Annotated in this window: 105 protein-coding genes and 1 tRNA gene (2 of these 106 cut by a window edge); 51 read left to right on the top strand and 55 right to left on the bottom strand. The window is 66.2% G+C overall.

The features are described 5' to 3' along the window. The 6 genes from VF651_07595 to pdhA form a co-directional block, all read right to left on the bottom strand. On the bottom strand, positions 1-550 hold the 5' portion of the coding sequence (locus VF651_07595) for a hypothetical protein (protein HEX7965567.1). The gene continues 128 nt to the left of window position 1, outside the view; 550 of the gene's 678 nt are visible here — the first part of the coding sequence; it begins with the start codon at positions 548-550; its stop codon lies off the left edge, out of view. A 162-nt stretch (positions 551-712) separates the two neighbouring features. Beyond that, positions 713-2,008, bottom strand: a complete 1,296-nt coding sequence (locus tag VF651_07590) for a flavohemoglobin expression-modulating QEGLA motif protein (GenBank protein HEX7965566.1) — start codon at positions 2,006-2,008, stop codon at positions 713-715. A 75-nt stretch (positions 2,009-2,083) separates the two neighbouring features. Continuing rightward, positions 2,084-6,889: an NAD-glutamate dehydrogenase gene (locus tag VF651_07585; GenBank protein ID HEX7965565.1), complete on the bottom strand. Its 4,806-nt coding sequence runs from the start codon at positions 6,887-6,889 to the stop codon at positions 2,084-2,086. A 112-nt stretch (positions 6,890-7,001) separates the two neighbouring features. After that, positions 7,002-8,270 (bottom strand): dihydrolipoamide acetyltransferase family protein, encoded by a 1,269-nt coding sequence (locus VF651_07580; GenBank protein HEX7965564.1) that lies wholly within the window; start codon positions 8,268-8,270, stop codon positions 7,002-7,004. Next, complete coding sequence (locus VF651_07575) at positions 8,267-9,244, bottom strand: alpha-ketoacid dehydrogenase subunit beta (GenBank protein ID HEX7965563.1); 978 nt, start codon at positions 9,242-9,244, stop codon at positions 8,267-8,269. The genes VF651_07580 and VF651_07575 overlap by 4 nt, the downstream gene beginning before the upstream one ends. Continuing rightward, the gene (gene pdhA, locus VF651_07570; GenBank protein HEX7965562.1) at positions 9,237-10,316 is read right to left on the bottom strand and encodes a pyruvate dehydrogenase (acetyl-transferring) E1 component subunit alpha; all 1,080 of its coding nucleotides are present in this window, start codon (positions 10,314-10,316) and stop codon (positions 9,237-9,239) included. The genes VF651_07575 and pdhA overlap by 8 nt, the downstream gene beginning before the upstream one ends. Positions 10,317-10,565: 249 nt before the next feature. Between pdhA and VF651_07565 the strand changes: the two genes are divergently transcribed. The 7 genes from VF651_07565 (at position 10,566) to VF651_07535 (ending at position 18,452) form a co-directional block, all read left to right on the top strand. Then, positions 10,566-11,420 (top strand): tryptophan 2,3-dioxygenase family protein, encoded by an 855-nt coding sequence (locus VF651_07565; GenBank protein HEX7965561.1) that lies wholly within the window; start codon positions 10,566-10,568, stop codon positions 11,418-11,420. 108 nt (positions 11,421-11,528) lie between these two features. Next, positions 11,529-12,617 (top strand): 4-hydroxyphenylpyruvate dioxygenase, encoded by a 1,089-nt coding sequence (hppD, locus tag VF651_07560; protein HEX7965560.1) that lies wholly within the window; start codon positions 11,529-11,531, stop codon positions 12,615-12,617. Positions 12,618-12,654: 37 nt separating this feature from the next. Further along, entirely contained in the window at positions 12,655-13,983 is a 1,329-nt protein-coding gene (gene hmgA / locus VF651_07555) for a homogentisate 1,2-dioxygenase (protein ID HEX7965559.1), read from the top strand. Next, positions 13,983-14,357, top strand: coding sequence for a hypothetical protein (locus tag VF651_07550; GenBank protein HEX7965558.1), 375 nt, complete (start codon positions 13,983-13,985; stop codon positions 14,355-14,357). The genes hmgA and VF651_07550 overlap by 1 nt, the downstream gene beginning before the upstream one ends. Positions 14,358-14,373: 16 nt before the next feature. After that, a complete protein-coding gene (locus VF651_07545) occupies positions 14,374-15,354 on the top strand; it encodes a fumarylacetoacetate hydrolase family protein (GenBank protein ID HEX7965557.1) in 981 nt (326 codons plus the stop codon). After that, the gene (gene maiA, locus VF651_07540; GenBank protein ID HEX7965556.1) at positions 15,351-16,001 is read left to right on the top strand and encodes a maleylacetoacetate isomerase; all 651 of its coding nucleotides are present in this window, start codon (positions 15,351-15,353) and stop codon (positions 15,999-16,001) included. The genes VF651_07545 and maiA overlap by 4 nt, the downstream gene beginning before the upstream one ends. A 24-nt stretch (positions 16,002-16,025) precedes the next feature. Next, on the top strand, positions 16,026-18,452 hold the full coding sequence (locus tag VF651_07535) for an acyl-CoA dehydrogenase (protein HEX7965555.1): 2,427 nt from the start codon (positions 16,026-16,028) through the stop codon (positions 18,450-18,452). Positions 18,453-18,518: 66 nt separating this feature from the next. On the opposite strand, the gene VF651_07530 is transcribed toward VF651_07535, so the two are convergent. The 3 genes from VF651_07530 to VF651_07520 are packed head-to-tail and all read right to left on the bottom strand — an operon-like array spanning position 18,519 to position 22,059. Then, entirely contained in the window at positions 18,519-18,989 is a 471-nt protein-coding gene (locus tag VF651_07530) for a DUF4826 family protein (protein ID HEX7965554.1), read from the bottom strand. 30 nt (positions 18,990-19,019) lie between these two features. Continuing rightward, the gene (zapE, locus tag VF651_07525) at positions 19,020-20,111 is read right to left on the bottom strand and encodes a cell division protein ZapE (GenBank protein ID HEX7965553.1); all 1,092 of its coding nucleotides are present in this window, start codon (positions 20,109-20,111) and stop codon (positions 19,020-19,022) included. 1 nt (position 20,112) lies between these two features. Next, positions 20,113-22,059 (bottom strand): acetoacetate--CoA ligase, encoded by a 1,947-nt coding sequence (locus VF651_07520; GenBank protein ID HEX7965552.1) that lies wholly within the window; start codon positions 22,057-22,059, stop codon positions 20,113-20,115. A 516-nt stretch (positions 22,060-22,575) separates the two neighbouring features. Between VF651_07520 and VF651_07515 the strand changes: the two genes are divergently transcribed. Next, a complete protein-coding gene (locus VF651_07515) occupies positions 22,576-23,187 on the top strand; it encodes a hypothetical protein (protein HEX7965551.1) in 612 nt (203 codons plus the stop codon). A gap of 302 nt (positions 23,188-23,489) precedes the next feature. Here VF651_07515 and VF651_07510 read toward each other — a convergent pair whose 3' ends face one another. The 9 genes from VF651_07510 to ddlA form a co-directional block, all read right to left on the bottom strand. Then, complete coding sequence (locus VF651_07510) at positions 23,490-25,043, bottom strand: peptidase S10 (GenBank protein HEX7965550.1); 1,554 nt, start codon at positions 25,041-25,043, stop codon at positions 23,490-23,492. A gap of 99 nt (positions 25,044-25,142) precedes the next feature. After that, positions 25,143-26,087 carry an electron transfer flavoprotein subunit alpha/FixB family protein gene (locus VF651_07505; protein ID HEX7965549.1) on the bottom strand — a complete coding sequence of 315 codons (945 nt, stop codon included), beginning with the start codon at positions 26,085-26,087 and terminating at the stop codon, positions 25,143-25,145. Then, positions 26,084-26,833: an electron transfer flavoprotein subunit beta/FixA family protein gene (locus VF651_07500; protein HEX7965548.1), complete on the bottom strand. Its 750-nt coding sequence runs from the start codon at positions 26,831-26,833 to the stop codon at positions 26,084-26,086. The genes VF651_07505 and VF651_07500 overlap by 4 nt, the downstream gene beginning before the upstream one ends. A gap of 15 nt (positions 26,834-26,848) precedes the next feature. Beyond that, positions 26,849-28,447 (bottom strand): electron transfer flavoprotein-ubiquinone oxidoreductase, encoded by a 1,599-nt coding sequence (locus VF651_07495; GenBank protein HEX7965547.1) that lies wholly within the window; start codon positions 28,445-28,447, stop codon positions 26,849-26,851. A gap of 242 nt (positions 28,448-28,689) precedes the next feature. Continuing rightward, a complete protein-coding gene (locus tag VF651_07490) occupies positions 28,690-29,457 on the bottom strand; it encodes an SDR family NAD(P)-dependent oxidoreductase (protein HEX7965546.1) in 768 nt (255 codons plus the stop codon). A 198-nt stretch (positions 29,458-29,655) separates the two neighbouring features. Beyond that, positions 29,656-30,405 (bottom strand): anti-sigma factor, encoded by a 750-nt coding sequence (locus tag VF651_07485; protein ID HEX7965545.1) that lies wholly within the window; start codon positions 30,403-30,405, stop codon positions 29,656-29,658. After that, positions 30,402-30,929 (bottom strand): sigma-70 family RNA polymerase sigma factor, encoded by a 528-nt coding sequence (locus tag VF651_07480; GenBank protein ID HEX7965544.1) that lies wholly within the window; start codon positions 30,927-30,929, stop codon positions 30,402-30,404. The genes VF651_07485 and VF651_07480 overlap by 4 nt, the downstream gene beginning before the upstream one ends. Before the next feature lie 96 nt (positions 30,930-31,025). Continuing rightward, entirely contained in the window at positions 31,026-31,781 is a 756-nt protein-coding gene (gpmA, locus tag VF651_07475; protein ID HEX7965543.1) for a 2,3-diphosphoglycerate-dependent phosphoglycerate mutase, read from the bottom strand. 4 nt (positions 31,782-31,785) lie between these two features. Next, positions 31,786-32,883, bottom strand: a complete 1,098-nt coding sequence (gene ddlA, locus VF651_07470; protein ID HEX7965542.1) for a D-alanine--D-alanine ligase — start codon at positions 32,881-32,883, stop codon at positions 31,786-31,788. Positions 32,884-33,053: 170 nt separating this feature from the next. Here ddlA and VF651_07465 point away from each other — a divergent pair, with 170 nt between their 5' ends. After that, positions 33,054-33,995 carry a metallophosphoesterase gene (locus tag VF651_07465; GenBank protein HEX7965541.1) on the top strand — a complete coding sequence of 314 codons (942 nt, stop codon included), beginning with the start codon at positions 33,054-33,056 and terminating at the stop codon, positions 33,993-33,995. Between the two features lie 11 nt (positions 33,996-34,006). Beyond that, positions 34,007-34,363 carry a cupredoxin domain-containing protein gene (locus tag VF651_07460; GenBank protein ID HEX7965540.1) on the top strand — a complete coding sequence of 119 codons (357 nt, stop codon included), beginning with the start codon at positions 34,007-34,009 and terminating at the stop codon, positions 34,361-34,363. Here VF651_07460 and VF651_07455 read toward each other — a convergent pair. From VF651_07455 to VF651_07405, 11 genes are all read right to left on the bottom strand, one after another. After that, positions 34,360-34,893, bottom strand: a complete 534-nt coding sequence (locus tag VF651_07455; protein HEX7965539.1) for a hypothetical protein — start codon at positions 34,891-34,893, stop codon at positions 34,360-34,362. The two genes, VF651_07460 and VF651_07455, sit on opposite strands and share 4 nt — an antisense overlap. Before the next feature lie 121 nt (positions 34,894-35,014). After that, positions 35,015-35,929, bottom strand: coding sequence for a hydroxymethylglutaryl-CoA lyase (locus VF651_07450; protein HEX7965538.1), 915 nt, complete (start codon positions 35,927-35,929; stop codon positions 35,015-35,017). Positions 35,930-35,931: 2 nt separating this feature from the next. Beyond that, a complete protein-coding gene (locus VF651_07445) occupies positions 35,932-37,836 on the bottom strand; it encodes an acetyl/propionyl/methylcrotonyl-CoA carboxylase subunit alpha (GenBank protein HEX7965537.1) in 1,905 nt (634 codons plus the stop codon). 4 nt (positions 37,837-37,840) lie between these two features. Beyond that, entirely contained in the window at positions 37,841-38,623 is a 783-nt protein-coding gene (locus VF651_07440; GenBank protein ID HEX7965536.1) for an enoyl-CoA hydratase/isomerase family protein, read from the bottom strand. Between the two features lie 133 nt (positions 38,624-38,756). Beyond that, entirely contained in the window at positions 38,757-40,367 is a 1,611-nt protein-coding gene (locus VF651_07435; GenBank protein HEX7965535.1) for a carboxyl transferase domain-containing protein, read from the bottom strand. A 62-nt stretch (positions 40,368-40,429) separates the two neighbouring features. Further along, entirely contained in the window at positions 40,430-40,759 is a 330-nt protein-coding gene (locus VF651_07430) for a hypothetical protein (protein HEX7965534.1), read from the bottom strand. 198 nt (positions 40,760-40,957) lie between these two features. Then, entirely contained in the window at positions 40,958-41,506 is a 549-nt protein-coding gene (locus VF651_07425) for an NADPH-dependent FMN reductase (protein ID HEX7965533.1), read from the bottom strand. Positions 41,507-41,705: 199 nt separating this feature from the next. Then, complete coding sequence (locus VF651_07420) at positions 41,706-42,887, bottom strand: acetyl-CoA C-acyltransferase (protein ID HEX7965532.1); 1,182 nt, start codon at positions 42,885-42,887, stop codon at positions 41,706-41,708. A 1-nt stretch (position 42,888) separates the two neighbouring features. Further along, the gene (locus tag VF651_07415; protein HEX7965531.1) at positions 42,889-43,209 is read right to left on the bottom strand and encodes a DUF2489 domain-containing protein; all 321 of its coding nucleotides are present in this window, start codon (positions 43,207-43,209) and stop codon (positions 42,889-42,891) included. A gap of 10 nt (positions 43,210-43,219) precedes the next feature. Further along, positions 43,220-44,371, bottom strand: a complete 1,152-nt coding sequence (locus VF651_07410; GenBank protein HEX7965530.1) for an isovaleryl-CoA dehydrogenase — start codon at positions 44,369-44,371, stop codon at positions 43,220-43,222. Positions 44,372-44,492: 121 nt separating this feature from the next. Next, entirely contained in the window at positions 44,493-45,599 is a 1,107-nt protein-coding gene (locus VF651_07405) for a Glu/Leu/Phe/Val dehydrogenase dimerization domain-containing protein (GenBank protein ID HEX7965529.1), read from the bottom strand. A gap of 521 nt (positions 45,600-46,120) precedes the next feature. On the opposite strand from VF651_07405, the gene VF651_07400 reads away from it, so the two are divergent. From VF651_07400 to VF651_07390, 3 genes are all read left to right on the top strand, one after another. Next, positions 46,121-49,612 (top strand): methylmalonyl-CoA mutase family protein, encoded by a 3,492-nt coding sequence (locus VF651_07400; GenBank protein HEX7965528.1) that lies wholly within the window; start codon positions 46,121-46,123, stop codon positions 49,610-49,612. A gap of 527 nt (positions 49,613-50,139) precedes the next feature. Then, complete coding sequence (locus VF651_07395) at positions 50,140-52,254, top strand: Ig-like domain-containing protein (protein ID HEX7965527.1); 2,115 nt, start codon at positions 50,140-50,142, stop codon at positions 52,252-52,254. Between the two features lie 214 nt (positions 52,255-52,468). Then, the gene (locus tag VF651_07390; protein HEX7965526.1) at positions 52,469-52,690 is read left to right on the top strand and encodes a hypothetical protein; all 222 of its coding nucleotides are present in this window, start codon (positions 52,469-52,471) and stop codon (positions 52,688-52,690) included. 109 nt (positions 52,691-52,799) lie between these two features. On the opposite strand, the gene VF651_07385 is transcribed toward VF651_07390, so the two are convergent. Beyond that, complete coding sequence (locus VF651_07385; GenBank protein HEX7965525.1) at positions 52,800-53,453, bottom strand: RloB family protein; 654 nt, start codon at positions 53,451-53,453, stop codon at positions 52,800-52,802. A 3-nt stretch (positions 53,454-53,456) separates the two neighbouring features. Then, the gene (locus tag VF651_07380) at positions 53,457-54,755 is read right to left on the bottom strand and encodes an ATP-binding protein (protein HEX7965524.1); all 1,299 of its coding nucleotides are present in this window, start codon (positions 54,753-54,755) and stop codon (positions 53,457-53,459) included. A gap of 520 nt (positions 54,756-55,275) precedes the next feature. Here VF651_07380 and VF651_07375 point away from each other — a divergent pair. The 13 genes from VF651_07375 to VF651_07315 all read left to right on the top strand — a co-directional run bounded on the left by VF651_07375 (position 55,276) and on the right by VF651_07315 (position 63,622). Beyond that, a complete protein-coding gene (locus tag VF651_07375; GenBank protein ID HEX7965523.1) occupies positions 55,276-55,476 on the top strand; it encodes a CPXCG motif-containing cysteine-rich protein in 201 nt (66 codons plus the stop codon). Positions 55,477-55,667: 191 nt separating this feature from the next. Beyond that, positions 55,668-56,585: a hypothetical protein gene (locus VF651_07370; GenBank protein ID HEX7965522.1), complete on the top strand. Its 918-nt coding sequence runs from the start codon at positions 55,668-55,670 to the stop codon at positions 56,583-56,585. 38 nt (positions 56,586-56,623) lie between these two features. Beyond that, positions 56,624-57,454: a hypothetical protein gene (locus VF651_07365; GenBank protein ID HEX7965521.1), complete on the top strand. Its 831-nt coding sequence runs from the start codon at positions 56,624-56,626 to the stop codon at positions 57,452-57,454. A 192-nt stretch (positions 57,455-57,646) separates the two neighbouring features. After that, positions 57,647-58,369, top strand: a complete 723-nt coding sequence (locus VF651_07360) for a hypothetical protein (protein HEX7965520.1) — start codon at positions 57,647-57,649, stop codon at positions 58,367-58,369. Positions 58,370-58,376: 7 nt separating this feature from the next. After that, the gene (locus tag VF651_07355) at positions 58,377-59,120 is read left to right on the top strand and encodes a hypothetical protein (GenBank protein ID HEX7965519.1); all 744 of its coding nucleotides are present in this window, start codon (positions 58,377-58,379) and stop codon (positions 59,118-59,120) included. A gap of 25 nt (positions 59,121-59,145) precedes the next feature. Beyond that, positions 59,146-59,916 (top strand): phosphatase PAP2 family protein, encoded by a 771-nt coding sequence (locus tag VF651_07350; protein HEX7965518.1) that lies wholly within the window; start codon positions 59,146-59,148, stop codon positions 59,914-59,916. Between the two features lie 43 nt (positions 59,917-59,959). Next, complete coding sequence (locus tag VF651_07345; protein HEX7965517.1) at positions 59,960-60,307, top strand: metalloregulator ArsR/SmtB family transcription factor; 348 nt, start codon at positions 59,960-59,962, stop codon at positions 60,305-60,307. Then, a complete protein-coding gene (locus VF651_07340; GenBank protein HEX7965516.1) occupies positions 60,304-60,771 on the top strand; it encodes an SRPBCC family protein in 468 nt (155 codons plus the stop codon). The genes VF651_07345 and VF651_07340 overlap by 4 nt, the downstream gene beginning before the upstream one ends. 199 nt (positions 60,772-60,970) lie before the next feature. Beyond that, the gene (locus VF651_07335; GenBank protein HEX7965515.1) at positions 60,971-61,654 is read left to right on the top strand and encodes a hypothetical protein; all 684 of its coding nucleotides are present in this window, start codon (positions 60,971-60,973) and stop codon (positions 61,652-61,654) included. Positions 61,655-61,703: 49 nt separating this feature from the next. After that, a complete protein-coding gene (locus tag VF651_07330; protein ID HEX7965514.1) occupies positions 61,704-62,138 on the top strand; it encodes a hypothetical protein in 435 nt (144 codons plus the stop codon). 72 nt (positions 62,139-62,210) lie between these two features. Next, positions 62,211-62,501, top strand: coding sequence for a hypothetical protein (locus tag VF651_07325; GenBank protein HEX7965513.1), 291 nt, complete (start codon positions 62,211-62,213; stop codon positions 62,499-62,501). Positions 62,502-62,510: 9 nt separating this feature from the next. Continuing rightward, on the top strand, positions 62,511-63,191 hold the full coding sequence (locus VF651_07320) for a hypothetical protein (protein HEX7965512.1): 681 nt from the start codon (positions 62,511-62,513) through the stop codon (positions 63,189-63,191). 233 nt (positions 63,192-63,424) lie between these two features. Beyond that, on the top strand, positions 63,425-63,622 hold the full coding sequence (locus VF651_07315; protein ID HEX7965511.1) for a CPXCG motif-containing cysteine-rich protein: 198 nt from the start codon (positions 63,425-63,427) through the stop codon (positions 63,620-63,622). A gap of 9 nt (positions 63,623-63,631) precedes the next feature. On the opposite strand, the gene VF651_07310 is transcribed toward VF651_07315, so the two are convergent. From VF651_07310 to VF651_07290, 5 genes are all read right to left on the bottom strand, one after another. Further along, positions 63,632-63,784: a hypothetical protein gene (locus VF651_07310; GenBank protein ID HEX7965510.1), complete on the bottom strand. Its 153-nt coding sequence runs from the start codon at positions 63,782-63,784 to the stop codon at positions 63,632-63,634. A 126-nt stretch (positions 63,785-63,910) separates the two neighbouring features. Beyond that, positions 63,911-64,804 (bottom strand): DUF2935 domain-containing protein, encoded by an 894-nt coding sequence (locus tag VF651_07305; GenBank protein HEX7965509.1) that lies wholly within the window; start codon positions 64,802-64,804, stop codon positions 63,911-63,913. A 351-nt stretch (positions 64,805-65,155) separates the two neighbouring features. Then, positions 65,156-66,142, bottom strand: a complete 987-nt coding sequence (locus tag VF651_07300; protein ID HEX7965508.1) for a hypothetical protein — start codon at positions 66,140-66,142, stop codon at positions 65,156-65,158. Positions 66,143-66,157: 15 nt separating this feature from the next. Then, the gene (locus VF651_07295; protein HEX7965507.1) at positions 66,158-67,015 is read right to left on the bottom strand and encodes a CPBP family intramembrane glutamic endopeptidase; all 858 of its coding nucleotides are present in this window, start codon (positions 67,013-67,015) and stop codon (positions 66,158-66,160) included. Between the two features lie 7 nt (positions 67,016-67,022). Further along, positions 67,023-69,623 carry a M1 family metallopeptidase gene (locus VF651_07290; protein HEX7965506.1) on the bottom strand — a complete coding sequence of 867 codons (2,601 nt, stop codon included), beginning with the start codon at positions 69,621-69,623 and terminating at the stop codon, positions 67,023-67,025. Positions 69,624-69,811: 188 nt separating this feature from the next. Between VF651_07290 and VF651_07285 the strand changes: the two genes are divergently transcribed. The 4 genes from VF651_07285 (at position 69,812) to dcp (ending at position 77,077) form a co-directional block, all read left to right on the top strand. Next, positions 69,812-70,957, top strand: a complete 1,146-nt coding sequence (locus VF651_07285; protein HEX7965505.1) for a GGDEF domain-containing protein — start codon at positions 69,812-69,814, stop codon at positions 70,955-70,957. Between the two features lie 122 nt (positions 70,958-71,079). Continuing rightward, positions 71,080-73,713, top strand: coding sequence for an EAL domain-containing protein (locus tag VF651_07280; protein ID HEX7965504.1), 2,634 nt, complete (start codon positions 71,080-71,082; stop codon positions 73,711-73,713). Positions 73,714-73,740: 27 nt separating this feature from the next. After that, on the top strand, positions 73,741-74,799 hold the full coding sequence (locus VF651_07275; protein HEX7965503.1) for a patatin-like phospholipase family protein: 1,059 nt from the start codon (positions 73,741-73,743) through the stop codon (positions 74,797-74,799). Between the two features lie 118 nt (positions 74,800-74,917). Continuing rightward, a complete protein-coding gene (dcp, locus tag VF651_07270; GenBank protein HEX7965502.1) occupies positions 74,918-77,077 on the top strand; it encodes a peptidyl-dipeptidase Dcp in 2,160 nt (719 codons plus the stop codon). 145 nt (positions 77,078-77,222) lie between these two features. On the opposite strand, the gene VF651_07265 is transcribed toward dcp, so the two are convergent. Then, positions 77,223-77,558 (bottom strand): hypothetical protein, encoded by a 336-nt coding sequence (locus VF651_07265; GenBank protein HEX7965501.1) that lies wholly within the window; start codon positions 77,556-77,558, stop codon positions 77,223-77,225. Positions 77,559-77,878: 320 nt separating this feature from the next. On the opposite strand from VF651_07265, the gene VF651_07260 reads away from it, so the two are divergent. From VF651_07260 to VF651_07250, 3 genes are all read left to right on the top strand, one after another. Next, positions 77,879-78,469, top strand: coding sequence for a hypothetical protein (locus VF651_07260; protein HEX7965500.1), 591 nt, complete (start codon positions 77,879-77,881; stop codon positions 78,467-78,469). Then, positions 78,466-80,370, top strand: a complete 1,905-nt coding sequence (locus tag VF651_07255; GenBank protein HEX7965499.1) for a prolyl oligopeptidase family serine peptidase — start codon at positions 78,466-78,468, stop codon at positions 80,368-80,370. The genes VF651_07260 and VF651_07255 overlap by 4 nt, the downstream gene beginning before the upstream one ends. 159 nt (positions 80,371-80,529) lie before the next feature. Further along, on the top strand, positions 80,530-80,829 hold the full coding sequence (locus VF651_07250; protein ID HEX7965498.1) for a hypothetical protein: 300 nt from the start codon (positions 80,530-80,532) through the stop codon (positions 80,827-80,829). A gap of 6 nt (positions 80,830-80,835) precedes the next feature. On the opposite strand, the gene VF651_07245 is transcribed toward VF651_07250, so the two are convergent. The 3 genes from VF651_07245 to VF651_07235 form a co-directional block, all read right to left on the bottom strand. Continuing rightward, positions 80,836-82,059 (bottom strand): MFS transporter, encoded by a 1,224-nt coding sequence (locus VF651_07245; protein HEX7965497.1) that lies wholly within the window; start codon positions 82,057-82,059, stop codon positions 80,836-80,838. Between the two features lie 63 nt (positions 82,060-82,122). Then, positions 82,123-82,587 (bottom strand): DUF4440 domain-containing protein, encoded by a 465-nt coding sequence (locus VF651_07240; GenBank protein HEX7965496.1) that lies wholly within the window; start codon positions 82,585-82,587, stop codon positions 82,123-82,125. A gap of 58 nt (positions 82,588-82,645) precedes the next feature. Continuing rightward, entirely contained in the window at positions 82,646-83,431 is a 786-nt protein-coding gene (locus VF651_07235; protein HEX7965495.1) for an alpha/beta hydrolase-fold protein, read from the bottom strand. A 212-nt stretch (positions 83,432-83,643) separates the two neighbouring features. Between VF651_07235 and VF651_07230 the strand changes: the two genes are divergently transcribed. From VF651_07230 to VF651_07210, 5 genes are read left to right on the top strand one after another with little or no spacing between them, the layout of a single operon-like run. Beyond that, positions 83,644-84,420 carry a DUF3450 domain-containing protein gene (locus VF651_07230; GenBank protein ID HEX7965494.1) on the top strand — a complete coding sequence of 259 codons (777 nt, stop codon included), beginning with the start codon at positions 83,644-83,646 and terminating at the stop codon, positions 84,418-84,420. After that, positions 84,417-85,790, top strand: coding sequence for a DUF3450 family protein (locus tag VF651_07225; GenBank protein ID HEX7965493.1), 1,374 nt, complete (start codon positions 84,417-84,419; stop codon positions 85,788-85,790). The genes VF651_07230 and VF651_07225 overlap by 4 nt, the downstream gene beginning before the upstream one ends. Further along, positions 85,790-86,311 carry a MotA/TolQ/ExbB proton channel family protein gene (locus tag VF651_07220; protein ID HEX7965492.1) on the top strand — a complete coding sequence of 174 codons (522 nt, stop codon included), beginning with the start codon at positions 85,790-85,792 and terminating at the stop codon, positions 86,309-86,311. The genes VF651_07225 and VF651_07220 overlap by 1 nt, the downstream gene beginning before the upstream one ends. Positions 86,312-86,321: 10 nt before the next feature. After that, complete coding sequence (locus VF651_07215; GenBank protein ID HEX7965491.1) at positions 86,322-86,984, top strand: energy transducer TonB; 663 nt, start codon at positions 86,322-86,324, stop codon at positions 86,982-86,984. Then, positions 86,981-88,198: a tetratricopeptide repeat protein gene (locus VF651_07210; GenBank protein ID HEX7965490.1), complete on the top strand. Its 1,218-nt coding sequence runs from the start codon at positions 86,981-86,983 to the stop codon at positions 88,196-88,198. Before VF651_07215 ends, VF651_07210 begins: the two co-directional genes overlap by 4 nt. A gap of 49 nt (positions 88,199-88,247) precedes the next feature. Here the strand turns inward: VF651_07210 and VF651_07205 are convergent, their stop codons facing one another. Next, positions 88,248-88,979 carry a lysophospholipid acyltransferase family protein gene (locus tag VF651_07205; GenBank protein HEX7965489.1) on the bottom strand — a complete coding sequence of 244 codons (732 nt, stop codon included), beginning with the start codon at positions 88,977-88,979 and terminating at the stop codon, positions 88,248-88,250. 274 nt (positions 88,980-89,253) lie between these two features. Here VF651_07205 and xerD point away from each other — a divergent pair, with 274 nt between their 5' ends. Next, positions 89,254-90,156 (top strand): site-specific tyrosine recombinase XerD, encoded by a 903-nt coding sequence (gene xerD, locus VF651_07200; GenBank protein HEX7965488.1) that lies wholly within the window; start codon positions 89,254-89,256, stop codon positions 90,154-90,156. Between the two features lie 267 nt (positions 90,157-90,423). On the opposite strand, the gene fdxA is transcribed toward xerD, so the two are convergent. The 3 genes from fdxA to VF651_07185 all read right to left on the bottom strand — a co-directional run bounded on the left by fdxA (position 90,424) and on the right by VF651_07185 (position 91,439). Next, a complete protein-coding gene (gene fdxA, locus VF651_07195) occupies positions 90,424-90,747 on the bottom strand; it encodes a ferredoxin FdxA (protein ID HEX7965487.1) in 324 nt (107 codons plus the stop codon). A gap of 30 nt (positions 90,748-90,777) precedes the next feature. Continuing rightward, positions 90,778-91,311, bottom strand: a complete 534-nt coding sequence (locus tag VF651_07190; protein HEX7965486.1) for an NUDIX hydrolase — start codon at positions 91,309-91,311, stop codon at positions 90,778-90,780. A gap of 40 nt (positions 91,312-91,351) precedes the next feature. Next, positions 91,352-91,439: transfer RNA gene (locus VF651_07185), tRNA-Leu, on the bottom strand. 320 nt (positions 91,440-91,759) lie between these two features. On the opposite strand from VF651_07185, the gene VF651_07180 reads away from it, so the two are divergent. Further along, entirely contained in the window at positions 91,760-93,538 is a 1,779-nt protein-coding gene (locus VF651_07180; protein ID HEX7965485.1) for a hypothetical protein, read from the top strand. A 35-nt stretch (positions 93,539-93,573) separates the two neighbouring features. Here the strand turns inward: VF651_07180 and VF651_07175 are convergent, their stop codons facing one another. Together VF651_07175 and nirK are read right to left on the bottom strand one after the other, a co-directional pair. Then, positions 93,574-94,485, bottom strand: a complete 912-nt coding sequence (locus VF651_07175; GenBank protein ID HEX7965484.1) for a hypothetical protein — start codon at positions 94,483-94,485, stop codon at positions 93,574-93,576. Between the two features lie 74 nt (positions 94,486-94,559). Further along, the gene (gene nirK / locus VF651_07170; GenBank protein ID HEX7965483.1) at positions 94,560-95,966 is read right to left on the bottom strand and encodes a copper-containing nitrite reductase; all 1,407 of its coding nucleotides are present in this window, start codon (positions 95,964-95,966) and stop codon (positions 94,560-94,562) included. A 165-nt stretch (positions 95,967-96,131) separates the two neighbouring features. On the opposite strand from nirK, the gene VF651_07165 reads away from it, so the two are divergent. Further along, positions 96,132-97,202: a carbohydrate porin gene (locus VF651_07165; protein ID HEX7965482.1), complete on the top strand. Its 1,071-nt coding sequence runs from the start codon at positions 96,132-96,134 to the stop codon at positions 97,200-97,202. Positions 97,203-97,238: 36 nt separating this feature from the next. Here VF651_07165 and VF651_07160 read toward each other — a convergent pair whose 3' ends face one another. The 8 genes from VF651_07160 to VF651_07125 all read right to left on the bottom strand — a co-directional run bounded on the left by VF651_07160 (position 97,239) and on the right by VF651_07125 (position 103,642). Beyond that, on the bottom strand, positions 97,239-97,826 hold the full coding sequence (locus tag VF651_07160) for a hypothetical protein (GenBank protein ID HEX7965481.1): 588 nt from the start codon (positions 97,824-97,826) through the stop codon (positions 97,239-97,241). 8 nt (positions 97,827-97,834) lie between these two features. Continuing rightward, positions 97,835-98,221: a hypothetical protein gene (locus VF651_07155; GenBank protein ID HEX7965480.1), complete on the bottom strand. Its 387-nt coding sequence runs from the start codon at positions 98,219-98,221 to the stop codon at positions 97,835-97,837. Next, on the bottom strand, positions 98,221-98,376 hold the full coding sequence (gene cydX, locus VF651_07150) for a cytochrome bd-I oxidase subunit CydX (protein ID HEX7965479.1): 156 nt from the start codon (positions 98,374-98,376) through the stop codon (positions 98,221-98,223). The genes VF651_07155 and cydX overlap by 1 nt, the downstream gene beginning before the upstream one ends. A gap of 17 nt (positions 98,377-98,393) precedes the next feature. Beyond that, entirely contained in the window at positions 98,394-99,527 is a 1,134-nt protein-coding gene (gene cydB, locus VF651_07145) for a cytochrome d ubiquinol oxidase subunit II (GenBank protein HEX7965478.1), read from the bottom strand. A gap of 2 nt (positions 99,528-99,529) precedes the next feature. Next, a complete protein-coding gene (locus VF651_07140; GenBank protein ID HEX7965477.1) occupies positions 99,530-101,107 on the bottom strand; it encodes a cytochrome ubiquinol oxidase subunit I in 1,578 nt (525 codons plus the stop codon). 3 nt (positions 101,108-101,110) lie between these two features. Beyond that, positions 101,111-101,257, bottom strand: a complete 147-nt coding sequence (locus tag VF651_07135) for a hypothetical protein (GenBank protein HEX7965476.1) — start codon at positions 101,255-101,257, stop codon at positions 101,111-101,113. A gap of 62 nt (positions 101,258-101,319) precedes the next feature. Continuing rightward, on the bottom strand, positions 101,320-102,660 hold the full coding sequence (locus VF651_07130) for a cytochrome C (protein ID HEX7965475.1): 1,341 nt from the start codon (positions 102,658-102,660) through the stop codon (positions 101,320-101,322). 34 nt (positions 102,661-102,694) lie between these two features. Continuing rightward, positions 102,695-103,642 (bottom strand): universal stress protein, encoded by a 948-nt coding sequence (locus VF651_07125; protein HEX7965474.1) that lies wholly within the window; start codon positions 103,640-103,642, stop codon positions 102,695-102,697. Between the two features lie 138 nt (positions 103,643-103,780). Between VF651_07125 and VF651_07120 the strand changes: the two genes are divergently transcribed. The 10 genes from VF651_07120 (at position 103,781) to VF651_07075 (ending at position 114,785) form a co-directional block, all read left to right on the top strand. After that, positions 103,781-106,471, top strand: coding sequence for a bifunctional acetate--CoA ligase family protein/GNAT family N-acetyltransferase (locus VF651_07120; protein ID HEX7965473.1), 2,691 nt, complete (start codon positions 103,781-103,783; stop codon positions 106,469-106,471). An 84-nt stretch (positions 106,472-106,555) separates the two neighbouring features. After that, the gene (locus VF651_07115; GenBank protein ID HEX7965472.1) at positions 106,556-107,005 is read left to right on the top strand and encodes a CBS domain-containing protein; all 450 of its coding nucleotides are present in this window, start codon (positions 106,556-106,558) and stop codon (positions 107,003-107,005) included. Continuing rightward, positions 107,002-107,475 (top strand): flavodoxin, encoded by a 474-nt coding sequence (locus tag VF651_07110; protein ID HEX7965471.1) that lies wholly within the window; start codon positions 107,002-107,004, stop codon positions 107,473-107,475. Before VF651_07115 ends, VF651_07110 begins: the two co-directional genes overlap by 4 nt. Before the next feature lies 1 nt (position 107,476). Further along, positions 107,477-108,763 (top strand): efflux RND transporter periplasmic adaptor subunit, encoded by a 1,287-nt coding sequence (locus VF651_07105; GenBank protein ID HEX7965470.1) that lies wholly within the window; start codon positions 107,477-107,479, stop codon positions 108,761-108,763. After that, the gene (locus VF651_07100; protein ID HEX7965469.1) at positions 108,760-109,470 is read left to right on the top strand and encodes an ABC transporter ATP-binding protein; all 711 of its coding nucleotides are present in this window, start codon (positions 108,760-108,762) and stop codon (positions 109,468-109,470) included. The genes VF651_07105 and VF651_07100 overlap by 4 nt, the downstream gene beginning before the upstream one ends. Next, the gene (locus VF651_07095; GenBank protein ID HEX7965468.1) at positions 109,470-110,678 is read left to right on the top strand and encodes an ABC transporter permease; all 1,209 of its coding nucleotides are present in this window, start codon (positions 109,470-109,472) and stop codon (positions 110,676-110,678) included. The genes VF651_07100 and VF651_07095 overlap by 1 nt, the downstream gene beginning before the upstream one ends. A gap of 18 nt (positions 110,679-110,696) precedes the next feature. Then, positions 110,697-111,077, top strand: coding sequence for a hypothetical protein (locus VF651_07090; protein ID HEX7965467.1), 381 nt, complete (start codon positions 110,697-110,699; stop codon positions 111,075-111,077). 38 nt (positions 111,078-111,115) lie between these two features. Beyond that, positions 111,116-112,633 (top strand): thymidine phosphorylase family protein, encoded by a 1,518-nt coding sequence (locus VF651_07085; protein HEX7965466.1) that lies wholly within the window; start codon positions 111,116-111,118, stop codon positions 112,631-112,633. Further along, positions 112,633-113,523, top strand: coding sequence for a ribose-phosphate diphosphokinase (locus tag VF651_07080; GenBank protein ID HEX7965465.1), 891 nt, complete (start codon positions 112,633-112,635; stop codon positions 113,521-113,523). Before VF651_07085 ends, VF651_07080 begins: the two co-directional genes overlap by 1 nt. Further along, complete coding sequence (locus VF651_07075) at positions 113,520-114,785, top strand: DUF4010 domain-containing protein (protein HEX7965464.1); 1,266 nt, start codon at positions 113,520-113,522, stop codon at positions 114,783-114,785. The genes VF651_07080 and VF651_07075 overlap by 4 nt, the downstream gene beginning before the upstream one ends. Here VF651_07075 and VF651_07070 read toward each other — a convergent pair. After that, a protein-coding gene (locus tag VF651_07070; protein HEX7965463.1) for a hypothetical protein crosses the window boundary here: on the bottom strand, positions 114,782-115,343 show its 3' portion. 251 nt of this gene lie beyond the right edge of the window; 562 of the gene's 813 nt are visible here — the last part of the coding sequence; the start codon falls outside the window, past its right edge; the stop codon is at positions 114,782-114,784. The genes VF651_07075 and VF651_07070 overlap by 4 nt on opposite strands.

Below are 115,343 nucleotides of genomic sequence, written 5' to 3'. Positions count from 1 at the left end.
CGCTGGACATCTGGCCGCGGGCCTGGTCGAGCCACGCCGCTTCCTTCTTGAGGGAGGCGTTGTAGTCGGCGAAGGCGGCCTTGATCTCCTCAGGCGACTTCTGGATGGCGTCGTTGTAGGCCGGGATGCGGGCGTTCAGCGACTCGTTGCGCTTGTTGATCTCCGCCACGTCGCTGTTGACCTTGGCGATGTCGACGTTGAGCTGGTCCTTCTCGGCGGTGCAGGCCTTGAACTCGTCCTGGTTCAGCTTCTTGTCCGGGCCGCACTTGGTCTGGTAGTCAGCCACGCGCTGCTTCACCGAGTCGTTCTGCTTGTTCCAGGCATCCAGGTCCGCGAGGATCTTGGCCTTGTCGGACTGGATGGCCTTGCCCTGGCCGGCCAGGTCCTTGTTCTTCTGCTGGGCGGCGTCCATCTTGGCCTTGTTGTCCACCACTTCCTTCTGCACGGCCTCGCCGGAGCTGATGAGATTCATCACCGACTCGGCGCCCCAGGCGGCAGTCATGGCGCCGGCCAGCGCCAGGGTGATCAGGGGGATACGCATGCTTTTCATGGAAAACCTCGGGTTCGGGTTCAAAATCCAGGCGGCTATTGTAGGGGCAGGGGCCCCTGCCCACCAAGGGCTCTAGACCCCCTGTAAAAGCCCTGGAAACGGGCCCTCAGGGCACATAACGCGTCTGGGCCGGGCGGGTTGTCAGGTCCCGGACCCCGGGGGTCAGAGGATGGCGGCGTAATCGTCCTGGATGCGCCCCAGGTCCAGGCGGTTCAGGAAGTTGGAGTAGCACATCCAGGCGGTGATGGCGTTCAGGTCGGCGATCTGGGGCGGCAGGAAGCGGGGCGGGCTGATGACGCCCTCGGCCACGCCCTGGGACAGGGTGCGCACGTCCTCCAGGGTGGTCTTGCCGCAGAACAGCATGGGGATGCGGTCCAGCATGCCCTTGCGCACCGCCAGGCGCATGTAGTTGTAGATCATGATGAAGCCCTTGTTATAGGACAGGTCCTTGGTGAAGGGCCGTCCCGTGGGCGTGCTGCCGCGGAAGATGCGGGCAGAGTTGCCGTAGGCTTCCCCCTCCGTCAGCCCCTGCTCCAGGAAGAAGCGGTAGACGTCCAGGAAGTCGCCGCCCTTCTCGGCCATGTCCACCGCGCGGATGCGGTTGGCGAGGCGGCGCAGGCGGCTCGGATAGGAGGCGAAGGTGATGATCTCCATCAGGATCGCGAGCCCCTCCTGGGTCACGGTGGAGGAGGGCGGCCCCTTGGAGAGGAACGTGCACACCGGCTGCTGGCTGCCGTTGAGGGTGGTGCCGAGGTGGACCCAGCCCTCATGCACCTCCAGCACCTTGAGGTCACGCTCGTTGAACTTGGCTTCCTTGCGGATCTTGATGTAGTCGGCGCCGGCGGCGGCGTCCGCCACGATGCCGTCGGAGAGCAGCACGCGCATGGTGCCCTCGGACTCGTGGAAGGCCTTGTTGATGCGGTGCTGCAGGATCTCCACCGCCTGTTCGCCGCTGATGGTCTTCGCCTCCGGCTTCAGGAGCTCGCTCTGGTCGATGCTGGCGATGGCGTCGCCGAGTATCTGGCCGAGGTCGGCCAGGGTCGGCCCGCCCTCGTGGAAGGCGTCGCTGGCGGAGCCGTAGAGCTCCTCGGAGATGACGCCGAACTCGGCTGTGCCGCGCCCTTCCAGCATGCGCACCACCTGCGTGTACTCCCGGCACATGCGGCGCATGATGCCGCCCAGGGAGTTGAACTGGCCGAGCTGGCGGGTGATGTCCCGCTCGATCTCGTGGAACTCCTGGCGCTTGGCGGAGGGATCGAAGCCGAGCGGCCGGCCGGCGTAGTAGGCGGCATCCACCCGCGGCAACTCGCGGCCGCCGCCCTGGACGAACTGCTCCTGGATGGACGCGTCCCACTTGATGTGGTCGAGGATGCGGATGGGCTTCTGGGCGGCGACGATGCGCTCGGACAGGTCCCGGAGGGTCTGCCTGTAGTTGACCTGGGTGTCGGCGGCGCTCATGCCTCTAAGAGTACTCGCCGCGCCGGGCAGGCGCCAGAAAAGCGAAGCCCCCTTTCACAGGGGGCTTCGGTCGGCTCACAGACGCGCCAGCTTCCTGATCTCCTGCAGCGCCACGGACAAGCTGGGGAAGTCGGCGATGTTCGCCGCCTGCATGTCCGACAGCACCCGGCGCGCGTGCTCGAGGCGTCCGGCGTGGGCAGCCAGCCACTGTTCCAGCTGCTTCATGGCTGTGTGACTGTCCCGGGCACCCTGTAGCGCCTGGGCCGCGAGCGCCCGTTGCTGGGCGTAGAGGTCCTCGCGCAGGGTGCCGCGGGCCACCGCCTGCCAGTGCCCTTCCACCGAGAGCTCCTCGATGCGGGCGCGCAGCCAGTCGAGCCTGAGCTCGCGGCCGATGTGGAAATAGACCTTGGCCACGACCTCCACCGGCAGCTTGCCCTCGCGCGCCACGTCCACGACATCGAGGCCGGCGTAGAGCGGGCCGATGGCGGCGATGCGCCGCGCCAGCGCGTCCGGCACGCCCACGTCAGTGTACTGCTGCACGCCGCGGGTGAAGTTCTCGGCCAGGTCGTCGCTGAGCACGCCCGGCATGTGCTGCACCAGCGTCGCCAGCCCCGGCTGGTACAGCGGCACCGTGGCGGCGATGTCGAGCTTGTCGCGCATGCGGTCGATGAGCCAGCGGGTGACGTGCTTGAGCATGCGCGAGCTCTGCACCGCCATCGAGACCTGCACGGCGGCCGGCACCTTGTTGTCGAGCGCCTCCACCGCCTCCCACAGCGCCGGCATGGCCAGGCTCTCGCGGGCGATGGTATAGGCGCGCGCCACGGTGGAGGCATCCACGCCGGTCTCCTCCTGCATGCGGTGCGCGAAGGTGGAGCCCATGCGGTTGACGATGCTGTTGGTCACCGCGGTGCAGATGATCTCGCGGCGCAGCCGGTGCTTGGGCATCAGGTCGCCGTAGCGCTTCTGCAGCGGGGTCGGGAAGTAGGTCTCCAGCTCGTTGGCGAGGTAGGGGTCCTCCGCCACGTCGCCGGCCAGCAGGCCGTTGTAGATGTCGATCTTGCTGTAGGCCAGCACCACCGCGAGTTCGGGGCGGGTGAGGCCCTTGCCGGCCTTGCGCCGCTCCTTGAGCCCCTCGTCGGAGGGCAGGAACTCGATGGCGCGGTTCAGCATGCCGGTCTTCTCCAGCGCGCGGATCAGGTACGCGTGCTCGCTGATGCGGCCCGGCGCCTGCACCTCGGCGATGGAGATGGCCTGGGACTGCATGTAGTTGTCGCGCAGCACCAGCGCGCCGACCTCGTCGGTCATCTCCGCCAGCAGTTTGTTGCGGGCGGCTTCGCCCAGATTCTTCTCCGAGGAGACCAGGTTCAGCAGGATCTTGATGTTGACCTCGTGGTCGGAGCAGTCCACGCCCGCCGAGTTGTCGATGAAGTCGGTGTTGATGCGCCCGCCGGCCAGGGCGTACTCGATGCGGCCGCGCTGGGTGCAGCCCAGGTTGCCGCCTTCGCCTACGACCTTGCAGCGCAGCTCGTTGCCGTTGAGGCGGATCGCGTCGTTGGCGCGGTCGCCCACCTCGGCGTGGGACTCGCTCGCGGCCTTCACGTAGGTGCCGATGCCGCCGTTCCACAGCAGGTCCACCTGGGCCTTGAGGATGAAGCGCAGCACCTCGGCCGGGGCGTAGTTGCCCGGGTCCACGCCCAGCACGCCCGCGGCCTCCTTGCTCAGGGGGATGCTCTTGGCGCTGCGCGGCCACACGCCGCCGCCGCCGGATATCAATTTCGCGTCGTAGTCGGCCCAGGAGGAACGCGGCAGGTTGAACATGCGCTCGCGCTCGACGAAGCTCTTCTCCGCATCCGGGTTCGGGTCGATGAACACGTGGCGGTGGTCGAACGCCGCCAGCAGGCGGATGTGGCGCGACAGCAGCATGCCGTTGCCGAACACGTCGCCGGACATGTCGCCGACGCCCACCACCGTGAAGTCGGTGGCCTGGATGTCCACGCCGAGCTCGCGGAAGTGGCGCTTGACCGACTCCCAGCCGCCCTTGGCGGTGATGCCCATCTTCTTGTGGTCGTAGCCCGCGGAGCCGCCGGAGGCGAACGCGTCGCCGAGCCAGAAGCCGTACTCCGCCGACACGCCGTTGGCGATGTCGGAGAAGGTGGCGGTGCCCTTGTCGGCCGCGACCACGAGGTACGGGTCGTCCTGGTCATGGCGCACCACGTCCTTGGGCGGCACCACCTTGGTGCCGGCCAGGTTGTCGGTGATGTCGAGCAGGCCGCGCAGGAAGGTCTGGTAGCAGGCCACGCCCTCCTTCAGCACCGCCTCGCGGTCGCCGCCCGCGGGCGGGCGCTTCACGTAGAAGCCGCCCTTGGCGCCCACCGGCACGATCACGGTGTTCTTGACGTTCTGCGCCTTGACGAGGCCCAGCACCTCGGTACGGAAGTCCTCGCGCCGGTCCGACCAGCGCAGGCCGCCGCGCGCCACCTTGCCCATGCGCAGGTGCACGCCCTCGACGCGGGGCGAGTACACCCAGATCTCGAACATGGGCTTGGGCAGGGGCAGCTCGAGCTGCGCCGGGTCGAACTTGAAGGACACGTGGGCCTTGTGGCCGCCGTTCGCGTCCTTCTGGAAGTAGTTGGTGCGCAGCGTGGCCATGATGGTGGCCAGGAACAGGCGGATGATGCGGTCGTCGTCCAGGCTCGACACCTGCTCCAGGGCGCCCGCGATCTCGGTCGCATGCTGCTGGGTGAGGTGGTCGCGGCGCTGGGTCTTGGCCGGGTCGTTGCGCGCCTCGAACAGGTGCACCAGGGAGGCGGCGAGGGCGGGGTGCGTATAGAGCGCCCGCTCCATGTAGGCCTGGCTGAAGCTGATGCCGGTCTGCAAGAGGTACTTGCAGTAGGCGCGCAGCAGCATGGTCTGGCGCCAGTCGAGGCCGGCGCCCAGCACCAGCCGGTTGAAGCCGTCGCTCTCCGCCTCGCCGCGCCAGACGCGGGCGAACTGCTCCTGGAACGCGACCTTGACCGCCTCCACGTCGAGATCGCCGGGGCGGATGAGCTCGAAGTCCTGGATCCACACCAGGCTGCCGTCGGCGAGCTCCAGCTCGTAGGGGCGCTCGCTGATGACCCGCACGCCCATGTTCTCCAGCATCGGCAGCGCGTCTGAGATGGGGATGGTCTGCTCGCGGTGGAAGGTCTTGAAGCGCAGGTAGCCCGGCGGCGCGTTGAGCGGCCGGTACAGGCTCATGCGCAGGCCCTCGCTGGCGCTGAGCGCGTCCACCTCCTCCACGTCGAACACCGCCGCCTTGGGCTTGATGTCCTCCTGGTAGGCGGCGGGGAAGTGGTTGCCGTAGCGGGCGAAGAGCTTCAAGCCGTGCTCCTCGCCGAGCTTCTCCACCAGGGCGTCCTTGAGCTCGTCCTGCCAGGAGCGCACCGCGCGCTGGATGTCCTTCTCGAGCGCGGAGCGCTCGAACTGCGGGAGCTGCCAGGGGGTGGTGCGCACGATCACGTGCAGGCGGGCGAGCGCGGAATCCGACAGCGCCACGGTGTGCTCGGCGCTCTTGCCGTTGAGCGCCTGGTACAGCACGTTCTCGATCTTCTGGCGCACCTGTGTGGTGTAGCGGTCGCGCGGCACGTAGATGAGGCAGGAGAAGAAGCGGCCGAAGCTGTCGCGGCGGATGAACAGCTTGACGCGCTGGCGCTCCTGCAGTTGCACCACGCCCATGGCGGTCTCGAACAGCTCGTCGGTGGTGCTCTGGAACAGCTCGTCGCGCGGCAGCGTCTCGAGGATGTGCATCAGCGCCTTGCCGTCGTGGCTGTTGGCCGGAAGCTCGGAGCGGCGCATCACCTCGGCGACCTTCTCGCGCAGCACCGGTATGTCGCGCGGGCTGGTGGCGTAGGCGCTGGTGGTGAAGAGGCCGAGGAAGCGCCACTCGCCCAGCACCTGGCCGTCGGCGCCGAAGCGCTTCACGCCCACGTAGTCGAGGTAGCCGGGGCGGTGCACCGTGGCCTGGGAGTTGGCCTTGGTGATGATCATGAACTCCTTGGCGCGGGCGCGCTTGCGCACGTCCTTGGGCAGCACCAGGAAGCTCTGCGAGACCTTGGCGTGGCTGTCGCGCAGGATGCCGAGGCCGGAGTCCGGCACCAGCTTCAGCACCTCCTCGCCGTTCTCCTCGCCAAGCACGTACTCGCGCACGCCGAGGAAGGTGAAGTGGTTGTCGCCCAGCCACTCCAGGAACTTCAGGCCCTCGTCCACCGCGGCGTCGCCGAGCACGCTGCGGTGCGCCTGCACTGCCTCGCGCACCTGCTTGAGCTTGTCGCGCATCGCCTGCCAGTCGCCGATGGTGGCGCGCACGTCGCGCATGGCGCTCTGCAGCGCGGCCTCCAGCTTGGCGAGGGTCTCGGCGCCCCCCTGGCTGTCCACCTCGATGTGCATCCAGGACTCGGTGATCATGCCCTCGCCGCGCTCGCCGTCCACGCGCGTGAGCGTGCCGCGCGCGTCGCGCTTCACGTGGTAGATCGGGTGCACGGTGAGGTGGATGCCGGCGCCGAGCCGGCTCAGGGTCATGGTGGTGGTGTCCACCAGGAACGGCATGTCGTCGTTCACCATCTCGATGATGGTGTGGGGGCTCTTCCAGCCGTCCTTCTTCGGGTCGGGGTTGAACACCCGCACCTTGGTCTCGCCCGGCAGGCGCTTGGCGCCGAACTCCCAGTGGCTCAGCACCGCGCCGTACAGGTCCTCCGGCGACTGCGCCAGGATGTCCTCCTCGGCGATGTCGGCGTAGTAGGAGACGATGAACCTCTCGAGGTCGGCCGCGGCGGAATGCTTCTTGGCGAGGGCGATCACCTTCTCCAGGTGCTTGTCCTTGGGGGGCGATTTCCGTTGCGGCATGGAGGCGGGCCTTTTGCGGGCGTGTTCTTGGGGTTAGGAGCGGTATTTTACTGCGCTGGATATGCAAACGGCGACCCTGGGGTCGCCGTCCGCGGCTTGCGTCATAAGGCGGTCATTGCGCCTTTTCCAGGTCCTTGATCACGGCGGCCAGCCAGCGGCAGGCGGTGCCGCCGGTGATGCAGCGGTGGTCGAAGGTGATGGAGAGCGGGATGCGCTTGTGCACCTCGATGCCGCCCATGACCGGCACCACGTCGTGGCGCAGGCCGCCGGTGCCGAGGATGGCCACCTGCGGCGGCACCACCACCGGGGTGGCGTAGCGGCCGGCCATCATCCCGAAGTTCGAGAGGGTGATGGTCGGGTCCTTCATGTCCGCCGGGGCCACGGTGCGGTTGCGGGTGGCTTCCTTGATGCGGTTCAGATCGTCGCGCAGCTGCTGGGCGTTCTTGCTCTCCACGCGGCGCAGGATGGGCACGATCAGCCCGTCCGGCGTGTCCACCGCCATGGCGAGGTCCACGCGCTCGTGGATGGTGCGCTCCAGCTTCTCGCCGTCGTACCAGGCGTTGAGCTCGGGCTCGGCGCGGCAGCCGGCCACGATGGCGCGCACGATGCGCACCGTGATGTCCTGGCCCGGCATCCAGCCGTGGATGTCGGCGTCGTCGAACAGGGTGCATTCGGCGACTTCCGAGCGTGACTTGGTCATGCTGGCGTGCATGGCGCGGCGCGGGCCGCGCAGGGGCTCCGCCACGCCGTACTTCACGTCGGCGCGCTTGGGCGGCACGTCCCAGCGCGCCTGCGGCGCGGAAGGAGCGGCGCCGCCACGGCCGCCCGCCGCGTTGCGCACGTCGTCGGCGCTGATGGTGTCGTTCTTGCCGGTGGGCGGGATGCCGGAGAGGTCCACGCCCATCTGCTTGGCGAGGATGCGCACGGAGGGCAGCGCTTTCACGCGCTGCGGTTCCTGCTTCTGCTTCTTGCGGATGATGGCGGTCTCGGCCACCACGGCGTTGCTGGTGGGCACGTTGCCCACCACGGTGCCGCTGTCCTCGGCGACCGGAGTGGTCTTCTTGGCGTCCGGCGCGGCCTTCTGGGCCGCGGCCTCTTCAGCCTTGGCCTTCGGCGCCGGCGCGGCAGCGCCGCCCCCGTCGATGTCGAAGTCCACCAGCGCGGAGTGGGTGGGGATGATGTCGCCGTTCTTGCCGTAGAGCTTGGCGATCTTGCCGGCGTAGGGGGACGGCACGTCCACCACGGCCTTGGCGGTCTCGACGGACACGAGGGGCTGGTCCACCTTCACGGTGTCGCCTTCCTTCACGTGCCAGCTGACGATCTCGGCTTCCTGCAGGCCTTCGCCCAGGTCCGGGAGGTTGAACGTCTTCATGCTTGTTATGCCTCCAGCGCCTTGCGGATGCCCTTGACCACGCGGTCCACGCTCGGCATGTAATCATGCTCCAGCTTGAAGAGCGGCATCGGTATGTCATAACCCGTGACGCGCTGGATCGGCGCCTTCAGGGAGTAGATGACCTTCTCCGCCACGGTGGCGGCGATCTCGGCGCCCACGCCGCAGTTGCGCGGGGCCTCGTGGATGATGACCAGGCGGCCGGTCTTCTCCACGGATTCCAGGATGGTGTCGAAGTCGATGGGCGCGACGGTGGCCAGGTCGATCACGTCGCAGCTCACGCCTTCCTCGCCCAGCTTGGCGGCGGCCTGCAGGGTCTCGTGGACCATGGCGCCCCAGGACACCAGCGTCACGTCCTCGCCTTCCCGCAGCACGAAGCAGGTGTCCAGCGGCAGCGCCTTGCCGTCATCCTCCACTTCCGCCTTGTTCAGGCGGTACAGGCGCGTCGGCTCCAGGAACACCACCGGATCCGGGTCGCGGATGGCGGCGAGCAGCAGGCCGTAGGCGCGGGACGGGGAGGAGGGCATCACGGTGCGGATGCCCGGCATGTGGGCGAACATCGCCTCGTTGCTCTCGGAATGGTGTTCCGGCGCGTGGATGCCGCCGCCCGAGGGGGCGCGCAGCACCATGGGCACGTGCAGGCGGCCGCGGGTGCGGGTGCGCAGGCGGCCGGCGTGGTTGATCATCTGGTCCACGGCGGGATAGATGAAGCCGGAGAACTGGATCTCGGCGATGGGCTTCATGCCCTGGGTCGCCATGCCGATGGAGATGCCGGCGATGAGCGCCTCGGCCAGCGGCGTGTCCATCACCCGGTCCTTGCCGAAGCGCTGCTGCAGGCCGAGGGTGGCGCGGAACACGCCGCCGTTGAGGCCCACGTCCTCGCCCAGCACCACCACGGAAGGGTCTCTCTCCATCTCGTGGGCCATCGCCATGGTGATGGCTTCGACCATCGTGACCTTAGCCATGGTGGGAACCCTCCTCGACCGCCTCTTCGCGCTGGGCGACGAGCGCCTCCGGCAGGTTCGCGAACATGTGGTCGAACATGCTCTCCACCGGCGGCTTGCCGGCTTCCTTATATAGCTTCACCTCGGCGTCCACCCGCTCGGCGCACTCGGCCAGCAGGGCGTCCTCCTTCTTCTGGTCCCAGGCGCCGATGTCCATGAGGTACTTGCGGATCCGGACCAGGGGCTCCTTCTTCCACTCGCCCTCGACCTCGCCCTTGGGGCGGTAGCGGGTGGCGTCATCCGCCGTGGTGTGGTCGTGCAGGCGGTAGGTGAGGGCCTCCACCAGGGTCGGGCCCTTGCCTGCGCGCGCCTTCTCCAGCGCCTTATCCATCACGTCGCGCACGGCGATGATGTCGTTGCCGTCCACCTGGATGCCCTCGATGCCGCCGGCGATGGCCTTCTGGGCCAGGGTCTCGCAGGCGGTCTGGGCGGAGAGGGGCACCGAGATGGCCCACTTGTTGTTGCACACCACGAACACCACCGGCAGCTGCCAGGCGCCGGCGCAGTTGATGGCCTCGTAATAGTCGCCCTGGGAGGTGCCGCCGTCGCCGATCACCGTCACCGCCGCGCGCTTCTCCTTGCGCAGCTTGAACGCCGTCGCGGCGCCGGCCGCGTGGTGGTACTGGGTGGCGATGGGCACGCACCAGGCGAAGTCATGCTTGGGACCCGAGAAGTTGTTGCCGCGCTCGTCGCCGCCCCAGAACAGGAGCACCTCATGGGGCTTCACGCCGCGGTAGAACTGGGTGCCGTACTCGCGGTACATGGGGAAGAACGCGTCTTCCTGCTTCATGGCGGCGCCGATGCCCACGTGGGTGGCCTCGTGGCCGAGGCTGGAGGCGTAGGTGCCGAGCTGGCCGGTGCGCTGCAGGGCGATGGCCTTGGTGTCGAAGACCCGCACGAAGGTCATCGCGCGGTACATCTTCAGCAGCTCCTCCTTGTCCTTGGCGAACTTGGGGAGGTCCTTCTGCACGAGCTTGGCTTCGTGGTCGAGATACTGCTGGTACTTGATCTCGAAGGTGGCGGCGGTCTTCAAGGCTTTTAGCTCCTGGAAAGCCGCCCGGGGCTCTTTGAGGACCTCATGGGGTCCTGCGGGCCCGCCGGCGGGGAGTGCTTATATAGATAGCGCCCGGCATGGGGGCCGGGCGGGGGCGCAATTATACATGACACCCTTTTTGGTCCTGATGGGGACCGGCGGCCCGGGCAGGGGGGCCGGGACCCGCCAGCCGGGGGTCGAAACAGGGGGGTCGGGTAGAATGGCGGCACTTTCAGGCTGGAAACAGGCATGAGCGGCAACAAACGCGAGCTGGAGCAGGGCATCCACCGGGACCTGAAGCCCCAGGAGACCTATTCCGGGTACCTCAAGCTCGACGTGCTGTTCTCGGCCCAGCAGCCGGTGACGAGCCCGCTGCACCACGACGAGATGCTGTTCATCATCCAGCACCAGACCTCCGAGCTCTGGATCAAGCTGCTGCTGCACGAGCTGGATGCCGCCATCCGCCACATCCAGAAGGACCAGCTGGAGCCCTGCTTCAAGATCCTGTCCCGGGTGAAGCAGATCCAGATGCAGCTCTTCAACCAGTGGGCGGTGCTGGAGACCCTCACCCCCACCGAGTATGCCGAGTTCCGCTCGGCTCTCGGCACCGCCTCCGGCTTCCAGTCGCACCAGTACCGGGCGCTGGAGTTCATGCTGGGCAACAAGTCCGCCGAGCTCGTGGGCGTGTTCCGCTATGACCCCAAGGTCCACGCGCTGCTCACGGAGCTCCTGAACCGCCCGAGCCTCTACGACGAGTTCCTGCGCTACCTGAAGCGTCGCGGCCTGCCGGTCCCGCAGGAGCGGGTGGAGCGGGACTGGTCGCAGCCCTACGAGCGGCACCCGGGCGTGACCCAAGTGTTCAAGAAGGTCTACGAGGGCACCCGCGAGTGGTGGGACGCCTACGAGATGTGCGAGAAGCTCGTGGACGTGGAAGAGTACTTCCAGCTCTGGCGCTTCCGGCACATGAAGACCGTGGAGCGCATCATCGGCCACAAGCAGGGCACCGGCGGCTCCTCGGGCGTGAAGTTCCTGGAGAAGGCCCTGTCCCTGACGTTCTTCCCCGAACTCATCGATGTGCGCACAGAGATAGGCGTCGTTAAGTAGCTGATTTCCGGCGGTTTGGGACGTGCCGGACCCCGGCGGTATAATAAGCGATTGACTTCTCAGCCTTCCCGGCACGAGCGGGCGGGCTTCAGACCCGAGGTGACAGAAATGAGTGCGCAGCCCAACGTCGGCATCAAGCCGGTGCAGTTCGAGAACCCCATGGGGGTGGACGGTTTCGAGTTCGTGGAGTTCGCCGCCCCGGACGCGAAGCTGCTGCACGGCCTGTTCCCGCGCCTCGGGTTCACCGCCGTCGCCAAGCACAAGAAGAAGGCGATCACGCTCTACCGCCAGGGCGAGTGCAACTTCCTGGTGAACGAGGAGCCCGGCTCCTTCGCCGCCCAGTTCGCCAAGCAGCACGGCCCCTCGGCCTGCGGCTTCGCCATCCGTTTCGCCAAGCCCGCCGACCAGGTGAAGGCCGCCGCCCTCAAGAACGGCGGCGAGGCCATCGAGTCCCTGGAATCCACCAAGGCCGTGGACGTGCCGGTCATCAAGGGCATCGGCGGCAGCATGCTGTACCTCGTGGACCGCTACGGCGCCAAGGGCGAGGTCTACGGCGCCGAGTTCGAGTACCTGCCGGGCGTGGACAAGCACCCCAAGGGCTTCGGCCTCACCTTCGTGGACCACCTGACCCACAACCTGTACTTCGGCAACATGGAGAAGTTCGCGAAGTTCTACGAGCAGCTGTTCAACTTCCGCGAGATCCGCTACTTCGACATCAAGGGCGTGAAGACCGGCCTCATCTCCAAGGCCATGACCGCGCCGGACGGCATGGTGCGCATCCCCTTGAACGAGTCCAGCGACCCCAAGAGTCAGATCAACGAGTACCTGAACGAGTACAAGGGCGAGGGCATCCAGCACATCGCCTGCTTCACCGACGACATCTACGCCACGGTGGAGGCCATGCGCAAGGCCGGCCTGCAGTTCCTGGACACCCCCGACGCCTACTTCGAGATGGTGGACGAGCGGGTGCCGAACCACGGCGAGGACGTGCCCCGCCTCGCCAAGAACAAGATCCTCATCGACGCGGACCGGGAGACCAAGAAGAAGCTGCTCCTGCAGATCTTCACCCAGAACGTCATCGGCCCGGTGTTCTTCGAGATCATCCAGCGCAAGGGCAACGAGGGCTTCGGCGAGGGCAACTTCCAGGCGCTGTTCGAGAGTATCGAGCGAGACCAGATGAAGCGGGGCGTCCTCTAAACATCCGGAGCCGGGCATGAGCCAGAAAGTCAGCGCCATGGAACCCAAGCTCGCGGCGGCTGCCGCCGATGCGGCCAGCTACCAGTCCGGCTTCGGCAACGAGTTCGCCACCGAGGCGCTGCCCGGCGTGCTGCCGGAAGGCCGCAACTCCCCCCAGAAGGTCCCCTACGGCCTCTACGCGGAACAGATCTCCGGCACCGCCTTCACGGCACCGCGCCACGCCAATCGCCGCAGCTGGCTCTACCGCATCCGTCCCGCCGCGGTGCACAAGCCCTTCAAGGCCATGCCGGAAGGGCGTTTCCACAACCGCTTCGACGAGGTCCCGGCGACGCCCAACCAGCTGCGCTGGAGCCCGTTCCCCATCCCGAGCGCGCCCACGGATTTCATCGCGGGCCTGACGACGGTGGCGGGCAACGGCGGCCCCGCGGGCCAGGCGGGCGTGGGCATCCACATGTATGCGGTGAACACGCCCATGCAGGGCCGCTACTTCTACGACGCGGACGGCGAGCTGCTGATCGTGCCGCAGGAAGGGCGCCTCAAGATCTCCACCGAACTCGGCGTGCTGAACGTGATGCCGCTGGAGATCGCGGTGATCCCCCGGGGCATCCGCTTCAAGGTGGAGTTGCCGGACGGCAGCGCCCGCGGCTACGTGGCCGAGAACTTCGGCGCCACCCTGCGCCTGCCGGAGCTGGGGCCCATCGGTTCCAACGCCCTGGCCAACGCCCGTGACTTCCTGTACCCGAAAGCGGCCTACGAGGACGTGGAGGGGGATTTCGAATTAGTGGGCAAGTTCCAGGGCAAGCTCTGGTCCGCCGCCATCGGCCACTCGCCCCTGGACGTGGCGGGCTGGCACGGCAACCACGCCCCCTACAAGTACGACCTGCGCCGCTTCAACACCATCGGCTCCATCAGCTACGACCATCCGGATCCGTCCATCTTCACGGTGCTGACCTCGGCGAGCGACACGCCCGGCACCGCGAACATGGACTTCGTGGTGTTCCCGCCCCGCTGGCTGGTGGCGGAGGATACCTTCCGTCCGCCCTGGTTCCACCGCAACGTGGCCTCGGAGTTCATGGGCCTCATCACCGGCGTGTACGACGCGAAGGAGAGCGGCGGCTTCGTGCCGGGCGGCGCCTCGCTGCACAACTGCATGAGCGGCCACGGTCCCGACGCCGGCAGCTACGAGAAGGCGGTGGCGGGCGACACCTCCAAGCCCCTGCACATCGTGGACACCATGGCCTTCATGTTCGAGACCCGCGCCGTGATCCGCCCCACCAAGCAGGCCCTGGAAGCCAAGGAGCTGCAGGGCGACTACTACGAGTGCTGGCAGGGCATCAAGAAGCATTTCGATCCGAAGCGGCGTTGATGCGTTTTATGCGCGTCACTTCGGGCGCAATTCTGTCTTTTGCGCTTCTTGCAGCATGTACTTCAGTTCTCGATAAACCTGATGCATTCCGGATGATTGAGCCTCAAGACGGCTGGGTGCGTATGGCCGCACCACCATCCGATAGCGCAGCGATGATTGCCGTGGATGAGCGGAGCGTGCATATCCGAGAGCTGCTGAATAGTTCGGATTACAGGACGACTTGGTTTCAGCGCGGATCGAAAGATTATCTGGTCTATTTCCAGGAATATCGCCGTGGCTATGACAACGGGTGCGGTGATCAGGCATTTGAGTTTATCTGGAGAGATTCGCAGTGGGAAGTCGGGGACTTCAATCGGCTTATAGTCTGCGGATAAGAAATCAGGAGAATTTGTGAAACTCGCAAGCCTTAAGTCCGGCGGCCGCGACGGCACGCTGGTGGTAGTGGACAAGAAACTCCAGAACGCCGTGAAGGTGCCGGAGATCGCCCATTCGCTCCAGCAGGCCCTGGAGAACTGGGCCATGGCGGAACCCAAGCTCAAGTCCGTCTACGAGTCACTCAATTCGGGGAAGGCCAAAGACGCGTTCCAGCTCGAGATGAGCGATCTGGCGGCCGTGCAGCCCCGCGCGCCGCAGTTCGTGGATGGCAGCGCCTATCTCCCCCACGTGGAACGGGTGCGCAAGGCCCGCGGCGCCGAGGTGCCCGAGAGCTTCTTCCACGATCCCCTCATGTACCAGGCGGTGAGCGACGGCTTCATACCGCCCCTCGATCCCATCCGCATGAACGACGAAGCCTGGGGCATCGACTTCGAGTCCGAGGTTGGCGTGCTGGTGGATGACGTGCCCCAGCACGTCTCCGCCGCGGATGCCGCGAAGCACATCAAGCTGGTGGTGCTCATCAACGACGTGTCCCTGCGCAACCTCATCCCGGACGAGCTCGCCAAGGGTTTCGGCTTCCTGCAGAGCAAGCCGCGCTCGGCCCTCTCGCCCATCGCCCTCACGCCGGACGAGCTCGGCCCCGCCTGGAAGGACGGCAAGCTGCACCTGCCGCTCGTCACGCACCTCAACGGCCAGACGTTCGGCGCGCCGGAGGCGGGCGTGGACATGCAGTTCAGCTTCCCGCAGCTCGTGGCCCATGCCGCCAAGACCCGGCCCATGGCGGCGGGTTCCCTCGTCGGTTCCGGCACCATCGCGAACCAGGACGAGTCGAAGGGCTCCTCCTGCCTCGCCGAGAAGCGGGTGCTGGAGATCATCAAGGGCGGCAAGGCGGTGACGCCGTTCATGAAGTTCGGCGACACGGTGCGCATCGAGATGTTCGACGCCGCCGGCGCGACGCTGTTCGGCGCCATCGAGCAGAAGGTGGAGAAGGCATGAGGCTCTATACCTACTTCCGCAGTTCCGCCGCCTACCGGGTGCGCATCGCCCTCAACCTCAAGGGCCTCAAGCCCGAGCAGCGCTTCGTGCACCTGGTGAAGGAGGGCGGCCAGCAGCACAAGCCGGAGTTCCGGGCAGTGAACCCCCAGGGCTTCGTGCCGGCGCTGGTGGACGACCAGGACCATGTCCTCACCCAGTCCATCGCCATCATCGAATACCTGGAAGAGACCCACCCGAACCCGCCGCTCCTGCCCAAGGACCCGGTGGCCCGGGCCCAAGTGCGGGCCATGGCACTGGTGATCGCCGCAGACATCCATCCCCTCCAGAACACGCGCATCAGCAAGTACCTGGAGCAGACGCTGAAGGTGGACGAGGCCGCCCGCAAGCAGTGGACCATCCGCTGGATCACCGACGGGTTCACCGCCCTGGAGCAGCTCATCACCGCCGCCGGCGGCGCCGGCAAGTGCTGCCATGGCGACACGCCCACCATGGCGGATGCGCTCCTGATCCCGCAGATGTTCAGCGCGCGCCGCTTCGGCGTGGACGTGACGCCCTTCGAGACGCTGCGGCGCATCGACGACCACTGCCAGACGCTGAAAGCCTTCCAGGATGCTCACCCCTCGAAGCAACCTGATTTCGAGGCTTAAAGACTTACCGGGGAATTAGGGACCATGGCCGACTTCTTCACCCACGGCTTCTTCTGGTGGCCGGTGTTCATCCTGGCCGCGCTCGGCTTCGCCGCCGCGCGTCCGGCCCGGGCCGTCTGGCTCGTGAGCCTCGCCGTGCTGCTCGGCTTCTTCGGCGGCATCAGCGCCGCCTCCGGTGGTATCAAGGCGCTGCTCTGGATCCTCTACGCCATCCTGGTGGTGCTGCTGTACGTGGCGCCCCTCAGGCGCCTCCTCATCAGCACTCCGCTCCTGAAGTTCTACCGGGCCGCCATGCCGGAGATCTCCGCCACCGAGCGGGACGCGCTGGAAGCGGGCACCGTGTGGTGGGACGCGGAGCTCTTCGGCGGCGCGCCCCGCTGGCAGGAGTTCCTGGACTTCCCGGCGGCGAAGCTGTCGGCGGAGGAACAGGCCTTCCTGGACGGCCCGGTGGAGCAGCTCTGCGCGATGCTGGACGACCACCGCATCTGCAACGTGGACAAGGACCTCACGCCCGAGACCTGGCGCTTCATCAAGGAGCGCGGTTTCTTCGGCATGATGATCCCCAAGGAGTACGGTGGCTTCGCCTTCTCCAACATGGGCCACGCGGCGGTGATCATGAAGATCGCGAGCCGCAGCATCAGCGCCGCGCTCACGGTGATGATCCCGAACTCCGTGGGCCCCGGTAAGCTCCTGCTCAAGTACGGCACCGAGGCCCAGAAGGACCACTGGCTGCCGCGCCTGGCGCGGGGCGAGGAGATCCCCTGCTTCGCGCTCACCGGCCCCGAGGCGGGCAGCGACGCCGGCGCCATCCCGGACGTGGGCGTGGTGTGCAAGGACGCCCAGGGCACCCTCGGCATCCGCCTCAGCTTCGAGAAGCGCTACATCTCCATGGGGCCCATCGCCACGGTGCTGGGCCTCGCGTTCAAGCTGGAGGATCCGGACCACCTGCTGGGCGAGAAGACCCACCTCGGCATCACCCTGGCCCTGGTGCCGGCCAAGGCGGAGGGCGTGCGCACCGGCACCCGCCACGACCAGCTGCACATGGCGTTCATGAACGGCCCCCTGTTCGGCAAGGACGTGTTCATCCCCCTGGACATGCTCATCGGCGGCCAGCCGATGGCCGGCAAGGGCTGGCGCATGCTGATGGAGTGCCTGACGGACGGCCGCGCGATCTCCCTGCCGGCGCTCAGCACCGCCACCGCCAAGCTCGCCACACGCGTCACTGGCGCCTACGCGCGGGTGCGCCGCCAGTTCAAGCTGCCCATCAGCCAGTTCGAGGGCGTGCGCGAGGCCCTGGCGCGTCTCGCCGGCAACACCTACGCCATGGACGGGGCGCGGCTCACCACCCTCGCGGCCCTGGACCAGGGCCACAAGCCGGCGGTGATCTCGGCCATCGTGAAGTACAACCTCACGGACCGGGCGCGGCAGGTGGTGAACGACGCCATGGACGTGCACGGCGGCGCCGCGCTCTCCCTGGGGCCGCGCAACCCGCTGGGGCCTTATCACAGCTACCCGCAGATGGGCATCACGGTGGAGGGGCACAACATCCTCTCCCGCAACCTCATCACCTTCGGTCAGGGCGCTATCCGTTGCCATCCCTATCTCCTGAAGGAGCTGCAGGCCGCGGCGAACACCGATGAGCGCGCTGCGCGGCGCGACTTCGACCAGGCGCTGCTGGGGCACATGGGCTTCATCGCCAACAACAAGGCGCGCGCCTTCCTGCATGGCCTCACCGGCGCGGCCTTCGTGAGCGCGCCCACGGCGCCGGACGCGCTCAAGCACCACTACCAGCAGCTCACGCGCATGAGCGCGGCCTTCGCCTACGTGACCGACGCCCTGCTGCTCACGCTGCGCGGCGAGCTCAAGCGCCGCGAGCGGCTCTCGGCGCGCATGGCGGACGTGATCAGCCAGCTCTACATCGCCTCGGCCGCGCTCAAGCACTTCCACGACCAGGGTAACCCCCGCGAGGACCTGCCGCTGGTGCAGTGGGTCTGCGAGGACAGCCTGTGGCGCATCCAGCAGAGCTTCGACGCCCTGTTCAAGAACCTGCCGAACCGCTGGCTGGCGGCCGCGCTGCGCGTGGTGGTGTTCCCCCTGGGCATGCCTTACCGGGCGCCTTCCGACGCGCTGGAACACCAGCTCGCGGCAGCGATCCTGCGGCCTTCGCCGCAGCGGGACCGCCTCACTGCGGGCATGTACCTGCCCGCGGACATGAAGGAGAAGGTGCGGCTCCTGGACGAGGCGTTCCAGCAGGCGGTGGAGACGCGGCCGCTCCGGGAGAAGCTCAAGGCCGCCGCGAAGGATAAGATCCTCCAGGCGCGGGGCGAGGCCCAGATCGATGAGGCGATGCAGAAAGGCCTCATCACCCCCGGCGAGGCGGCTGCGCTGCGCTCCGCGGAGGCGCTGCGGCGTGAGGCAATCAAGGTGGATGACTTCGCCAAACTGACTTGAATGGCGAGTACTGAATAAAAAGGCCGGCTTTAAGCCGGCCTTTTCTTTTGCGTCTTTGGCAGCGGCTCAGAGCTGAGCCGCTTCGTGGTCCATGCGGAAGAGGGGCAGCCCATCCGGCATCCAGCGGCGGTTGTCCTGCATGAGGTCGTGCAGCCATTCGGCGCGGCGCGCGATGTTGCCTTCCATCTCCTTCCAGTCCACCTTCGCGTCGCCCACCTGGGGCGTCTCCTGGTTGCCCTTGCCGAGGCGCGCGGCCTCGAGCTGCCATTTCAGGGCGAAGTAGCGGGCCGCCTCGCGGCAGCTGCGCGCGGCGCCGGCCTCGGCGTGGTCCGTGGGCACCACCCCGGTGATGACCCAGAGCTTGGGCGAGGTGCCGTGCTTGGGCCACACGCGGCCCAGCATGGCGCGGTGCGGGATGATCCACAGCCATTCGCCCGTGATGTCGGAGTCGAAGATCTGCAGGCGGCGCAGGTAGTCGGCCACCTGCTGTTGCTGGGCCTTGTGCCACTCGGCGAAGGCCTGTTCATCGAAAGCCATGGGAAACCTCGGAATTCAGGAAGGCGGATTTTACGGTAAGTGGGGCAGGGAGAGATACTCCCGGGTCTGCATCTCCGTCAGGCGGCTCACGGTGCGCTGGAACTCGAACGCCAGGCGCTTGCCGGCGTATAGCCCGTCCAGGGGCACTGCGGCGGAGGCCGCGAGCTTGACGCGTCGGTCATAGAACTCATCCACCAGGGCGATGAAACGGCGCGCCGCGTCCTCCCGGTCCCGGTCGAAGCGGGGGATGCCCGAGAGCAGCACCGTGTGGAAACCCCGGGCGAGCTCGATGTAGTCCTCCTGGCTGCGCGGGCCCTCGCAGAGCGCCTCGAAGCCGAACCAGGCCACGCCGTCCGCGTGCCGGAGGGTGGGGATGGGACGGCCGTTCACATCCAGGTCGCCGCTGTCCGCGCGATGGTGGCCGGTGAGCCGCGCGAACACCTCGCCGAGGTGCGCATCCGCCTGCCGGCCGGCGGGCACGTAGAAGAGCTGGGTCCCCTGCATGTGGCGCAGGCGGTAATCGGTGCCGCCATCCACGTTCAGCACCTGGGTGTGGGCCTTGAGCTCGCGGATGGCGGGCAGGAAGCGTGCCCGCTGCAGGCCGTCCTTGTAGAGCTCGTCCGGCGGCACGTTGGAAGTGGCCACCAGCGTCACGCCGAGGGAGAAGAGGTGCTGGAACAGCCGGCCCAGCAGCATGGCGTCGGTGATGTCCGAGACGAAGAACTCGTCGAAGCAGATCACCCGGGCCCGCGCACGGAACTCCGCGGCCACGGCGCGCAGCGGGTCCGTCTCGTCCGGATGGCGCTTCAGGCCCGCGTGCACCTCGCGCATGAAGCGGTGGAAGTGCAGGCGCAGCTTGTCGTCGGACGGCAGGCCCTCGAAGAACAGGTCCATGAGCCAGGTCTTGCCGCGGCCCACGCCGCCCCAGAGGTACAGTCCCTTCACCGGCGCCGCGCCGCGGCCCAGCAGCCGGCGCCAGGGGGAGGGGCGCGGCGTATGGACGAGGCGGGTGTGGAGCTGGTCGAGGGCCGCGACGGCGCGTTCCTGGGCCGCGTCGCGCACGAAGCCGTGCCCGGCGAGCTCAGCTTCGTAGCGCTGGCGCGGGGTCCCGGTGCCGTTCACGTCAGTTCCGCAGGTCCGGCAGGTCCCGGTAGTGCTCCAGCGCCTGGGGGTTGGCGAGCGCGTCGGTGTTCTTCACCGGCCGGCCCATGACGACGTTGCGTACCGCGAGCTCGGTGATCTTGCCGCTGATGGTGCGCGGGATGTCCGGCACGGCGATGATCTTGGCCGGCACGTGGCGCGGCGTGGTGTTGTCGCGGATGGTGGCGCGGATGCGCTCGCGCAGGGGATCGTCGAGCTGCACCCCCTCGCGCAGGCGCACGAACAGGATCACCCGCACGTCGCCCTTCCAGTCCTGGCCGATGGCCAGGCTCTCCACGATCTCCGGCAGCTTCTCCACCTGGCGGTAGATCTCGGCGGTGCCGATGCGCACGCCGCCCGGGTTCAGGGTGGCGTCGGAGCGGCCGTAGATGATGAGGCCGTCGTGCTCCGTGAGCTCGGCCCAGTCGCCGTGGCGCCAGACGTTGGGGAAGCGCTCGAAGTAGGCCTCGTGGTACTTCTTCCCCTCCGCGTCGTTCCAGAAGAACACCGGCATGGAGGGGAAGGGCTTCACGCACACGAGCTCGCCGGGCTGGCCGCGCAGCGGCTTGCCGTCCTCGTCCCAGATCTCCACCGCCATGCCGAGGCCGCGGCACTGCAGCTCGCCGGTATAGACCGGCAGCGTGGGGTTGCCGAGCGCGAAGCAGGAGACGATGTCGGTGCCGCCGGAGATGGAGGAGAGGCACACGTCCTGCTTGATGTCCCGGTAGACGTACTCGGAGTTCTCCGGCAGCAGCGGCGAGCCGGTGGAGGTGATGGTGCGCAGGCGCGGGAACGTGTGCCGCGCGGCCGGCTTGGCGCGGAACTTCTCCAGGGCCGCCAGGTACTTCGCGCTGGTGCCGAAGATGCTGATGCCTTCCTCCTCGGCGATGCGCCAGAGGATGTAGTTGTCCGGGTGGAAGGGCGAGCCGTCGAACAGCAGCACGGTGGCGCCCACCGCGAGGCCCGACACCAGCCAGTTCCACATCATCCAGCCGCAGGTTGTGAAGTAGAACAGCACGTCCTCGCGCTTCACGTCGGTGTGCAGCGAGAGCTCCTTGAGATGCTGGATGAGGGTGCCGCCGGCGCCGTGCACGATGCACTTGGGCACGCCGGTGGTGCCGGAGGAGTACATGATGTAGACGGGATGGTCGAAGGGCAGCTGCTCGAAGCGCACCTCGGCGGCATCCGTCAGGAAGTCGCCCCAGTGCACCGCGTGTGGCACCGCGGCGATGTCCGGGCGCTGCTTGAGATAAGGCACCACCACCACCCGCTCCACCGAGGGCAGCTGGGCGAGCACGCCGCTGATGCGCTCCAGGGAGTCCACCTCCTTGCCGGCGTAGTGGTAGCCGTCGCAGGTGATGAGCACCCTGGGCGCGATCTGGCCGAAGCGGTCCAGCACGCCGTTGATGCCGAAGTCCGGCGAGCAGGAGGACCACACGGCGCCGAGGCTGGTGGCCGCCAGCATCCCGATGACGGCTTCCGGCCGGTTGGGCATGAAGCCCGCCACCCGGTCGCCGGGGGTGACGCCGGACTTGCGCAGGGCGTCCGCGAGGCCCGCCACCTGGCGGTAGAGCTCGGCATACGTCAGCGCGACGCGGGAGCCGTCCTCGCCGCGGAACACGAGCGCGGTGCGGTCGTCCCGGTAGCGCAGCAGGTTCTCGGCGAAGTTCAGGCGGCTGCCGGTGAACCACTGGGCGCCCGGCATCCTGTCGCCGTGCTCCAGCACCCGGTCCCAGGTCCTGGAAGCCTTGATGCCGCAGAAGGCCCACACCTGGGGCCAGAACTTCTCCGGATGCTCCACCGACCAGCGGTACAGGCCCGCCTGGCTCGTCACGTGCGGGTCGCACTCGCGGCGCACGTGGTCGAGGAAGCGGGTGATGTTGGCCTGCCGTATGCGCTCGGGGCTCGGGGTCCAAAGGGGTTGGGACATGCTCTTGGGGCCGCTGGGATAATTCGAGGCACGAATTATCTCAGGTTTACAGGCGCAGGCAAAAAGAGCTGCCCAACGGGGTAGGTGGCTTTTCCGTCATTCCGGCGAAGGCCTGGAATCCAGGTTTATTGGTGCGGCCTTTGGCCGCCACTGATCAAGAGGGCGGTGTTCCGCCCCGCGGACGGGTTACTTTTGGCGCGCCAAAAGTAACCAAAAGCGCCCGCCCGGAGCGCGGGCCGTGGAAGCCACGGCTTCCCTGCGCGCTTCCTTCGCTACGGAGTTCCGCACACGGCATATCCCTATGCCGCGTGCGGAAGCTCGCCATCCCTGGCTTCGCCCCCTGCGGGGCTTGCCTTGCTCAGTCCAGTGCTCGGCTCGCGCTACGGGGGTAAGAACTAAGAGATAACCTGCCCCACTCGCCATGCGGGTGAGAAGCCTTTTTTGCGAGATCGAGTTACGCTACAAAAACTACGAAGTAAACTGACTAAGATTATTGCCGACTCATTGGGGGGGGTTATGACTGAGAATACCGATACCAATATTCTGGTGGAAAAATTATTCGGGGATGCCACAGAATATTGGAAATACCTCGGTCGTTTCATTGAAATTTTTGCCACCACTGAGCTGTGGATATTTTATCTACTCCAAGATCAGGCTGGTCTTACGTTACCGCTTGCAAAGGCTCTCACCTCTTTTGATCGGACGGATGCAATTGTTGAAACCATCCGTAAAGTTTGGGCTGTTCGACCTCCTGCTGAGCATGTATTCAAAGAATTTGATTCCGTATTAGCACAGATGAAGCATATCAATGATGCGCGCAACATCGTTATTCACTACGCATCTCGCAGAACCGAAGATGGCGATAGAATGTCTACTACACAAGCGAGAGCCGCTACTCCACAGCAAATTAGAGAACTCCGAGTGTCCCCTGAAATGCTTAGCAAAATGACTTCTGATTTGCTGAAAATCGCCAGTCACTGCTCTTCATTTCTCCTGGAGCCCGAGAAAACCCTTGAAGAGCGAACTAAAGAAGATCCTTATCTAGGGCACGCATTTCTCTATAAACATGAGCCAATTCAGCCTCATTTAGTGAAGCGGCCGAAGAATGAGGATCGCAGAAAAGACTAATCGCGCGCATTCCGACCTTTATCATTTCTTTGGTAACTTTCTCCTCGCACTTTATGCTCTCTTGAGGGTTTCGTTGAAGGGTATGGGTTTCCTCTCCGGCTTGGCCGACTTTCGTTTTTTGAAGAGTTTCCTTTTCATTCATAAGCCCAGCATTCCTGTCTTTTGAGCGGTTGGCTATCCCCTCCTCGAAATAGGGAGGGACTTGACGCGTAAAATCGCGTAGGTGTTCAAAGCAGTGGCAGCAAAAAAGAAGGGCCGCCTTGCGGCGGCCCTCAAATGCACTGGACTGAACAGCTCTTAAATCACTTGTGGGAGCCTTCGATGAACTTCGCCACGTCGTCGTGGAGCTTCTTCGCGGAGGCCTCGTTCGCGTACACCATGTGGCCCGACGGGTACCAGGCGTAGCTGATGTTGGCCTGGAGCTTGTCGTCCATCGGCAGGTGGTGCATCTGGAACTCCGCGGCGTAGAACGCCGTGGCCAGGTCGTAGTAGCCGCCGGTCAGCATCACCTTCATGGTCGGGTTCTGGCCCATGGCGACGGCCAGGTCCGGCAGCACGTTGGTGGCGCCGGGGAAGGCCTGCCCGAACGGGTTCTGGTGCTTGAAGTCCCAGCCGCCGTTCACCTGGAAGGAGAGCGGGATGTAGGTCTGGTCCTCGCCGTACTTCAGCGTCTTGCGCACGTAGTCGTTGAACAGCGACACGTAGGCGGAGCTGATGCCCGAGGACTGCGGGTCGTACTCGGAGTACTCGCCCAGGGGGTCCAGGGCATAGCCCGAGAAGCGGCTGTCCAGGCGGCCGGCCAGGCGGTTGGAGTCACGCAGCAGCTCGTGCTCGAACTGGCCGCCGGAGACGCGCAGGTTCGCCTTCACCCAGTAGTCGGCGGAGAGGCCGGTGAAGGAGGCGAGCTTTTGGGCCACCTGGCGCTTCTCGGCCGGGTCCAGCAGCGAGCCCTGGTTCAGGGCCGTGAGGTACTCGCCCATGGCGAACTTCTCCACCTGCGCGAGGAAGTCCTCGAGCTTGGCGGGCTTGTTCGGGATCTTGTCGTGGTACCAGGCGGTGGCGGCCTGGGTCGGCAGCACCAGCGCGAACGGGATGTCGATGGACGGGTTGAGGCCGTCGCCGTCCGGGCTGATCTCGGTGTTGGGGATCGCCGAGAGCAGGATCAGGCCGTTGATGTCCACCGCCGCGTTCTGCAGGTTCAGCGCCAGCACCGGGCCGCGGATGGTGCCGTAGCTCTCGCCGAAGATGTACTTGGGCGAGTTCCAGCGGCCGTACTTGGAGAGGAACTGCTGGATGAAGTCGGAGAAGGCCTTGGCGTCCTGGTCCACGCCGTAGAAGTCCTTGCCCTCGCCCTTGCCGCCCAGGTCCTTGTCCAGCACGCGGCTGAAGCCGGTGCCGGGGGCGTCGATGAACACCTCGTCGGTGACGTCCATCAGGCTCACGTCGTTGTTGGCGAGCGTGTAGGGCGCGCCGGGGGTGTGGCTGTCATCGGCGGTGCGCACGCGCTCGGGGCCGAAGGCGCCCATGTGCAGCCAGATGGTGGCGGAGCCGGGGCCGCCGTTGAAGAAGAACGTGACCGGGCGGTTCGCCGGGTTCGCGCCTTCCTTGGCGTAGTACACGTAGAACATGCTCACGGTGGGTTCGTTCTTGTCGTTCTTGAGCACCAGCGTGCCGGTGTTGGCCTTGTAGCCGATCTTCTGGCCGCCGACGGTGACGGAGCCCGAGGTCACGGAGAGCTGGGGCTTGGTCTGGGCCGAGTTGGCCTTGGCGGCGTCATCGCCCTTCGGGGCGTCGTCGGCCAGGGCCGGCAGGGCCACCGCCAGCAGCAGGGCGGGCAGGAAACGTAGCAGTTTCATGGAGTTGCCTCTTTTGGGATGCGGAGTGAAAAGGGGGTCCGCCGGCTCCCCGCCGGCGGGCGTGTCTCTAAGACCGCCGGGGGCGCGGTTGGTTCCGGCTCAGCGCTTGTCCAGGGCCTGCTCCAGCTCCGGCAGGATCTGGAACAGGTCGCCCACGAGGCCTAAGTCCGCCACTTGGAAGATGGGGGCCTCCGGATCCTTGTTGATGGCCACGATGGTACGCGCGTCCTTGATGCCGGTGAGGTGCTGGATGGCGCCGGAGATGCCCACCGCGACGTAGAGATCCGGCGCGATGATCTTGCCGGTCTGGCCCACCTGCAGGTCGTTGGGCACGTAGCCCGCGTCCACCGCGGCACGGGAGGCGCCCACGGCGGCGCCGAGCTTGTCCGCGAGCTTGTAGACGATGGCGAAGTTCTCCTTGCTGCCCACGCCGCGCCCGCCGGACACCACCCGCGCGGCGGACTGCAGGTCCGGCCGGTCGGTGGCGTCGCGCTTGAGTTCCACGTAGCGGGAATGGCTTGGCAGGGCCGCATCCACGGCGATGTCCGCCACCTCGGCGCTGCCGCCTTCGCCGCAGGCCGCCCAGGAGGCGGTGCGCACGGTGGCCACCACGCAGGGCTTCTCCGGCGCCTTCACGGTGACGATGGCGTTGCCGGCATAGATGGGCCGCTCGAAGGTGAGGGGATCCACGACCTTCATGATGTCGCTCACCTGGGGCGCGCCCAAGAGCGCGGCGGCACGGGGCAGGAGGTCCTTGCCGAAGGTGGTGGAGGGGGCCAGCAGGTGGCTGTAGCCGGCGGCGAGCTTCGCCACCTGGGGTGCCAGCACCGCGGCGAGAGGCTTCGCATTCTCGGCGCGCGCCACCCGCAGCACCTTCTTCACGCCCTTGAGCTTCGCGGCGGCGGCGCACACGGCCTTGCCGTCCGCGGCGAACACCGCCACCTCGATGTCTCCGCCGATGGCGGCGGCGCAGCTCACGGCGCGGGCGGTGCTGGAGTTCAGCTTCTCGCCGTCATGCTCGGCGATGACCAGGATCTTGCTCATGCCAGCACCCCCCGGTCGTGCAATTCTTTTATCAGGGCCTGTACGTCCGCCACCTTGTGGCCGCCCTTGCGCGCTGCGGGCGCGGCGTAGGAGACGGCCTCCAGCGCCGGCGCGGCGGCCACGTTCAGCTCCGCGAGCTTCAGGGTCGCGAGGGGCTTGGACTTGGCCTTCATGATGTCCGGCATCTTCACGAAGCGCGGGGTGTTCAGGCGCAGGTCCGTGGTGACCACGGCGGGCAGGTCCACCTCGATGACTTCGAGACCGGCGTCCACCTCGCGGGTGACCCTCAGGGTCTTGCCCTTGAGGTCCACGGCGGAGGCGAAGGTCGCCTGGGGCCGGTCCCAGAGAGCGGCCAGCATCTGGCCGGTCTGGTTGCAGTCGTCGTCGATGGCTTGCTTGCCCAGGATCACCAGGTCCGCGTTCTCGCGCTTGGCCATCTCCAGCAGCACGCGCGCCGCCATGAGGGGCTGCAGGGCGTCGGCGGTCTCCACGAGCACGGCCCGGTCCGCGCCCATGGCAAGAGCGGTGCGCAGCTGCTGCTGCACGTCGGCGGGGCCGATGCTCACGGCGATGACCTCGGCCTGCACGCCCTTCTCGCGGATGCGCAGCGCTTCCTCCAGCGCGATCTCATCGAAGGGGTTGATGGAGAGCTTGACGCCGCCGAGCTCGACGCCCGAGCCGTCCTTCTTCACCTGGATGCGGACGTTGAAGTCCACCACGCGCTTGATGCCGACAAGGATCTTCATCTTGAGTCCTGATTCTTAGAGATTCTGGTAGTTCGGTCCGGACCCGCCCTCGGGCGTTGTCCAGTTGATGATCTCGTAGGGGTCCTTGATGTCGCAGGCCTTGCAGTGCACGCAGTTGGCGGCATTGATCTGCAGGCGCTTCTTGCCGGCGCCGTCGTCCACCATCTCGTAGACCTGGGCCGGGCAGAAGCGGGTGCAGGGGTTGCCGAACTCCTCGGCGCAGCGGCCCACGCAGATGTTGGTGTCCAATACCTTCAAGTGGGCGGGCTGATGTTCGTCGTGGGAGGTGGCGGCGAAATACACCGAGGAGAGCCTGTCCTTGGGCGGCAGCGTACGTGCCACGTAGTCGCGCTTGTTGTCGGCCTTGCCCTTCAGCTTCAGGTTCGACCAGTCCGCATGGTTCTTGAGGGTCCAGGGCAAGAGGCCCAGGGTGATGGTCTCCAGCGCGGCGTTGATGAGCCCCGGCCAGATGCCCCACCGGAAGCCGGGGCGGATGTTGCGCACCTTATGCAGCTCCCGGGCGGAAGGCGAGCTGCGCCAGGCGGCGTCGAAACCGGCGCTGGTGCCGTGCTCCGCCAGGTGCTCGGCGGCGAGCATGCCGGAGCGTAGCGCCATGTGCACACCCTTGATCTTGGGTACGTTCAGCGTGCCGCCCGCGTCGCCCACCAGCATCGCGCCGGGCATGTCGAGCTTCGGGAGGGACTGCAGGCCGCCCTCGACGATGGAGCGGGCGCCGGCGGAGAGGATCTCGCCGCCCTCCAGCAGCTGCTTGATGCTGGGATGGTTCTTGAACTGCTGGAACACCTCGAAGGGCGTGAGGTCCGTGTCCTCATAGTCGAGGCCCACCACGAAGCCCACGTACACCCGGTCCTGGTCCAGGTGGTACACCAGGCTGCCGCCGTAGGTCTTGCTGTCCAGCGGCCAGCCGACGCTGTGCTGGATGAGGCCGGGCTTCACGCGTCCCGGCGGCACCCGCCACAGTTCCTTCATGCCGAGACCGTAGGTCTGGGGCGAGGAGTCCGCGCCCAGGCGGAACTCCATGATGAGTTTCTTGCTGACGTTGCCGCGGCAGCCTTCCGCCAGCACCGTGGTGCCGGCGTGGATGTCCACGCCCGCGGCGAAGTTGGGTCCCGGTGTGCCGTCCTTGTTTACGCCCATGTCGCCGCAGCGCACGCCGATGACCTTGCCGCCTTCCACCAGCGGATGGGCGGCGGCGAAGCCGGGGAACACGTCCACGCCGAGCGCCTCCGCCTGCTTGCCGAGCCAGGCGCAGAGGCTTCCTAAGGAGATGATGAAGTTGCCGTGGTTCTTCATCTGCGGCGGCGTGGGCAGGCGCCAGCTACCGGTCTTGGTGAAGAGCAGGAACTGGTCTTCCGAGGCCGGCACGCAGATCTCCGGCGGCGTCTTGCGCCAGTCCGGCAGCAGCGCATCCAGGGCGGCGGGTTCGAGGGCGCAGCCGGACATGATGTGGGCACCGACCTGGGAGCCTTTCTCCAGCACGCAGACGGTCTTGGCGGGGGCGAGCTGCTTCAGGCGGATGGCGCAGGCGAGGCCGGCGGGACCGGCGCCGACGACCACCACGTCATAGCTCATTACGTCGCGTTGAATGTCCATTAGTTCTTTTTCGCGAAATTGATCTTTTGCCCGCTGGCGTTGTTGCGCTCCGGCTCGCAGTCGGTCATGCACACCAAGAGTGCACTCCCTCCTGCTCGCCTCGCGCGCCTAGCCAGCGGCCAAAATCTCTAATTTCTCAGGCCATCTGCCGGGCGGTTCTAAGCGCCAAAAACGGCGAGCCCCCGAGGACGGGGGCTCGCGGGAGGCTATTTTACCGCCCTTGGGGGCGGCTTCCTAACCGCCTATTTAGGCTGCATCCGGATGGCGCCATCCAGGCGGATGGTGCCGCCGTTCAGCATCACGCTCTCGCAGATCTGCTGCACCAGCTGGGCGTATTCCTCGGGCTTGCCGAGGCGGGAAGGGAAGGGCACCTGGGCGCCCAGGGACTTCTGCACCTCCTCGGACATGCCGGCCATCATGGGGGTCCAGAAGATGCCGGGGGCGATGGTCATGACCCGGATGCCGAAGCGGGCGAACTCGCGGGCGATCGGCAGGGTCATCCCCACCACGCCGCCCTTGGAGGCGGAGTAGGCAGCCTGGCCGATCTGGCCCTCGTAGGCCGCCACCGAGGCGGTGTTCACGATCACGCCGCGCTCGCCGTCCTCGCTGGGGCTGTTGGCCTGCATCACGTTGGCGGCGGCCTTGATGAGGTTGAAGCTGCCCACCAGGTTCACGCTGATGACCTTGGCGAAGAAATCCGTGGCCATGGGACCTTCCTTGCCCAGCACCCGGCCGGCGCCGAGGATGCCGGCGCAGTTCACCGCGAGCTGCAGGCTGCCGAAGGCATCCTTCGCGCGCGCCACGGCGGCATCCACGTCCTGGCCCTTGCTCACGTCGGTCTTGATGAAGAGCGCGTGGGCGCCGATCTGCTTGGCGGCGGCCTGGCCCTGCTCCTCATTCATGTCCAGGATGGCGACCTTGCCGCCGGCCTTGACCACGCGCTCGCAGGTGGCGAGACCGAGGCCGGAGGCGCCGCCGGAGACGATGGCGTTTAGCTTTTCGAAGCGCATGGAAGCCGTCCCGTGGATTTCTGAGGGGGCTTATTTTACAGGAGGTCATGAGCGGACGGCGGCACAGGGATGTGCCGCTCGCGAAGCGTAGGCGAACCCGGGCATGTACCGGGTTCGCCTAGCTGCAAAAGTCCAGGAGGGACTTTTGTAGTCGATTCAGGAGGCCTGCTTCAGGCCGGCGGGGCGAGCCCTTAAGGCTCAACCTGCGCGGCGCAGCTCCTCGCCGGCGCGGCGCACCGCGTCCGGATCGAGCTTGGACACGACCCAGAAGCTCAGGGGCCCTTGGGTCCAGTAGGCCACGTGGTAGTCGTCCTCGGTGTCCTCGTCCAGGTCCGTGTCACCGGACTCGGTGGCGGCGCAGACGAACACCGTGAGGTACTCGCCATCCCGCTGGTAGACCAGGGCGGCGGCGGGCTGATCCTCGACCTTCTCCAGGCGCGCGCCCACCAGCGCGAAGCCCTGGGCGCTCAGGTCCGGCACCGGCGGCGCATAGGCGAGCTTGCCCTTGAACCAGGCGCCGACGGCAGCGGGATCGGAGGAGGCGAAGTCCGTGGGATGGCCGTGGCTGACGGCGTCCGCCTGCTGGTCCACCACGGCTTCCACCATGGCGTCCTCCTGCTCCTCGGCCTCGTGGTGCTGCACGCCCCAGCCCACGGCGAGCGCCATCAGGGTCACGGCGGCCGCCGCGGCGAACCTCGGCCAGCGCGGGCTCGCGGAGCGGCCGGCGGCCTCCCTGAGCTGGAACTTGAGGCGCTGCTTGAGCAGGTCGCCGGCGGGGTAGCGCAGCTCCGGCGACTTCATGGCCGCGGAGAGGGTGCGGAAGTCCTGGAGCTGCCGGCTGCAGGCCGAACAGCCGGAGAGGTGCGCGTCCACGTCCCGGCGCTGGGCGGCATCGAGTTCGCCGTCCAGGTAGGGATGCAGCAGGGCTTCCAGCTCCTGACAATTCACGTATTCACTCCTTCGACCCGTGCCAGCCGGTGCCTGAGGTGCTGGCGTGCCCGCGACAGGCGGGACATCACCGTGCCGATGGGCACCTCGACGATGTCGGCGATCTCTTTATATGAGTAGCCCTCGAACTCCCGCAGCAGCAGGACTTCTCGGAACTCCAGGGGCAGGGTCTGGATGGCCTCGCGGACCGTCTGCGCCCCGTGCTCCTTTATCAATACCTCTTCCGGCCCCGGTTCATTCCCGGGCAGGTCCATGACCTCGTCCCCCAAGGCCTCGGTCTGGGCGTGGCGCCGGTTCTTCTCGTACCAGGTATAGAAGGTATTACGGACGATCTTCAGGAGCCAGTGGCGGGATTCGCCGCCCTGGAAGGTGTCGAAGAAGCGGAAGGCCCTCAGGACGGCCTCCTGCACCACATCTTCGGCGTCGTGGTCGTTGCGGGTGAGCCAGCGGGCAAGGTTATAGGCCGCATCCAGGTGCGGAAGCACCGTCTGCTCGAACTGTCCCAGTTTGCCGGGAGTTCCCATGACCTTATGACCTGTCCCTCTTTAGACGTAGTCTAAAGTATGTTGCCTCGTCCGGACCGGGGCAGTGGGGAATTATTTCGGATGCGGAAGGGTTGTCTACCCCTTGGTCTGGTTCGCCACGGCCGCGGCGGCGGCGGCCACCTTGGCCGCGTCGCCCAGATAGTAGTGCTTCTTGGGCTTGAGGGCCCGGTCGAACTCGTACACCAGCGGCACCGCCGTCGGGATGTTGAGCGCCACGATCTCGTCCTCGCCCATGCCGTCCAGGTGCTTCACCAGGGCTCTCAGCGAGTTGCCGTGGGCCACGATCAGCACCCGCTCGCCGCGCTTCATGGCGGGCAGGATCTTCGACTTCCAGTAGGGCACGAAGCGCGCCACCGTCTCCTTCAGGCTCTCGGTGGCGGGCAGGTCCTTAGGCCTAAGGTCCGCGTAGCGCGGGTCGTGCCTGGGATGGCGCTCGTCGGTCTTCTTGAGGGCCGGCGGCGGGATGTCGTAGCTGCGGCGCCAGACCTTCACCTGCTCCTCGCCGTACTGCTTCACGGTCTCGGCCTTGTTGAGGCCCTGCAGCGCGCCGTAGTGGCGCTCGTTCAGGCGCCAGTCCTTGATGACCGGGATCCACATGAGGTCCAGCTCTTCCTGCACCACCCACAGGGTGCGGATCGCGCGCTTCAGGACCGAGGTGTAGGCCACGTCGAAGCCGAAGCCCTCCTGCTTCAGGAGGCGCGCGGCCTCCTTCGCCTCGGCGATGCCTTCCGGCGCCAGGTCCACGTCGGTCCAGCCGGTGAAGCGGTTGGACTTGTTCCATTCGCTGAAGCCGTGGCGGAGCAGGACCAGCTTGGGGGTGTTGTTCTTCATGTACTCAACCGTCGTAAGAGGATGAGAGGGTCTGTTCATGCTCGAAGCGCTCTATGGCGAGGCCGATCAAGCGGCTGATGAGCTCGCTGTAGCCGATGCCCGTGGCCTCCCAGAGCTTGGGGTACATGCTGATCTTGGTGAAGCCAGGGATGGTGTTGATCTCGTTGACGAAGAGCTTGCCATCCTGCGTCAGGAAGAAGTCCACGCGGCCCATGCCCTCGCAGTTGAGGGCCTTGAAGGTCCGCACCGCCATCTCCTGCACTCGCTTGAGCGTGGGGGCATCTATCTTCGCCGGGATCTCCAGGCGGGCGCCGTCGGCGTCCAGGTACTTGGCCTCGTAGGAGTAGAACTCGTGGGTGGGGATGATCTCACCGGCGATGGAGGCCTTGGGGTCCTCGTTGCCGAGCACCGCGCACTCGATCTCGCGGCCCGGCACGTTCTCCTCGATCACGATCTTGGTGTCGTAGCGGAAGGCCTCGCGCACGGCCTTCCCGAAGCCCGCGGCGTCCTTCGCCTTGCTGATACCTACGGAGGAGCCCAGGTTCGCGGGCTTCACGAACACCGGCGAACCGAGTTCTTTCGTCACCGCGGCATAGTCAGGCTGCTGGCCGCGGCGGAACACCAGGAACTTGGAGACCGGGATGCCGGCGTCCCGCAGCAGGCGCTTCATCACGTCCTTGTCCATGCCCACGGCCGAACCCAGCACGCCCGCGCCCACGAAGGGCACGTTGGCGAGCTTGAGCAGGCCCTGCACCGCGCCGTCCTCGCCCAGGGGGCCGTGCAGGATGGGGAACACCACGTCCACGCTCTGTTCGAGGCCCCCGGCTTCCAGCGGCGTGAGCCTGCCTTCGCTCTGGGGGATGAGCGCCACGTCCTTGCTGGCCGCCTTGTTGAGCGCCACGAGCTTGGGGTCGGTGTGGTTCAGCAGGAACCTGGAAGGCTCGCTGGTGACCCAGTGGCCGGACTTGTCGATGCCGATGAGCACCGGCTCGTACTTGGAGCGGTCGAGGGCGTCGATGACGTTCTTGGCGGAGAGCAGCGAGATCTCGTGCTCGGCCGACTTGCCGCCGAAGAGGATGCCGACCCGGATCTTGTTTGCCATTTCGCGAGGGTAAGGCGCTGGACGGAGCGTCATTATAACCGACTGATTCGGAGGCAAAAAACCCGTGGCGTGGTTTATTCCCCGGGAATTTCTTATTCCCGGCGCGGGCAGCCGGAATAAGTGTGGCCGGTATGCGGGTCTTGCAGGAGAAACCCCTCTCGGAGACCCGCATGGACAAGATTCACGACGAGAAGCTCAAGGACAGCGAGCGCCGCAAGCTGCTCACCTGCCTGGCATGGGCCGGCGGCGGCCTGCTCTGGACCATGAAGGGCGGCGTGCTCCAGGCCAAGACCCTGGACGGCCTCGCGGCCCCGGCGGACGCGGACTTCAGCTTCATCCAGATCAGCGACACCCATGTCGGCTTCCACCAGGAAGCGAACCCCGACGTGCTGGCCACGCTGCAGAGCGCCATCGCCCACGTGAACGGCCTCGGCCGCGCGCCGGCCTTCGCCATCCACACCGGCGATGTGTCGCATCTCTCCAAGCCGGAGCAGTTCGATGCCGCCCAGCAGGCCCTGAAGGGCATCAAGACCGACAACTGGTTCTTCACCCCGGGCGAGCACGACACCATCGGCGACAACGGCGCGGAGTTCTTCAAGCGCTTCGGCGGCGGCGTGAACGGCAAGGGCTGGTACAGCTTCGACTACCGCGGCATGCACTGCATCTGCCTCGTGAACGTACTGAACTTCCAGAACGGCGCCCTGGTGGCGCTGGGCGACGAGCAGCTGGAGTGGGTGGAGGATGACCTCGAGCGCGTCTCCTCCAGCACGCCCATCCTGGTGTTCGCCCACATCCCGCTGTGGACGGTGTACGAGCCCTGGGGCTGGGGCACCTCCGACGCGCCGCGGCTCTACTCCTACCTGCGCCGCTTCGGCTCGGTGACGGTGCTGAACGGCCACATCCACCAGATCCAGCAGAAGATCGAAGGCAACATGACCTTCTACACGGCCCGCGGCACCGCCTATCCGCAGCCGCAGCCGGGTGCCGCCCCGAGCCCCGGTCCGCTCAAAGTGCCTGCCGGCCAACTCGGCAGCTACCTCGGCATCCGCGAGGTGACCCACGTGAACATCAAGGGCCCGCTGGCGGTCACCGACACCAGCCTCGCTATCTGAAGGAATGAGACATGAGACAGTTCTTTAGCATCCTGATGCTGGCCGTCGCCGGTGCCGCATCGGTCACCGGCACGGTGCAGGCCGCGGACAAGGCGTCCACCGTGCAGGTGAGCATCTTCAACTACAAGTTCGACGCGGAGACGGTCACGGTGCCGGTGGGCACCACCGTCACCTGGACCAACAAGGACGAGATCCCCCACACCGTCGCCAGCAGCGACCAGGGCTTCCCGGCCTCGCCCGGGCTGGACACGGGGGACACCTACTCCTACACCTTCACCAAGCCGGGCACGTACAGCTACTACTGCACGCTGCATCCGTTCATGAAGGGCAAGGTGGTGGTGACGCCGGCGATACCGGCGGGCGACTAATCCGGCTGCTTGATGCCGGCGCCCTCGAGGACGACCTTCCACCGCTTTTGATCCGGCGACACCTCGATCTTGACCTTCACTTCGGTCGCTGAGGTGTAGACGTAGCTGATGCGGTCGAAGCTCTTCTTGCCGCCGTCGTCGTCCTCGCCGAGCTCCGTCCAGGTGTTGCCCTGGATGGTCATCTTCGAGGAGAAGGGCTTGTCCCCGGAGGCGCCCACGGCGAAGAACTCGTAGTGCCAGTAGGCCTGGTCCTTGGCATTCCAGGTGTCCACCACCTCGGACTGCACCTTCTCGCCGGACCAGTCGTTGTCGAAGCTGCAATTTAGGAACAACTTGTCGGAGGACCAGGAGCAATGCTCGTCCCAGGTGAAGGTGCCGGTCTTGCCCGTGGCGGAATCGGTGGTGGTGCCGTGGTAGATCCAGTGCCCGGCCTGGGCATCGAGGGCCTTGAGCTGTGGTGCCAATGGCGGGAAATCGGCGGCCAGTGCAGGGAATGCGGCGAAGGCGGCGGCGATCAGGGCAAGTCGCATGTGAGTCTCCTTCTCATCAAGGGGCCCGACGGCTATCTACAGGGTGTGCTGCGTAGCTGCACACGGCCCGCCAGGGATGGCGGGGCTGGACACAAGACCAGGGATGGTGCTGTGCCGATCGTTATGGGTTACGACGAGAATCAGCAGGAATCCTACCCAGCTTGCTCTCGGGCGCACGGTTGAGCACGCCACTGATAAAGCTGCCTGCAGCCAAGAGCTTCGCCATGTCCACGCCGGTCTCGATGCCCATGCCCGTGAGCATGAACAGCACGTCCTCCGTGGCCACGTTGCCGGTGGCGCCCTTCGCATAGGGGCAGCCCCCCAGCCCCGAGGTGGAGGAATCCACCACCGCCACGCCGAGCTCCAGGCAGGCATGGATGTTGGCGAGGGCCTGGCCGTAGGTGTCATGGAAGTGCACCGCGAGCTTGCCCATGGGCACTTCCGCCGCCGCGGCCTTCAGCATCGCCTGCGCCTTCACCGGCGTGCCGACGCCGATGGTGTCCCCCAGCGAGATCTCATAGCAGCCGAGGGCGGCCAGGTCCTTCGCGACCCGTGCCACTGCTTCCGGCCGGATGGCGCCCTCGTAGGGGCAGCCGATCACCGTGGACACGTAGCCGCGCACCTTCACGCCGGCCTTCGCCGCCATGGCCATCACGGGCTTGAAGCGCTCGATGGACTCGGCGATGGAGGCGTTGATGTTCTTCTGGTTGAAGCTCTCCGAAGCCGCGGTGAACACCGCGATCTCCTTCACGCCCGCCGCCAGCGCCCTCTCCATGCCCTTGTCGTTGGGCACCAGCACCGGGTAGCTGACGCCGGGCTTTCTGTGGATGCCCTTGAAGACCTCTTCCGCATCCGCGAGCTGCGGTACCCACTTGGGACTCACGAAGCTCGTGGCCTCGATGGTCTTGAGGCCCGTCTCCGACAGCATGTCGATGAACCTCACCTTGTCCGCGGCGGGGATGATGCCCTTCTCGTTCTGCAGGCCGTCCCGCGGACCCACCTCGACGATCTTCACGGACTTGGGGGACTGGTTCATGTTCACTCTGGCTTGATATGAGCTAATACAGCTTCCGCATCCACCATCGCGCCGGTCTCGTACAAGACCTTCTCGATGACGCCCGCCACGGCAGCCTTCACGGTGTATTCCATCTTCATGCCTTCCAGCACCATCAGCGCCTGGCCCGGCTCCACTCTATCACCGGCCTTCACGTGCACCGCCACCACCCGGCCCGGCATGGGGCTCAGGGGGTGCGTCGCCGCGTCCGCCACGCGGGCGGACTTGGGCGCGTGGGCGCCGGTAAGCATGAAGTTGTAGGAGACCCCATCTACTTCCGCCTGCCATACGTCCCCGGAGTGCATCAGGATCGCGCCGGGAGGGATGAGGGCATGGCATTTGCCATCCATCTCCAGCGTCAGTTCATCGCCATCCACGAAGACGCGCAAGGCGTGTTCGGTGCCATCCTGCTCACGCGCCAGGAAGCGCACACCTGGTGAGCCGCCCAGGCGCCAACCGTCGTTGGACCAAGCCATGTTGTCGAGGTCGGGCAGGAGCAGATCCGAGATCACCGCCGACAGCACGGCAGGTGTGAGCTTGGGCCGCGTCAGCAGCGTCTTGAGCTCGCGCTCGATGAAGCCCGTGTCCACGGAACCCTTGGCGAACTCCGGATGCCGCGCGATGCCGCGCAGCAGCGGCAGGTTGTTGGTGAGGCCGAACACGGCCGTCTCCGCCAGCGCCGCGTTCAGGCGTCCGATGGCATCAGCCCGGTCTGCGCCCTTCACGATGACCTTGGCGATCATGGGGTCGTAGAAGGGGCTGATGTCGTCGCCGCTGCGCACGCCCGTGTCCACCCGCGCGCCGTCAGGCTGGCAGAAAGCCTCGATGCGGCCCGGCGCCGGCAGGAAGTTCTTGTCCGGGTTCTCCGCGTAGAGCCGCACCTCGATGGCGTGGCCTCGCGGCGTGATGTCCTTCTGGCTGAGCGGCAGCTTGCCGCCCGCCGCCACGAGGAGCTGCCACTCCACCAGGTCCACGCCCGTGGTCTCCTCGGTGATGGGGTGCTCCACCTGCAGGCGCGTGTTCATCTCCATGAAGTAGAAGCTCTTGTCGGCGCCCACGATGAACTCGATGGTGCCAGCGTTCACGTACTTCACAGCCTTGGCGGCGGCCACCGCCGCCTCGCCCATCTTCCGGCGCATGGCCTCGTCCAGGAACGGGGAGGGCGTCTCCTCCAGCACCTTCTGGAAGCGGCGCTGCAGCGAGCACTCCCGCTCGAAGAGGTGCACCACGTTGCCGTGGGAATCGCCGAACACCTGGAACTCGATGTGGCGCGGGCCCTCCAGGTACTTCTCCAGCAGCACGTGGTCGTCGCCGAAGGCGCCCTTGGCCTCGCGCTGCGCGCCCGCCAGCGCTTCCTTGAACTCGCCTGCGGCGCGCACGATGCGCATGCCCTTGCCGCCGCCGCCCGCCACCGCCTTGATGAGCAGCGGATAGCCGATGCGGCTGGCCTCGGCCTCGAGCTTCGCCGGTTCCTGGTCGTCGCCGTGGTAGCCGGGCGTCACCGGCACGCCCGCCTTCTCCATGAGCGACTTGGCGGCGCTCTTGGAGCCCATGAGGTCGATGGCTTCCGGGCCGGGGCCGATGAACACGATGCCGGCCTTCTTGCACTCGGCGGAGAAGTCCGTGTTCTCCGAGAGGAAGCCGTAGCCGGGATGCACCGCGTCGGCGCCGGTTTCCTTGGCAGCCTGCAGGATGCGCTGCCAGTTGAGATAGGAGTCCGCCGCCTTGGCCGGACCGATGTGCACCGCCTCGTCCGCCATCTGCACGTGCAGGGCGTGGCGGTCCGGATCGGAGTACACGGCCACGGTCTTGATGCCGAGCCGCTTGCAAGTGCGCATCACGCGGCAGGCGATCTCGCCGCGGTTGGCGATGAGGACTTTCTTGAACATCAGGTTATTTGATCCAATCGGGCGGACGTTTCTCCAGGAAGGCAGATAGTCCTTCCTGGCCTTCTCTCGAGGCGCGCAGCTCGGCGATGAGCTGGGCGCTGTGTTTCTTGATGGCCTTGCGGTCCGCAGGCGATTGCTCGGCGATGAAGCGTTTGGCGGCCAGCAGCGCCTTGGGGCCGCCCTTCAGCAGGTTGCCCGCCACCATGTTCACCGTCTCGTCCAGGATGTCCGCGGTCACCACCTCGTGCACCAGGCCGATCTGGCAGGCCAGCTTCGCCTCGATGGGCTCGGCGCTCAGAAAGTAGCGGCGCGCCTGGCGCGGGCCGATGGCGGCGATCACGTAGGGCGAGATCACCGCGGGGATGAGGCCCAGGCGCACCTCCGTAAGGGCGAACTTCGCGCTCTCCACGGCGATGGCCACGTCGCAGCAGGCCACCAGGCCCACGCCGCCGCCGTAGGCGGGGCCGTTCACGCGGGCGATGGTGGGCTTCCTGAGCGTATCCAGCGTCTCCATCAGCTCCGCGAGCTTCAGGGCGTCTTCCACGTTCTCCTTCTCGCTGAAGGAGGCCATGGAACGCATCCAGTTCAAGTCCCCGCCGGCGGAGAAGCTGCGGCCCGCGCCGGTGAGCACCACCACCCGCACGGAATCGTCCGCATCCACCTGTTTCAGCTTCGCCGTGAGCTCCGCGATGATGGCGTCATCGAAGGCGTTGTGCTTGTCGGCGCGATTCAGCGTCAGCGTGGCGACGCCGTGGGGATCGGTGTGAAGAAGTACTGTTTCGCTCATTTTTCTACCCCATAGGGCGCCGGGATTTTTCGCGAGAACGAGGCGCAGGATTTTCGAGGAGCGGAGTTTACATTGTAGTAAATGAGCATCCGAGAAAATCCTGCAACGAAGTTATCGCGGAAAAGACCAAGCCCTACATCCTGAACACACCGAACCTGCCACCTTGTTCTAAAGGCGCATTCTCGGCGGTGGCGAGCGCCAGCCCCAGCACCCGGCGGGTGTCGGCCGGGTCGATGATGCCGTCGTCCCAGAGGCGGGCGGTGGCGTAGTAGGGATGGCCCTGGGTCTCGTACTGGGAGCGGATCGGCGCCTTGAAGGCCTCCTCCTCGTCCTTGCTCCACTTGCCGCCCTTGAGCTCGATGCCGTCGCGCTTCACCGTGGCGAGCACAGAGGCCGCCTGCTCGCCGCCCATCACCGAGATGCGCGCGTTCGGCCACATCCACAGGAAGCGCGCGCCGTAGGCCCGGCCGCACATGGCGTAGTTACCGGCGCCGAAGCTGCCGCCGATCACCACCGTGAACTTAGGCACCGTGGCGCAGGCCACGGCCGTCACCATCTTGGCGCCGTCCTTGGCGATGCCGCCGTGCTCGTACTTCTTGCCCACCATGAAGCCGGTGATGTTCTGCAGGAACACCAGCGGCAGGCGCCGCTGCTCGCAGAGCTCGATGAAGTGCGCGCCCTTCTGCGCGGACTCCGAGAACAGGATGCCGTTGTTGGCGATGATGCCCACCGGCTTGCCGTAGAGGTGCGCGAAGCCCGTCACCAGGGTCTTGCCATACTCGGCCTTGAACTCCTGGAACTCCGAGCCGTCGACGAGGCGCGCGATGACCTCGTGCACGTCGTAGGGGAAGCGCGTCTCCTGCGGCACCACGCCATAGAGTTCATCCACGGGGTAACGGGGCTCCGCGCTCTCCCGCTGCGTGAGCCAGCCGGGCCGCTGGTAGTTCATATGGCCCAGGATGTCCCGCGCCATCTGCAGCGCGTGGGCGTCATCGTCCGCCAGGTGGTCCGTCACGCCGGACACCTTGGAATGCACCTCGCCGCCGCCCAGCGTCTCCGCGTCCACCACCTCGCCGGTGGCGGCCTTCACCAGCGGCGGGCCGCCCAGGAAGATGGTGCCCTGGTTGCGCACGATGATCGCCTCGTCGCACATGGCCGGCACGTAGGCGCCGCCGGCGGTGCAGGAACCCATCACCACCGCGATCTGCGGGATGCGCTCGCGGGAGAGCCGCGCCTGGTTGTAGAAGATGCGGCCGAAGTGCTCCTTGTCCGGGAACACCTCGTCCTGCAGCGGCAGGAAGGCGCCGCCGGAATCCACCAGGTACACGCAGGGCAGCCGGTTCTCCAGCGCCACTTCCTGCGCGCGCAGGTGTTTCTTCACGGTGATGGGGTAATAGGTGCCGCCCTTCACGGTGGCGTCGTTGGCTACCACCAGCACCTCGCGGCCGTGCACCCGGCCCACGCCCGTCACGATGCCGGCGCAGGGCGCGTCGCCCTCGTACATGCCGTGCGCCGCGAGCGGGGAGAGCTCCAGGAACGGCGAGCCCCGGTCCAAGAGCGCCTCGATGCGCTCGCGGGGCAGCAGCTTGCCGCGGTCGATGTGCTTCTTGCGGGCCTTCTCGTCGCCGCCCAGGGCCGCCGTGGCCTGCTGGCTGCGCAGGTCCTCCACGAGCTTCTGCATGTGCCCGCGGTTGGCTAGGAATTCCTTGGAGTTCCGGTCCAGGTTCGACTTCAGGATCGGCATGTCAGCCCCCGTTGAGGTCCGCCTATTATGAAGGCTCGCCGGGGGATTTGCCCGCTCAGGGGCTAGATGCACACCCACTGCAGCTGACCCACCAGGGCGTGGCAGGTCACGGTGGAACCGTTGTGGTCTTTCTGCTGGTACTGGAAGTACAGGGTGCTGGTCTTGAAGTCGTAGACCACCACGGGTTCGGTGGGGAGCGCGTCCAGGTACTTGGGCACCAGCACCCTCAGGTTGGGGGGCACGCGGGCGGTGTCGTCCATGTAAGAGTGCATCGCCTCCAGCACCGGCAGGGTCTTCACCCGCAGCTGCTGGCCGTACATGTCCTCGCCGGGGCCATAGGTGGAACAGCCGGAGAGGGCGAGCAGCGCGGCCAGCGTCAGGATGTGCTTCATGGTCCCCGTCCCGTTAAGTCCCCGGGGCAGTATAGCTTCTTTGCCCTGCTCAGGAGATGACGGGCCTCGGTCTCACCCTAATGGATCCGGGTGAGCAGCGAAGCTGCGAACGACCGGGCAGGGAAAGCCCGGGCTGTGCCGCCCGCGTAGCAGGAGCGTAGCGGGGCAGGTGACGTAGTCACCCGGAATCTTCGCTTCTCAGGAAATCACAGGCCTGGGTCTTGCGCGTATGGATCCGGCAAACATCGCCAAGGCGTCGTGTAGCGTTTTCAGGTTCGAGGCATCTGTCAGGATAGGCGCCATCTCTGCAGGCTTCTTGCCGCGCAGGTGCAGGGTCAAAGACGCCTCCGGCACCAGCCGCATCGACATCGTCTTGAGGATCTCGGCCAGGGAAGCCTTGGCATGCTCGCCGTACACGGAGGCATGCCAGAGCGCCACCGGCGTCTCCGCCATCTCGCCCCAGCCCACCACCCAGTCCAGCAGGTTCTTGAGCCCGCCGGGCACGCCATGGGCGTACTCGGGCGCGGAGATGAGCAGGCCGTCGCAGGCCACGAGCGACTCACGCAGCTTCGTCACGGTGGCAGGCGGCTGCTCCGCGAGATCGGGGCTGAAGATGGGCAGGGCGCCCATGCCGGTATAGAGCGAGAGCGCCACGCCCTGCGGCGCCGCCTCGAGGGCGGCGCGCAGGAGCGCGGAGTTGGTGGAGTCTTTCCGGATGCTTCCGGAGAGTGCAAGTATCTTTACCACTGTATCTCTGTTTCGCCGGAGCGTCACAAGCTTCGCACTAGTCGCATCCGATGGGAGATGAACCACGTCTACGATGCAGGAGCGTCGCGAGCGAAGGCAGGGCTAGGCGGGCGAGGCGAGCAGGAGGGAGTGCACTCTTGGTGTGCATGACCGACTGCGAGTCCGAAGCCCAACAACGCCCTGCCGAGCGCAGCAGCTCCTACGTAAGTTCTACAGCAACAGCTGTAGCTTCACCGCCGCCGATGCACAGAGAGGCCACACCCCGCTTCCCGCCGCGCTGCTTCAGCGCATGGATCAGCGTCACGATGATGCGCGCACCGGAGGCGCCGATGGGGTGGCCGAGCGCGCAGGCGCCGCCATGCACGTTGATCTTCGAGTGATCGATCTTGAGCTCGGTCATGGCGGCCATGGCCACCACCGCGAAGGCCTCGTTCACCTCGAAGAGGTCCACGTCCTTCACGCTCCAGCCCACCTGCTTCAGTAGCTTGTTCATGGCGCTGACGGGGGCCGTGGTGAACCACGCCGGTTCATGGGCGAAGCTCGCGTGGCCCACGATGCGGGCCAGCGGCGCGGAGTCCTGCTTCTTGGCCTCCGAGGCGCTCATCAGCACCAGCGCCGCCGCGCCGTCGGAGATGGAACTGGAGGTCGCCGCCGTCACGGTGCCGCCTTCCTTCTTGAACGCGGGCCTGAGCGTCGGAATCTTCTTGATGTCGCACTTCACCGGTTCCTCGTCCTTGTCCACGAGGTAGTCGCCCTTGCGGCTCTTCACGGTCACCGGCACCGTCTCGGCCTTGAACAGGCCGTTGGCGAGCGCGAGCTGGGCGCGCTTCACGGACTCGATGGCGAACTTGTCCTGCTCCTCGCGGCTGAACTTGTACTTGTCCGCGCAGATCTCGCCGAAGTGGCCCATCATCTCCCCGTCGTAGGGATTCTGCAGGCCGTCGAAGAACATGTGGTCGATCAGCTTGCTGTGGCCCATGCGCAGGCCGGCGCGGGCGCCGGGGATGAGGTAGGGGGCGTTGCTCATGCTCTCCATGCCGCCCGCCACCACGATGTTCGCGGAGCCCGCCTGGATCAGGTCATGGCCCAGCATCACCGCCTTCATGCCCGAGCCGCACACCTTGTTGATGGTGGTGCAGGGCAGGCCCTTGGGCAGGCCCGCGCCGAGGGAAGCCTGGCGCGCGGGCGCTTGCCCTAAGCCCGCCGGCAGCACGCAGCCCATGATGAGCTCGGAGAGCTGCTCCTTCTGCACGCCCGCGTCGGCCACCGCGGCCTCGATGGCGGCGGAGCCCAGCTGCGTGGAAGTCACGTGGGAGAACTGGCCCTGGAAGGAGCCGATGGCGGTGCGGCGCGCGGAGACGATGACGACGGGGTCGGACATTTCAAACTCCAGATTTGTCGAATTTACGTATCAGATTCTTACAGCCTTCGATTACCGTCGGCCTGTAGTGTTCCTCGATCTGGCGCAGTTCCAAATCGGCTTTAACGAGCGCTTCGGATGTCCAATTCTCACGGACAGAGCCGAAGGGCAAATGGCCAATATCCGAATTGATCGCAGCGAAGGGAAGAAAATCGGGGTCATGGTCTAGGTTACTGTGCTGGAAGCCCAGATACCCAAGCTTCATCGAACCCTCGGCCAGCCCGGTTTCCCCGGCGATGACCGCTTTGGCGATAACGATGATTTCCCTGACGGTATCGTCCACGAAGCGGAGCTCAGGAACCGTGAAACAGTTCACGTCCTATCAACATGCGACGTATCTCGTTCGTGCCGGCGCCAATATCGTAGAGCTTGGCATCCCGCAGCAGCCGCCCGGTGGGGTACTCGTTGATGTAGCCGTTGCCGCCCAGGCTCTGGATCGCCTCCAGCGCCACCTTCACCGCGTTCTCGGAGCTGAACAGCAGCGAAGCGGCCGCCTCGGTACGGGAGGGCTCGCCCTTGTCGAAGCGCTCGCAGACCCGGTAGGTGAACGCCCGGGCCGTCTGCAGGGCCACGAACATGTCCGCGACCTTGGCCTGCATGATCTCGAACTCGCCGATGGGCCGGCCGAACTGCTTGCGCTCGCGCACGTAGGGCAGCACCACGTCCAGTGCCGCCTGCATGATGCCGATGGGCCCGCCGGAGAGCACCAGGCGCTCGGAGTCCAGGCCCCGCATCAATATATAGACCGCCTCGTTGGCCTTGCCCAGCAGGTTCGCCTCGGGGAGGGCGCAGTCCTGGAACACGAGCTCGGAGGTGTGGGAGCCGCGCATGCCCAGCTTGTCCAGCTTCTGCGCGCTGCTGAAGCCCTTGAAGCCCTTCTCCACGATGAACGCGCTCATGCACTTGGAGCCCGCGTCCTTGCCGGCGGTGCGCATGTACACCAGGGCCACGTCCGCGTCCGGCCCGTTGGTGATCCACATCTTGCTGCCGTTGGCGACCCAGTGGCCGCCCTTCTTCTCGGCGCGGCAGCTCATGGAGCCCACCACGTCGGAACCGGCGCCCGGCTCGGACATGGCCAGCGCGCCGACCCATTCGCCGGAGCAGAGCTTGGGCAGGTACTTCTTCCTCTGCTCCTCGGTGGCGTTGAGGTAGAGGTTGTTCACGCAGAGGTTGGAATGGGCCGCGTAGGAGAGGCCGACGGAGGCGGAGGCGCGGGAGATCTCCTCCATCGCCACCACGTGGGCCAGGTAGCTAAGCCCTGAGCCGCCGTACTCCGTGGGCACCGTCACGCCCAGCAGCCCCAGCTCCCCGAGCTTGCGCCACAGGTCCATGGGGAACTCGCCCGTCTCGTCCATCTCGGCGGCGCGCGGGGCGATCTCGGCCTCGGCGAAGCGCCGCACGGTATCGCGCAGGAGGTCGAGTTCCTCGTTGATGCGGACGCCGATGTCGTTGGTCACGATCCTATCCATGGGCATCTCTATATATAGATAGATAGTGTACAACCGGCCACGGCGAGCTGACCGTCGCCTGCCCGCGCCAGGGACGGCGCGGGCAGGGCTTCAGGCGTCAGTGCTTGGCGCTGCGGCGGCCGGAGAAGTGCCGCTCGTAGGGCTGGTTCACCGTGGGCAGCTTCACCTGGCCCATGGCCGCGATGCGGGCTTCCGCGGTGCGGTCGGCGGCCACGTAGGTGGGGATGCCGTCCTTGTCCGCCAGCTTGAAGATGTTGCCCATGATGTCGTAGATGCCGGTGACCATGCGGTTGGCCCGCTCCCGGTCGTAGCCCTGCAGCTCGATGGACACGTTCATCAGGCCGCCGGCGTTGATCGCGTAGTCCGGCGCGTACAGGATGCCCTTCTTGTGGATGATGTCGCCGCACTCGTTGGTGGCGAGCTGGTTGTTGGCCGCGCCGGCGATGATCTCGAACTTGAACTGCGGGATGGTCTTCTCGTTCACCGTGGCGCCGAGCGCGCAGGGCACGTAGACCTTGGCATCCACCTTGTAGATGTCGTCCATGCTCACCGCCTCGGCGCCGAGCTTCACGCACTCCTCGATGCGGTCCTTGTGCATGTCCGTCACGAACACCTTCGCGCCCGCGTCTCGCAGGTGCTTCACCACGTGGAAGCCCACGTGGCCCAAGCCCTGCACCGCGTAGCTCGCCTTGGCGAGGTCGGTGTGGCCGTACTTCTTCATCAGGCAGGCCTTGATGCCCTGGATGGTGCCGAACGCGGTGAAGGGCGAGGGGTCGCCGCTGCCGCCGTGCACCGGGTGCACGCCGGCCACGTAGTCCGTCTCCATGAAGATGTAGTCCATGTCCGCGATGGCCGTGTTCACGTCCTCGGCGGTGATGTAGCGGCCGCCGAGCGACTGCACGAAGCGGCCGAAGGCGCGGAACAGCGCCTCGGATTTCTGGGAGGGGTCGCCGATGATCACGGCCTTGCCGCCGCCCAGGTTCAGGCCGGAGACCGCGGCCTTGTAGGTCATGCCGCGCGAGAGGCGCAACACGTCGGTGATCGCCTCGTCCTCGCTCTTGTAGGGCCACATGCGGCAGCCGCCCAGGGCGGGCCCGAGCACGGTGTTGTGCACGGCCACGATGGCCTTGAGGCCGGATTCCTTATGCTGGAAGAACACGACCTGCTCATGCCCCATCTTCTCGAGGGTGGCGAAAATCTCCATGGACTCCTCCTGAACGTATTGCTGCGGGCGAAGCCAGGACCGTTTATATAGACCGTCCGATGCGGCCCGAAAATCCTGGCTTCCATAAAAAACTGCCCCCGGGGGTACCCAGGGGCGGCGGCATTATACCCTCGCGGCTATGGAGGGGGCAGCGAAGATTTGCCGCTCGGGGTACCTATCCCGATCTGGAAAAGGCCTCCTGCCTTTTCCAACTCGCCCGGTCCGGTGCAGGCCCGGACCAGGCTCCGTCCGGCCTTCGCCGGACGCAGGGCACATCCATGTGCCCTGCTGTTCTTAGACCGTGTCTCAGGTCTGCCCGGTATAATGGCCGTCTTATATAGATATGTATCTCTAAGACCATGTTTTTGGCGCCCCCGAAAATGATGGATTTTGTTTCCTGGCTAGGCGCGGACGGCCGAGGAACCGGAGCGTACTTTTGGTGTACGTGAGGATTCCGAGGTCCGGCTGCAACGCCGCCAGGGAACAAAAGACGCGTTTTCGGAGGTGCCAGAGGGCCCCTGATGAGCAGTAACCCCAAGAAAGTCGAGGCTGGTTTGGCGGCCGAGACCACCCCCCTGCGGTTCGTCACCGCGGCCAGCCTGTTCGACGGCCACGACGCCGCCATCAACATCATGCGCCGCCTGATCCAGAGCCAGGGGGCGGAGGTGATCCACCTCGGCCACAACCGCGCGGTGGAAGACGTGGTGCGGGCGGCCCTGCAGGAGGACGCGGACGCCATCGCCGTCAGCTCCTACCAGGGCGGCCACATGGAGTACTTCAAGTACATGGTGGACATGCTCAAGGAGCGGGGCGCGGGCCACATCCGCGTGTTCGGCGGCGGCGGCGGCACCATCACGCCGGAGGAGATCAGCGAGCTGCACGCCTACGGCGTGGAGCGCATCTACCACCCGAACGACGGCATGCACATGGGCCTGGTGGAGATGATCCAGGACGTGGTCAAGCGCACCACCGAGCACCGCCGCGGCACCGAGAAGCCCGCCAAGGTGGCGCTGGACGACGAGATCTCCATCGGCAAGATGCTCTCTTCCATAGAAGAAGGCGCCCTGTCCGAGGCGGAGCTCGCCAAGCTGCGCAAGGAATGGGAGATGGCCGGCAAGAAGACGCCGGTGATCGGCCTCACCGGCACCGGCGGCGCCGGCAAGTCCTCCGTGGTGGACGAGCTGCTCCTACGCTTCCTGGGCGCGTTCCCGGAGATGCGCATCGCCGTGCTGGCGGTGGACCCCACGCGCCGGCGCAGCGGCGGCGCGCTCCTGGGCGACCGCATCCGCATGAACGCGCTGCGTTCCAAGCGGGTGTTCATGCGCTCCATGGCCACCCGCCGCCAGAACGCCTCCGTGAACGAGATGCTGCACGACTGCGTGGCCTTCCTGCGCGGCCAGGGCTATGACCTCGTCATCGTCGAGACCGCCGGCATCGGCCAGTCCGATTCCCAGATCGTGGATCTCGTGGATTTCCCGGTCTACGTCATGACCAGCGACTACGGCGCCGCCAGCCAGCTCGAGAAGATCGACATGCTGGACTACGCGGACCTGGTGGTGCTGAACAAGTTCGACCGCCGCGGCGCGGAAGACGCGCTGCGCGACGTGCGCAAGCAGTGGAAGCGCAACCGCACCGCCTTCAAGATGCCGGACGAGCAGGTGCCGGTGTACCCTACCATCGCCAGCCAGTTCAACGACCCGGGCGTCACCTGGATGTTCGTGAACCTCTGCCGCCTGCTGCGGGACAAGCTCAAGCTGGACGAGGCCAAGTGGTCCCCCAAGGCCGACACCAGCCTCAAGGAACCCCGCGCCACGGTGCTCATCCCCGGCAGCCGGGTGCGTTACCTGGCCGAGATCGCCGAACAGGGTCGGGGCATCAACGGCGGCATCATGCGCCAGGCAGAGGCCGCCGGCCGCGCCCAGCACTATTACGAATCCCTCAAGGAACTTGCAGACCCCAAGCTCCCCGAGGCCCTCTCCTTATATAAGGCCGAAGACCTCGACTCCGTCATTCCAGCGAAAGCTGGAATCCAGTCCAACTCAGCTTCCCAGACCTCAGCTGACCCCACTCTCATCCTCCTGCGCCAGCGCTACCAGGAGGCGGTGAAGTCCCTCTCCAGCGAGGCGCTCGACCTCCTGCGCGAGTGGCCGCATAGGCTCAAGTCCGTCACGGACGAGCACTACACCTATGAAGTGCGCGGCAAGGTGATCGAGGGCAACAACTACGTCGAGTCCTTGTCGCACCAGAAGATCCCCAAGATCGCCGCCCCCAGGCACATGGGCTGGTCCGAGCTGCTGCGCTTCCTCATGAAGGAGAACCTGCCGGGCCATTACCCCTACACCGGCGGCGTGTACCCCTATAGAAGGACCGGCGAGGACCCGACCCGCATGTTCGCGGGCGAGGGCACCCCGGAGCGCACCAACCGGCGCTTCCATTACCTGAGCCACGGCCAGAAGGGCGCGCGGCTCTCCACCGCCTTCGACTCCGTGACGCTCTATGGCGAAGACCCGGCCAAGCGGCCGGACATCTACGGCAAGGTGGGCAACTCCGGCGTCAGCATCGCGACGCTGGACGACATGAAGAAGCTGTACTCCGGCTTCGACCTCTGCGCGTCCACCACCAGCGTATCCATGACCATCAACGGCCCGGCGCCCATGATCCTGGCCATGTTCATGAACACCGCCATAGACCAGCAGGTGGAGAAGCACCTCAAGGAAGACCCCAAGCGCTGGGCGGAAGCCGAGAAGAAGATCGCGGACATATATAAAGGTAAGCAGCGGCCCAAGTACCACGGCGAGCTGCCACCGGACAGCGACGGGCTCGGCTTGGCGCTCCTGGGGGTCACCGGCGACGAGCTGGTGGACGCGGAGACCTACGCCAGGATCAAGGCCCACACCATCTCCACCGTGCGCGGCACCGTGCAGGCGGACATCCTCAAGGAAGACCAGGCCCAGAACACCTGCATCTTCTCCACGGAGTTCGCCCTGCGCATGATGGGCGATATCCAGCAGTACTTCGTGGAGAACAAGGTCCGGAACTTCTACTCCGTGTCCATCTCCGGCTACCACATCGCCGAAGCCGGGGCGAACCCGATCTCCCAGCTCGCGTTCACCCTCTCCAACGGCTTCACCCTGGTGGAGTATTACCTCGCCCGCGGCATGAAGGTGGATGACTTCGCGCCGAACCTGAGCTTCTTCTTCTCCAACGGCATGGACCCGGAATACACCGTCATCGGCCGGGTGGCGCGCCGCATCTGGGCGCGGGCCATGCGCGAGCGCTACGGCGCCAGCGCCCGCAGCCAGATGCTCAAGTACCACATCCAGACCTCGGGCCGCTCCCTGCACGCCCAGGAGATCCAGTTCAACGACATCCGCACCACCCTGCAGGCCCTGTACGCGCTGTTCGACAACTGCAACAGCCTGCACACCAACGCCTACGACGAGGCGATCACCACCCCCACGGAGGAGAGCGTGCGCCGGGCGGTGGCGATCCAGCTCATCATCAACCGCGAGCTGGGGCTCAACTTCAACGAGAACCCCTGGCAGGGCAGCTTCGTGGTGGAGCAGCTGACGGACATCGTGGAAGAGGCGGTGTACAAGGAGTTCGAGGCCATCTCCGAGCGCGGCGGCGTGCTGGGAGCCATGGACACCATGTACCAGCGCTCCAAGATCCAGGAAGAGAGCCTCTACTACGAGCACAAGAAGCACGATGGCTCCCTGCCGCTCATCGGCGTGAACACCTTCCTGCCGCGGGAGCACGCGGGGGACATCACCACGGCCATCGAGCTCATCAGGTCGAATGAGAGCGAGAAGCAGGCCCAGATCGCCAACGTGGCGACCTACCAGAAGGCGCGGAACGACCGGGGTCCGGAGAGCCTGAAGTCCCTGCAGCAGACGGCGAGGGATAGGAAGAACATCTTCGCTTCCTTGATGGAAGCGGTGAAGTTCAGCTCGCTCGGCCAGATCTCCCATTCCTTATATGAGGTCGGCGGAGAGTACAGAAGGAACATGTGATCCGGATGGATAGGCATAACCAGGAGGACGCAAGATGATTCCAAGGAGCAGGTTCTCATACGTGAATGATGGCAACACCGTGCGCCGGTCGCCGGTCACGAAGATCATGGTCGCGCTATCGGCCTTGGCCTTGTGCCTGGGAGTGGGCGCCGCCGTGATCTGGGCTATCGCGAGGAATGCCGCTTAGGCCGATAGCAGACTACCCGGCGAGGCGGTGAAGTCGGGATAGACGCACTCGCCCCGGCGATGTCATCTCGGGTAAGACATATTCAGATGTAACGGATGCCCCCGCGTCCACGGGTGCCTTTGGCGCCCCCGCTGCTAATATCCGTCCGCGCACCAATATATCTCGGGCGCGATAGCAGGGGAGTGGGGTCATGCAGGATCTTCGGGTTCTCGTCACAAGCGCATGCGCAGGCGCGTGCCTGCTGATCTCTGCAGCCGCGGCAGCCGCCACGCCGCCCACACCACCCCACTTCAGCTGGGGTTGGGGCAATCCGCGACCCAGCGGCGATTTCTTCGAAGCCGTGGCCTTCGACGGCAACACCTACGTGGCCGCCGGCACCGGCGGCGTGCTGTACTCCAGTACCGATTCCGTCAACTGGACCCAGCGCCGCAGCGGCCTGCCGGCGAGCTTCATCTACTTCGATGCCCTCTATGCCAACGGGCTGTTCCTGGCCGCCGGCAGCGATGCCGCCGGCGCCAGCCACATCAGCTTCAGCCACGATGGCATCACCTGGTCCACCCGCAAGCCGGCCCTGCTTGCGGGCCAGGCCGCCACTCATCTGGGCTACGGCGGCGGCACCTATCTCGCCGTGGGCACCGTCGCGCTGGCCAGCACCGACGGCAAGACCTGGGTCAAGCACAAGATCGAGGCCGCCGCCAACTTCGGTGTGTTCCAGTCACCGGCCTACGCCGGCGGCACCTTCGTGGTCATGGGCACAGACGTCAGCGCCGCCACCGTGCTCTTCTACAGCACCGATGCCGGCGCCACCTGGACCCCGGCGGCCACCAGCATCCCCGATCTCCACTTCATCCAGTCGCTGGCCACCGACGGCAGCGGCTTCGTGCTCACGGGCGTGGACCTGAATGCCGGCTGCACCGCCTGCGGCATCGTCTACACCAGCCCGGACGGCATCACCTGGACCCTGCAGGCACCCGCCGGCGCCGAAGGGGGGTTCAATGGTCCCGTGATCTGGAACGGCACGGACTACCTCACCTTCTCGGACGGCACCAGCGCGGGCGTGTACAGCAGTCCCGATGGGGTCACCTGGAACCTGGGCGCGAGCGGCAGCCAGAGTATCGGGGGCACGCATCACCCCGTCGTGTGGAACGGCACCGGCTACGTCGCCATCGGCACCAACCCACTCAGCATCTACTCAAGCCCCGATTTCGCGGCCTGGTCCGGCGCCTTCTCAGGCACCACCGGCCCCAGCTCGAAGTTCACCTCCGTCTCGTTCCTGAAGGGGCGCTACCTCGCGGTGGGCCCCGCGGCATCCGGGCCGCAGCTCATCCTGGAGAGCGCCGACGGATTGGACTGGCACGAGGTGAACAGCTGGACCGGCGGGCAGATCGACAGCACCGCCTACGGCCACGGCACCTACGTGGCGCTGGGCGATGCCGGCACCGGTTTCACCAGCGCGAACGCCCAGTACTGGAACGCCATGCTCACGCCGCCTACGGACACCATCGCCTCGGTCGCGTTCGGCAAGGGCAAGTTCGTGGCGGTGGGCGCGCTCTGCGTGCCCGGCCCCTCCTGCAGCGGCCGGGTGGATACCAGCCCCGATGGCAAGACCTGGAGCTTCCAGGGCACCTCGTCCCTGTCCCTCAGCGATTACACCAGCGTCGCCTATAACGGCAGCCGCTTCGTGGTGGTCACGGACAACAGCGCCGGCGATGGCGTCTACGTACTCACCAGCACCGACGGCATCGCCTGGAGCGCCGTCGCCTTCACCCCGCCCGCCGGCACCCAGCTCACGCGTGTGCATTGGTTCAAGGACCGCTTCGTGGCATCGGGCTTCGCGCCGGGCACCCAGCCTTACGTCGCCACCAGCACGGACGGACTGAACTGGAAGGGCAAGCTAGTGCCCCAAGTCGGGTACTTGTTCTCGGACATAGCCTTTGACGGCAGCTTCTACTACGCCGTGATGGGCGATACCACCAACGGCCAGGTCATGGTGAGCAGCGACGCCAGGAACTGGAGCTTCCTGGGCGCGGTGCCCCTGGTCCCCAACATGCAGACCATCCTCTCCCAGGGCGGCCGCCTGATCACCGGCGGCAGTTCAGGCCAGTTGCTGGCGGCGGAATCGAAGGCGCCGACGGCCGCCGGCGGTTCGTTCAGCACCCGCACCAGCACCACCGTGTCCGGCTCCCTGGCGGGCTCGGCCCCCGGCATCACCGGCGCCGTGCTCACGTTCAGCATCGCTTCCCGGCCGCGCCATGGCATCGCCACCATCGTGGATCCGGTGCACGGCATCTTCAGCTATACCCCGAATGCCGGATACAAGGGCAGCGACTCCTTCACCTTCCGCGTGAGCGACGGAGTCCTGAGCTCCGTGGCGGCCAAGGAGAGCATCACCGTGGGCAGCATCGTCAGTGGGGCGGTGATGGAGGTCAAAACGCCGATAGCGCCGTCCAGCTAAAAATCGATCTTTTGTCCGCTGGCGGTGTTAAAAACACCTCGGCAGTCCTCACGTACCTTAAGAGTACGCTCCGGGCGCCTCGGCATTTTTGCCTAGCCATCGGAGCAAAATCTCTGATTTTTACTTCCGACCAGAAAGGGAAGCTGGATTGGAATATCTAAAGAAAATCGTCCTTCACTGTCCCAACGGCTGTCCCGCGAATCTGGAACAGCTCGTGGCCGAGTTCAGGGCCGCCGGAGTCATCTACGTCGGTGTGGTCGGGAAGGATTGCTCCCGGATCGAAGACATCGTCGATGAGATATGTGTTGGGTTCGGCAACGATGTCTATGAATTGCTGACCACCAGCCATGCGGATGAATCCTTGGATGAAGCTCTGGAATTCGCCAATTCACTGACTGGCGAGTATGCCGGTGAGACCCAAGTGGTTGAGGCGTGAGATGGGGAAGAAGAAGCGCACTCAATCTTTCGGAGGCAGCTGGGGACAGACTCAGAGTACCGAAGTGTTAGAGCCATGATGACATTTTCGCATCGACGCTTTGCTATTGCTAGCTGAATGCTTTTACGCCATTCTTAATGATGGTATCTAGAAGTTCATGAATATCAGTTGAAGGATTGCCACCCAAATTTGCTTCCTCTCGTCTCTTCTTGCAACTGGCTACCGAACGTCTTTTTGCAGTCTCATAGTTCGGGCGCATGAGTTCATAGTCAAAGCTTTTCCCACGATCTTTATCGTAATTTGGCATCAATTTGTGTAGTTTCCGCTGCAATTCCGCGCCGTCATCGGGACGATCATGGTCAGAAAGATGAAAAATACCCCATAGTTCAATGCATGGGTTTGAAATAGCAAGTTTGACGCCATGCGTACGAGCCTTATTTTTTGCATTCTCGATATTGGGATGCGTATCGACATCAAATATCGCCCACACTTCGAAGAGTTTGTCGAAGCTATTTTTGCTACGTCTTGCTTCCTTTTCCGCTCTTTTCTTTTCTTCTATTGCTCTATCGACTACTGAGCCCGGTACGCCAGCCGCACCAATAACCACTACTTCGATAAGTTGATTGCCGTGCTCGGCGGAAAATGCCTTCAAGTATCTGGGCTCAGTATTCTCGCCTTCGCATACCGCTATTACTAGAGCACGCGGAGCGAACTTAGCGCCACGTCGCCTAATATCTCCTGATTTAGGATATTTTCTACTCACGGGCTAGGCGTCTTTACCAATGTCGAATAGTGCTTCTACATCGCCAATAAAAGGTACTGCTCCAAAGCGACCTTGCAGGTAACCCTTTTCAATATTATCTGTCTTCCTAGTCTTTATATCGGTTAGCGGGTAAAGATGAGTACTGCCATCCTTCGTTTTTTGGGTAAACCAAATTTCATCCCTGCGTAGAAGATGCTTTTCACACAATAGATTAGTATCGTGTGTCGTAAATACGAGTTGCGCGCAATTGGGATTGGATTGTTTAGATGTAAATAATCGAATAATAAACGCTGATACCAATGAATGCATGCTGGTATCAAATTCATCAATGAATAATACGTCACCTAGGGCAAGCGTCTTCAAGACCGCGGGTAGTACCGCGATTAGCGTTTGAGTGCCTCTACTTTCGGAATTGAAATCTAGATAAATATCTTCTCCATTCTTGCCTTTATGGCTTAATTGGAACTTATGCGACATCATATCCAAGCTCTTCTTGAGCTCGTCATCTCCAGCTTCAGTATTCTTGGCGACGACTTTGAACAGATCTTTGTACATTTTTAGCTTTCGCTTATCGATTTCCTGATCATCAACTCGTGCGCCGGTGATGCCAAGATCTGAAAATCGCAAAATGCCTACTACGGCGTTTCTCACCTTTTCATCTTTCAATCTATCCGCAAGAACAATTTCGTTTGGCAGTTCGTGATCAAGGAGAAATCTGAATTTCTTCTGGAAATACTCACTAATTGGAGTCAACTGCTCATGGTTATTTTGAGCAGCAGCTGAAAGGAAAAGACTATTGTCTCTAGTTAGAGCTTCAATAGTTTTGTTTTTCCCCTTCAACTCTCTTCCGAACAGGAACCCCTTTTCTCTATTTCTATGAAACCAAATCTGTCGATGCTTCTGCGGATAAGCATAAAGCCACTCTTCGTGCACTTTCTTGTCGTCCACGATGAATCCATAGTGATAACGAACATCGTTCAGCAAGAAATCACAATCGAACTGAGATGGTTCGAGACGAAACTTCTTATCCAGCAGGAATGGCTCGCGTCCCGTTTCAGTTTCGGAGTCGCCAGTCTTGTGAGATTTGACGACGCCGCTGCGCAAAAATTGAATGGCTCTAAGTATTGTTGATTTGCCAGATGCATTTGCTCCGTATAGCGCTACTACTGGGAGCACTCCGTGTTTCGCATGCGAAGTCTCGAATACCTGGCCGCCTTCATCGGATAGGGATGAAGCTGCTAATGAAAGCTCTTGATAGTCCTTAATAGAACCAGCGTTGGAGGTGCCAAATCGGAGTAGCATTGTGGTGATCTCAGTTGTGACCGCTTAAATGTAGCAGTTAAAGTCAAAATTGTACAAAAATAACTCATTAAATGTAAAAAAACAGCATAAATTATGCGAATTAAGCCGTTTTTTGCCTTAATGGCTAATGATAAACATTCCAATCATAGGCATATAGCCCCTCCCCGATGCCTTGGCACACCTAGGGAACACTAGGGGACAGACACATTTATTTGCGGGCTAGAGGCTGATGGGTATCTATAAGGGCTAAATGGTCCACCAAAGAACTCTTTTGTAGGTGGCTGATGTGCTGGATACCTGGCACGGTTCGGTATGCGCGATATGGACTAAAACAATGAGGAATCGGGAGAGGTTCGTGGATAGGCTCAGATCGATAGTGTTAGCACTGGCTACTTTGCTGGGTTGCGCGGCGCAAGCCGCTCCGACGGCGGACGGAAATATATCAGCGCAAATCCGTAGCGAATAATAGGCCCCATACCACGGTTCCTTGAGCCGCGACTCCCTCTGGCGAGGTAGGCCATTGCCTTTAATCGAGACCCAATCTTTCGAGATCTCCTGCCCCTACTGTGGCGAGACCATCGAAGTCCTGGTCGATCCTTCGGTGGAGCAGCAGAGCTACATTGAAGATTGCCAGGTCTGCTGCCGGCCCATGCACATGACGGTCACGGTGGATGACGAGGGTAGGGCGCACGTGCATGCCCAATCTGAAAAAGAGACCTAGCGGAGCGAAGTGGCAGACCAGTTTTTCTGAACCGCACTATCTCCCCAATACCGCATCCCTTGGTTGGCTGCGGCGTAATTCGACCAATATCAGGGGCTTATCGTCGAGCGTCTGCTTCAACCTATCCTATGGCATTAGATGCATCCGATAGGCATCGCGCTTCGCATTAATGTCTGAGAGGGGATACAGACATGAAACCATGGCAATTGGCTTTTGTGGCTCTACTCGGCGCCGTCTTCTGCGCGCCGGCAGCCTGGGGCAACGGCGAAGAGGCCGAAGTGCAGCAGATGTTCCAGGAGTGCGTCGCCTCCGGAGGTCGGGCAGCTTCGAACTATAACGACTGGGTCGCTCAAGACGGCTGCATCTGTCCTGGTGAAACTACGGGCTCTGGCAGCCGCACGTGCTCCGGCGCCGCCGCGGCGCCTCCTTCTGATCCCGGCAACTTGATCCAGCAGTCTTCCAGCGCCCTCGTGAAAGGCGCCGTGAACAGCGATGCTCAGGAGGTCGGCGTCGGGGTGGTGGGCCTGGGTGCCGCGATCCTCATCAATGGCCTCACGCCCGATCCAGCCGCCGAAGCCGAGCGGGAACGCGAAGAGGCGGCACAGCAGGCGGCAGCCGAAGCCGAGAACCAGCAGCGGGCGGCAGAGGCCGCGCGCAAGGCCGATGAGACCAAGGCGCGCTTGCTCGGCGAGAGCGGCGGCGCGTCGGGCGATCTGCATATGATGGGCGTCACCGGCGACCCCAGTCTCGCGCCCATGGGCGGGAACGCTGGGGCCACGATCCCGGCGCAGCAGGCGGCGGCTCCTATGCGCTCTGATGCATACATCAAGGGTCTACACGATGCTTCCGAATGCTTCTCGCAGAACGCCGGCACCTTTTGCGCAACTCTGCCGGGAGACCGCCTGCAAGCCTGTGTGGGCGACTACCACGGCGGCTACGCCGCGGGCAGTAAACAACAGAAGATGAGGCTCGACGAAGCCGCACGCCAAGGCCAGCTCGATCACAACAGTGGCAAGCCGAACAGCGGATTTAACGATCCGCGTGCCAGCGGCGGCTGCCGGGTGGACTGGCTCGAGTCCTACAACAGCGGTTATTCACAGAACCGCTAGGTTCAGCCGCCGTGGTTTCACCATTTCAGGAGACTTCAATGTTGCAGCTGAATTACGTGAGAAAGGTTCGATCGGTCTCGATGCTGCTGGCCATGCTTGCGTTAAGCAGCTGTATGACGAGCGTATCTGACTCGCCCGACAAGGAGGCGCTTCGGTCCATGAGCTTCGAGGATGCCCGCGACACCGTGAAGCGCGCGTCCGTCGGGTATGGCATCGTCCCGGACTTCCAGGAGTCGCGCCTTTCAGGCCGGAGTAGTGGCCAGGGTGGCGGGCATATCACGGCGGTGATTGTCACCCGGGACATGCTGGATGTGGTGACGGACAACAAGCCCTATCGTTTCCAGTTTGCCGCCCTGCAGCCCAAGATGCAGGACACCTTCTATACCGGCGGGCCTGATTCTTACGCTGTTTGGCTGGATGCAAAGTGGGCCATCATACCGGACCGCAATGCGGGGTCCGACAATGCCCGAAGCCTGCTTGATGCCCTGTTCTATCTGAAGCAATCGGCGCCCGCCACGCCGGCGATTCCAGACGACGTGGCCTTCGAGAAGATTGCGGCGGACTATCGTGCTCAGGCCACTCCGCCTGCGATCGGTCCTGAGACCGAGAAATACAGCATCCAGGCCGAGGACGCGGTGCGTCAGAAGAATAACATTCAAGCCGTGGAGTTGTACTGCCGCGCGCTCGCCGCTTCGCCCTGGTGGCCGCAGGGACATTTCAACGTCGCGCTGGTGCTGGCCGAAGTCGGCGACTATGGGTGGGCATCCAATGAGATGAAGCGCTATCTGCTGCTGGTGCCCCACGCTGACAACGCCGATGCGGTGCAGAAGAAGATCTACGAGTGGGAGCTCCGCGCGGGAGAGAATTGACGATCGCTCGTTCGGCCACTTCCCAGGGTAAACGGTCGGGGACAGATCACGACTTCCTGGACCGCGCAATCCCCTCCCCACTGTCATAAAAGATTCATATAACTAGCCCCTCATCCCTGAGCAGTGGAGGAGGGGCTATCCATTCAAATGAAGCGCGGCCAGCATCCTGTCTTTTAGAGATGGGAGCCGCCGATGATCACAGAAGAGGAAGCCAGGAAGCAGCTGGAGACGTTGCACAAGGAAGGGAAGGCCCTAGCAAAGGCATTCGCCGACAAGGAGGAGGGGGTGTCCTTTGAGGAAGGCTATCAATCTTGGTATTCCCGCGCCCTACCTCTTATGAAGCAGCTCGCGCTGGATCGGTACTGGGAATTCCAGTCGTACTACTTCACGGACCCGAAGTACGCGTATTTCAATACGGGCGCTTACGTGATCCAGGATTACTTCCGGGGCCGGGAGACCGTGGATGAGGACTTCGATCCCCGCCCGGATACCCTCCGAGGCTTCAGGAACCAGCTCGCGATCCTGAAGTCCATCACGGACCGCCTGGCATGGTCTTCCATCGAATCCGAGGACCAGGCCGAGCGCGGCCTGCAGCTCGCGCTCCTCGAGACCGCCCGCGGCCTCATCGCCATCAACGAGCGCGCCGCCGGCGTCCTCGCCGGCACGGTGCTCGAGATCTACCTCCGCAAGCTCGCCGCCAAGCACAAGCTCAAGTTCCGTAAGCAGACCCCTCTGCTCCGGGAATATATAGATGCGCTCCACACCGCGAAAATCTTCGACGTCCCGGTCCACGCGCAGGCCATCTGGCTCGCGGAGATAGATACTCGCTCCCGCGCGGAAGGGGAGGCCCCAACCAAGCTCCAGGTCAGGGATCTGGTGGATGGCACCCGCTGGCTCATTACCAATGTGTTCTAATTAACTCATGCGCAAGTATTTCATTCTCGTATTTGCTTTTCTGACGACCCAGGCACTCGCTAGCGAGCCACCGCCCGGTTGGCATCAAGATATCCCCGCTGGACCGGCCAATATCGAGGGTGTTCCGGTATCTGGTCGCCTGGATTCCGTATCCGTTGCCGATGTCCTTCAAGCAATCACCGCGTTAAGAGATATCGGCGTGAAGAGTTCGGAACTGGTGGTGGTCAGCGGGGACGAAATGCACGGCTATGAAGCAAATAGGGATTTGGGTTGGTTTACTGCCAAACGCACGAAGTGCGTGTGGACGGATCATACAGAGCACCCTTGTTGGGATGCGTTTGGTCAGGGTCTTCCTGAATTGAAGCAGCCCCTGCATTTCATCAAATCAGCGCAGGAGGTCTATATTTTTCCTGTAGTGACACCACTGGAACCGCACCGGGATGATGCGCATATGCGACTGCTTGGCAAGGATGCGCGGGATGAGTTGGCGGATATATTCAAAGACGATGATATCTGGATGCGAGGTCTAAACAGCCTCATGTATCCCTCAACCAAGGATCAGACGGTTGGTCTGTTGTTTCGGGATAGTGATCATGAGTTGGTACTGTTCTACCAGGCCTATGGCAGATGGACAGGCACCTTCGATGGGGAACATTTGACCGGGGATTTCGATCCCGAGAAGGACAAGGTATTTGATGCGTGGGAGCATAAATACGCTCAAGCTGAATTGGGTTTCGGGAAGACGCAGTAGCTTATGAGACATTCGGAGAGAGTGGGTGGAGCTAGCTGAATCTTCGTTCATATCCGGGTTCCTGGACGACGTCCGGGCTGCCCGTACGTTGTTCCTGCGTCCGCAACGCCTTACGCTCCCGATGGTCGCGCTGTTCGCGATCATCCCCTTCTACTTGGTGATAGGCGCGTTCGTAGCCCATGGCCACACATACCGGCCCGAGACTCGGCTGGATGCGCTGTTCCCCCTGGTTCCTGCCTGGTCATTGGTCTATCTGTCCCTGTTCCTCGCGGCGCTACTGCCGGTCTTCGTCGTGCACCAGCAGGAGCTGGTCCGGCGGGTCGTCTGGATGTACCTGACCACCTGGCTCACCGCCTTCGCAGTGTTCCTGCTCTATCCCACCGCGGCGCCGGTGCACGCGGATGTGCTCGGCGGCGGCTTCACCGACGCGGTGATGCGCGGGCTCTACGACTCCGACGTCAGCTACAACTGCTTCCCTTCCTTGCACGTGGCCCAGTGCTATCTGGCCGCCAGCTGCTGCCATAAGGTCCATCGGCGCACCGGCATGGTCGCCTTCGCCTGGGCGACGCTGGTGTCCCTCTCGACCCTCTATACCAAGCAACATTACGTGGCGGATGTCGTGGGCGGCATGGCCCTGGCGTTCACGGTCAGCCACCTGTTCCTGCGCGGCTACCCCCGGGAGGCCACGCCCGCGGCGGAGCGGCGGCTCGCACCGGCCTTGGCCCTCGGTGCCTTTGCCGTCTACGGTCTCGGGGTATCCAGCCTCTGGATCGCCTACCTGGTCACCAAGCCTTAGCTACCGTTTGCATGGCTGCGGCCCCTGCTATATACTGAACTATATGGTTCAGTATAGCAGTACTCGTTTCGACGCATCGTTCTCGGCCCTCTCGGACGCCACCCGGCGCGGGGTCCTGGAACAGCTGGTACGCGGGGACGCTTCCATCACGGACCTGGCCGAGAAGTTCCACATGACCCTCACGGGCATGAAGAAGCACGTCAGCGTCCTGGAGCAGGCGGGGCTCGTGGTCACCGAGAAGGTCGGGCGAGTTCGCACCTGCAAGCTTGGCCGGCGGCGGCTTGAGGAAGAAGCCGCCTGGATCGAGCGCTACCGGCAGCTTTGGGAAGCGCGCTTCAGCGAGCTGGATGACGTCATCGAAGAATTGAAGAGAAAGGAGAAGCGGAAATGAAAGGCGATACGAAGGTCGAACGAAAAGGTGACCGCGAACTAGTGGTAACCCGGACCTTCGACGCGCCCGCACACATCGTGTTCGAGGCCTGGACCAAGCCCGAGCTCTTCAGGCGCTGGTGGGTGCCCAAGTCCGCTGGCATGACCTTGCTTTCCTGCGAGTTGGATGTCCGCACCGGCGGCGGCTACCGTCTCGAGTTCAGTCATCCCCAGTTCCCAAATCCCATGGTGTTCTTCGGCAAGTACAGCGAAGTGATACCGGACGCCCGCATGGTCTGGACCAACGAGGAAGAGGGCGGCGGCAACGTCACCACGCTGACCTTCGAAGAGAAGGGCGGCAAGACGCGAGTGGTCCTGCACGAGCTCTATCCCTCCAAGGAAGCCTGCGACGCCACCTTGGAGATGGATGAGGCCTGGCACGAGCAGTTCGCGCAGCTGGACAAGCTTCTCTCCACGCTTACTTAGGGCAGGCTGCGTTTTCCATCCCACGTGCCCTTCCCCGGATTCAGGGGGAGGGACTATCTATTCCTTCATTCCATGGTCAGCATGCTGTCTGGCTAAGGCAGCCGCGGGCTTACCACCTGCATTTCCTAGGGGGCTTCGCCACGAAATTGTCATGGATTTCGGCAGCTGTTATCGTCGAATCTTGGAAAGGGGTCCACGCATGCGATACGTCAAAGGAATGATGGGGTTCTTTGGGCTGGCTTTGCTGGGCATGGCCCCGCTGGCTGGATTCGCCGACGTGCCGCCTTCGATGGTCGAAGTCGTGTCTCCCAAGGTTTCGTTGAGGCTGGTCGAGGACTGGTGGCAGTGGGCGGAGTCAGTGCCGCTGGAGAAGAGTCCCATCCAGGATGAGACGGGCGCGGACTGCGCGCAGGATCAGCAGGGTCCGGTGTGGTTCCTGGCGGGAGGTTACGGCACGTCGAAGATCCACCGGGCCTGCACCATCCCCGCGGGCAAGTCCCTGTTCTTTCCCATCATCAACATGGTCTATTTTCCCGGTCCGGGTTCAACCCCCTTGAATTTCACCTGTGCAGACGCGCAGGAGTATGCAGAGCTGGACAACGACACGGCCATGGACCTCTTCGCCTCCGTGGATGGCGTGTCCATCGAGGGCCTTAAGCGGTTCCGGGTCTCCACGCACGATTGCTTCGATATCTTCGCGCGTCTTCCCGAAGACCAGCAGCCTTATTCGGGATACCCCTCGGCGACCGACGGGTTCTGGCTCATGCTGAAACCCTTGAGCAAGGGGCGCCACCTGATCAAGTTCGGCGGCAGATACAACAGTTCTACACCGGACTACGGGCATATGATCCAGGACATCGAATACGAACTGACCGTCGAGTGAGCTGGTGACGCCTAAATTTTTCTAAAACAAACAAACGGGGAGAACTGCAATGGCTGACCAGATCGTCGTCTCTGAGAGTGCGCTGGGCTACCTGAACGCCACCCGGCCGTGGGTGAAGTTCCTCGCCATCGTAGGATTCGTGTTCACCGGCCTCATGATCTTCTTCGGGCTGATCGCCACCCTGGCGTTCTCCGCGCTGCCGGCGCAAAGCGGCATGCCGGCGAATTTCGGACGGGTGTTCGGCCTCCTCTATATCGTGCTGGCGGTCATCTACCTCATGCCCTGCCTCTATCTACTCCGCTACGCCAAGGCCATCTCGCTGATCCCCAGCGTCGGCCAGGGCGCCCTGGAAGACGCCCTCAAGAACCAGAAGGCCTTCTGGAAGTTCGCCGGCATCCTGATGATCGTGATGCTTTGCCTGTACGTGCTGATCATCTTCGTGGGTGCCGCCGCTGGCCTCGCCGGTCTGGGCCGCCACCACTGACAGGCATGCGCTTCACCGCCTCGCCGAGGGGGCGGTGAAGCCAACTCATCGCTAGAAGAGGGCACGACAGCCATGGATAGTTTCTGGAACCATCACGGGTTATGGTTCATCCTGTTCATGTTCTTCTTCCCGCGCCTGACGCTGCTCCTCTCCAGCGTGCCCTTCGGGGGCATCCTGTGGTGGCTGGGCTGGATATTCGCGCCGCGCCTGCTGGTGGCGATCCTCGCCACCACCAACTACTGGGCCACGGACACCGTGCTCTGCGTGCTGGCCTGGGTCTGGGCCCTGGGAGGGGAGGGATTCGAGAAGACAGTAGTCGTCTACAAGCGGCCAAAATACTCTCGTAACCGTGAGCTGAGTTAGGGGAAGGAAATGCCATCGAAGTTGTCTCTCACGGGACTTATTCTGCTGGCCATGATCGGCTGCGCGAGTGCGCCGGCTGGACCTTATTGGGAAGACCCGGCCTGGCTTGAGACCTTCAAGCAGTCCCTGCATCTCGCTTATCCCTGGGTGATCCAGGGCGGCGACCGAAAAGCCTTCAAGGCGACGGTTGGGATCAGTTACGTGGATGGCAAGTTTACGTCCGTCGGCATCGTCGAGTCTTCCGGTAACCCGGAGGTGGATCGCAACATCACGTCCCAGATCCGCTATCTGCCTTTGCCGGAAGCAGAGGGCCCTGAGAAGATGGAGGCCCGCGATATCCAGGTAGAGATCACCCTGATGCCGAGCACGGAGGATATCGCCAGCGTCATGAGGCAGGCTGTCACGAATCAGGCGATGCCGGCATTGAGAGAGGAATGGTCGGGAGACCACGGCTATGTCATGGTCGGATTCTCCTATCTGGATGGCATGATCTCCGACGTCGAAGTCCTCTATAACGACGACATCAAGAGGTTGGGTGATTCCGTCGTAAAGCAGGTCTCACGCGTGCGGGCACCGCTCATCCCGAGCTTGGCAGGCCAGCGGATGCACTTCACGGTCGGTTTCTGTTTCAGGACCACCCATGTGGCTTGCCGGGAAGCACAGCAGCGTGCTGATGGCACCCTTCACTAGCCTCACTGTGAAGGGCATTTCCCGGGCCAGGTAATTTTCCGGGCGCGGACTATACTTCAAAGTACGGACGGCGGACTCCCAAGCTCCGCATGGGCGGGTGCTCCCCGCGCCAGATGGCCTAGATGCCACGTCCGCTTACAGCACTGGTGACTTACCACCAACGGCCCGCCAGCCAGGCAACGTAGCGACCCGCGACGACCTGGGACGGGCCTTTCAATGTAAGGAGCCGTCCGATGCTGAACGCCACGGAACCCGCCTCCATCACATGCCCGTACTGCGGCGAACCCATCGAGATCCTGGTGGATCTGTCGGTGGACGAACAGAGCTATATCGAGGATTGCCAGGTCTGCTGCCGGCCCATCAACCTGAGGGTGACAGTGGATGAGGATGGCCTGCCGCAGGTGACGGCGGCCTCGGAAGACGAGGCTTAGAGGAAAAGGCTAGTGGGGCACGTCTTCGGGCGCGGCGCCGGCGCTCTCGCCCGCGGCCGCCGCGGCCTTCTTGGCGGCTTTCTTCGCCAGCTTCTCGTCTTTCTTCTTCTGCTTGGCGAGGTCCCGCTGGCGCTTGTCGAACTTGTAATTGGCTTTGGCCACGTGGCGTTCCTTCAGGTGAAGGAGCCAGTATAGGCCTTATCCGCGCGGGAAGCCCATGAGCAAGGCTAGGTAGTTGCACCGTGGCCCTTTCAGGCCGCCGATGCAACTACCCATCCAACCGCTTGCTTACACCGCTCTCTTCAGCTCGTCCACGAACTTGATGGACTCGCGGCGCAGGTGGTCCGCCATGGCCGGGATCATCATGCTCTTGACCCGTCCGCCCTCGATGTCGCGGCAGAGCTTGGTCTTGAGGTCCAGGATGGCCTCGGCGCAGCTCAGGATCTCATAGGTCGCCTGGTTCTTGACCAGGGAGACGACCACCGAGCCCGGCTCGCCCACCAGGGACGCGACCACGCCGCCGGTGCCGCCGCGGTTCAGGTGGCGGAACACGCTGCTGGTCTTCATGCAGGCGTCGATCAGGGCGTACTCCTCCGGGTCCAGCAGGTGGGCGATGAAGCGGCAGTCCTCATCCATGCTGCCGGTCCAGAAAGTGCTGACCTCTGCGCGGTCAAACTCCGCGTCGCCGAGCCCTAAGCCCTGCAGGCGTCGGCACCAGCGCTGCGCCTCGCGCTGGGTGTGCTCGAAGGCGAGAGGCCAGATCAGGCAGTACAGCTTGCCGCTGGCCTGGGCCTCGCGGCAGGCTTCCTTGAACGCGATGAAGGGCTTGATCTCCTTGATCACCGTCTCGCAGAACGCCTTGACCGCATCGGCCTGCGGCGGCCCCTCGGCGGCGATCTTGGCGAGCAGGGCCTTGAACTTCACCTCGAACTGCTCGGCCTGGTCGTGCTCGCGCGGCGCCAGTTCCTGCGGCATCTGCAGGGCGAAGAACTGGGCGTGTTCCGCCATGTTCTCCACGGCGAAGCGCGCATCGGCCCAGGCGTGCAGGCAGACGTCCTGCTGGTCCAGGGCCGGCAGGATCACTTCCTTCTCGAACTTGGATTCACTCCTTGAACCGTCTTTGCTGCGTACATGGGTGACGAAGTCTTTCGGCTGGGTACGTAGTGCTAGGCTCGGGGTCATGGTGCTTCCTCCGGGGTTTATTAGAGATTGCATAAACCGCCCCCGGCTCCACGTTGCATGGAGTCGTCGCACATCCTGGATGTGCTGCTGCGTTTTGCGCGCAGGGTGTGGACCCTACGCGTGTAACGCGCTGCTAACTGCGAACCCGGTCACATACTTTGCGTGCCAAAGTCACAGGGGCGCACGATATGTCCGCTACGCCCGAGCCTGCCGGAGACCAAGTCCAAAAGGGGACGGGCGGCCGTGGCGGAAAAACCTTCGCGGTCAATGATGTGACGCGCGATGCTGCCGTGGCGGACGAGGGACATTTTCCATATCGCGCAGCGGGTAGCCAGGCGGCTTGGGGCAAGGTCAGAACCTGTAGCCGGCGCCGAGCAGGAGCACGTCCGCGTCCCGGTCATAGCGCGTCAGGAGCCGGTTGAAGGAGGCGCGCGCCGTCCAGCGTGGGGTGAAGTCGTAGCTCGCGGTGAGGCTGACGATGCCCGCCAGGCGGTCGTCGTCGTCGCCCACCCGCACCGGCTTACCGTTGCCGTTCAGCACGAAGACCTGGTTCTCCTGGTTCACCACCACGTAAGCCCCCGCGCCGATGCCGAGCGTGAACCCGTCCAGCGGCAGCGGATGCACGAGCCAGAGCTGGCTGGTGATGCCGTTGCGGCGGATGATCTCGTTGCCGCCTTCGTTCAGCCAGCCCAGCGTCCACTCGGCATAGGGCGTCAGGGCATGCCGGTAATCCACCGAGTAGGCGGTGGAGCGCTCGGGCGCGAAGCTGTTGAGGGTGGTTCGCCCCAGGAAGACTTCGACCTGATGGGTGCCGGTTCCCCCGGCAAAGGATGCGCCGACGGGGCGCTCGTCGAACCGGTAGCCGATGCCGATGATGTGCATGGTCGAGTCATGCGCGCCCGCCTCGATGCGGTTGGTGCGCAGGTACACGAGCCAGGATTGGCCCACGAACCAGGTGATCTCGGCGCTGTAGATGGGCCGCAGGCCGTGGCTGTTGTCGTACCGCGAGAACGTGGGATGCGCCTCATCCCTCGCCGTGTCGAAGAAGAGGTAAGGCCCGGCGCCGAGAGCCACCGCCAGGTGCTCGAAGGGGTAGGCGCGTGCCCAGAGCTGCGCGGTGAAGCCGTCGCGATGATCGTTGTCCTGATGGCCCTCGTTGAGCCAGCCCACGGTCACGCGGACATGCTCGCCAAGCCCGTGGCCGTAGTCCAGCTCCCAGCCGTACGTGCTGTTGGCGTCATCCCGGTCGTAGGTGGTGCCGCCGCTCAGGCGCAGTTGCTCGCCCGCAGAGGCGGAGGATGCGGCCAGGAGCCCGGCCAGCAACATCGGTAGACGCATCGACTTGATCCTTTGCTAGACCGCCGCCGGCGCGAGCCTCTTGGGTCCGCGCATGTCCAGTGCGGCCGCGGTGGCGGCCAGCACCAGGATGGCGTCATAGATGAGCTGCAGTGTATCGATGCCGTGGGGCAGCGTGAAGCACTTGATGATGAGGAACAGGGCGTAGTTGGTGCTGGTGTGCAGCAGGATGGCGAGGAGCGTGCTGCGGCCGGACTTTATGTAGAACCAGGTGAACACCACCGAGAGGCTCAATACGTTCACGAGGAAGACCATCGGATGCAGGGCCTTGCCGTCCGCGAGATAGAGCGGGATATGCCACAGGTACCAGACCACGCCCACCGCGAGGCCGGCCTTGAGCGGCGAGAGCTGCTTGAGCAGTTCCGGCAGCAGCAGGCCGCGCCAGCCCGGCTCCTCTCCCAGGGGGCCATCGAACACGGCGATCAGGAAGAAGAGCAGCACGAACTTGAGCGGGTGAACCTGCGCGGGTTCGAACTGCAGCAGCCCCTGGGGATAGCCCGCGGCCACGATGAGCGCGCTCACCGCGAGCGGCCCCAGGAACGCCAGGAGATAGAGCCGCCCCGGGACGCGCCAGCGGACGAGGCTGCGCCCCCATCCCGCGAGGCCCGGCTTGCCCTGGAAGTAGGCCAGCGTGAGCGCCGCTGCCAGCGCCGGGCCGAACATCCGCAGTGCCGCGCCCAGCAGCAGGCCGGGGATGGAGTTGCCCACCAGCGAGAAGTCGAACGGCCCCATGGCGAAGGGCAGCCGGCCTTCCTGGGCGAGGCTGATGAGCAGCCAGTAGAGGCAGGCGAACCACACCGCCAGCAGCGTGAAGACCGCCGCCGGCAGGTACGGCGTGAGCCGCGTCTCCTTCAAGGCCACCTCAGTCGGTGTGGGTCTTGAGCCATGCGTCCACCTGCGGCAGGCGCTTCTCGCGGATGCGCGCGTTCTCGGTGATGGCCGCCTCGGCCTTGGTCACGTCACGCCGCGCGGACTCGGGGATGTTGTGTTCCGCATAGGCCCTGAGCTTCGCGATGATGGCGGTATCGCGGCCGTTGGCGGCGAGGCGCGGCCCGAAGCGGTTGCGGCTCGCGGGCTCGATGAGGCTCTCGAACAGCTTCTCGTGGGCCGAGAGGAAACCCAGCGCGAGCTCGGGGTAATAGTTCGAGGTGGCGGCGAGGATCGCCGGGCGGGTGGTGGCCGGGACTTCCTCCGTGAGGCTGAGCGCGAGCGCCTTCTGCACTAGTGCCGGGTCGTGGGCCGAGCCCAGGTACACGTAGAGCTGGCGCTTCTCGAGGTTGGAGGTGGCGGCCTTGGCGAGCGCATGGAGCTGGTCCCAGGTGGCTGCGTCCGCATGGTCCGCCACGATGTCGAGCACCGACTGGCGCAGGTCCGCGTTCAGGCTCTCCGGGTCCTTGAGGTACCTGGCGAAGCGGGCGCGGGCTTCCTTCACCACGTCCGGGTCGTCGAACTTGCCCAGGGCGCCGAGCAGGTCGCTGCGCAGCAGCGTGATGTTCTGGTCCTCGCCCGGCTTCGCGTCCCAGCCCACCTTGGCGAACACGGGCGCCAGCGTCTTGCGGCCGTAAGCCTTGAACGCGGCCTGGCCCGGCAGCCCCTCATATAAGGAGTCCAGTTCCTCGAGCTGGTCCACCAGGGTGCGGGTGACCATGGGGTCCAGGTTCGCGGAGGCGTGGCGGGTGAGCTGCAGGAAATCCGTCAGCGACTCGTAGCCCGCATAGCCCAGCGCCTGGCTATCGTTGAGCAGGCCAAGCTGGTCCGTGGGCGAGAGGTCCTCGAAGCGCGCCGCGAGGCGGCCGAAGCTCGGGCCGTCGTAGAGCACGCGGTAGTAGCCGCCTTGCCCCGCGTTCACCAGCGGCACCACGCCGGACTCGAGCGGCACGTCCACCGGCTTGTCCGCCGAGACGAAGCCGTGCCAGAGCGGCGTGCCGTCCACTGACGCGATGTTGACCGGCACGTGCCAGTTGCCGGCGGGCTGGCCGGCGCCGTCCGCCGTGAAGCGCGCCTGCGTGAGGCGCAGGCCGGTCTCGTTGCAGTCCGCCTGCACCAGCGGGATGCCGGCCTGCAGCGTGAAGTCGTGCGCCACCCGCGTGATGCTCTCCTTCGAGGCCTTGTCCAGCTCGCGCCACAGGTCGTCGGTGACGGTGTTGCCATAGGCGTGGGCCTTCATGTACGTGCGCACGCCCGCGCGGAACGCGTCCTCGCCCACGTAGGCTTCCAGCATCCGCACGATGGCCTGGCCCTTGGAGTAGGTGATGCTGTCGAAGGCCTGGCTTGCCTGCAGCACGTCGTAGATGGGGGTGACGATGGGGTGGCTGCCGTCGCGCGCGTCCAGGCGCATGGCGTTCTCCTTGGCGCTCACCGACTGGAGCCAGGGCTTCCACTCGGGGTGGAAGTGGTCGGTGGCCTTGTACTCCATCCAGGAGGCGAAGCCCTCGTTGAGCCACAGGTCGTCCCACCATGCCATGGTCACGAGGTCGCCGAACCACTGGTGCGCCATCTCGTGGGCGGTGATGATGTAGACGCGGCGCAGGTCCTCCTCGGTGGAGATCTTGGGGTCGAGGATGAGCGCGCGCTCGAAGGAGAAGATGGCGCCCCAGTTCTCCATGGCGCCGAAGAACTGGCTCTGGCCCGGGCCGCCCACGAGGTCGAGCTTGGCGAGCGGGTACTTCACGCCGAAATAATCTTCGTAGTAGGGCAGCAGCTGTACCGCCGCGTCCAGCACGAACCTGGCCTTGTCCGCGTCGCCGCGCTTCACCACCACGCCCACGTCCACGCCATCCACCTTCTTCGAGATGCGCTCGAAGTCGCCTAGGCCGAAGAAGAGGAGATACGAGGACATCTTCGGGGTGGGAGCGAACTCGACCCGGGCGAGGCCGCCGGCCAGCGGCGTGGTCTTGGCCACCGGCGTGTTGGAGAGGGCCATCTCGGCCGCCGGCACCACGGCGGTGAGGGTAAAGCTCGCCTTGATGCCGGGCTCATCCCAGCAGGGGAGCACGCGCCGCGCGTCGGAGTTCTCGAGCTGGGTGAAGAGGGCACGCCGCTTGCCGCTGGCGGTGTCATAGTCGAGAGCGAAGAACCCCGCCGGGTGCTGGCTGATCTTGCCGGTGTACTCGATGTCCAGGCGGTGGCGGCCGGCGCTCACCGGCGACTTGAAGCTCAAAGTGGCGGTCTCGTGCTCACCATCGAAGGTGACGGAGGGGGTCTCGCCCGTGCCCGAGAGGCTGACCTTGGTGAATGCGAGGTCCGCGGCGTTGAGCTGGATGCTGCGGGTGGCCTGCTTCACGTCCAGGTCGATCTGCACCGCGCCCGTGAACGCGAGCTTCTCCGCGTCCGGCGTGAGGGTGAGGGCATAGTGCAGGGGTACCACGCCGCCCGGCAGCACGATGCGCTCGGGGGCGGCGGCGACCGCGGTGATGGAGACGGACATGAGAAGGAGGCCTGTAACGAGGGGTCGGACGTCCATGGTAACCCTTGTGGTTCTGATGGTGCCCGCGGGGGCGCGGGTGTAGGACTAGGACCGCAGGGGTCCGGGGAAATTCCCCATCGCGCCGTCCTGGGCACTTGTCTATAGTATCGGAAGGGATAGGGAACCGGTCCGACACTATCGCCAGCCACGGATAGGCTCATCCGTGAGGTTTCCGGAAGGGGTCCATGGGCAAGTTCTGGCGTGATTTCTGGAAGCGTCCCGACGCCGCCATGCTGCTGGCCGGCGGCGAGGGCGAACGCCAAGTGGCGCTGGTGCGCGTGGTGGTGGTGGCCCTGCTGCTCATCACCCCGGTCTGGCGCCTGATCGAGAACCCTTCCAACCCGGAGAACATCTGGGGCTTCGTGGTCACGGTGCTGGCCATGATCTTCGGCCTCGCGGTACTGGCTTACCTGCGCTTTCGCTCCTACCAGCCCTGGCTGGGCTTCCTGACCTCCATCTTCGACGGCTCGCTGGTGACCCTGGCGCTCATGCTGTTCGTGATCGTGGGCAACCCTCTGGACGGGGTGAACGACAAGATCACCTATGAAGTGTACTTCCTGGTGCTGGCGGCCATGAGCCTGCGCCAGGACCGGCGCATCTGCATCCTGGTGGGCGGCTTCGTGGTGCTGCAGTACGGCGCACTGGTGGGGTACGTCGCGACCCACTACGACGTGGCGGCCCTGTACCGGCAGAGCAGCTACAATGGCGCCTTCAGCGGCGCCGACCAGTGGACGCGCGTGATCCTGATGGCCTCGGCGGTGTTCATCAGCTACGCCTACGTGGTGCGCTCGCAGCGCCTGGTGAACCGCGCCATCCGCGACCCCATGACCGGCCTGCTCAACCGCGGCTACTTCGACACGCTGTTCGGCTACGAGATCGAACGCGCGCGGCGCTACCAGCAGCGCTTCGCGGTGGTGGTGGTGGACGCGGACCACTTCAAGCAGATCAACGACAGTCACGGCCACGCGGCCGGCGACGCGGTGCTGAAGGTGCTGGCGCGCACGCTGCAGGACAGCCTGCGGGAGAGCGACGTGGTGGTGCGCTTCGGCGGCGAGGAGTTCGTGCTGCTGCTGCACGACACCGGCGCCGAGGCGGCGTTCGCCAAGGCCGAGGCCATGCGCCTCGCGGTGGCGCGGCTCGTGGTGGGACCGCCTGAGCACCCCATCTCGTTCACCCTGAGCGCCGGCGTCGCGGTATATCCGGACGACGGTACCCTGGCGCACGTGCTGCTGTCGCGCGCGGACCAGCGGCTGCTGCAGGCCAAGCACGGCGGCCGCAACCAGGTGGTGGGCCGCAGCCCCGCGCCGGATGCGGAGGCCGCCAGCGCCTGAGGGGAAGGGTTATAGTGTCCGCAAGAGCGGCTCCCGGACCATGATGACAGCCGTACAAGGCACGCTGGGGGCCGGCGGTATATGGGGAGGCGCACGCGCGAAAGCGCGGCCGCTGCACGAGTATGAAGAAGAAGCGCGTGACCCAGACCGCGCGTGGCGCCAAGCGCCGCCGCCCGGTCAAGGACACAGTGGCTCGCATCGCGGCGCTGGAGGCGGAGCTGGCGAAGCTCCGGGCCGGCGCGGGCGCGAAGGGGCGCGCCAGGCTCACCAGCGTCAAGGTCCCCGAACAGTTCGAGACGCCGTTCCTGCGCGCGCAGGAGTACGTGACGCGCTACTTCTCCAACCGCGTCGAGCAGCCCGACACCGCCACCATCTCCATCGCCGGCGAGCGCTACGTGCTGCTGCGCGCGGCCTCGCTCTCGGTCGAGTTCGTGGAGATGGTCACCAAGCTCTATCAGGACAAGGGGAAGGAGGAGGCGCGCAGCGTCGCCAACAACCTGCTGTTCGACCTGGCGCACGCGCTCGGCAAGGCCGACGCCCGCAGTTTCCAGCAGAAGATGGCGGTGAGCGACCCGATCGACAACCTCTCGGCGGGACCCATCCACTTCGCGTTCTCGGGCTGGGCGTTCGTGGATATCTCGCCCGAGTCGCGTCCCTCGCCGGACGAGGACTATTTCCTCCTCTACGACCACCCGTTTTCGTTCGAGTCGCACTCCTGGCTGGCCAAGAACCGGCGCAGCGACGCGCCGGTGTGCGTGATGAACGCCGGCTACTCCTCCGGCTGGTGCGAGGAGAGCTTCGGGCTGCCGCTGGTGGCGGTGGAGATCGAGTGCCTGGCCGCAGGCGGCGAGCAGTGCCGATTCATCATGGCGCCGCCCTCGCGCATCGAGGAGCACCTCAAGCGCCACGCGCGCCAGCATGCCGCTGCCACCGGCGTCGCGCGCGCGCCGGCCCCGGTGCCGGAGTTCTTCCAACGTAAGCGCCTGGAGGAGGAACTCAGGCAGGCCAACGACCGCCTCGAGCGGCGCGTGCAGGAGCGTACCCGCGAACTGGAGCAGGCCACCGGCCAACTGAGGCTCCTGGGCTCGGCGGTGGAGAACGCGGCCGAGGGTTTCGTGATCATGCAGCAGGCCGAGGAAGGCGAGCCGCGCATCACGTTCGTGAACCGCGGTTTCACCCAGATCACCGGGCACACGGAGGCGGACGCGGTCGGCGCGACCATGCGCAGCCTCTGCGTGGCGGAAGATGAGGCCACGGTGGAGGCCCTCTGCGACTGCATGCGGCGCGGGCTGCCGTACGAGGCGGAGTTCGCGGCGCTGCGCAAGGATGGCTCGCGCTTCGCGCTGGAGGCGCACGTGATGCCCGCGGACCACGGCGAGGTCGGGAAGTACTGGATCGCGATCCTGCGCGACGTGAGCGACCGCAAGGCGCACCTGGACGCGCTGCGCCACCAGGCGCTGCACGACGACCTCACCGGCCTGCCGAACCGGGTGCTGCTGCACGACCGCATCGAGCAGGGGATCCTCGCCATGCGGCGCCAGGGCCGGCCGTTCGCGCTGCTGTTCCTGGACCTGGACGGGTTCAAGGAGATCAACGATACCTTCGGCCACTACACCGGCGACGTGCTGCTGGCTAAAGTGGGGGCGCGCCTGCGGGCCAACCTGCGCTCCACCGATACCATCGCGCGCCTGGGCGGCGATGAGTTCGCGGTGCTGCTGGAACGCCTCGGCGGGCCCGAGGATGCGCCGCGTCTCGGGGCGCAACTGCTGGAAGCACTGGAACTGCCGTTCCTGATCGAAGGCCAGCAGCTGGTGGTGGGTGCCAGCATCGGCATCGTGCAGTGCCCCGACCACGGCAGCGATGCCATCACGCTGATGCGGCGCGCGGACGTGGCCATGTATGCGGCCAAGGCCAGCCGCGCCGGCATCATGACCTACGACTCGCAGCAGGATTCCCACTCGCCGGCGCGCATCCAGCTCGCCAACGAGCTGCGCTCCAGCATCGACGACCGCCACATGCGGCTGCACTATCAGCCGGAGATCGCGGTGGCGGACGGCAAGCCGGTGCGGGTGGAGGCGCTCCTGCGCTGGCAGCACCAGGACGGGCGGCTCCTGCTGCCGGACGAATTCCTGCCGCTGGCCGAGAGCGGCGATCTCATGGACAAGATCTCGCGCTGGGTGCTGGCCGCGGCGATCCGCGATTGTCGCGAGTGGCACGACGCGGGCCTGGACGTGGGCGTGTCGGTGAACCTCTCGCCGGGGAACCTCAGGGACCAGAAGCTGCCGGACTTCATCGCCGAGATGCTGGCGCAGAACGGCCTGGCGCCGGCGCAACTCACCATCGAGATCACCGAGAAGGGCATCCTGGGTGACGCGGTGCTGGCGGCCGGGGTGTTCCAGCGGATGCGCGCCATCGGCGTGGGGCTTTCCATCGACGACTTCGGCACCGGCTATTCCTCGCTGGTGCACCTGAAGCACCTGCCGTTCACCGAGCTCAAGGTGGACCGGCTGTTCACCACCGAGATGCTGGTGAACGAGCATGACTCGGCCATCGTGCGCTCCACCATCGACCTCGGCCACGAACTCGGCCGCTCCATCGTGGCGGAAGGGGTGGAGAGCCGCGAGGTGCTGGAGCGCCTGCGCAGCTACCGTTGCGACTTCGCCCAGGGCTACTTCATCAGCCCGCCGTTGGAGAAGGCGGCGCTGCGGGAGTGGCTGCTGGACCCGCCGGCCTTCGCCCTGCGCCATCCGTCTTAGGACTCACATCATCAGGGAGGATGAGACATGCCAAGCGACAGCAAGTACGGCCAGTTCCGTAACCTCGTGTTCGAGGGCGGCGGCGTCAAGGGCATCGCCTATGCCGGCGCGATCCAGGCGCTGGAGGAGGCAGGCATCCTGCCGAACATCGTGCGGGTGGCCGGCACCTCGGCAGGCGCCATCACCGCCGTGTTGCTCGCGTTGGGCGCCGGCAGCAAGGACGTGGCGGCCATCGTGGGCGGTACGGACTTCCATCAGTTCATGGATGCAGGCTTCCCCCTGAGTGCGCCGCTGCGCCTGGTGAGGGACTATGGCTGGTACAAGGGCGACGCGTTCGCCGATTGGATCAAGGCCATCATCAAGCGTTATGCGAAGGACGAGGGACTGACCTTCGCGGGGCTGCGCAAGCTGCGGGCCCAGGGCGGCAACAGCTTGCGCGAGCTCTACATGGTGGGCACCGACCTCTGCACCCAGCAGCCGCTGGTGTTCTCGGCGGAGGACACGCCGGACGTGCCGATCTGGTCCGCCACGCGCACCTCCATGAGCATCCCCCTGTTCTTCCAGGCGGTGCGTGTGGGCAAGGACGTGCGGGTGGACGGCGGCGTGAGCTGGAATTACCCGTTGGACCTCTTCGACGACAGGAAGTACCTGGACGACAAGCGCGCCGGCGTGAAGCCGGACTACCCCACGGTCTACGACGCGGACCAGGTCTACAACAAGGAGACGCTGGGGTTCCGGGTGGACACCTCCGACGAGATCGCGGCGGAGAAGGCGAGCTGGAAGTTGCCGCCGGCGGACATCAACGACGTGGCGGACTACATCAAGGCGCTGGTGGGATTCATGACCGACATCGCCAACAAGGCGCACCTGCACGAGAACGACTGGCACCGCACGGTGTTCATCGACGCGGCCGGGGTGAGCGCCACCGACTTCGGCCTGAGCCAGGCTGAGGTCCGCACGCTCGTGGCGAACGGCCTCAAGGGTGCCCGGGACTATCTCGCCTGGTTCGCCGATCCCAAGCCGGCGGTGAAGCCCAGGAACCTGAAGGCCCCGGCGGAACCTAAGGCCCGGGGCCGGGTCTCTTAGGTACCGGGTCTAAGGCCTTGGCCTCGGGCCCCCGGCCGGGGTAAAGTCCGGCCTTCCTTGCAGCGCCCCGGCACCCGGGGATGCCACTCATAATATAAGCCAGAATGAGGATCACCACATGTTCAAGAGCCTGAGCCTCAGCTTCGTCGGCGTGGCGATGATCGCCGCGGCGACCTCCACGGCCCTGGCGGACGGCGCCAAGCCCGCCGCTGCCCCGGCCCCCGCATCCTTCACCGCGGACAACCCGTTCGCGAAGCCGAGCCCGCTGCCGATGCAGGCACCGCAGTTCGACAAGATCAAGGACAGCGACTACCAGCCCGCCATCGAGGAAGGCATCAGGCAGCAGCGCGCCGAAGTGGACGCTATCGCCAACAACACCGCGGCACCCACCTTCGAGAACACCATCGCCGCCCTGGAGAAGAGCGGCCAGCTGCTGACCCGCGTGGGTCTCGTGTTCAGCGCCGTCACCGGCGCTAACACCAACGATGAGCTGCAGAAGGTCCAGGAAGAGGAGGCCCCCAAGTTCCAGGCGGCCCAGGACTACATCACCCTGAACTCCAAGCTGTTCTCCCGCATCGAGACCCTCTACAAAGAGCGCGCCAAGCTCAAGCTGGACCCGGAACAGAACCACCTGCTGGAGTACTACTATCAGGAGGCCGTGCTGGCCGGCGCCAGGTTGAACGACGCTGACAAGGAAAAGCTGAAGAAGCTCAACTCGGAACTGGCCGGGCTCACCAACAAGTTCCAGGACCAGCTCCTGGCCGGCACCAAGGCCGGCGCGCTGGTGGTGGACGACAAGGCCCAGCTCGCGGGCCTGAGCGACCAGCAGATCGCCGCCGCCGCCAAGGCCGCCGAGTCGCGCAAGCTCACCGGCAAGTGGGTGATTCCGCTGCAGAACACCACCCAGCAGCCCTCGCTGCAGTTCCTCACCGACCGCGCCACCCGCCAGAAGCTGTTCGAGGCCTCCTGGCTGCGCACCGAGCACAACGACGCGAACGACACCCGTCCCACCCTGCTGCGCATCGACGCGATCCGCGCCGAGCAGGCCAAGCTGATGGGCTACCCCAACTACGCCACCTGGAAGCTGCAGGACCAGATGGCCAAGACCCCCGCCGCCGTGGACAACCTGTTCGGCAAGCTGGTGCCGGCGGTGACCGCCAAGGCCCGTGACGAAGCCAAGGAGATCCAGGGCGTGATCGACCAGGAGAAGGGCGGCTTCAAGCTGCAGCCCTGGGACTGGAACTTCTATGCCGAGAAGGTGCGCAAGGCCAAGTACGACCTGGATGATGCCCAGGTGCGTCCGTACTTCGAACTGAACAAGGTGCTGCAGGACGGCGTGTTCTATGCCGCCAACCAGCTCTATGGCCTGACCTTCAAGGAACGCCACGACCTGCCGGTCTGGCATCCGGACGTGCGCGTGTTTACGGTGTACGACAAGGACGGCTCGGAGATGGGCCTGTTCTATTGCGACTACTACAAGCGTGACAACAAGTCCGGCGGCGCCTGGATGAGCAACCTGGTGGTGCAATCCAAGGTGCTCGGCCAGAAGCCGGTGATCTTCAACGTCGCCAACTTCACCAAGCCCGCCGAAGGCCAGCCGGCGCTGCTCTCGTGGGACGACGTGACCACCATGTTCCACGAGTTCGGCCACGGCCTGCACGGCCTGTTCGCCAGCCAGGAGTATCCGACGCTGTCCGGCGCCAACACCGCCCGCGACTGGGTCGAGTTCCCCTCGCAGTTCAACGAGCACTGGGCTTCGGACCCGAAGGTGTTCGCGCACTTCGCGGTGCACTACCAGACCGGCAAGCCCATGCCCGCCGACCTCGTGGCCAAGATCAAGAAGGCCGCCACCTTCAACCAGGGCTACGACCTGACGGAGGTGCTGGCCGCTTCCGAGCTGGACATGAACTGGCATGAGCTCGCCCCGGGCGGCGTGCCGAAGGATGTGGACCAGTTCGAGAACGACCAGCTCGGCAAGGACGGCCTGCTCATGAAGGAAGTGCCGACCCGCTACCGCTCGAGCTACTTCCTGCATATCTGGAGCAACGGCTACGCGGCGGGCTACTACGCTTATACCTGGACCCGCATGCTGGCTGACGATTCGTTCGCCTGGTTCGAGAAGAACGGCGGCCTGAGCCGCAAGAACGGTGACCGCTTCCGCGAGATGATCCTGTCGCGCGGCAATACCGAGGACTACGGCACCATGTTCCGGGCCTTCAACGGCCATGATCCGGACATCGGCCCGTATCTCAAGGACCATGGCATAGACAGCAAGTAATCTGCTGTGAAGCAGGAGGGGCCGGCGCAAGCCGGCCCCTCATTTTTTTATGGGGCAAAAAAAGACCCCGCTCGAAGCCAAGCGGGGCACTGGGGGAATAAAAAGCCCGCCGCCGGATGACCCGGACGGCGGTAAAGCCAGATGCTCAGTGGAACTGGCGGCGCCAGCGGTCGGCGTGTTGGTCGTCCACGAGTTCGACGCTGATGATGTAGCCGCGCGCATCGTCGCAGTGGGCGATGGAGCGGGCGACGCCCTTCAGTGTGTGGGCCCGGTCCTGGCCCTGCAGGCTGATGTCGATGTCCAGTATCTCGCCCATGGGCAGCTTGCTGCTGGAGAAGATCTGCAGGCCCTGGGACGTGAGGTCCAGGGCGGTCGCATAGTGCTTCGAGGCCACGGGGTCGGCTTCCTGCGACTCCCGGGTGCGGATGATCGCGCGCTCTTCCATGTACAGGCTGGGGATGGTGCGGCGGGCTCTCGGCATGTCTGCGTGGACTCCTCGGGGTCGGCTGCTTTCAGTGGCGACTAGATTGCCTTGGACGCGAAATACCCTGTATCGGGCTCCCCCGGATTTCCCCTTAGGGGAAACCCTGGTTAATCGTGACGCATTGTTAAACGCCACTACGGTACGCGTCCGGCGCAAAAAGCCCGCGCATGCACCGGCTCGTGCGACATTAATGTTGCAATACTGTAGGACACCTCCGGTAAGTGCGGACCTATACTCCGGGTGGAATACGGATACCCGCACTAAGGGGACTTCAGGACTTGCATCAGGATCATCTTCGGCGGCTCGCAGGAGCCGTATTGCTCGCATGCGGCATGCTCTTCGGCGTGGCCGCCCGCGCGGCCCAGCCTGCGGATCTCTCCCATCTCCAACTGCAAGCGGCGCAGGGCGTGCTGGTGGTGTCCGTGGATACGGACATGCCGCTCAAGTCCCTGCGCTTCAGGCGCCTGGACCAGGCTGCGGACGAGCAGCAGGTGGCAGAGCAGGCAGTGGCGGGACGCTCAGTGCAATTCCTGGTGCTGCCGGCGGGGCATTACCGCTGGACCGAGGTGGACCTTGGCGGCGCCAACAGCATCCCGTTGGACCGGTCCGCCTCGCCCCGCTATGAGTTCACGGTGCAAGCGGGCAAGGTGAGCTACCCCGGCGACTTCGTGGTACGGGCGGAAGGCGGCAGGAGTGCTGACCAGGCCGCCGCCAGCGTGACCAACGGCGCCAGCCTGGCGGACGTCGGCTATTCCCTCTCGCTGGTGGACCGCTACGCCATGCTGCTGGACGCATTGGCGCCCGCGCAGCGGGACGCCCTCGGCCGGCTGGGCCTGGTCTACGTGGGCCCGGGCGGCGACGACTTCCCTTTCTATGAGCACGCGGTGACACGCGGCCACACGCCGTGAGGCGCCTCATCGCGCTCACCTGTGCGCTGCTGGCCCTGCCGGCGGCTGCCTTCGCCGGGGACTTGGTGCCGGTATCGGACTTCTTCCGGCCCTATGCCTTCAACGATGCGCGCCAGAGCCCCGATGGCAGGCTTGCCGCCGCCGTGAACCGCACTGACGCCGCGCACCAGTACGTCTCGGTCATCGATCTCGCCACCGGCGCCCGCAGCGAGGTGGTGGGGGCCGCCGGCGCGGAGGAGCACTTCGACGAACTGCAATGGGTCTCTGATGACACCGCCGTGTTCACCGATCATCTGGGCAAGGGATCGCACATGGTGGCGGTGCAATGGCGGGGGCAGGACGGCAAGCCGCGGATCACCCCCTGGCCCGAGGGCGTGACGTTCGCGGACCCGCAGCAGATGGATGACCGCAGCATGCTGGTGGGCTACGGCGATTCCCTCTACGAAGTGGACATCAACGGCGATCCGCGCCAGCTCGAGCAGCAGGAGAACCGGCGCGTGAAGCTGCCGGGCGGCACCGTGAAGTACCTGCAGAGCGGCAACGGGCGCTACCGCATCGCCGTGACCCAGCACGCGGATGGCGGCCACAGCTACTGGTGGAAGGCGCCGGTCAGCGACTGGATCGAGTTCAAGCGCGCGGGCAAGGATGAGACGTTCAACCCGGTGACGCTGGCGGATGACGGCCGCACCCTCACTGTGGTGAGCGACCTCGATCGCGACACCCGCGCGTTGTTCCTGTATGACGTGGCGGGTGGCGGCTTCACCCGCACGCTGCTCGCGGACCCGGAGCGGGACGTCACCTACTTCCGCTTCGACTGGTCCACCCGCAGCGTGACCGCTGCGGGCTGGGACGCGGGCGGCAGCCCGCACTACGAGGTGCTGGATCCGGCGGCGCGGGACGCGATGCCGGCGCTGGCCGCGACTTTCCCAGGGATGAACGTGGCGCCGGTGAACCTGAGCCGGGACCGCAAGCACATGCTGCTGTTCGTGAACAGCGACCGGGATCCGGGCGGCTACTACGCGTTCGATCTCAGCACCGGCAAGGCCGGGCTCCTGGGCAAGCTCATGCCCTGGCTCGATGCCGCGCGGTTCACGCCGGTGCAAGCGAGCGTGCTGCACACGGACGACGGGCTGGCGCTGGATTATTTCCTGGCGGTGCCCGCCCAGGGCACGGGTCCGTTTCCCCTGGTGGTGGTGCCCCATGGCGGGCCCATCGGCGTCTTCGACACCCACGGCTTCGACAGCGAGACGCAGCTGCTCGCGAGCCGTGGCTACGCGGTGCTGAAGGTCAACTACCGGGGCAGCGGCGGGAGCGGCGGCAGACTGCGGGAAGCGGGCAAGCACCAGTGGGGCCGCAAGATCGAGGACGACATCGAGGCCACGGTGCATGCGGCATTGAAGGATCCGCGCCTGGATGCGGAGCGGGTGTGCATCGTCGGCGCGAGCTACGGCGGCTACTCGGCGCTGATGAGCGTGATCCGGGATCCGGCCCTGTTCAAGTGCGCCGCGAGCTACGCGGGCGTCACCGACCTCACGCTCATGTACGCCAACACTCGGGTGCAGTTCGACCGCAACGCCCTGGACGCCCTGGCGGACGTGATCGGCGACCCGGCCAAGGATGCCGAGACCCTGCGGGCCCTGTCACCGGCCTACCTTGCCCAGAAGATCACGCGCCCCGTGTTGATCGCCCAGGGTCTGGAGGACACGCGGGTGGATCCGGAGCATGCCTACCGCATGAAAGTGATGCTGGATCACTACCGCAAGCCCTACGAGTTCTACACCTACCAGGGCGAGGGCCACGGCTTCGCGGGGGCGGTGGATGAAGTGGATTTCTACACCAAGCTCCTGGCCTTCCTGGGCCGCCAGATCGGGCCCGCGCCGGTGCTGGCCCAGGCACCCTGAGTAAGGAAATCCCTACAAGATCCAGGGGGTAAGTCGGCTTGATGGGGCCGCGGGCAGAAGGTCTATAATGTGGTCGCTGCCCCCTTAGCCTTCGGCCGAGGCGGGTGGCGGGATGCCAGGACGGCGTCCTCCTCAAGGATACGCACCAAGGAGGGATCCATGTATCCGCTCATGTTCCTCGCCAAGTGTCTCGTGGTGCTGGTGTTCGGCGCCGCCGGGGTGCTGTCGCTTTCGCGCGGCTTCGGCCTGCCCATCCCGTTCCTGGAGTACGGGGCGCTGGAGGCCTGGAACGTGATCGCGGGCGCGGGTCTCCTGGCCGTGAGCCTGGGTTGCGCGTTCTTCTGGCGCGCCCCCAAGCGCCGGCGCGCGGCGCGCCTGCGCCGTGACAGCTACGTGAGCGGCGAGTGGCTGCTGCCTGCCGGCACCACCACCGCGCCGCAGTTCAAGCACCGCCGCTAAGGGTCCTCAGGACTCGAGCCGCTCGCGTTCCCGCAGTGCCGGGAACCACCACATCCACAGGCCCACCACCACCAGGGTGCCAATGCCGCCGACCACGGTGGCGGGCACCGCGCCCCACCATGCGGCCGTGATGCCGGACTCGAACTCGCCGAGCTGGTTCGAGGTGTTGATGAAGATCGCGTTCACCGCGCTCACCCGCCCGCGCATGCCGTCGGGCGTCTCGAGCTGCACCAGCGCGGCGCGGATCACCATGCTCACCATGTCGAGTGCCCCCAGCGCGAGCAGGGCGGCGAGCGAGAGCGTGAACGAGGTGGAGACCGCGAACACTAGCGTCGCGAGGCCGAAGCCCGCCACGGACCCGAACATGATGTGGCCTGCCCGGCGGGTGATGGGCTTGCGCGCGAGCCAGAGGCCCATGCCGAGGGCGCCGACCGCGGGCGCGGCGCGCAGCAGCCCCAGGCCCCAGGGGCCGGTGTGCAGGATGTCGCGGGCGAACACCGGCAGGAGCGCGGTGGCGCCGCCCAAGAGCACCGCGAAGAGGTCCAGGGAGATGGCGCCCAGCACCACCGGCCGGTGGCGGATGAAGGAGATCCCGGCGAACACCGTCTTGAGGGTGGCGGGCTCGCGCGCCACGGGCGCGCGTTCCAGCTTCACCCGCCACATGAGCAGGGCCGCGCCCAGGAACAGCAGCGCGGCGACGCCGTAGACCGTGCCGGCGCCGGCCACGTAGAGGAAGCCGCCGAGGGCCGGCCCCACGATCATGGCTGTCATGCTGGCGGAAGAGCCGGCGGCCATGGCGCGGGAGAGGATGGCGGCGGGCACCAGGCCCGGCAGCAGCGCCTGCATGGTGGGAAACTCGAAGGCGCGGGCGCAGCCCACCAGGAACACCAGCGCGAGGATGGCGGTCTCGTCGAACCAGTGGAGCACGCTGCCCGCCGCGAGGAACACCGTGGCGACGCCTTCCACCCCCTGGCAGAGGAACACGATGCGGCGCCGGTCGAAGCGGTCCGCCACGTGGCCCGCCGGCAGGGCCAGTACGAAAGAAGGTATGAACTGCACCAGGCCGATGACGCCCAGGTCCAGCGCGCGGTGGGTGAGGTCGTAGATCTGCCAGCCCACCGCCACCGAGAGCATCTGGAAGGCGAACATGGAGGCGAGGCGCGAGCACCAATATTCCCGGAAGCCCGGGTGCTGGAACAGCGGGGAGGCCGGCGCCTGCGGGGATGGCATGGAGAAGCTCGCCGTTGCGACGCGCTAGTCTAAAGGCCGCGCCCAGCCGCCGCCATAGCAGGGCTACTTGATGTCCGTCTCCTGGTAGAAGACGTTCTGCCACCTGCCGCCGCGCTTCGCCCAGATGGAGATCACGCTGGCATGGGTCTCGGTCAGGCTGCCTTTCTGCTCGTCACGGGAGGTGGCGGCGTTCTCCCGTCCCCGGGCGCGGGACTCGTAGAGCAGCAGTGCCGAGCCTTCGCCGAGCCGGATGACCTGGAAGCTGCGCAACGAGTAGTCCAGCAGTTCCACGCCGCGCAGATAGGCGAGCACATCGGCCTTGTGCAGCATGCGGCCGTTGGGGAAGTGGTCGACGTAGTCGTCGGCGAGGAGCGCCGCCAGGTCGGCATAGTCCTTGCGCTTCGCGTCTTCCCAGGCGCGGGTCTCGTAGCCGATGAGTTGGGCCGACAGCGGGTCCTGCGGCGGCGCGGCGGCGGCAGAGGCCCGGCAGGCGGCGATGAGCAGGACAGCGAGGAACAGGCGTCTCATGGGGACTTCCCTTGGCCGGTTGTACGTGGATACGCCCAGGCCCGCCGGCCGGATGCGCTCAGCGGGGCAGGGCGGCGATCCGGGCGAAGGCCTTCTCGGCGCCCGCATCCCACACGTCCCAGTCATGGCCGCCCGTCTCCACGATGAAGTGATCGGACGGCAGGAGCGGTGCGATGGTCCGTGCCGCCTCGATGAAACGGTCCCTGTCGCCGCAGCTGAGCCAGATCCGTGCCGCTTCTTTCGGGTCCTGCCAGCTCTTCACCACCCGCCACATCTCGGTCTGGTAGTTGTCGCCGTCGACCCGTTCCGGCACCGGACCCGGATCCCAGGCAGCGGGGCCGCCGGCGCCGGCGATGCGCCTCACGAGGCTGGGAGCGCCCATGAACGGCGCGTACAGCACCAGGCCCGTGACTTCATGGGGATACTGGCGCTCGTAGAGCAGCGTGCCCATGCCGCCCATGGAGGCGCCGGTCAGCCAGATCTCCCGGTAACCGCGCGCGCGGGCCGGCGTGATGATCTCATCGTGCAGGCGCTGGGCGAGGCGGCCATCGCCGTAGTAGCGCAGCGTGGCGCCGGCCAACAGCACGTCCGCCTGGGGCCAGGCCCGCTGCACCGCCTGGGCGATGCCGGAGTCCGCCAGGTCGTCTAGGTCGTCGCTCTTGCCGGGCAGCACGATGACCAGTGCCCGCAACGGGGATTGCTGGGGTGCCGGGATCTCCTTCACGGGGATGGGGCCGGGCGGCTTGCGCAGGTAGGTGCAGCCGAAGAGCACCAGGCTCACCATGAGCCCGCTCAGGAGGTCGCGCAGGCGGGCATGGCGCAGCCGTGTCAGGGTCTTCAGCATCGCGGCGGGGAGTGCGGGTCCACGGGCCGATTATAGGGCGCCGCTGCAGGCCGGCCGGGCATGTCGGACCGGATACTAAAAAGGTAGTAGGCGACGGTTCCAACCTTATGTCAGGTCTGCTAAATTCAAATACCGGCGCCGGGTGCCTGACGGCCATCTTTCCGGAAGCCATTGAATCCAATACCAATATCCGACCTTAGGGTGGTCCCGTCATGAAAAAGACACTCTCCCACGCGCCCCTGGCGCTCGCGCTGGCTGCGATCTCCCTCGCGGCAGCTGCGGCACCGGCGCCGAGCAAGGTGCAGGCGGCCGTCACCGCCCAGGAGCAGATCGACAAGAATGCCGCCGCCTCGCAGAAGAAAGTGGATGCGGTCACGGGCGGGACCCAGGACATGCTGAACACCTACCTGCAGGTGACCCAGCAGACCGACGAGCTGCGCGCCTACGATGACCAGCTGCAGCAGGTCGTCCAGTCACAGTCCGACCAGATCAACTCGCTCAACCAGCAGATCTCCCAGGTGGGCGGCGTGCGCGACAGCCTGCTGCCGCTGATGCTGCAGATGACTGACAGCCTCGGCCAGTTCGTGAAGCTCGACATCCCCTACCGTCAGGACGAGCGTCAGGCACGGGTGCAGCAGCTGCGCGCGCAGATCGGCAACGCGGCGGTGCCGGTGACGGACAAGTTCCAGAACCTGGTGCGTGCCTACAACGACGAGATCGCCGCCGGCCGCACGGTGGAGGCGTTCCGCGGCGAGGTGAGCGACGCGGGCAAGACCCGCACCGTGAACTTCCTGCGGGTCGGCCACCTCCTGCTGGCCTACCAGACGCTCGACAAGAGCGAGACGGGCTACTGGGACAAGGCCGCGCACAAGTGGCAGGTGGCTAACGACTACCGCAACGCGGTCTCCAACGCGATCGCCGTGGCGAACAAGGAGGCGGCGCCGGACCTCATGGAACTGCCGGTGCAGGCGCCGGAGGTGGGCAAATGAGCATCTCCATCCTGAACAAGGGCCTGATCGCCGCCGCCGCGTTGTCGGCGGCTTCTGCGGCCTACGCCGCCCCTGCCGCCAGCCTGGACCAGCTCCTGGAGCAGGTGCGCAGCGCGGCGCAGCAGAACACCGCGCAGAACCAGCAGCGCGAGGCGCAGTTCCGCAACGCCGCGGACCAGCAGCAGCAGATCCTGGCCTCGGCGCGCCAGGCGCTCGCCACCGAGCAGGCCAACAACGCCCAGCTGCAGGCGCGCTACGACGCCAACAAGAAGACGCTGGACGACCTCAACAGCCAGATCCGTACCCGCGAGGGCGACTACAGCCAGGTGTTCACCGAAGTGCGCCAGGCCGCCAGCGACCTCAAGGTCACGCTGGACGCCTCGCTGGTCTCGACCCAGTACCCGGGCCGCGGCGTGTTCCTGGCCAAGCTGGCCGAGAGCAACGACCTGCCGACGCCGGACGATCTGCACAAGCTGTGGTTCCTGATGCAGCAGGAGATGACGGCCGAGGGCCAGGTGAGCAAGTTCCAGGCCACCGTGAGCCACGAGGACGGCACCTCCGAGAAGGTGCCGGTGGTGCGCGTGGGCGTGTTCACCGCGGTGAACGGCAACAGCTTCCTGAGGTTCGTGCCCGAGACCGGCGCCCTGGTGCAGCCGGACCGGCAGCCCGACGGGCACTGGCGCTCGCTCGCCGGCAACCTGAGCAACGCCTCGAGTGGCGTGCTGCCGATGGCGGTTGACCCGAGCGGCGGCGACCTCCTGCGCAGCCTCGCGAACCAGCCGAGCGTGATGGAGCGCGTGGCCCAGGGCCACACCACCGGCTGGATCATCATCGTGCTCGGCATCATCGGCCTGCTGATCATCCTCGAACGCGGCACCTACCTCGTGCTGGTGGGCGGCAAGATCAAGAAGCAGATGGGCTCGAGCAAGCCCGACCTCGGCAATCCGCTGGGCCGCATCCTCTCGGTGTTCAACGAGAGCAAGGCGGATGACGCGGACACCCTGGGGCTGCGCCTGGACGAGACCCTGCTGCGCGAGCGGCCGGTGATCGAGGCGCGCCTCGGCCTGCTGCGCATCCTGGCGCTGGTGGCGGTGCTGCTCGGCATCCTCGGCACCATCGCCGGCGTGATGAGCACGTTCCAGGCCATGAACCTGTTCGGCAGCACCGGCGCGCAGGTGGCGGGCGGCATCGGCTCGGCCCTGGTCACCACCTGGCTGGGCCTCCTGGTGGCGGTGATCCTGCTGTTCTTCCACGGCATGATGAGCGCACGCAGCGAGCAGCTCCTGCACATGCTCGAGGAGCAGAGCGCGGCGATCCTGGCGGCGCGGGCCGAGAAGCTGGCCGCGACCAAGGCGGCGGCGGCGCGCTGATGCAGGCGCTGCGCGACTTCCTCAGCGGCTTCGCCGGGCTGTTCGCAGCCGGCGGCATCCTGTGGCTGCTGCTCCTGCTGGCGGTCGCGTTGTGGACGCTCATCGTGGAGCGCTACTGGTACTTCTTCTTCGTCTACCCCCAGGCCCAGGAGATCGCGTTGCGCCGCTGGAAGCGCTACAGCGGCGCCGACCTCAAGTCGGCGCGCCGCGCGCGCAAGCAGATCGTCGCCAGCGTGTTCGGCGAGACCCACCGTTCCGTGAACTTCATCCAGTCGCTGGTGGCGGTGATGTTCCTGCTGGGCCTGTTCGGCTCGGTGGGCGGGCTCATGCGGGTGCTGGACGCCCAGACGCTGGGTGGCGCCGCCGGCCAGCAGCGCGTGGCATCGGCCCTGATCGGCGCAGCGGTGCCGGTGCTGGCGGCGGGCGCCCTGGTGCTGGTGGCGCTGTTCTTCACCCGCGCGCTGCGCGACCGTGCCGACCGGGAGACGCGTCTCCTGGCCGACAAGCTGCGGCGCGGCTGAGGGCAGACCCATGCTGCGCTACGCCGGCTCCTTCGTCATCGGCCTGTTCATGGTGATGGGCGTGCTCGTCGCCATGCAGAGCCTGGTGGTGGGCCGCCAGTTCCAGCTCAGCGCCCGCGCCGGCGGCGACACCACCAGCGTGGTGAACCTCAATACCCAGACCAGCCGCAACCTGCAGCTCAACGTGCTGCCGGACAAGCCCGGCACCAACCGCACGCCGCCGCTGCCGGAAGACACGAGTCTCGCGCGGGTGCAGCCGCCGGACCTGCCGTTGCCCTCCATGGCACTGCCCGCGTTCAAGCCGCCCTTCGCCACCCTGCCGGCCCAGGCCATCGCCGAGGCTGCGCCGGAGCAGGCCGCGCCCGCGGCCTCCACCGCGCCCGCCCGGCAGCCGGTGCTGGCGGTGGGTGACATCGTGCTGATGGAGCGCGTCGAGCCCAAGTTCCCGCCGCAGGCGATCCGCGCCGGCATCGAATCCGGCTCGGTGACGGTGAAGTTCACCGTCGAGCCCGATGGCAGCGTGTCAAACGCCGTGGTGACCGATGCCAAGCCGCGCCGCGGCGTGTTCGACGACGCGGCCCTGCGCGCGGTGGTGAAGTGGAAGTTCAAGCCGCTCGCGCAGCCGCGCGACACCTCTGTGATCGTGGCGTTTAGCCAGGGAGGCGGCGGATGAGCAAGTGCCGACTATTGACCGCCGCCGTGCTGGCTTGCCTGGGCATGGGCCTCGCCGGCGCCGCCTATGCCGAGACCGTGCTCAACCAGGGGGTGATCTCCACCAGCCTGTTCCGCAAGATGCGCACGGTGCAGAACCTGATCCGCGGCGGCCAGTACGCCGACGCGCTCACCCAGCTCGGCTATCTGCAGGGCGTGACCACCAATGCCTACGAGGCGGCGGTGGTGCGCGAGCTCAGCGCCGACCTCTACGCGGCGCGCGGCGATTACGCCAGCGCGCAATCCTCGCTGCAGCCGGTGGTGCAGCAAGGCATCCTCTCAGGCAGCGAGCAGCGCGAGGCGCAGCTCACCTTGGGCAAGCTGCTGGTGGCGAACGGCCAGTACCAGGCCGGCGTCGACACGCTGCGCAACTCCCTGCAGGGCCAGGAGAACCCGCCTGCGGACGTGCTCATCACCCTGGCCCAGGCCTACGCCCAGCTCGGCGCCTGCCGCCAGGCCGCGCCGGAGGCCAAGCGCGCCCTCGACCTCACCACCGAGCCGCCCTCGGAGTGGTACCAGATCCTCGTCTCCTGCCAGTACCAGAACCACGACTACGCAGGCGCGGCGGAGACGCTCCAGTCCGCGCTGGCGCGCTTCCCGGACCAGATTCAATACTGGCAGCAGCTCGGCCAGGCCTACGCCCAGTCCGGCGATGCCTCCAAGGCGCTCGCGGTCTACGCGCTCATGTACCGCCAGGGCATGATCCGCCAGAGCCAGGACTACATGAACCTCGTGTCGCTCTACCTGCAGAACAACGTCCCCTACCAGGCGGGCGTGGTGCTGCAGGAAGGGTTGCAGTCCGGCGCGCTGCCGGCGAGCGAGGCGAACTACATGCTGCTCGCCAGCACCTGGCAGGATGCCGGCGACATGGAGCGCACGGTGGCGGCGCTGGGCGAGGCGGTGAAGCAGTCGAAGAGCGGCGAGGCTTACCTCGCCCAGGCGCAGATATACACCCAGCGACACGAGTGGTTCTCCGCCATCGACACCGCGAAGAAGGCCATCGCCCGCGGCGGGCTCAAGCGCCCGGGCCGCGCCTGGCTGCTGCAGGGCATCGCCCAGGTGCAGAACCGCCAGTACGACGAGGGCAGTGCCTCGCTGCGCGAGGCCCTGAAGTACGACGATGCGCGCACCCAGGCCGAGGCCTGGCTGCGCTATCTCAGCAGCCGCAGCAGTTGATCAGATCCGCGGCGCATGCCTGCGCCGCGAAACAGGTTCTCACCGCAGGTCACGGGTGGTGCTGGGTGTCCGGCTCGCCGCAGTGGGCGAGCACGCGCGCGCGCACCGCGTCGCGCAGATGCCGCGCTGCGTCGCCGTTGCGGGCCCGCGGCGCCACCGGTTCCATCACTTCGACTTCAAGATGGCCGGGACGAGGCCACCAGCAGTGTGCCGGCAGGATGCTGCGCGCGCCGCGGATCGCGACGGGAGTCACCGGCAGCCCTGAGCGGGCGGCCGCCAGGAAACCGCCGAGGTGGAAGGCGCGCAGCCCCGGCGCCGCGACGAAGGTCCCCTCCGGAAACACGCCGAGGCAGCTCTCCTCGCCGGCGCGCCGCATCAGGCGCTTGGCGTCGCGGTGCGCTCCGTGCTTGTCGAAGCGTTCAACGAACTCCGAACCCAATCGCTGCAGCATCCAGCCCACCACCGGCACGCGGGTGATCTCGCGCTTGATGACGAAACCGAAGCGGGGCGGCAGCGCCGCAGCGAGAATGGCGCCGTCCAGGTAGCTCGCATGGTTGGCGGCCACGATGCAGACTTGGGGCAGGTTATGGAGTCCCTTTACCTGGAGGTGGACTCCGATCAGGCGGAACAGGGTGCGGGCACTCCAGTGGGCGGCCCGGCGCCGCCGGTCCCGCCCCGGCAGCACGATGACCACCAGCATGGAAGGCAGCACGAACAGCAGCATCACCAGCCAGACCCGCCAGGGAAACAATAGATTCAAGGACTTAGAGAGCGGCGTCATGGGCCCGGCAGTATCCCGGTTGGGGCCTTCGAGGGCAAGCCGAGCAGGGGGTACCTGGCATATATTGTCAAAAGTGGTATATATTTGACATATAAGTGTGAACCTCATCACGGTGTTAACCGATAAAAGCACCGAGACTTGCCACACCCGGACAGGAAGTCGGGAACTGGTTAGCACACTAAATTAAAGGGATGCGCCCATGAGCGAGAACAAAGACCTGCGAGAGATCAACACCCCCATCCCCGGCAGTGTGCCGGTGCCCCTGTCCGTGCACGTGACCGACCCCAGTCACCCGCAGCCGGACGTGGAACGCTTCCTCGATTCCATGTGGAGCGAGCGTGGTCTCTCGGAGAACACCCTGGCCGCGTACCGCGCCGATCTTTCGGGACTCTCCCGCTGGCTGGAAGGCCAGGGCGTCGAACTCATGGAGGCGCAGCGGGAGCATCTCCTCGCGTTCCTCGCCTGGCGCGTGCAGCAGGGCGCCCGTCCGCGCTCCACCGCGCGGCAGCTCTCGAGCATCCGCCGCTTCTACCGCCACATGCTCCGCGAGGGCAAGCTGGCGGAGGACCCGACCACCCGTATCGACATGCCGAAGCTCGGCCGTCCGCTGCCCAAGTCCCTCAGCGAGGGCGAAGTGGAGTCGTTGCTCCGCGCCCCGGACGTGGCTGAACCGCTCGGTATCCGCGACCGCGCCATGCTGGAGCTCCTGTACGCCACAGGCCTGCGCGTGTCCGAGCTCGTCTCGGTGCGCATGTCGCAGGTCAACCTCAAGCAGGGCGTGGTGCGGGTGCTCGGCAAGGGCAATCGCGAGCGCTTGGTCCCGGTGGGCGAAGAAGCCACCAAGTGGATCGAGAAGTTCCTGACCGACGCGCGCCTGGACATCCTGGGCGGCCGCCAGTCGGACTACCTGTTCCCGACCCGCCGCAGCGACTACATGACGCGCCAGGCGTTCTGGCACATCATCAAGCGCTACGCCGAGGCGGCCAACATCTCGGCCTCGCTGTCGCCGCACACCCTGCGGCACGCGTTCGCCACGCATCTCCTGAACCACGGCGCCGACCTGCGCGTGGTGCAGATGCTGCTGGGCCACAGCGACGTGTCCACCACGCAGATCTACACCCATGTGGCGCGCGAGCGCCTGAAGGATGTGCACTCGAAGCACCATCCGAGGGGCTGAGTTCTTGGTGTAACCCCCTGGGGCCGCGTGCAAACGCGGCCCTTCTTTTTTGTCCGAAAAAGCCCGCCCGGGGCAGCGATTGTCGGGCTGCCCGTTCGATGCTTCGCATCGAACCCCTGGAGTTTCTCTTGGCGAGCCCGATACATGCTCGGGCTCATTTCCGCCGAAGCCGATGCCACAGGCATCGGCTTCGCGCGTGGTGCATCCTGCACCACGTTTGATCCGGGAGATCCGATGCTGTCCATGGCGGCGCTGCCGCCAGGGCGGCTAGCGCTCGAGCAGCTTGAGCTTCTCGGGCTTGCCTTCCCATTCCTTGGCATCGGCGGGGGCGGGCTTCTGGCGGGTGATCACCGGCCATCCCTGGGCCAGTTCGGCATTGAGCTTCTTGAAGGCCTGCTGGTCTTCCGGCAGGTCGTCTTCCGAATAGATCGCGTTGATGGGGCACTCCGGCTCGCACAGGGTGCAGTCGATGCACTCCTCCGGGTCGATCACCAGGAAGTTCGGGCCCTCGTGGAAGCAGTCCACCGGGCAGACTTCCACGCAGTCCGTGTACTTGCACTTGATGCAGTTCTCGGTGACGACGAATGCCATGCCGGGGACCTCCTTCTCTGGAACGGGATTCTAGCGTTTTTCCCAGGTGGTGGTGTGGAAGCCGAAGCTGCCGCGGCGGCGGTCCTCCAGGTAGCGCTCCAGGGTGAAGCGCACGCTGGGGAAGGCGATCTCGCCCCAGGGGATATCGCGCTCCTCCACCAGCATCGTGTCGAGGCTCTCGGGGCCCGCGGCATGCCGGCCGTCACCGAGGGTGCCGCGGAACATGAGGTGCACCTGGCTCACATGGGGTACGTCCACCAGCGCGAAGGGCACGAGACCCTGGGCCTGGGCCAGCGCTTCCTCCACCGTCTCGCGGGCGGCGGCCTGGAAGGTGGTCTCGCCGTTCTCCATGAAGCCCGCCGGCAGGGTCCAGTAACCGGCGCGCGGCTCGATGGCGCGCTTGCAGATGAGGATGCGGCCCTGCCACTCCAGCACGCAGCCGGTGACGAGCTTGGGGTTCTGGTAATGGACGATGCCGCAGGCCTGGCAGACGTGACGGGGCAGGTGGTCGCCGGGCGGCGTGGTCACCACCAGGTCTTTGCCGCAGTTGCTGCAGAACTTCATAGGGGGTCGGGACGGTGGGGAAGACTCAATCTTAATCTTCTGGTGCCCGGAGAGGGAATCGAACCCACACTCCTTTAGAGGGAACGGGATTTTGAGTCCCGCGCGTCTACCAGTTCCGCCATCCGGGCTTGTCTGCAAATCAATCGGGATTTTGCCATAACTACGCCACAGTGACGAGTGATTTTAGGTGAAACGGCGGCAGCCGGCCGGCGGCGGCGACTGAGTCCATCCCGATCCTATCCGGCATGCGCTCCAATTCTTCTGAGCCAGCTCACAGACGGGACCCGCAATCGAGCATAGATTCGGCGACGTGCTCCACCGCTCCAGATGTGTTGAAGGCAATCGGCTTCGCCAGGCGACAGCCGCAGTATTGTTGGCGCTCGCCGTGAGCCCAATCTTCGCCATGGCGGCGAGTCCTGCTCCGGGATCACAGTTGGATTCCAGTGACATGCTGGTGGTCTCCGATTCAAGCACCATGACCGTAGGCGCGCATTCCATGGCCCGCGATGCGGCCGGCGGCTTCGTGGTGGTATGGGCACAGTCGGCAAACAGCTTCCCGAATCCCACCTCCCTCCATGTCCAGCGCTTCAATGCAGCAGGGAAGCCCCAAGGCAGCCCGTTCCAGGTCCAGACCTCGGACATCGAGCCCTTAGCCCCTTCGGTCGCGATGGACGCGGCGGGCGATTTCGTGGTGGCGTGGGTGAGCATAGGCGCGCCGTACCAGCAGACCGCCACCTATGACGTCCACGCCCAGCGCTACAGCGCCGCCGGCATCGCGCAGGGTGGCGAGTTCCCGGTCAGCACGTACGCCGACTTCGACGACCTCAACCCCAGCGTGGCCATGGATGCAGGGGGTGATTTCGTCATCGTCTGGCAGGGTGAGCACTCTCCGGGTGGTGTACCCGAGCCTCTGGAGGACTATCGGATCTACGCCCGGCGCTACAGCGCCGCCGGCACCGCCCTGGGCGACCAATTCCGGGTCAGCAGTGCCAGCACCAACGAGAATTGGCCCAGCGTGGCCATGGACGCGGCAGGAGACTTCGTGGCGGCCTGGCACACAGGAGATGACCAGAACCTGATCTACCTGGCTCAAGATATCCGTGCCCAGCGCTACGATGCCGCGGGTGTCGCCCAAGGCGGGGCATTTCCGCTCAGTACCGCCGCGAATACCGGCCGGGACGCTCCAAACGTGGCCATGGACGCAGCCGGCCGCTTCGTGGTGGCTTGGAACAACATCGACGCCCAGAGTCCAACCGGTCAAATCCAGTATGACATCCATGCCCAGCGTTACGACGCCGTCGGCGATCCCCAGGGCAGCGAGCTGTCGGTCAACACCTTCACCGCCGGCAATCAGGCCACGCCCTCCATCACCATGGATGCATCGGGTGACTTCACGGTGGCATGGGAGAGTGACGGCCAGGTCGCCGCGGACAGTAGCTACGATGTCTACGCCCAGCGCTACAGCGCCAAGGGCGCCCCGGTCGGCGCCGAATCCCTGATCAACACCATGACCGCGGGTTCACAATATGCGCCCATCGCCGCCATGGATGCCGACGGTGATCTGGTGGTGGCCTGGAACTCATACCTGAGCACGGCTCCTCATGGCAGCATCTATGTCCGCCGCTTCGCGGGCGAGAAGCGAGTGCACCTTAACCTGGGTACCACGTTCGCACCTGCCACGCCCAGCCCCGGTTCGAGCTTCAGTATGACGCTCGCGGTCAACAACATCAGCGCAGTCACGCAGACAGGCTTGAGCAGCATAGACGCGACCTTGGATCTCGGCTTGGGCATCATGGCTAGCGTCACGTTGCCGGAAGGAGTCATCTACCGGTCAGCGCATGGCAGCCACTGGATCTGCCCAGGCCTGGTGAGCGCGACCTTGGATTGCACCTACGATGCTCCGCTCGCCGCCGGCAGCGCGGCGCCCCCGCTCACGCTCATGCTCACCGCCCCCTCCACACCGGGGAACCTCAGCTTCAGCGCGATGGTGACAAGCACCCTGAAACCGGATGCCGGCAACGCCGTCAGTACTTCGGTCAACGTACAAGCAGCTGGCAATGGGGGCGGCGCTACCGGTGGAGCGTCCTCTGGCGGCGGCAGGGCTCCCTCTGGCGGCGATGATCCTGGCGGCGCCTCCTCTGGTGGCGGGGGCGCACTGGATATCCTGAGTCTCGCGTTTCTCGGGCTTCCGCTTCTCAGGCGCCGGACGCCACGGGTGCGCCGCTAGCACGCGACCAGCCGCTTTAGCGGCCGGTCCACGGCTCAGAACCTGTAGGAGGCGATGAGCTTGTACTGGCGGCGGGCGGTGAGCTGGTTGCCGGTCACGTCCTGCCAGGCGGCGAACTCGACCTCGGCGTAGAGGCGCAAGGGGCCATTGTCGTACTCCAGGCCCGGCGCGAACAGCACTTTCTGGTAGCCGGTGTTGGCGGAGTCGCCCAGCACGCCGCGGTCGTGGTCCCGGTCCGTCCAGAGGGCCTGGAACACGGGCACGAGTGAGCCGCTGCGGCCGATCTCCCAGCCGGAGTAGTAGGTGCCGAGCGTGGCGGCCAGCTCGTCGCCAGGGCGGTAGCCGGCCCGCTCCGCGAGGGCATGCCCCCACTGGCCGTTCACGAACCAGGTCCATTCCGCCGCGGCATCCAGCGCACCCAGATGGTAGGCGCCCAGGATCAGGTCGGTGGTGCCGGTGCCGAGACCCAGGTCCCGCTCCAGGTCAGGGTCGGTGTAGTGGCCGGTGGGCAGCTTGAGGCCCGCCATGAGGCCAGTGGACATGTCCGCCGAGAAACCGGTGTACTTGCCGAGCACGCGCACGTCGCCCAGGCCGCTGCGCTGGAAGGTCTCGGGGGCGCCGCCATCTGCGGCCACCACGGTGCGGTCGAGGTAGGGCACGGCAAGGGAGAGGCCCCAGCTGCGGTCGAACTGGTATTGCGCGCCCAGGGTGTAGAAGCGCGTGTCCACTTCCTTGTCGTCGTTATCCGCCGCCGGCGCCGAGGAGGTGCCGCTCCAGTTCTGGTCCTGGTCCAGGTAGCCGTACTCCAGGTAGGCGGTACCGCCGGTGCCAGTGGGCAGGAGCGCGCTGGTGCCGACGGTGAACACGCCGCAGCCGCAGGCGCAGGCGAGGGCGAGACCAGGGAAGAGGGCGAGGAGGACGAGGGAGAGCTTGAGGAAGATGCGCATCTTGATCCGTTACCAGTTTAGGGGACGTCGTATTCCCGATCCGCCGGGTGCCCCGTGGCACCCGGCGGCGTCGCTCAATGGCCGGAATGGGGATCCGGCTGGTAGTCGGTGTGGTAGAGGTCCGGGTTGTCCTGGCCGTCCACCATCAGGAAGCCCATGAGCCCGCGCTCCATGCGCGAGAGGGCGTGGTCCACCAGCATGTAGCGGCCCGGCACCTGGGTGCGGAAGTCCACCACGGTGGCGCCGCCCGGCGGCACGCTCACGGTCTGCACGTCGTCGGTCGGCGGAGACACCAGCGAGGCCATATTGTACACATGGTCGAAGATCTCGCCGATCACGTGGAAGGAAGACGTGAAGTTCGGGCCGCCCACGCCGAAGTAGACGCGCACGGTGTCACCCACCTTCGAGTGCAGCGGGTGGTACTTGGTGAGCGCGCCGACCGCGCCGTTGAGCACGAAGTACTCGGGCTTCTCGTCCAGCAGCTTCTGCACGTCGAACTCCTGGTCGCCGTGCTTGCCGAAGGCGCCGGTGGTGTAGATCTCGCCCTGCATAACGTAGAACTCACGGTCCACCTTGGGCAGGCCCGCGGCCGGTTCCACCAGGATCATGCCGTACATGCCGTTGGCGATGTGGTTGGCGACCATGGGGGTGGCGCAGTGGTACACGTAGAGACCCGGCAGCGCGGCCTTGAACGTGATGGACTTCTCCTGGCCGGGGGGCACCTGCAGCACCGCGGCGCCGCCGCCGGGGCCGAGCACCGCGTGCAGGTCCACCGAGTGGATCATGCGGCTGGAGGCCTCGTTCTTGAGGTGCAGCTCCACGGTGTCGCCTTCGCGGACGCGCAGCATGGGGCCCGGCACCTTGCCGTTGAAGGTCCAGAAGTTGTAGGTGGTGCCGTCCGCGAGTCGGCCGCGGACCTCGACGGTGGTGAGATCCACGCGCACCTTCTGCGGATCGCGCTTGCCGATGGGCGCGGGCACGGTGGCGGGATCGAGGGTGATGTCCGCGGCCTCTGCCTGCGGAGCGGCGGCGGGCGTGCCCACCACCAGCTTGCCCACCATGCCGGCCTGGCGGTGGCCGGGCAGTTCGCAGAAGTACTCGAAGCTGCCGCTCTTGTCGGCACGGAACACGATCACGGTGCTGGCGTCCTTCGCCACCACGTGGTCGGAGGAGGCGCCGAAGTCCGGTACCGCGATGTTGTGCTCGGCCCCATCGCCGTCGATCAGCGTGATCTGCACCACGGCGCCCTGGGGGACCTGCAACGTGGGATTGTCCACGCCGTCGATGCCGTTGCCGACGCCGACGAAGGTCATGCCCTTGGGGCCGATGTTGGTGCGGAAGGTGAAGCGGACGTCGGCATGGTAGGTGACCGACGGCTTGGGCAGGTTGCTGCTGGCGGCCTGCACCAGGGGCGCGGCGGCCAGCAGGGACAGGCCCAGCAGGGCGGCGCCCCAGGCAGCGGCCGGACGGAAGGTTCTCATGGCATTGCTCCCAACGGTGTTCTTGAGTGGGGCCATGATGCCGTCCCATGCCCGCGGGCGCCTTGACCTGGATCATGGTCCCGCGATGCACCCCTCCGTAGGCTGACGGCCGTGCGAATGTCACGTCGTAACCCTTTATCTCAGCCTTTCCCCGAGGAGATCGTCATGCTTTCCCTTAAGAGATCATTACTTGCCCTAAGTGTCGGTGCCGCGCTGGCAGCCTCCGCGGCCCGGGCCGACGGTACCGGTGACACCACCCTGAGCGGCCTGATGTTCGTGGACATGACCGACATCCAGACCCAGAAGAACGGCGCGGACGTGGACCCGGACGGTTTCGGGCTGGACGTGAAGCGCTTCTACTTCGGCGTGAACCATGCCTTCGACGAGACCTGGTCCGCGACCCTGATCACGGACTTCGACCTGCCCAAGCTCTCGGTATCCGGCAAGGACTCCACCGGCGCCACCGTCAGCTCGACGGGCACTGCGTCCGAGACCCAGGTATTCATCAAGAAAGCCTACCTGCAGGGGCATTTCAGCGATGCCGCCACGCTGCGGGTGGGCTCGGCAGACATGCCCTGGATCCCGTTCGTGGAGAACATCTACGGTTACCGCTTCGTGGAGAAGACGCTGCTGGACCGCCTCAAGTTCGGCAACACCGTGGACTGGGGCGCGCACGGCTTCGGCCGCAGCGGCGGCGTGAACTATGCCGCCTCGCTGGTCAATGGCGGGGGCTTCAAGAACCCCGGCCGCAGCAAGGGCATGGACGTGGAAGCGCGCCTCGGCTTCATGCCGGTGGACGGCCTCACGCTGGCAATGGGCGGCTACAGCGGCAAGCTGGGGCAGGACACCGACGCCGTGCCGGCCCAGCACACCGCGAGCCGCGTGGATGCCATGGCGGCGTGGAAGGCCTCGGGCCTGACGGTGGGCGGCGAATACTTCAGCGCCGACAACTACACCACGGTGCTGAGCGCGGCCCCGGACAAGGCGGATGGCTGGTCACTGTTCGGGTCCTATGACCTCACCTCCGACCATTCAGTGTTCGCCCGCTACGACCGGGCCAAGACCAGCAAGGACCTGAATCCCTCCCTGACGGATACCTATTACCACGCCGGCTTCGCCTGGCGCAGCAGCCCGAACCTGACCTGGGCGCTGGCCTACAAGTCCGACAAGCTCGCCGACAACGCGACCGAGCTCAAGACGCAGGAGTTCGGCGTCTGGGCACAGATCAAGTTCTGACAACCGGCACGGGATGCGGCCGAGAGGCCGCATCCCTCACGTCCGCTTCTCAAGGTCGCGGCGGAGCTGCGCGAGTTCGCGGCGGAACGCCTCGGCATCGCCGAAGTCCGTGAACCCGCGGTAGTAGGGGTGGGCGTGCAGCGCGCGCCGCGCGTGCTTGATGGGACACCAGTACTGCTCGGTGCGGCCGATGATCTCGCGCAAGTAGGCGGACACGCCGCTACCGTAGGAGCAGTAGGCGCAGTTGAACTTCTCGATGATGTTGAGATAGGCGAGATGCGCGCGGTCGAAGACGAAGCAATCGCGGCGCCGCACCTTGGGGATGCCGTAGACCGGGAAGCACACCGCCTGGTACAGGCTGAGGAACAGGTCCAGCGCCGCGAGCGGCACGATGCCGGCATAGATGAGGGGCGCGGTCAGTACGAAGGATGGCGGAGCCTCGCTCAGGTAATGCAGCAGGCCTTGCTTCATCCGGCGCTGGGCCGCCAGCACCTCTTCCTCGAAGTGGATCTTGCGGCCCTCGAAATCCGCCTGCAGCGCCACCCGCCGCTGCCTGATCTCGGTCTCGATCTCCTCTTCCAGGCGACGGATACGTTCCGAGAGCGTATGTATGCCGGCGTCCATGGAGCGCCTCAGGTGGCGGCACCGGCAACGGCCGGCATGAGCGCGAATCCGAGCAGCGCGACGAGATAGGCGGCCAGCGCGACGGGGTCGCGCCCGGCGAAGTAGCGGCTGAGACTCATGCCCCGCATGAGCTTGACCACCAGGAGTTCGGCACCGAGCAGCATGAGCAGAGCCAAGCCGCCCATGAGAAGGCGCCCGGACATCACCAGCTCCGCCGCAGGGCCGCGCGCGAGCGCGGCGGCGGCCAACGCCGACACGCCGAGCATCAGCGGCATCTCCAGGAGCTCGGCACGCCGTCCGCCGACACGGGGAGCCAGCCACAGGGTACGCAGTACACCCAAGACGAAGCCTGCCGCGAACACCAGCGCGAAATAGAGCGCCGCCGCCAGCAGCATCAGGCTGTGCCGGCCGGCGTGCGCTTGCGCGGCTGCGCGGGGACAGGCTGGCCGTCGCCGTGGTCTCCGGCGAGGCGCATCTCCACCCACATGGCATTGATGATGCCGCAGGAGCAGGCGAACAGCACGCCCAGGATCCAGCTGAAGTACCACATGCGAGTCTCCTTGGCTCTCAGTAGAGGTTGTGGTCGTTGTGGCCCACGTAGGCCGTGGTCACCTTGCCGCGCAGCACCCGGAACACCCAGCTCGTGTAGAGGATCACTACCGGCAGGAACATCGCCACCGCCACCACCATGATGAACAGGGTGTGCTGGCTGGAGGAGGCGTCCCAGATCGTGAGGCTGTGGGAAGGGTTGAGGCTCGAGGGCAGCAGGAACGGGAACAGCGCGAGGCCGGCGGTGAAGATGGTGCCGGCGACGGCGAGGGCCGAGCCCAGGAACGCCGTGATCTCGTTGCGCGCCACGGCGCTGCCGGCGGCGATGAAGGCGCCGAGGTAGGCCAGCACCGGAGCCAGGATCATCCAGCCGTGGGCGTTGTAGTTCGCGAGCCACGCGCCGCGTACTTGGACGACGCTCTTGAGCAGCGGGTTGGAGGGCCCGTTCGGGTCGAGCGTGCCCTGGATCATGTAGCCGTCCATGCGCGAGACCCAGAAACCCCCGACGATGAGCGCCACCACCAGCACCGCGGAGCCGGCCAGCAGCACGCGCCGCGCGCGATCCGCCACCTCGCCCTCGGTCTTGATGCCGAGATAGGCGGCGCCGTGCATGAGCAGCATGGCCAGCGAGGCCACGCCGCACAGGAGCGGGAAGGGCTTGATGAGGTCCAGTAGGCCGCCGGCATAGCTCATGCGCAGCTCGGAGTCGAAGCTGAACGGCACGCCGAGGAACAGGTTGCCCACTGCGACGCCGAACAGCAGCGCTGCGGCGATGGCGGCTCCGCTCAGCAGGCGGTCCCAAGTGTGCCGCCAGGCGGTGGCGTTGAGCTTGCTGCGGAAGTCGAAGCCCACCGGCCGCACGATGAAGGTCAGCAGCACCAGGAACATGGCGGCGTAGAAGCCGGAGAACGCCACCGCATAGAGCATGGGGAAGGCGGCGAAGGCCGCGCCGCCGCCCAGGATGAACCACACCTGGTTGCCGTCCCAGACCGGACCGATGCTGTTGAGGGTGACGCGCCGCTCCTGGTCGTCGCGGGCCACGTAGAGGAGCTGCGCGGCGACGCCGAGGTCGAAGCCGTCCATGACGGCGAAGCCGGTGAGAAGCACCGTGAGGAACAGCCACCAGATGAGGCGTAGAGTCTCGTAGTCCATGGTCAGGCCTCCTGCGCGCGCAGCGCGCGGCGTTCTTCGGGTGCGACGATGGTCTTGGCCAGTACATCATCCGGTCCGAACAGGATGTAGCGGCGCATGAGGAAGGCGTCCACCACCGCCAGAGCGGAGTAGAACAGCACGAATCCCGAGAGGCTTCCCAGCACCTGCAAACCTGAAATACTGGAAGCTGCTAGCTGGGTGGGCAGCACGCCCTCGATGACCCAGGGCTGGCGCCCGACTTCCGCCACCACCCAGCCGAGCTCGGTGGAGATCCAGGGCAGCGGCAACGCGTAGAACGCGAGGCGCAGGAACCAGCGGTAGCGCTCGAAGCGTTGGGTGGCCGAGACCCAGAACGCGAACGCGAACAGGAAGATGAACAGGAGGCCCAGGCCCACCATGATGCGGAACGACCAGAAGAGGGCGGAGACCTTGGGCACGGTGCGCGCGGCGGCCCGGTCGAGATCGGCGTCGGTGGCCCGCAGCGGGTCCACGCCGTCCATGGTCAATAGCAGGGCATAGCCCAGGTCCTTCTGGTATGCGTCGAAGGTGGCCTTGGCGGCGGTATCTTCGGGGTGGACCTTGAGCTCCTGCAGCGCGTAGTAGGCCAGCACGCCGTCGTGCACGCGCTCACGGGAGCGCTTGGTCAGGTCGTCGATGCCCAGCACCGGCTCGTCGGCGGACCGGGTCGCGATGAGGCCCAGCACCCAGGGCACCTTCACCGCGTAGCGCGTCTCGTGGGCCGCCTGGTCCGGGATGCCGAACAGCGTGAAGCTCGCCGGTGCAGGCTCGGTATGCCACTCGGCCTCGATGGCCGCGAGCTTCATCTTCTGGTCCTGGGTCGTGAGGTAACCGCTCTCGTCGCCCAGCACCACCACCGAGAGGGAGGCCGCGAGGCCGAAGCTGGCGGCCACCGCCAGTGAGCGCTTGGCGAACGCCACGTGGCGGCCCCGCAGCAGGTAGAAGGCGCTGATGGAGAGCACGAACATGGCGCCCACCACGTACCCTGCGCTCACGGTGTGCACGAACTTGGCCTGGGCCACCGGGTTGAAGATCACCTCGGCCATGCTGGTCACTTCCATGCGCATGGTCCGGTAGTTGAAGGCCGCGCCCACGGGGTTCTGCATCCAGCCGTTGGCAATCAGGATCCACAGCGCCGAGAGGTTGGAGCCCAGCGCCACCAGCCAGGTGACCATGAGGTGCTGCACCCGCGACAGCCGGTCCCAGCCGAAGAAGAACAGGCCGACAAAGGTGGACTCGAGGAAGAACGCCATCAGGCCCTCGATGGCCAGCGGCACGCCGAAGATGTCGCCCACGTAGTGGGAGTAGTAGGCCCAGTTGGTGCCGAACTGGAACTCCATGGTGATGCCGGTGGCGACGCCCATGGCGAAGTTGATGCCGAACAGCTTGCCCCAGAAGCGGGTCATGTCCTTCCAGATCTCCCGGCTGGTCATGACGTACACCGACTCCATGATGGCGAGGATGAAGGCGAGGCCGAGGGTCAGCGGCACGAACAGGAAATGGTAGAGCGCCGTCAGGGCGAACTGCAGGCGCGAGAGCATGACCGGATCGAGGGAATCCATGCATCAACTCCGGGGTGGGGAAGCGGGTGGCGCGGCCGGCGCGCCGAACACGGCCGTGCCCACCTTGTCCGGCGTGACCCGCACGGTGTGGGAGGGGCCGAAGAACAGGTACCAGAGCAGGCTCATAGCAGCGAGTTTGAGGAGGAGCACGGGGGTGAGCTCCTTATGCAGGAGTCGCTCACCAGGCGCCACAACCGGGCCGCGGTGCGCGATCACCACAGCACCCACAGCAGCAGGAACAGGGTGTCGTTGTCGGAGGCGTTCCGGCCGCTGCCGTCGTAGTTGTTGCTGCCGCCGTTGAACTTGTCGTACAGGGTGTACTGTACGGCGAGCTGCACGTTCTGGCGCGGCAAGTAGACGTACTGCAGTGTCCAGCCTTTGCTGTCAGGCGAGCCGGTAGCGGAGCCGGAGATGTCGGCCGGCGCGTACAGCAGCGAGTCGGTGGTGCCGGTCGTCGAGAAGTAGCCGAGACCCACAGCCTGTGTCGAGTCGAAATGGTAGCGGCCGTTCAGGTTCAGGCTATTGAGGGTATCGTCGAGGTTGCTGGCACCGGCAGCATGGCTGGACTCGAGCGCCTGCTTCTCGTGTATGTAGGTACCGTACAGCGACAACATGTTGCCGCCCATGGCAATCTCATACTGCGCGTCCACACCGTAGTCGGTGTAGCCGTCGTTCAGGTCCGGTGCGCCGGCACCCGAGAAGCCCTGGTCCACCGAGGCGTGCATGCCGTAGAGGCCCACTTCGAGGGGGTTGCCGCCGTTCCACTGGTAGGCGAGCCGCCAGTAGGGCGCGACGCCTGAGATGGCGCCGGCATCCGAGATGGGCTGGGCCGCCCCAGTGGGTGAGGCGCGATAGAGGCTGAACAGCGCGTAGACGCGGTCATCCCAGAAGGCATAGGCACCGGCGCCGGCCACGCTGCCCGGCCCGCTCAGCACGCCGCCCAGAAGCGGCGCGGCGGAGGGTGCCGGGGCCACCTCGGAACCGAACCAGGGGAACCCCCAGGCAGAGGTGGAGTTCCATACGTCCTCGATGGTGGGACCGTTGTTGACGGTGATGCCGTAGATGGTGTCGGACCCGAACCACTCGGCATGGTCCGCGTAGCGCACATCCGCCAGGTCCATGCTGAAGTGATCGTCAGCCTGGGTATAGGTGAGCTGCGCGAAGGCGCCCATGTTGGTGGAGATGGCGCCTGCATAGAACAGGCTGAGTTGCGCCGGGAACTGCAGGTTGCCGTTCTGCGAGCCGGGTTGCGATTTGTTGGTGAGCGTGTCCGCGATCTGCACCATGGCGGACAACGGCGGCAGCTCGTTGATACTGAGGTTCTGGCCGGACTCACCCGACTGGATCTGCTTGATGCCGGTGAGCACGTAACCGTTCAGCTTGAACAGCCTGCCGAAGGAGGTAAGCTCCGGGGGCGTGCTGTGGCAGATGTTGCAGGCAAGCCCCGTCTGGCGGGCGAAGCTTGGCACCGCGAGGGCCTGGGGGGCCAGCGACAGGGCCGCGAGCAGCAGCGCAAGGCGCAAGCCGAGGCGGCTGAAGTCGAAGTGGTTCATGGTGTGTTCCCTTTTTTTGCCATGCGTCATGCCGTCAGGCGGCCCGGGCCTTGCCCTGCTCGAGCAGGGACTGCAGCTCGGCGGCGAACCCGTCCGGCTTGATGAGCAGCACATCACAGGGCAACGTGTCGAAGACGCCCTCTGCGGTGCTGCCGAGGAAGAGCTGCTTGAGACCGGTGCGGTAGATGCTGCCCATCACCACGAGGTCGGCACCGTGCTGCCGGGCGAACCCGGTGACGCAGTAGGCGGCCTCGCCGTCAAGGATGTGCATGTGCGCGGGCGGGACGCCGTGGTCCTTGCCGAGCCGGTACAGCCCCTCGGCGTGCACCTTGCGCAGCTCGCCGTAGAGGGTGAGGTCCGGCATCAGGCCGGCATATTCCCACTCGCCGGCGGCCGGGACGTATTCGAACGCATTCACCACGTCGAGCTCGGCGCCGCACTGGGCGGCGAGGGCCGCGGCGGTGCCCACGATGCGGTCGTTGAGCGCGTGAGGCTTGCCATGCTCGTCCAGCGGATCCACCGCCGCGACGATGCGGCGCGGCAGGCTCGCGGCACGCGGACGCACCAGCATCAGCGGCGCCGGGCACTCGTTGAGGAGGTGCCAGTCGATGCTGTCCAGCAGCGTGTGGCGGGGGTCGGTGTGTCCGGGGGCGTCCTTGATGACGAGGTCCGGCTCGAGGGCCAGCACCTCGTAGATGATCTTCTCGGCCAGCGGCCGGCCCCAGACGACCTGGGTATCGATCGGGGCGCCTTCGGCGGGGAGAGTCCCGGCGAACTCCTCGAGCTCCGCGCGGCGGCCCCGCAGGTAGGCAGATAGGTCGAAACCGCGGCTCGCCGCGTGCTCGAGGCTGCGCAGGTAGTCGAAAGAGCGCAGGTGCAGGCTGGCGCCCATGCGGATGGCCAAGGACAGGGCGCGCAGCAGCGCCGGGCTGTGGCGCGGCTTGCCCTCCATGATCACCATGATCCGGGGTTGCTTGCTCATGGGCGCTCCATTCCAGATTGCGACGTTGCCAGCTTGGGCCCGCGCGGCCCGGCGGGCGATGATCTAGGTCAAGGGAGCGGCCCCGGCGCGGCCCGCCGGCGGCGTAGGATTAAGCATCGGAAAAGGGAGACTTGGGACGTGACCACGCGCAACCTGGCCTGCCTGCTGCAGCCCCGCAGCGTGGCCCTGGTGGGAGCCAGCACCCATCCCGCGAAGGTGGGCTACGTGCTGGCCCGCAACCTGGCCGGACAGTTCCAGGGGCCCGTCTATCTCGTCAATCCCAAGCACACGGCCATCGAAGGCCGGCCCTGCTGGCCGGACGTGGCCTCGTTGCCGGAGGCGCCGGAGCTCGCGGTGATCTGCACGCCCGCCGGCACCGTGCCGGGTCTGGTGCATGAACTCGGGGCGCGCGGCACGCGCGCCGCGATCGTGGTAAGCGCCGGTTTCGGTGAGCGCGCCGGTGCGGGCGAGGCCCTGCAGCAGGCGATGCTGGACGCGGCGCGTCCCCATGGGCTGCGCATCATCGGGCCGAACTGCATCGGCATGCTGATCCCGGGGCGCGGCCTGAACGCGAGCTTCAGCCGCAGCGCGGCGCGGCCGGGCCACACCGCGTTCATCACCCAGTCCGGGGCCCTGCTCACCGCGGTGCTGGATTGGGCACAGCCGCGCGGCATCGGTTTCTCGCACATGATCTCGCTGGGCGACATGGCGGACGTGGACTTCGCGGACCTCTTGGACTATCTGGCGGGCGACGGCGGCACCCGGGCGATCCTGCTGTACATCGAGGGCGTGGTGCACACGCGCAAGTTCATGTCCGCCGCGCGTGCCGCCGCGCGCATCAAGCCGGTGATCGTGGTGAAGAGCGGACGGCACGAGGCGGCGGCGCGGGCCGCCGCGACCCATACCGGCGCGCTGGCCGGCGCAGATGCGGTGTACGACGCGGCGTTCCGCCGCGCCGGTATGCTGCGGGTGCCGGACCTGGCGGCGCTGTTCGACGCTGTGGACGTGCTGACGCTGAAGGAGCCGCCGCGCGGGGACCGCCTGGCGATCCTCACCAACGGCGGCGGCATGGGGGTGATGGCGACGGACGCGCTCATGGAATGCGGCGGCCGGCTGGCCGCGCTGCCGGGCGCGACGCTCGCGGCGCTGGATGCGTCGCTGCCCGCCACCTGGTCGCGCGCCAATCCCGTGGACATCATCGGCGACGCGGACGGTGCGCGCTACCGCGCGGCGCTGCAGGCGCTGGCGGCGGCGCCGGAGGTGGACGCGGTGCTGGCGCTCTACTGCCCCACCGGAGTGAGCGATCCCGGCGAGGCCGCGGCGGCGGTGGCGGACATGGCCGCAGCGCGGCAAGGCCCGGCGATCCTGGCGAGCTGGGTGGGCGGCGAATCGGTGATGGAGGCACGGCGCGTGCTGTCCGGCCGCGGCGTGCCGAACTTCGAGACGCCGGAGCAGGCGGTGCGGGCCTTCATGCACCTCGCGGACTACAGGCGCAACCAGGAGATGCTGATGCAGACGCCGCCGTCGCTGCCGGCGGAGTTCGAGCCGGACACGGCGGGCGCGAGACGCATACTGCAGGCGGCGCTCGCGGAGAGCCGCGCCTGGCTCTCGGAGGTGGAGTCCAAGGAGCTGCTGGCGGCCTACGCGATCCCGACGGTACCGACGCGTCTCGCGCCGGATCCGGACGCCGCCGCGGAGGCGGCGCGCAAGTTCTCCGGACCCTATGCGCTCAAGATCGTGTCGCCTGATATCACGCACAAGTCCGACGTGGGCGGCGTGATGCTGGACCTGCCGGACGCGGACGCCGTGCGCGAGGCCGCGCGCCGCATGCGCGGGGCATTGCAGCGCAGCCATCCCGAGGCGCGGCTTGCCGGCTTCTCGGTACAGGCGATGGTGAAGCGTCCGCAGGCACAGGAGCTCATCGCCGGCATCGTCAGCGACCGGCAGTTCGGCCCCGTGATCCTGTTCGGCCAGGGCGGCACCGCAGTGGAAGTACTCGACGACAAGTCCCTGGGCCTGCCGCCCCTAAACCTGCACCTGGCGCGCGAACTCATGCGCGGCACGCGGGTGCACAAGCTGCTCGAGGGCTACCGCAACCGGCCGCCGGCGGACCTGGACGCGGTGGCGCTGACGCTGGTGAAGCTCGCGCAGCTCGCGGCGGACCTGCCGGAGGTGGCGGAACTGGACATCAACCCGCTGCTCGCGGATTCCGCCGGAGTGCTGGCGCTGGACGCGCGGGTCAAGCTCGGGCCGGCGGCCGCGCCCGGCGGCGCGCGGCTCGCGATCCGCCCCTATCCGCGGCAACTGGAGCAGACGCTGACCGCGCGCGACGGGGAGCGTTTCCGGCTGCGGCCGATCGTGCCGGAGGATGAGCCGGCCCTGGCCCGCACCTTCGACCTGCTGACACCGGAGGAGGTGCGCCAGCGCTTCCATGTGCCCATGAAGGCTTTCCCTCACACGCTGGCGGCGCGGCTCACCCAGATCGACTACGACCGGGAGATGGCGCTGGTGCTGACCGGGCCGGGCGCGCCGGGCACCGCCGGGATCGAGGGCGTGGCGCGGCTCGCGGCCGATCCCGGGCGGGAACACGCGGAGTTCGCGCTGCTGGTGCGCCAGGCCTATGCGCGCCGGGGACTGGGCTCGCAGATGCTGCAGCGCCTCGCTGACTACGCGCGCGGCGAGGGCATCGGCGAGCTGTTCGGGGTGGTGCTGGCGGACAACGCCGCCATGCGCGGCCTGTGCCGGAAGCTGGGTTTCCGGGAGGCCGTGCTGCCGGACCAGCCCGGGGTGGTGCGGGTCAGCCTGCCCCTGCGCCGGGGCGCCCCGTAGCTGACCCAGATCAAGGCACCCGGGCCGGCGGGAGCCTACCTTAGCCCCATGCAGCCGCATCGCGGCTTCCATGAGGGCGCAGTCATGAACATCGGAGACGTATGCAACCGGGTGGTGATCTACATCACCGCGGATGAGACGGCGCAGCGCGCCGCGGAACTGATGCGCAAGTACCACGTGGGCGACCTGGTGGTGACCGCGTCCGGCGATCCCGACCGGGAGCCGGTGGGCATCGTCACGGACCGTGACATCGTGGTCGAGGTGGTGGCCAAGAGGGTGGACCCGGACGGGCTCACCGTCGCCGACATCATGAGCCAGGACCCCCTGGTGGCCTCCGAGGAGGATGAGATCCAGGACACCCTGGACGCGATGCGCGACCTGGGCGTGCGGCGGGTGCCGGTGGTGGACAGGCGCCGCAACCTGATCGGCATCTTCGCCCTCGACGACGTGCTGCAACTCATGGCCTCCAACCTCGGCACCGTGGCCGCGATCGTCGGTGAGCAGCGCCGCCAGGAAGCGGAGTCGCGCGCATGAGCCGGGTGCTGGTGGTCTGCTATTCGCGTTCCGGCTACACCGCATCCCTGGTGCAGGAGATCGTGGGCATGACCGGCTGGGACCGGCAGGACATCAGGGACCGTCATCCGCGTGACGGGGCCTTCGGCGCGCTGCGCTGCGTGCTGGACGTGATGTTCAACCGCCGGCCGCCGATCGTGGGAGACGAGAGGCATCTGGAAGGCTACGACACCGTGGTGCTGGCGGCGCCGGTCTGGATGGAACGCCTGGCGGCGCCCATGCAGAGCTATGCCGCGCGCCACCGCGGCGAGATGAAATCGCTGGCCTACGTATGCACCTACGGCGGACGCGGCGTCGAGAACGCCGCGCAGCAAGCCGCACGCCTGGCGGGCGCGGCGCTGAAGGCGAGCCTCGGCGTCACCTCACAGGAGCTGGAGCAGGCGGACTACCGCCGCCGGCTGGATGCGTTCCTTGCCGCGGTGAAGGCCTGACATGCAGACCCTGCTGCACGAACCCGCATCGCCCGCCCCGCAGGATGAGCACGGCGGGGAGACGTTCCCGGTGGACACCGCCGCACGCCGCCGGCGCAGGCTGAGGATCGCGGCCGGCGCCGTGCTGCTGGCACTCGCGGCCGCGGCCGCCGCCTATCTCATGCTGCGCGGCAGGCAGCCCACTTACACGTACAGCACCACGGCGGCAGTCCACGGCCCGCTCACGGTGACGGTCACGGCCACGGGTCAGCTCGCGCCGGTGACCCAGGTGGACATCGGCAGCGAGGTCTCCGGCACCATCGAGCGGGTCGAGGCCGACTACAACACCCGGGTGCGTGCCGGCCAGGTGCTGGCCCGCATCAACACCGACAAGCTCTCCGCCTCCGCGGCCCAGGCGCGCGCCGCCCGCAACGCGGCGGATGCCCACACCACCGACGCCCAGGCGGTGGTGAAGATGGACGAACTCGCGCTCTGGCGCTGCAGCACGCTGCACGCGAAGGGCCTCTGTTCCCAGGAAGCCGAGGATGAGGCGCGCGCCGCGCTTGACCGGGCGCGGGCGGCGCTGGCGGCCTCAGCGGCGGAGGCCGAGCGGGCCGAGGCGGCGCTCAAGGTCGCCGAGACCGACCTCTCCAAGGCCGTGATCCGCTCGCCCATCGACGGCATCGTGCTCACGCGCGCCGCTGAACCCGGCCAGACCGTGACCGCCGCGTTCCAGTCGCCGGTATTGTTCACGCTGGCGCAGGACCTCGCTCACATGGAACTGGACGTGGACGTGGACGAGGCGGACATCGGCTCGGTGAAGGAGGGCGAACCGGCGAGCTTCAGCGTCGACGCCTATCCCGACCGCAGTTTCCCGGCCAAGCTCACCCAGGTGCGCTTCGGCCCCAAGACCATCCAGGGCGTGGTCACCTACCAGGCGGTGCTGATGGTGGACAACCGTGAGCTGCTGCTGCGCCCCGGCATGACCGCCACCGCCACCATCACCGTGAAGAAGATCCAGGACGCTCTGCTGGTGCCGAACACGGCGCTGCGCTTCCAGCCGCCGGAGACGGAGGAAGGATCCCACGGACTGGTGGGCAGCCTGCTGCCGCATCCGCCGCGCTCCCTGCTGCAGGTGACGCGCGCGCCCACCAGCACGGAGCGTGACATCTGGGTCCTGCGCGACGGACAGCCCGCTTCGATCCGCATCGTCATCGGCGCCAGCGACGGCAGCCGCACCCAGGTGCTGTCCGGCGGCCTCGAGCCAGGCATGCCGGTGATCACGGACATGACGGCGGCCAAGAAATGAGCACGGCCTCGCCCCTGATCGAACTGCGCGGCGTCACCAAGGTCTATGGCACGGGACAGGCTGCCATGCCGGCGCTGCGGGGCATCGACCTCTCCATCCGCGCCGGCGAGTTCGTGGCGGTGATGGGGCCGAGCGGCTGCGGCAAGTCCACCTGCATGAACATCCTGGGCTGCCTGGATGTGCCCACCTCGGGCCGCTACTTGTTCGAGGGCGTGGACGTGGGCACCTTGAGCTCCAACCAGCGCGCGCTGCTGAGGCGCCACCAGCTCGGCTTCGTGTTCCAGGGCTACAACCTGCTGAACCGCACCTCGGCGCTGGAGAACGTGGAGCTGCCGCTCATCTACCAGGGCCTGCCGGCGGCCGAGCGCCGCGCACGGGCGCTAGAGGCGCTCGCCGGCGTCGCGCTGGAGGACTGGGGCCGGCATACCCCGGCGGAGCTGTCGGGCGGGCAGCAGCAGCGGGTGGCCATCGCCCGCGCCGTGGTGACGCACCCGGCCGTGCTGTTGGCGGACGAGCCCACCGGCAACCTGGACACCGCGCGCAGCCGCGAGATCATGGAGCTGCTGACGCGCTTCAACCGCGAGCGCAGCCTCACCATCGTGATGGTCACCCACGAGCCCGACATGGCGGCCTACGCGGGGCGCGTGGTGCGCTTCCGGGACGGACTCATCGAGGACGACCGGCAGAACCACCGGGAGGCGGCCTGATGCTCTGGAACGCCGTGCAACTCGCGCTGCGCGCCATCCGGCGCAACGTGCTGCGCTCCTCGCTGACCACGCTCGGCATCGTGATCGGCGTGGGCGCGGTGATCGCCATGGTCACGCTCGGCAGCGGCGCCACCGCCAAGGTCACCGCCGACATCGCCGACCTCGGCAGCAACATGCTGCAGGTGCGGCCCGGACAGGGCATGCGCGGCGGCGGCATGAGCCTCACGGCGCCGATGTTCAAGCAGGCGGACGTGGACGCGGTGGCGAACCAGATCGGCGGCCTGAAGGCGGTGACCCCCTTCGCCACCAGTATGACCCAGGCGATCTACGGCAACAGCAACTGGTCCACGGTGCTGGTGGGCACCACCAGCGACTATCTCAGGATACGGGACCTCGCCCTGGCCGAGGGCCGGACCTTCACGCCCAGCGAGGAACGCGCCGGCAGCAACGTGTGCCTCTTGGGCGGCACGGTGCACGAGAAGCTGTTCGGGCGGCAACAGGCGGCGGGCAGCGACGTCAGGCTGCAGAACCTGTCGTGCCGGGTGGTCGGGGTGATAAAGCCCAAGGGTCAGACCGGCTTCGGCGCGGATCAGGACGACTACGTGCTGGTGCCGCTGCGCACGTTCCAGCGGCGCATCGCCGGAAACACCGACGTGGGTGGCATCCTGGTGTCGGCGCGCGACGGCGTCTCCACCGCCAAGGTGAAGAGCGACCTGCAGGCGCTGTTCCGCGAGCGGCGCCACATCGCGCCGGGCAAGGACGACGATTTCTTCGTCATGGACATGCAGGAACTGGTGAGCATGCTCACCGGCACCACGCGGGTGCTGACGCTGCTCTTGGGCGCAGTGGCGGGCATCTCGCTGCTGGTGGGCGGCATCGGCATCATGAACATCATGCTGGTCTCGGTCACGGAGCGCACCCGCGAGATCGGCATCCGGCTGGCGGTGGGCGCCTACGAGCGCGACGTGCTGAGCCAGTTCCTGGTGGAGGCGATCGTGCTCGCGTCCCTGGGCGGTCTGTTCGGCGTGGTGCTGGGGCTCGCGGCCGGCACCGCCGGCGCCCGCGCCCTCGGCGTGCCGTTCGTGTTCCGCCCCGGCGTAGTGCTGCTGGCCTTCACCTTCGCCGCGGCGGTGGGCATCCTGTTCGGATTCTTCCCGGCGCGCCGCGCGGCACGCCTCAACCCCATCGAAGCGCTGCGCCACGAGTAGCGCGCAAGGAGCGATGCCATGAAAGCGTGCTGGATATCCTGCCTCCTGCTCTGCCTCGCGGGCTGCGCGAGCTTCGGCGGCGGGCATGCCACGGAGCTGTCCGATAACCGGCTGGACCACGAGTACTGCGCCGAGCACGGGCTGAGCTACCCCGACCCGGGCTACGTGCAGTGCCGCTGGAACCTGGTGAACAGCCGGGCCTACCGCCAGTGGCGGTCGGAGCAGATGATGCGGCAGGCCTCGCAGCCGGCGTTGGGCGGGCCGGGCGGCACTATGGCCCTGCCGGAACCGCAGTACCGGCCGGTGGACCGGGAGCATTTCCACTGCCGGCTCGAGCCGCAGTTCGGCAACGACTACGTGTTCTGCGGCTATGATGGAGCCGACGGCAAGCCGCACTGACCGCGCGCCGCCGTCCTCCCCGCAGAGCGGTGGCGTACATGAACGACAAGACCAGCCACGACAACAGCCTGACACCCCGCCGCCTGGGCATCGACACCCACCAGGAGGCGGTGGTGTACATGCGCGCCGACTGTCCGGTGTGCCGGTCGGAAGGCTTCGCCGCGCACTCGCGGGTGGAGGTCCGGCTCACCGGGCGCACCATCACCGCCACCCTCAACATCGTCCACGGCGAACTCCTGAGCGAGGGCGAGGTGGGCATGTCCGAGGCTGCCTGGCAACTCCTGCAGCCCAAACCCGGGGAGCGCGCCGATTTCGCCCATCCCGCGCCGGTGGACTCCATGAGCTATGTGCGCGCCAAGGTCTACAACCAGCGCCTCGCCGAGTCGCAGCTCGACGCGATCGTGGGCGACGTGGCGGCACTGCGCTATACCGACGTGGAGCTGGCGGCGTTCATCGCGAGCTGCGCGAACGGGCGGTTGAGCCGCGAGGAGGTGGCCGGGCTCACCCGTGCCATGGTGAACGCCGGCGAGCGGCTCACCTGGCCCTATGAGCGGGTCATGGACAAGCACTGCGTGGGCGGGCTCGCCGGCAACCGCACCACCATGATCGTGGTGCCCATCGCCGCGGCGCTGGGCCTCGTCATGCCCAAGACCTCATCGCGGGCCATCACCTCGCCCTCGGGGACTGCCGACACCATGGAGGTGCTGGCGCCGGTTGACCTCTCCATACCCCAGCTGCGCGCTGTGGTGGAACGCGAGGGTGCCTGCATCGCCTGGGGCGGTGCCATGCACCTGAGCCCCGCCGACGACATCATGGTGCGCGTCGAGCGCGCGCTGGACCTGGACAGCGAAGGGCAGATGGTGGCTTCGGTGCTCTCCAAGAAACTCGCGGCGGGCTCCACCCACGTGGTGCTGGACCTGCCGGTGGGGCCCACCGCGAAGGTGCGATCCATGAGCTCGGCCCACGAGCTGCAGCGGCTCTTGGAGCACACCGCCCACGCGGTGGGCCTCAAGGTGAAGACCATCATCACCGACGGGCGCCAGCCCGTAGGCCGCGGCATCGGCCCGGCGCTGGAGGCGCGCGACGTGCTCGCGGTGCTGCGCAACGAACCGGATGCGCCCGCCGACCTGCGTGAGCATTCCCTGGCCATCGCGACCGCGGTGGTGGAGCTGGCGGGCGTCGCGCAGGGGGAGGAGGCGCGGACACTGGTGCTGACCATGCTCAGGGAGGGACATGCCCACGCGAAGCTGCAGGCGATCTGCGAAGCCCAGGGCGGCATGCGCGAGATCCCGCAGGCGACCCATACGCACGAGGTCTGCGCGGCCCATGCCGGCCACGTCAGCGGCATCGACAACCGCCTGCTGTCGCGGGCCGCGAAGCTCGCGGGCGCGCCGGTGGCGAAGGGCGCGGGCCTGGACCTCCTGGTGCGGCTGGACGAGCACGTGACCCGCGGCCAGCCGCTGTTCCGGCTGCAGGCGGAGAACGCCGGCGACCTGGACTACGCTCTGGAGTTCGTGGGGCGCCATGCCCAGGCGGTGCAGGTGGAGCGTCACTGATGCGCGTCTACGCCTGCCCCGGCAACGAGGCACAGGCGCGCCCGCTGGCGGCGGCCCTCGGCGCGATGCAGGGCGAGCTGGACTGGCACCGCTTCCCCGACGGCGAGACGCGGGTGCGCATCGGCACGCCGCCCCGGGACGAAGCGGCCCTGTTCTGCACGCTGGCCGATCCGGATCCGCAGGTGCTGCCGCTGCTGCTCACGGCGGCCGCCCTGCGCGAGCAGGGCGCGGCCCGCGTGGGCCTGGTGGCGCCCTACCTCGCCTACATGCGCCAGGACCGCAGCTTCCACGCCGGCGAAGCGGTGTCGGCGCGCCACTTCGGCGCGCTGCTGGGCGCGCACTTCGACTGGCTGGTGACGGTGGACCCTCACCTGCACCGCATCGCGCGCCTGGCAGACGTGTTCCCGCGGTCCCACCAGGTACTGCACGCGGCGCCGCTGCTCGCGGAGTGGATACGCAGGCAAGTGCCGCGGCCGTTCCTGGTGGGCCCGGACGCGGAGAGCGCGCAATGGGTCTCGGAGGTGGCCACCGGTCTCGGCGCGCCCTGGACGCACCTCGTCAAGCGCCGGCTGGGTGACCGGGAGGTGCAGATCACACTCAAGGACGCCGCCGCGGCGAAGGACCTGAAGCCGGTGCTGGTGGACGACATCATCTCCAGCGGGCACACCCTGGCAGAGGCGGCGCGCGCGCTCAGGGCCGGCGGCTACGGTACGCCCGCCTGCGTGGCGGTGCACGGCATCTTCGCGCCCGGATGCCGCGAGATCCTGCGCGAGGCCGGCATCGCAGAGCTCGCGGTGACGGACAGCGTGCCGCAGCCGGAGTCCGCGATACCGCTGGCGGCGCTGCTGGCATCGGGCATCCAAAGCCTGCGCCGGAAGATTTCGTCATGACAGACGCCATGCTGGTCACGGACGAGCGCTTCCTGCTGCAGGCGGCGCTCGCGCTGGCGCTCTCGTTCATGATCGGGCTGGAGTTCCACAACACACAGCGGGTGGAGCAGCGCGGCGAGGGCTTCGGCACCACCCGCACACTGGCGCTGATCGGGCTGGCGGGCTTCCTGGCGCGGGCGCTGGATGCCTCCGGCGTGCTGTTCAGCCTGGGGTTCCTGGCGCTGGCGGCGTGGCTCGCTCTCTACTATCAGAGCCGCCTGCGCGAGCACGATCCTTCGCTGATGCCGCCGCTGGTGGGGCTCTTGGTCTACCTGCTGGGACTGCTGGCGGCGAGCGCGCCGCCCTGGTTCACCACGGCCTATGCCGTGGCGATCGTGTTCTTCCTGAGCGCCAAGCCGCGCATCCATGCGTTTGCCGACACGCTGTCGCAGCAGGAGGTGGCCACGGCGGCGAAGTTCATCATCATGGCAGGCGTGGTGCTGCCGCTCCTGCCGGACCGTCCCATCGCCGGGTTCATCGCCGTGACCTTCCGCGACGTGTGGTTCGCCGCGGTGGCGGTGTCCGGCGTGTCCTACCTCAGCTACCTGGCGGGGACCTACCTGTTCAAGCGCCACGGCACGCTGGTCACGGCCATCCTGGGCGGCCTCTACTCCAGCACCGCCACCACCCTGGTGCTGATGCGCAAGGCTCGCGGCGATGCCGCCGGACAGCTGCTCTCCCCGGCCCTGATGCTGGCGAGCGCCATGATGTACGTGCGGCTCCTGGCACTGGCGGCGCTGCTGGTGCCCGCCGCGCTGCCGCGCCTCGCGACGCCCATGCTCGCGGCGGCAGCGGTCACCGTGCTGGCCGCCTACCTGCTGCTGCGGTGGCGGCCCGCGGCGGCGCAGGAGATCGCGCCGCTGCCGGCGCGCCATCCGCTGGAGTTCCAGGTGGCGCTGCTGTTCGCCGGCCTCTACGTGGTATTCGCCAGCGTGACCGGCTACGTGGTGGAGCACTACGGCGAGACGCAGCTGGAGATGGCCGCGTTCCTGGTGGGCTTCACCGAGATCGACCCGTTCGTGCTCTCGGTGCTGTCGCCCCGCAGCGGCATCAACCTGCACGCGGCGGTGGACGCGGTGGTGCTGGCGACCGCGGGCAACAACCTGCTGAAGACGGGCATCGTGCTGGCGATGACCCGCGGCCGCGGTGCCGCCATCGCCTGCGCCTGGCTGACGGCCCTGGCGCTGGTCTCCCTCGTCTACGTGGTGGCCTGGACCGGCTAGCGGCTGCTGTTCGCCATCAGGTACTGCGCGATCAGCTGGAACTCGTCGGCGGAGGGCAGGTTCACGCCCATCGCCCCGCTGTGGGCCTGGCGCTCGATGATGGTGGACATGCGCTGCGTGACGTAGCGCCATCCGGCCGGCGTATTGAGATGCGGCGGCGGCGGGTTGTGGCACTGTCCGCAATATTGGCTGAACAGCACGGCGCCCATGCTGGAGGGATCCGGCAGCGTGGGCTCGCCGGCCCACATCCAGTCGCGCCCCAGCACGGTCTGCAGGTAGCGGTAACGGGTCTCATAGTGCTGGCGCATGAGGTCGAGGCGCGCGGTGGCATTCGGCTCGGTCTCGATGGACTTGACCTGGGCGGTGAGCACGGCGAGCTGCTGGCGCATCATGAGCTCGAACAGCATCGGCGAGAGCTCGCTGGGGTAGGGGAATCCGGCCGCGGGGCCGTCGTCGTGGAGCGCCGGACAAGGGCGGCTGCCCCAGGACGGCGAGTGTCCCGTGACCTTGGGGTCCAGCACGGTCCAGTCGGTGCAGTCGCGGGCCTGCACGCCCGGA

The sequence above is a fragment of the Gammaproteobacteria bacterium genome, assembly GCA_036383255.1.
GTDB lineage: Bacteria > Pseudomonadota > Gammaproteobacteria > Natronospirales > REEB76 > DASUBN01.
This window is presented reverse-complemented; position numbering and strand designations above follow the sequence as displayed.

Coding starts and splice junctions, on each gene's coding strand:
- VF651_07590 (HEX7965566.1), bottom strand. CDS start 2,008: ATGAGCGCCGCCGACACCCAGGTCAACTACAGGCAGACCCTCCGGGAC.
- VF651_07585 (HEX7965565.1), bottom strand. CDS start 6,889: ATGCCGCAACGGAAATCGCCCCCCAAGGACAAGCACCTGGAGAAGGTG.
- VF651_07575 (HEX7965563.1), bottom strand. CDS start 9,244: ATGGCTAAGGTCACGATGGTCGAAGCCATCACCATGGCGATGGCCCAC.
- VF651_07565 (HEX7965561.1), top strand. CDS start 10,566: ATGAGCGGCAACAAACGCGAGCTGGAGCAGGGCATCCACCGGGACCTG.
- hppD (HEX7965560.1), top strand. CDS start 11,529: ATGAGTGCGCAGCCCAACGTCGGCATCAAGCCGGTGCAGTTCGAGAAC.
- hmgA (HEX7965559.1), top strand. CDS start 12,655: ATGGAACCCAAGCTCGCGGCGGCTGCCGCCGATGCGGCCAGCTACCAG.
- VF651_07550 (HEX7965558.1), top strand. CDS start 13,983: ATGCGTTTTATGCGCGTCACTTCGGGCGCAATTCTGTCTTTTGCGCTT.
- maiA (HEX7965556.1), top strand. CDS start 15,351: ATGAGGCTCTATACCTACTTCCGCAGTTCCGCCGCCTACCGGGTGCGC.
- VF651_07535 (HEX7965555.1), top strand. CDS start 16,026: ATGGCCGACTTCTTCACCCACGGCTTCTTCTGGTGGCCGGTGTTCATC.
- VF651_07530 (HEX7965554.1), bottom strand. CDS start 18,989: ATGGCTTTCGATGAACAGGCCTTCGCCGAGTGGCACAAGGCCCAGCAA.
- VF651_07520 (HEX7965552.1), bottom strand. CDS start 22,059: ATGTCCCAACCCCTTTGGACCCCGAGCCCCGAGCGCATACGGCAGGCC.
- VF651_07515 (HEX7965551.1), top strand. CDS start 22,576: ATGACTGAGAATACCGATACCAATATTCTGGTGGAAAAATTATTCGGG.
- VF651_07510 (HEX7965550.1), bottom strand. CDS start 25,043: ATGAAACTGCTACGTTTCCTGCCCGCCCTGCTGCTGGCGGTGGCCCTG.
- VF651_07505 (HEX7965549.1), bottom strand. CDS start 26,087: ATGAGCAAGATCCTGGTCATCGCCGAGCATGACGGCGAGAAGCTGAAC.
- VF651_07500 (HEX7965548.1), bottom strand. CDS start 26,833: ATGAAGATCCTTGTCGGCATCAAGCGCGTGGTGGACTTCAACGTCCGC.
- VF651_07495 (HEX7965547.1), bottom strand. CDS start 28,447: ATGGACATTCAACGCGACGTAATGAGCTATGACGTGGTGGTCGTCGGC.
- VF651_07490 (HEX7965546.1), bottom strand. CDS start 29,457: ATGCGCTTCGAAAAGCTAAACGCCATCGTCTCCGGCGGCGCCTCCGGC.
- VF651_07480 (HEX7965544.1), bottom strand. CDS start 30,929: ATGGGAACTCCCGGCAAACTGGGACAGTTCGAGCAGACGGTGCTTCCG.
- gpmA (HEX7965543.1), bottom strand. CDS start 31,781: ATGAAGAACAACACCCCCAAGCTGGTCCTGCTCCGCCACGGCTTCAGC.
- ddlA (HEX7965542.1), bottom strand. CDS start 32,883: ATGGCAAACAAGATCCGGGTCGGCATCCTCTTCGGCGGCAAGTCGGCC.
- VF651_07465 (HEX7965541.1), top strand. CDS start 33,054: ATGGACAAGATTCACGACGAGAAGCTCAAGGACAGCGAGCGCCGCAAG.
- VF651_07460 (HEX7965540.1), top strand. CDS start 34,007: ATGAGACAGTTCTTTAGCATCCTGATGCTGGCCGTCGCCGGTGCCGCA.
- VF651_07455 (HEX7965539.1), bottom strand. CDS start 34,893: ATGCGACTTGCCCTGATCGCCGCCGCCTTCGCCGCATTCCCTGCACTG.
- VF651_07450 (HEX7965538.1), bottom strand. CDS start 35,929: ATGAACCAGTCCCCCAAGTCCGTGAAGATCGTCGAGGTGGGTCCGCGG.
- VF651_07445 (HEX7965537.1), bottom strand. CDS start 37,836: ATGTTCAAGAAAGTCCTCATCGCCAACCGCGGCGAGATCGCCTGCCGC.
- VF651_07440 (HEX7965536.1), bottom strand. CDS start 38,623: ATGAGCGAAACAGTACTTCTTCACACCGATCCCCACGGCGTCGCCACG.
- VF651_07435 (HEX7965535.1), bottom strand. CDS start 40,367: ATGCCGATCCTGAAGTCGAACCTGGACCGGAACTCCAAGGAATTCCTA.
- VF651_07430 (HEX7965534.1), bottom strand. CDS start 40,759: ATGAAGCACATCCTGACGCTGGCCGCGCTGCTCGCCCTCTCCGGCTGT.
- VF651_07420 (HEX7965532.1), bottom strand. CDS start 42,887: ATGTCCGACCCCGTCGTCATCGTCTCCGCGCGCCGCACCGCCATCGGC.
- VF651_07405 (HEX7965529.1), bottom strand. CDS start 45,599: ATGGAGATTTTCGCCACCCTCGAGAAGATGGGGCATGAGCAGGTCGTG.
- VF651_07400 (HEX7965528.1), top strand. CDS start 46,121: ATGAGCAGTAACCCCAAGAAAGTCGAGGCTGGTTTGGCGGCCGAGACC.
- VF651_07380 (HEX7965524.1), bottom strand. CDS start 54,755: ATGCTACTCCGATTTGGCACCTCCAACGCTGGTTCTATTAAGGACTAT.
- VF651_07370 (HEX7965522.1), top strand. CDS start 55,668: ATGAAACCATGGCAATTGGCTTTTGTGGCTCTACTCGGCGCCGTCTTC.
- VF651_07365 (HEX7965521.1), top strand. CDS start 56,624: ATGTTGCAGCTGAATTACGTGAGAAAGGTTCGATCGGTCTCGATGCTG.
- VF651_07360 (HEX7965520.1), top strand. CDS start 57,647: ATGATCACAGAAGAGGAAGCCAGGAAGCAGCTGGAGACGTTGCACAAG.
- VF651_07355 (HEX7965519.1), top strand. CDS start 58,377: ATGCGCAAGTATTTCATTCTCGTATTTGCTTTTCTGACGACCCAGGCA.
- VF651_07345 (HEX7965517.1), top strand. CDS start 59,960: ATGGTTCAGTATAGCAGTACTCGTTTCGACGCATCGTTCTCGGCCCTC.
- VF651_07340 (HEX7965516.1), top strand. CDS start 60,304: ATGAAAGGCGATACGAAGGTCGAACGAAAAGGTGACCGCGAACTAGTG.
- VF651_07335 (HEX7965515.1), top strand. CDS start 60,971: ATGCGATACGTCAAAGGAATGATGGGGTTCTTTGGGCTGGCTTTGCTG.
- VF651_07330 (HEX7965514.1), top strand. CDS start 61,704: ATGGCTGACCAGATCGTCGTCTCTGAGAGTGCGCTGGGCTACCTGAAC.
- VF651_07325 (HEX7965513.1), top strand. CDS start 62,211: ATGGATAGTTTCTGGAACCATCACGGGTTATGGTTCATCCTGTTCATG.
- VF651_07320 (HEX7965512.1), top strand. CDS start 62,511: ATGCCATCGAAGTTGTCTCTCACGGGACTTATTCTGCTGGCCATGATC.
- VF651_07315 (HEX7965511.1), top strand. CDS start 63,425: ATGCTGAACGCCACGGAACCCGCCTCCATCACATGCCCGTACTGCGGC.
- VF651_07305 (HEX7965509.1), bottom strand. CDS start 64,804: ATGACCCCGAGCCTAGCACTACGTACCCAGCCGAAAGACTTCGTCACC.
- VF651_07300 (HEX7965508.1), bottom strand. CDS start 66,142: ATGCGTCTACCGATGTTGCTGGCCGGGCTCCTGGCCGCATCCTCCGCC.
- VF651_07290 (HEX7965506.1), bottom strand. CDS start 69,623: ATGGACGTCCGACCCCTCGTTACAGGCCTCCTTCTCATGTCCGTCTCC.
- VF651_07285 (HEX7965505.1), top strand. CDS start 69,812: ATGGGCAAGTTCTGGCGTGATTTCTGGAAGCGTCCCGACGCCGCCATG.
- VF651_07280 (HEX7965504.1), top strand. CDS start 71,080: ATGAAGAAGAAGCGCGTGACCCAGACCGCGCGTGGCGCCAAGCGCCGC.
- VF651_07275 (HEX7965503.1), top strand. CDS start 73,741: ATGCCAAGCGACAGCAAGTACGGCCAGTTCCGTAACCTCGTGTTCGAG.
- dcp (HEX7965502.1), top strand. CDS start 74,918: ATGTTCAAGAGCCTGAGCCTCAGCTTCGTCGGCGTGGCGATGATCGCC.
- VF651_07265 (HEX7965501.1), bottom strand. CDS start 77,558: ATGCCGAGAGCCCGCCGCACCATCCCCAGCCTGTACATGGAAGAGCGC.
- VF651_07250 (HEX7965498.1), top strand. CDS start 80,530: ATGTATCCGCTCATGTTCCTCGCCAAGTGTCTCGTGGTGCTGGTGTTC.
- VF651_07245 (HEX7965497.1), bottom strand. CDS start 82,059: ATGCCATCCCCGCAGGCGCCGGCCTCCCCGCTGTTCCAGCACCCGGGC.
- VF651_07240 (HEX7965496.1), bottom strand. CDS start 82,587: ATGAGACGCCTGTTCCTCGCTGTCCTGCTCATCGCCGCCTGCCGGGCC.
- VF651_07235 (HEX7965495.1), bottom strand. CDS start 83,431: ATGCTGAAGACCCTGACACGGCTGCGCCATGCCCGCCTGCGCGACCTC.
- VF651_07230 (HEX7965494.1), top strand. CDS start 83,644: ATGAAAAAGACACTCTCCCACGCGCCCCTGGCGCTCGCGCTGGCTGCG.
- VF651_07225 (HEX7965493.1), top strand. CDS start 84,417: ATGAGCATCTCCATCCTGAACAAGGGCCTGATCGCCGCCGCCGCGTTG.
- VF651_07220 (HEX7965492.1), top strand. CDS start 85,790: ATGCAGGCGCTGCGCGACTTCCTCAGCGGCTTCGCCGGGCTGTTCGCA.
- VF651_07215 (HEX7965491.1), top strand. CDS start 86,322: ATGCTGCGCTACGCCGGCTCCTTCGTCATCGGCCTGTTCATGGTGATG.
- VF651_07210 (HEX7965490.1), top strand. CDS start 86,981: ATGAGCAAGTGCCGACTATTGACCGCCGCCGTGCTGGCTTGCCTGGGC.
- VF651_07205 (HEX7965489.1), bottom strand. CDS start 88,979: ATGACGCCGCTCTCTAAGTCCTTGAATCTATTGTTTCCCTGGCGGGTC.
- fdxA (HEX7965487.1), bottom strand. CDS start 90,747: ATGGCATTCGTCGTCACCGAGAACTGCATCAAGTGCAAGTACACGGAC.
- VF651_07190 (HEX7965486.1), bottom strand. CDS start 91,311: ATGAAGTTCTGCAGCAACTGCGGCAAAGACCTGGTGGTGACCACGCCG.
- VF651_07180 (HEX7965485.1), top strand. CDS start 91,760: ATGCTGGTGGTCTCCGATTCAAGCACCATGACCGTAGGCGCGCATTCC.
- VF651_07175 (HEX7965484.1), bottom strand. CDS start 94,485: ATGCGCATCTTCCTCAAGCTCTCCCTCGTCCTCCTCGCCCTCTTCCCT.
- nirK (HEX7965483.1), bottom strand. CDS start 95,966: ATGAGAACCTTCCGTCCGGCCGCTGCCTGGGGCGCCGCCCTGCTGGGC.
- VF651_07165 (HEX7965482.1), top strand. CDS start 96,132: ATGCTTTCCCTTAAGAGATCATTACTTGCCCTAAGTGTCGGTGCCGCG.
- VF651_07160 (HEX7965481.1), bottom strand. CDS start 97,826: ATGGACGCCGGCATACATACGCTCTCGGAACGTATCCGTCGCCTGGAA.
- VF651_07155 (HEX7965480.1), bottom strand. CDS start 98,221: ATGCTGCTGGCGGCGGCGCTCTATTTCGCGCTGGTGTTCGCGGCAGGC.
- cydX (HEX7965479.1), bottom strand. CDS start 98,376: ATGTGGTACTTCAGCTGGATCCTGGGCGTGCTGTTCGCCTGCTCCTGC.
- cydB (HEX7965478.1), bottom strand. CDS start 99,527: ATGGACTACGAGACTCTACGCCTCATCTGGTGGCTGTTCCTCACGGTG.
- VF651_07140 (HEX7965477.1), bottom strand. CDS start 101,107: ATGGATTCCCTCGATCCGGTCATGCTCTCGCGCCTGCAGTTCGCCCTG.
- VF651_07130 (HEX7965475.1), bottom strand. CDS start 102,660: ATGAACCACTTCGACTTCAGCCGCCTCGGCTTGCGCCTTGCGCTGCTG.
- VF651_07125 (HEX7965474.1), bottom strand. CDS start 103,642: ATGAGCAAGCAACCCCGGATCATGGTGATCATGGAGGGCAAGCCGCGC.
- VF651_07115 (HEX7965472.1), top strand. CDS start 106,556: ATGAACATCGGAGACGTATGCAACCGGGTGGTGATCTACATCACCGCG.
- VF651_07110 (HEX7965471.1), top strand. CDS start 107,002: ATGAGCCGGGTGCTGGTGGTCTGCTATTCGCGTTCCGGCTACACCGCA.
- VF651_07105 (HEX7965470.1), top strand. CDS start 107,477: ATGCAGACCCTGCTGCACGAACCCGCATCGCCCGCCCCGCAGGATGAG.
- VF651_07100 (HEX7965469.1), top strand. CDS start 108,760: ATGAGCACGGCCTCGCCCCTGATCGAACTGCGCGGCGTCACCAAGGTC.
- VF651_07095 (HEX7965468.1), top strand. CDS start 109,470: ATGCTCTGGAACGCCGTGCAACTCGCGCTGCGCGCCATCCGGCGCAAC.
- VF651_07090 (HEX7965467.1), top strand. CDS start 110,697: ATGAAAGCGTGCTGGATATCCTGCCTCCTGCTCTGCCTCGCGGGCTGC.
- VF651_07085 (HEX7965466.1), top strand. CDS start 111,116: ATGAACGACAAGACCAGCCACGACAACAGCCTGACACCCCGCCGCCTG.
- VF651_07080 (HEX7965465.1), top strand. CDS start 112,633: ATGCGCGTCTACGCCTGCCCCGGCAACGAGGCACAGGCGCGCCCGCTG.
- VF651_07075 (HEX7965464.1), top strand. CDS start 113,520: ATGACAGACGCCATGCTGGTCACGGACGAGCGCTTCCTGCTGCAGGCG.